Source organism: Glutamicibacter arilaitensis Re117, from assembly GCF_000197735.1.
In the GTDB taxonomy this organism is placed as follows: Bacteria; Actinomycetota; Actinomycetes; order Actinomycetales; family Micrococcaceae; genus Glutamicibacter; species Glutamicibacter arilaitensis.
In genome coordinates, this window is sequence record NC_014550.1 from 2,991,765 (window position 1) to 3,106,546 (window position 114,782).

Sequence of the window (114,782 nt, forward strand, 5' to 3'; positions counted from 1 at the left end):
CCCCGTCGGTACAAAAGCTGCACCGGCTGGTCCAGCTCTTCGATGCCGCCGGACTGGGACTGTTCTGCGTCACAGGTACGCTCAAGGCTTTGGAGAATGATTTCAATCCGGTCACCGCGGTCCTCCTTGGCGTGATCACCAGTGTGGGCGGCGGGTTGATGCGTGATGTCATTTCCAACGTCACCCCCGATTTGTTCAATCCCCGCGATATCTATGCCTTAGCCGCCATGGTTGGTGCGGCGCTCACAGCCGTGGTGTGGCATCTGGGGATCATGAATGTTGCGGTGGGTGCCGGGATTGCCGGTCTGGCTTTTGCCATCCGTGTGGCATCCATCCGCTTTGGCTGGTCGGTCCCACTGGCCGCCGGCCATTGGCATCGGCCCAATCCCACGCCTCCTGCCAGCGACGGACCGCAGCGTCATTTCTAGTTGATGCGTTCCAGCTTGCCCAGGTCTTCGGTGCCCGGCGAATCATCTTCGATAGTGCGCGGAGAGTTGATGATAAATGCTCCGATCAGCATCACGATGACGCAGACACCGAGCATGGAGAAGGCCGCGCCCCACGAATCGGTGGCTTTTTGCACCACTCCGAAGAGCATCGGAACTACCGCGGCTCCGGCATAGCCCAAGCCTTGGGCGAAGCCAGAGAGCACGCCGGAGCCGTAGGTCGTGCGCGAGCGCAGGTTCATCATCAGCAAGGCGATCGCGAAGGTTCCCTGGCCTAGGCCCGCAAGGCAGATCCACACCGCAGTGTTCTGGGTTGGCGAGAGGTAGATGCCAAGGTGTCCGGACACCCAGCAAGCGGTGAAGATCAGCACGGCGAAGATCGGGTGTTTCAGGCGCGGAACCCATAGCGGCACCAAGAGGCTGACCGGCAAACCGAGGATTGCAAAGAGCGCAAGCATATTGCCTGCTGCCAGCTCATCCAGGCCGCGGTTCTGCAGGTATGGCGGAAGCCAGGTGAAGTAGACGTAGGTCTGCGCTGAATTTCCGGCCAAGAAGATTGCCAAGCCCCAGGCGACTTTGGACTTCCAAGGATTGATCTTGGCAATAGGTTGCGGATGCCCGCTGGCATGGACCGGGTTATCCGGACGATCAACCCCGCGGTCGGCAAAGAGCTGAACCAACCATGGAATCAGGACGATGCCCGAGAGCGCGGCCCAGGAACCGATGGACATCTGCCAGCTGGTGAGGTCGGCCAGTGGAACGGAGAACTGCGGGGCCATCCAGGTGCCAATGGCCAGCATCGTGACGTAGCCGCTGGTGACCATGCCGATTCGATCCGGGAAGTACTTCTTAACCAGTGGCGGCAGCACCACGTTGCCCATGCCATAGCCGGCGAGGGTCACGATGGACAGGGCCAGGAAAGAGTAGACCTCTGGCATGAAGATGCGGGCAATCTGGCCGCTGACGGCCAAGCCCAAGGAGATCATCAGGGTTGTTTCCAAGCCGAATGATTTGATCAGCCGTGGAGTAAGCAACCCGAAGACGGCGAAGGCGATGGGAGCGAGCATGGCCAAAAGACCGGTGGTGAATTCCGTGAATTGGATATCCGTTTCAATGCGGGAGAGCAATGGGGATACGGAAACAACTGCTGCGCGTAACGACAGAGCAAGTAGCAGGATGCCAAGAAGCGCTCCAACTCTTCCTGCGCGTGGAGAGACAACGCTGTCTTTTTTCATTGCTTACTTCCTGCTCATTTTTTGTTGAGATGTCCCAACTTCTTGATACTAGTGACTAACTCTAGTAAGCGATCCAGCTCACCATCAAAATTCCGTTCGTACCATGTCCCGGGCAGAGCGAGCTGGGCATAGAGTCCTTCTCCGGTGAGCATCACCAGATGTGCCACGTCCTTGCTTCCCACTTCGTGCAGAATGCACTGGTACCAGCGCTCACTGGTGATTTCGATCTTCTCTGATGCAGCCTTGTTTCCGGCTTGCGCCAGCCGCTGCAAGGCATTGAGATAGCGGTCCAGGTCGGTGTTGACTTCCGCGCTGGTGCGCACGTAATAAACCGAGGCTCCTTCAGCAGAGCTGGACATGCTTTCAATGTCTTTGGCGATGGGTTCTTCGCTGGCCTCGATCACGGCGTCGGCCAAGGCTTCCTTGGAGGCGAAGTGGTAGAGCAGCCCCCCTTTGGAGACTCCCGCTCGGGCTGCCGTTGCTTCGAGCGTGGCAGCACGGTCTCCTTCTTCACACAGCAGTGCGATATAAGCATCGAGCACTTTGCCGCGGGCAGCAGGTGGGCGCGCCATGGTTCTCCATTCCAAAGTTTATTGGTGATCGATCTGACCTTACCAACAATTGTAACTATACCGTCCGGACGGTACAGTTAATAATTGCGGTAACACTCCGCGCATCCGCTTACGACCCCAAGGGCGAACGTCATGACTTCAAATATCTCCTTACGAGCATCGGTGCTGAGCAAGCCGCGCCGTTGGGCGGCACTGGCGGTCTTGCTGTTCCCCGTACTGTTGATCTCCGTGGACAACACCGTGTTGTCCTTCGCTGTACCGGCAATCACCAAAGCCCTATCTCCCTCGGGCAACCAGCTGCTATGGATTATCGACATCTACCCGCTGATCCTGGCCGGCCTGCTGGTACCCATGGGCTCACTAGGCGACCGAATCGGCCGTCGCAAGCTATTGCTGATCGGCGCAACTGGCTTCGCACTGGTTTCCGCCCTGGCTGCTTTTGCCACCGACGCCACCCAGCTGGTGGCCGCCCGTGCACTGCTCGGCGTCTTCGGCGCCATGCTGATGCCAGCCACCTTGTCCTTGATCCGGAACATCTTCCCCGATGATGCTGAGCGCCGCACAGCCATCGCGGTATGGGCTGCAGCATTCTCCGGCGGCGCCGTGCTCGGCCCAATTGTCGGCGGCGTGCTGCTGGAGCACTTCTGGTGGGGCTCGGTATTCCTCATGGCCGTACCGATGCTGCTGCCGCTGCTCATCGGCGGAATGATCCTAGTCCCCGAATCCAAGGACCCGAATCCCGGGCGTGTGGATCCCTTCTCAATCATCCTGGTGGTCTTCACCCTTCTGCCCTTTGTCTACGCCATCAAAACCGCGGCAACTTCCCCGTGGTATTTCTCGGCGGCGGCAATTGCGCTGACCGTGCTTTGCGGTGTGACTTTCGTGCGTCGACAGCTCAAGGCCGAACAGCCCATGCTCGACGTCCGCTTGTTCAGCAACGCCTTGTTCTCCGGTGCCCTGATGGTTAACCTGATCGGCATTTTCTCGCTGGTGGGATTCATCTACTTCGTTTCCCAGCACCTGCAGCTCATTGCCGGCTTCTCCCCCATGCAGGCAGGTCTGTGGATGACCCCTGGTTTGGTGCTGACCATGGGATTCGGGTTGCTCTCGGTGGCCCTGTCCCGGCGCTTCGGCACCCCGAACATCATGGCCGTTGGCCTGATTCTTTCCGCCATCGCCTACCTGCTTGTGATTCTGGCTGGGGAAGGATCCAATTCCTTCATGCTCATGGCTGCCTTTGCGGTCTTGGGTACCGGCATCGGCATGACCGAGACGCTTTCCAATGACATGGTGCTGGCCGCCGTTCCAGCTTCCAAGGCAGGGGCCGCTTCGGCGATCTCGGAAACCGCCTACGAAGTGGGATCCGTTTTAGGTGTCGCAGTCTTGGGCACCATCTTGAATACGGTGTACTCCGCGCGACTGCTGGTTCCAAGCTCATTGACAGCCCAGCAGGCCCAGCAGGCAGGTGAGACATTGGGTGGTGCACATCAGCTCGCAGCAACCTTGCCAGCCGGCGATGCCCAAACGCTCTTGGAATCTGCTGCCCACGCCTTTGATCACGGCGTATTACTTACTTCCGGCATTGCCGCGGTGCTGTCATTGCTGGCTGCAGGGGTAGTATTCCGCGTCATCAAGCCCGCATTTCGATGAACTTGGTGAACCAGTTTCCCAAATTTTTGATTAATTGGTTCAAAGTTGTTCAATTGTCGTCAGCAAACACGTAGGCTAGGCATTGTAGTTCCAAAGTAATTCGCGAAGTACCCGTTAGAAGTTTGTGAATGTCGTACCACCTCGGTTGACGCGAGCCCCTTCTAGACGTGAAGTGAATGACTTGGCTGCTTCGCATTATCAGGCTTCCAACCCGGACTCCTGAGTCGTGCGTAGATTACAACCAAGCTCGCCAACTAAACCGGCGAGAAACGTCTGAAAGGACCAAATAAGAATATGGCAACCGGAATCGTCAAGTGGTTCAACGCTGAAAAGGGCTTCGGCTTCATCGCTCCAGACAGCGGCGATCCAGACGTCTTCGCACACTTCTCTGCAATCCAGACCCAGGGTTTCCGTACCCTGGACGAGGGCCAGAAGGTGGAGTTCGAAGTTGTTGAGGGTCCAAAGGGTCTGCAGGCTGCAGACATTCGCGCTCTCTAAAGAAGGTCTTTGGCACTAACGCCAGACTTAGCCAAGAAACGGTTATCCGCACTGCGGATATCCGTTTCTTGCGTTTGGGATAGGAATTACAGGAATACTTCCTGGCGATCACCGGTTGTACCAAGTGTGAAGCTTTCTATTTTGGATCTTGCTCCGGTTGAACCTGGATCAACTATTTCCGACTCTTTCAAGTCCTCCGTCCGTTTGGCGCAAACTGCAGAGCGCCATGGGTACGAACGCATCTGGTACGCCGAGCACCACAACATGCCGACCATTGCTTCCAGTGCGACCTCGCTGCTGATCAGCCACATCGCCCACCACACGCAGACGATCCGTCTGGGTTCTGGCGGCATCATGCTGCCTAACCATTCGCCTTTGGTGATTGCCGAGCAGTTCGGCACGTTGGCTGAAATCTATGGCGATCGCATCGACCTGGGTCTGGGACGCGCACCCGGCACCGATATGACCACCTTGCGCGCCCTGCGCCGTGATCCGTCAGCCGCTGATTCCTTCCCACACGATGTACTGGAATTGCAGGCCTTCCTGGCCGGGGAATCCAGGATTCCAACGGTGCAAGCGACCCCCGGCGCCGGAACCAACGTTCCGCTGTATATCTTGGGGTCTTCGCTCTTCGGTGCCAAGCTGGCGGCCCAGCTGGGCCTTCCGTTTTCATTCGCTTCGCACTTCGCACCAGCGGCCTTGCATGAAGCGATCCGCGTCTACCGCGAAGAATTCACCCCGTCCGAGCAGTTGGCCGAGCCATATGTCATTGCCGGAGTGGGCGTAGTTGCCGCGGAAACCGCTGAACGCGCCCATGAGCTGCTGGAAGTGGCCAAGCGCCACCGCGTAGCAAGCTTCCTGGGACGCAGCGCGAAGAAGGAGTTCACCGAAGCAGAAGTGGATATGCTCATGGATACGCCGCAGGCGCAGCAAATCCTCGACATGATGCGTTACACCGCGGTGGGCACCGGAGATCAGGTAGCTGAATACCTGCGCCACTTCGCTTCAGCAGCACAGGCCGAAGAACTGATTACCATTCACTACCCCACCGGCGAGCAGGCTCGTCTGGATTCTGTGATGATTACCGCCGAAGCTTCCCAATTGGCTAGCGCGAAGTAATCCTCACCCAGCGTTTGGTGGCCATCACAAGCAAGGCTGCCAATGCGATAAATAAGAAGAATTCCACGCCAATATAGGCGTAATGCCATAGCGATCCGCTCTCGGATGATCCAGCAAGTACCGCATCTGTACGTGCTGAGAGTCCCGGGCGGATCGCTACGGTTTTAATCAAGAGCAAGAGACCAACTGCTCCAACGCCCCAGCCCCACATCTTGTCGACGCCGCGCTTGATCGAACCGGCCAACAGCGCGATGAAGAACAGAACTTCTACCATGTTCATGGCGAAGAAAACACGACGGCCAATCCCCAGACCTAACGGGATAGTGATTCCCGGAGCCGTGAATTTTAGCGGTGCTTCAATGAATGAAATGCCGATGATCAGGCCGAGCCACAGCGCAGGAATGAAGATACGGGCCGCAACGGCCCACGTTGCACCCTTGGCCGCAGGCGTTGGAAGAGGACTAGTCATGCCTTCCACATTACGCGCGATTCAGCGTGCTTTGCGCTGTCCTGCCATGGCCCAGCTAGCCAGCACGGCCGCCAGTACGGCGCAGAAGATGGAGAACACAAGAATGCTCTGCTGCTGTCCGAAGACGCTAACAGCCCAACCCAGCGCGATCACTGGAAGAGCACTGCCAAGGTAGGTCACCAGGTAAATCGTAGAGACGGTTTGGGCGTGCTGATGGTCGCTTACGGCGTCAACGGCTGAAGCAAACGCGGTGCGGAAGGCGATGCCCTGGCCCAGACCCAAGAGAACCAGCGCAAGGATGGACCACACCAGAAGCTGGTGCTCCACGGCCAAGGCCAGCAGGATGACCGAGCTTGCCATCAAACCCAATCCGACAGGCAGCAAGACTTTGCCGCCACGAACTACCAGCTGCGAAAGCGCCGAGACACCCAAGGGCAGACCGGCAATCAAGCCAATAGCCAGCAACGACTCCAGTCCGAAAGCCTGAGCGAAGTAGCCCGGGGCTAAGGACAATACAAAGCCGAAGATGGCAAAGCTCAGGAAACCCACTAGGGCAGCGAGCCAGAACTGCGAACGGGCGGAACTTGGAACACCCAAACGGCGTGGGGCCAGCGCCTTGCTTCGTTGCCCGCGTTCGGCCTGCGCAATGGCAGGCCGGGCCTGCAAGGTGCTCAATGGAATCAGCACCAGCAACAATAAGATTGCCTGCACCGTGAACACAGTGGTGCGCCCGCCGGGAAAGTCAGCCAACAGCCCACCAAGGACTGGGCCGAAAGCGACGCCGCCCGAGGACGCAAGGAGGGTGAAGCGCGATGCCCATTCGGGACGGGCAGGCAGCAGTTCACGCAGCGCGGCAGCGCTGGCACCGGTAGCCAAGGCGACGCCGGTACCTTGCAGTCCGCGGCCAAGGCACAGCTCCAGTAGGTTGCTAGCCGATCCGAAGACCAGGGTCCCTGCCAAGGAAACGACCACTGCGACCACCAATGCGGCCCGGCGGCCAATATGATCTGACCAATGTCCCACGGTTGAGAGGAACAGCATCAGCGAACAGACATAGCTGGCGAAAGCCACGGTGGTTCCCATGGCGCCAAGGTGCAGTTCAGCTTGAAGGGCTGGGTACAGCGGGGTGGCCAGGTTGGCGCCTACCAGCAACAGGAAGCTGACGGCTACGGTGATCACCAGTCGGGCGGTCAGCCCTGGATTCCAGGAGAGCACGCGGTGATTCATTGGTTGCATGCGCAGCTCGCTGATGACCGACAAATTCACTCCCAGGATCAAAGTAGTTCAGAATATTCGGGCTTGAATATTGCCCAGAAAAAGTTTTTACCGGTGGAGCCACTCGCAGCCCCACCGGTTAGTTGAGCGTTCTGCTTGAGTTTGTCTACTGCAACAGATCGTTCAGTCACTAATATCCTCCGGTAGAAAGCAACCAGAGATATTTCTTGTTAGGATTTGAGCAGTTTGTTCAAAAAATTAACCCCTCAGTGGACCCGGAGTGAGCATATAGTGCGATTAGACGATGTAGACCTGAAAGTACTGCTCTCCTTGATCAAGGACCCACGCATCCAAATCTCTGAACTCGCAGATGAGGTGGGTGTTGCGCGCAACACAGCGCAGTCGCGTTTACGCCGTTTGCAGCGTGCGGAAATCCTTCGCGACGGCGGCCGCGACATCGACTTGAGCAAGCTGGGCTACGACGTACTCGCCTTCGTAACCCTGGAAGTGAATCACCGCGATCTGGATTCCGTAGTGACCGCACTGCGCCAGATCCCCAGCGTGCTGGAAATCCACGAGACTTCCGGGCGGGGTGACGTGTGGGTAAGGCTTATCGCCACCGACACCCACCAGCTGCAATCTGCACTACGCCAGATTTTGCGTGTCAAGGGTGTCACCCGTTCAGAAACGACCTTCGCGCTGCATACGCATTTGGCTTACCGTGCCGCTCCGCTGCTGGAACACTATGCCGAACATGACCACTAGGAAGTCATTCACCATCCACTGCAGAAAACAAGTCTTTCGTTTCTAGTTGTCGCGACCTACTCTGGTGATACGAGAAGTCACGAGGTAAATTCCCGGCTTCCGGCGGATCCCTCGTATTCGACGAAGGAGTACGCAATGACTAAGGATTTCGACACCACAGAGTTTGCGCCGCAGTACGGCAACGACATCTACGAGCCGGATGACGGACGCGATTCCCAGGCGTATGAGGGCTCAAGCGACATGCCCGAAACCATGCGCAATCTCGATCCGCTGGCACAGCGCAATTACCTCTACGATGATGATCTGGAAACCGAAGATCAGCTCGATAATGAATTCGCCGAAAACGACGATGATGACGAAGAAACCACAGAACTTGTTGACCTTGAGGACGAACTCTAGGCCGTGGGCTAAGCAAATCTTTGGCTAAGGCCATAGACTTTAGAAGTGATTAATCCAGTTCATTTGCGCACATTGCTTGAAGTGGTGGCGCATCGTTCCTTCGCCACGGCCGCAACCCGCCTAGGCTACACGGCCAGTGCCGTCTCACAGCAGATGACAGCACTGGAGCGCAGCACCGGAACCACGCTGTTCCTGCGCGGGGCACGTTCCATCACGCCAACCCCCGGTGCGTTGCGCATGGTGCGCCACGCCAAACGCGTCCTGACCGACCTCGACGCCCTGATGGCCGACGTCGCAACCATCTCCACAGAAACGACCGACCTTGAAGAAATCAAGCTCGGCATCTTCCCTTCCCTCGCGACCTACGCGCTGCCGCAAATCCTCAAGGCCCAAGATTGGGCCTCATTGGGTGTCAACCTGCGCCTGTGGATTGGCGAACCCCAGCAAACCGTGGCCGGCCTTGGAACCGGCGGAGACCTGGATTTGGCGCTGATCTTCCAAGTAGGCCCTGGCGGGCTGTCATGGCCAGCCTCCTTGGAACGCACCTGGCTGGGCGATGACCAGTTCCGTGTGGTGATCCCAGCTTCCTGGCATATCGCTGAAGACTCGCAGCTGACCGTGGACCAGCTGGCCGAATGGCCGTGGATCTTCCACCATCCTGGCACCTCTGACGCCACCTTGATTTCGCGATTGTTCTCTTCCTACAACATCCACCCGCAGGTCGCTGCGTACTGCGATGATTTCAACGCTTCGCTGAGCCTCGTCTCCTCCGGGCTGGGTGCCGCGCTGGTTCCTGATCTGGCGATGGCCAATGCTCCGGAAGGTATCCGCATCGTGGATGCCCCCGAGATCCGCTTGGCCCGCTCGATCTTTGCGCTGAAACCAGAAAATTCAAAGAAGCCAAAAGCCGCATTGGTCTTGGATCGACTGGCCCAGGTACTCGCCCAGTAGGGCGCTTCCTGAACCACACCGTCGCTTCAGTAGCTGTACCTAGAAAGAGGAAATCACTGGTGGAGAACCAAAGTCCTGCAACTGCTGCCCCGAGCCAGATCATCTCAACCGTGCACGGTCCTATCGGACATATCGAGTTGAATCGCGATGCGAAGCTCAATGCGTTGAATCTGGACATGCTCAATGAGCTGAGCCGGGTGCTGCGTGCCTGGGCCCAGGACTCCTCGATTTCTCTGGTATTGCTCACCGGCCGTGGACAGCGTGCCTTCTGCGCCGGCGGAGATATTGCAGACTTCCATGCGGCGATCACCACCGGCCGGCATCAAGATTTTGCCAACTTGCTGGCCACCGAGTTTGATCTGGATTATCTGATCTCCACCTACCCCAAGCCGTTGATCAGCTTGGCACATGGGATTACCATGGGCGGCGGCATCGGCCTGGCCTCCCATGCACCGGTACGTCTGGTAACTGCGAATGCCGCGATGGGCATGCCCGAAGCGAAGATCGGCTACACCCCTGATGTGGGCGGGAGCCACCTGCTGGCCAGCGCACCGGGCCACTTCGGCGAATACTATGCCATGAGCGCGCAATCATTCACCGGAGCTGATGCGGTGTTGCTGGGCTTCGCCGATGTCGTGGTCACCGAGGGCTTCGCCGAGAATATCCTCGACGAGCTCGATGAGTTCGTGGGACTGAACGCCGGTGAAATCGCCGCGGCCATCGAGGTGATGCACGGTGCACCTGAGTCTTTCGCGTTGGAAATGGATCAGGGCTGGATCGATCACGCTTTCGGAGCCGTCACTCCGCAAGAAGTCTTCGATCGCCTTCAGCACATGGTTCACCCATCTGCTCAGCGCGCCGCCCAGCAGCTGGCAGCCAACTCCCCGACCAGTGTGGCCAGCGCGTTCTACAACGTGCGTGCAGCACGTGAAGAGCAGGATTTGCGTTCAGCATTAGACCGCGAGCTGCGGCTGGCCCGGTACTTGATGTACCGGCCGGATCTGGCTGAAGGCATCCGCGCCCAGGTCATAGACAAAGACCGCAACCCTACGTGGAGTCCAGCTTCCTTGGAAGAAGTGGATCACGCAGCATTGCGGTCATTAGCTGAAGGAACAGAAGACTAGCTTTCGGCTCCTGGCCGGCCTTCTGGGCGGGTGACATCTGCATGCACCGGGTGGACCTTCGCGGAATCCTTGGGTTCAATCCGCGGTGCGTCTACGGCATCTTCTGGTTCGTGAACGGTTGCCGGGACGATTCCCACGCCCTTGGGAGTTTGGTATTCCAGCGCCGCATGCTCACCGAAGTGATCAGCATCCGCCTCATCCCAGTCTTCCTTCCACGAGATTGGCGTACCTTCAAGCAGTTCGCCGGGGCGCAACCACTGGAACAGCGAAGCGTAGGAACGGGTGGACTGCAGGTTCACTCGACGGCGCAGCATTTGGGTGTTCAGCTGCTCCGGGCTGGTCAACCCCATTGAGGCCATGATCTGTGCGCATTCGGTGACGGTTAAGCGGCTCTTCAGGAATAAGAGTGTAACCACCTGAAACCAACACCCCGATTCCCGGGCATGTCGCCGAGCACGAAAAAGTCGAGGTCTTCCAGAAGAATGGAAGTTACTACACTAGCCATTTTCGAAAGACCTCGACGTTGCTCAATCCTACCTTCACCGCACCAGACCTCACCACTTTCACCAATCTTGACGGCTTGGGACTGACCGCAATCGGGCAACACCTGAGCGCAGCGAAAGCCGAAATCCTCTGCCACGTCACCAACCCGATCCCTTGGTGCCAAACCTGCGGAGCAGCAGGCATTCCACGCGATACCGTCACCCGCCGCCTCGCCCACGAACCATTGGGCTGGCGTCCCACTGTCCTAGTCATCAAACACCGCCGCTACCGTTGCGCCAATTGCCAACGAGTCTGGCGTGAAGAGCTGTCCCAAGCAGTAGCGCCACGCCAGAAAATCAGCAGGACCGGGCTACGCTGGGCGCTGGTTGGACTGGTCTGCCACCACTTGTCAGTCTCCCGAATTGCCGAAGGCCTCGGCGTCACCTGGAATACCGCCAATGAGGCTGTGCTGGCTGAAGGTCAACGCTTACTGATTGATGATCCAACCCGCTTCGACGGGGTCAAAGTGCTGGGAGTCGATGAACATGTTTGGCGGCATACCCGAACCGGCGACAAATACGTCACCGTGATTGTGGACCTCACCGCGGTGCGTGACGGCACCGGTACCGCACGACTGATCGACATGGTCCCTGGAAGATCCAAAGCTGTATTCAAAACCTGGCTGGCTGATCAAGAAGAACAATGGAAACAGGGCATTGAAGTCGTCGCAATGGACGGTTTCACCGGCTTCAAAACAGCTGCCGTCGAGGAGCTACCCCACGCGGTGGAGGTGTTGGATCCATTCCATGTAGTCAAACTAGGTTCCGAGGCGCTGGACCAGACCCGGCAACGGATTCAACGTGAGCAACATGGGCGTCGAGGACGCAAGGATGACCCGCTTTACAAGTGCAGGCGAACGCTGACCACGGGACTATCCTTGGCTACGGAAAAGCAGAAGACCAAGCTTGAAGACCTGTTCAAGGAGCCGGAGTATGAGCCGGTTCAATTGGTCTGGAGCGTGTATCAGAAGATGGTGGATGCCTACCGGCAACCGAAGCCCGAGGTCGGACGGTGGGCCTTGGAGCAACTGATCAACGAAGTTGGCACGAAGGTACCGAAAGGGTTGCCGGAGCTGAAAAAGCTCGGCGGCACCCTGCGCAGGAGGAAGACGGACATTCTCGCGTACTTTGATCATATTGGTAGTTCGAATGGTCCTACCGAGGCTTTGAATGGCAGGTTGGAGCATCTGCGAGGTATCGCGTTGGGGTTCAAGAATCTGGCGCACTATATCGCCCGGTCGTTGTTGGAGACCGGTGGGTTTAGACGGCGTTTACACCCTCAATCCTGAAGAGCCGGTTAAGCGGTGGTAGTTGTAGACGCGGTGGCCCTTATCTTCTACATCCAAGGCACGCATCAGGCGCTTGTTCTGCGTGGCCACGCCCACTGGGCAGTGGTTAGTATGGCACTGCTGGGCCTGAATGCAGCCGGTGGCCATCATCATCGAACGTGCCGAGAAGGTGAAGTCCGCACCCTGGATCAGACGTTTGATGATGTCAGATCCATTGGCTACCTTGCCTGCAGCGGCGAGGCGAATCTCATCGCGCAGCCCAGCACCAACCAGGGTGTTGTGCACCAGCATCAGCCCCTCGGTCAGCGGGGCACCGACATGGTCCTCGTATTCCAGCGGGGCGGCCCCAGTTCCGCCTTCAGCGCCATCGATGGTGATGAAGTCGATCAGGATGCCGGTATCCAGCATGCCCTTGCAAATGGCCATGACGTCGGTGCGTGAACCGACACAGAATTTGATGCCCACCGGCTTTCCACCGGAGAGCTCGCGAAGCTTCGCGACGAAATGCATCAATTCGCGCGGGGTGGAGAATTCGGCGTGGCTGGCTGGGGAAATGCAATCCACGCCCATTGGCACATCGCGGGCCGCGGAAATTTCCTCGGTGACCTTGGCGGCTGGAAGCACGCCGCCCAAACCTGGCTTGGCACCCTGGGAGAGCTTGATGGTGATGCCTTTGACGTTCTCATGTTTCGCCTTGGCGGCGAAGGTTTCAGGGTTGAAGCGGCCTTCCGCGGTACGGCAACCGAAGTAGCCTGAGCCGATTTCCCAGAACAGGTCTGCACCGTATTCCAAGTGGTACTTGGTCAGCCCGCCCTCTCCAGTCTCATGGACGAACTCGCCCATCTGCGCGCCCTTGTTCATCGCAAGAACGGCGTTGGCAGAGAGCGAACCGAAACTCATCGAGGAGATGTTCATCAGTGAAATCTCATAGGGCTGGGTGCACTGGCTGGAACCGACACGGACACGGTGCTGGGTCGTGGCCGGGGCAACCGGAGCTACCGAATGCAAGAGATACTCATGGCCGACTTCGTTGACGTTCAGCTCGGTACCGAAAGCCTTGTGGCTATCGGCGCCCTTAGCGCGTGCATAAATCAGCGAGCGGGTGTCGCGATTGAACGGACGGCCATCGGTATTGCGTTCAATGAAATACTGCTGGATCTCAGGACGGATGAATTCGAACAGATAGCGGGCATGGCCGACAATCGGGAAGTTGCGCAGGATCGCGTGCTTCTTCTGCAACAGATCGCGAATGCCCAGCAGCACCAGCAAACCGGTGAGTACGACCAGGATCCACCACACCCATTCACCGGAGGTGCCGGCAAGGATCGAGGTCACCACGAAGCCACTGAATAGGACGGCCAGGAACAGAAGAACCACTATTCGCATCATGATGCGAGCCTAGTACTTGCCAGTTCACTTGTCAGGTTAATCACGCTTGCGCCGGTGGCTTAGCCTGGGAGAATCCGGTCCGCTTCACGCACGGCCATGCGTGAGAACAAGGAATCCTCATCGCGCAGCAACGCTTGCGCCGCTCCGCGTTCAACGACCTTTCCTTCGTGCATCACCAGGATTTCCTGCGCCTGTTCAAGGATCGACAGCCGGTGGCTGATCATCAGCACCGCCATCCCTTCCCTGCGTCGGGCAGCCACTGCTTGAAGGACCAGCTGTTCGCTGCGCGCATCCAGGGCACTGGTGGATTCATCAAGGATCAATACCGCGGGGTTGCGCAGCAGGGCTCGGGCTAGGGCCAGACGTTGGCGCTGACCTCCTGAAAGCCTGGTGAATCGATCTCCCAAGCGGGTCTGCAGACCTTGCTTCTGCTTGCGCAGCCACGCTCCGAGTCCCAGTTCTTCCAGGACTTCTTCCATCGCTTCATCGCTGATGCCTTCGGCGCCTAACAGGAGGTTCTCGCGCAGCGTGCCGCGGACCATTACTGCTTCTTGGGATACCAGGGATATTCGGCGGCGCAGTTCTTCCAGGCTCGCATCGACCAGCGGAACCTGCCAGAAGGTTGCGGTGCCAGAGGCTGGGACCGAGCGCACCAACGCCGCGGCAACCGATGACTTGCCGGATCCGCTTTCGCCCACCAAGGCCAGCAAGGATCCTGGTTCTAGTTCAAAGCAGACGTCTTGGACCACCAGCTGGTTTCCATAGTTGACCTCAAGGTCAGCCACGCGCAGGGTTCCGCTGGTTGGCAGCGGGAGCGGGTTGGCCGATTCGCTCACCGGGTGCTTTTGGATCGCGGTGGCATATAGTCGGCGAGCGCTGGCCAATGAATCTTGCAACCCGAGGATGAAGCCATCCACCGCGCGCATCGCTTCATAGGAGGGGATCAATGCGCAGCAAAGAATGATCAAGGCACCGAACTGCTGCGCGGTTCCAAGCAGGACAAAGAGCGCAATCAAGCTGCCCCAGAGCACCAGCTGCGTCAGTGCGGCCCGGATGGCGCTGAGCTTTCCGGTGGCCAGTCCGGCACTCCTGGCGTGCTGCAGGCTGTGCTGCATGTCTTCGATGACTGGTTTGCCGGCATTGAATCCGTGGATCACGTCGATGCCGCCCAAGACATCGGCGAGCATCTGATTCTGGGTTCCCCGCGCCTTGGCTGCGTCCCTTGCGCTGCGGCGCAGCGTGCCAACGCCCAAGGCGGGAATGACCAAGCCAATGAGCACATAGCCGGCGAGCATCACCACTGCCGGTTGAATCCCGAATACGGCCCATGTGCCCCAGGTTGCCAGGCCGCTGAGCACTACCGCGGCCACAGCCGGTGGCAGGGTGTGTGCGAAGAACACCTCCACCTTGTCAATGTCGCTGGTTGCCTTGGCAAGCATTCCGCCGGAGTTCTTGCTGTCGGCGGCAAAGGGCGCTTGGCGTTCGAAAGCCTCATACATGCGGTTGCGCAACCGTGCCAGGGAAAGGAACGCCACCCGATGTCCGATATATTGCTCCAAGTAGCGCACTACTCCCTTGAGCAGTCCAAGGAAGATAATCAGGGCCACCAGCACACCCCAGCTAAGGCCGGCTAGCAGTTCTGCCTGGTCCACCTGCAAGACCTTGAGAAGTCCTATGCCGGCAACCAGATAGATCCCCAAGGATGCGATGCGGGTGGCGCAGGCCAAGATGCAGGCCAGCAAGAGAGGCGGGAGCAGATCCTTGGTGCTGCCGATCAGCCAGTTGACCGTTTTAAGGGTGGAAATTTTCTGCGTTGGCATTAGTTCTCCTCCCCTGGCTGTGCCGGGCTGCTGGTGTGCAGCGCAGCAGTGCGCTGGCGAAATCCATCCATGGCTTCTTTCAGATAGCCCTCGGCAGCCAAAAGTTCTTCTCGGTCTCCAGCCTGGATCAGCTGCCCCTGATCCATGACCAGCACGTAGTCATAGTCCGCCAGCAGCCCCAGCCGGTGGGTGACAGTGATGACCGTGGTGCTGCGGTTGACCGCACGCAAGGTTTGGAGCACTTCCTCTTCGGTCTGCACGTCCAAGGCGCTGGTGGGCTCATCGAGCAGCAGGATTGGACGCTGCGCCAGCAGGGCCCGGGCCAGGGAGATGCGTTGGGCTTGGCCGCCAGATAGGCGGGCCCCGCTTTCGCCCAGGCGTTCATCCAATCCCCCGGGCTGTTGTGCCAGCCAGGATCCCATGCCGACTTCCTGCAGCGCTTCGATGAGGTCTTCATCGCTAGCCTTGGGCGCACCCAGCAAGAGGTTCTCACGCAGGCTCAGCCCGAAGAGAGTTGCCTTCTGCTCCACTACGGCTGTATTGGCCTTCAAGGTTGCAGAACCCATGGCTTGGCGCGCATCGCGGATGCTACCGCCTGTGGCTTCGAGCTGTCCTTGCAGCACACGCAGCAACGTGGTCTTGCCGCTTCCCGAGGGGCCGATAATGGCTGTGCGCGAACCTGCGGGGAAATGCCAGGTGACCCCGGATAGCGCATGGTGTTCGTTGTCGTAGCTGGCGCTGACCTTGTCCAGGATCAAGTCGCGGTGGCGCAAGTCCACGTGCAGCGGGTTGGCCATGGAGCGGTGCATCGGAATTTCGGCGATTTCTGCCAATTTCTTCTCGGCGGCCTTGCCGGTCATCCCGATGTAGAAGAAGCTGCCGACATAGTTCACCGGGGCGAGCATCAAGAAGCTCAGAATCACCAGGGACATCGCCGCGCCAGGGGTGATGGCTCCGGTGCCGGCTCGCCACCAGGCCAGCAGAGCGGCGCTGGAAAGCAGCAACACCGCGAAACTGGAATCGATGACCAGCAGGATCAGTTGATTGCGGGCCAGCAGCTTCATCACTTGCTGGCGTACTCTTTCGGTTGCTTGCCTGATGCGCTTGCCCATCCACTGGCTGCCGCCGTTGAGCTTGAGCATGCCCAATGAGCGCAGCGCATCAAGGAAGGTCGCCGACAAGATGCCTTGCGCTCGACGGTACTCACCGTTGGAGGAGCCAAAGCGCTGTTGGAATCCGAGCACAATGACCGGTACCAGAGCGGTAGGGATCAGCATCAGAAGTGCACTGAGCGGATCAATGGCAAAGGCAATGAAGCACAGGATCAGCACCGGGGTGGCTACCGCGGAGACCGCTGGCCCAATGAAGCTGGACCGGTACTTCACAGAACGTTCCACCGAGTCCATGGCGGCGTGCACCAGCTCGCCTTCCCCGGCGTTGCGTACCGCCAGCGGACCGATGGAAAGATAGTGCTTGAGCAGCTTCGTGCGATGGTGCTCGGTGAGTTCTTGGGTGTGGTGCGAGATCACGACCGGGATCAAGAAAGTCGCGACGGTAGTGATCAGCAGTTCGCCGAAGGCACTGAAATACCATGGGGCGCCCAACCGGCGTCCGGCCATCAGCTCATCGAGCCCCTCGCCGAGCACAATCACCAGACCGGCGGTTCCCGCCGCGGCAATCAGGCTCAGCGCTACCACGATGGCTGTTGAAGCCGAGAAAATTCCAAAGACCCTACGCACCCTCCTATCCTAGGCCAGAGCCTCCGAACAGCCCCTAGCCATGGGCGCTTCGTGGCGCCGGCGCCCCGGATGCGTCACACATTGCCCGTGACGAGCCATATACGCGAAACTGGAGTGCATGAGCACTCCGGAGCTAAAACAACGTCCACATTCTGTGACCCTGCGATTCCTGGCCGCACCGACCGACGTCGATGTCACCGGGATAGTTCCGGCAGGTAGCGTCCTGGAATGGGTTGATAAGGCCGCCTACGCTGCGGCGGTGGGATGGTCCTCCAGCTATTGCGTGACCGCCTACGTGGGGAACATCCACTTCGAAGACCCGATCCACTCCGGCGATCTGGTGGAGGTCACCGCTTCGGTGGTGTACACCGGAACGAGCTCCATGCACATCCACACCGAAGTCTCCTTCAGTGATCCGCGCGAATTGCGCCCGGTGAAATCCAGCAGCTGCCTGGTGATCTTCGTGGCCGTCGGCGAAGACGGCAAGCCAACCCCGGTTCCACCCTTCACCCCGGGCACGGCCAAGGAAATCACCATGCGTGAGAACGCGCTGGCACGCATTGAAATCCGCGAGCAGATTGTCGCGTCCATGAATGACCAGGTATACACCGATGAGGGTACTGCCGAACGCGTGACCCTGCGCTTTCTAGCTGCTCCGACCGATGTGAACTGGGGTGGCAAGGTCCACGGCGGCATCGTGATGAAGTGGATCGATGATGCCGCTGAACTTTGCGCGGCCCGCTACTGCCAGCAGGAAACCGTAGCGGTGTTTTCCGGCGGCGTGCGGTTCTACCGCCCATTGCTGATCGGCCATCTGGTGGAGGTCGAAGCCCGCCTGGTGTACACCGGAAACAAGGGGATGCACGTTGCCGTGCATGTGCGTTCGGGCGATCCGAAAACCGGCGAGATGCAGCTGACGACATACTGCCTGACGGTGATGGTGACCCGCGATGAAACCGGTACCGCGGTTCCGGTCAAGCCGTGGATTCCGGTCAGCGAGGAAGACAAGCGCCTCTGGCAGCATGCCCGCGATCTGTTGGCCATCCGCGCCAACGCTCCCGGCGGCTATACCCCGATTCATATGGCCAAGGAGAGCGACAAGTGAGTGCATCCAAGCCCTTCGTCAAGGTGTGCGGGCTGTCCACCGCACAAGATGTCCAGGTTGCCGTGGCCCATGGCGCTGACGCGATCGGGTTCGTGCTGACTTCCAGCGTGCGTGAGATTTCCCCGCAGCAGGCCGCCGAATTAGTGAAGGCTATTGATGAAGCCATCGCCACGGTTGCGGTGTTCCGCAGTGAGGATATCCAAACGGTCCTTCAGCGTGCGACGCAGGCAGGCGTGAGCTGGGTGCAGCTGCATGGGCAGCGTACCCAAGCTGAGGTAGCTACCGCCCATGAGGCCGGGTTCAAGGTCATCCGTGCAGTGCGGCGCAACGACTCGCAGGAGCAGTTTGCCGATTGGGGCGAAGACCTGCTGCTCATCGATGCGTCAGTTCCCGGCAGTGGCGAAAGCTGGGACTATGCGGCGGTGAAGGATCTGGCCGCTGGCCGGCACTGGTTGGTGGCCGGTGGGCTCTCGCCGCAAAACGTGGTGGAAGCAGTGGATGCTGCGGGCGCGTGGGGCGCAGACGTTTCTTCTGGCGTGGAATCTTCTCGCGGAATCAAGGATCCGAAGCTGATCGCCGAATTCATTGACGCAATCAAGGCCTAGAAAGTTCCAGTCGTCCGGCATGCCAAGGCTCTGCCCGGCTGTCACAGGACAAAGCGCGGATCAGCACGCCATTATTCGGCATGCTGATCCGCGCTTGGAATGATTCAGCGGATCCAATTGTGCGGGGCAGGCTTGCGGGTGCTGGGCAGCGCACCGTCTTCGCGCCACTCGTGCAGCCATTCGGGCAGCGCCATGTCGGCTGGAAGCTCCAAGCCAACCGCGGCCAGGATTTCTTCATTCGACACTGCACCCTTTTTCGAGGTCATGCGGGTGGCGATATAGGCGCGAGCGTAAATCTCGCCCTTCACGACAATGCGCTGTTCGAAGAAGATGCACTTGTCATCCATGCCGATCAGCCGGGTCTCTTGGGAGAACTTGGTTCCCAGCCGGACGGACTTGCGGAACGTGATGGTCTCGGTCTGCACCACCGGGACCCATTTGTTCTTGGACATGATGTCCCAGACACCGGAGCGGAACATCAAGTCAAAGCGTCCGAGATCAAAAATGGAGAAGTACATGCCGTTGTTGATGTGACCGGCAAAGTCGATATCGGTCAGCGTGGCGCGCATCTTTACTGAACTGGTATCAAACATGGACAGCTTGGAAGCTTTCTTGCTGTTCAGGTAAACCATGAGGATTCGGAAAATCATGTGCATACCATCACATTACTGCTAAGTAACCTATATGCCTAGTTCCCCCACTTCTTATCTCAACGTTTGGCGTAAGCCTTCAGGCTCGTGCTTTGAAAACCACGAAACGGTAATGTCAGAGGCTAGGTATGACCCACAAATTGATCAAGGAACATCATGCGTCGACTCCCTGAACTAGTACACCGGCGATTGCCCTCGCTGCCTCCGGTGGATTGGGAACGCCCCTCTCCAGACAAGAAGGGCTTGCGCCGCGATATCTACGTTGCGCTGGGCTTCCTGGCTCTGGCACTCATTATGCACGAGCTGTCCATGTCCTTGACCGAGCGGAAAGACGCGCCTGACCGGATTCTTGCGTATCTCGTGCTGTCCGCGTTAGTCCTGCCGTTGATGTTCCGCCGACGCTGGCCCATCACGATGATGCTCATCGGTTCGGCGGCCTTTGTGAGTGCTGGCAGCGAAAGCACCTATCGGGTAGGCATGGAGCTGTGCGCCCAGCTTGCCTACTTCATCGGGATCTACACGGCCGTCACCTGGTCCAAGAATCGCCGCGGCCTGTGGACGGCCATGAGCGTCGTGCTGCTGTTCATGGCCACATGGGTCATTGCCTCCTTCTTCGCCTCAGACCTTTTCGAGGCCGCGGGCACCTCGATGGTCAAGGATCCAGCAGGGGTGTTGCCGGCCAGCTCTGCGTTCATCCTCTACAACCTGCTGATGAACCTGATGTACTTCGGCGGCGCGATCTTCTTAGGCATGGTCAGCTGGACCAATGCCTATGGCACGCAAATCATGAAGGTCCAGGCCCAGCGCATTGCCGACCAGGCTCAGCAGCTGGCTGACCGCGCGGTCAATGAGGAACGGCTGCGCATCGCCCGCGAACTGCACGATGTAATTGCCCACCACATTGCTTCGGTGGGCGTCCAAGCTTCCGCGGCTCGCATGGTCCATGACCGCGATCCTGCGCAATCCATCGAGCTGATGCGCGGAATTGAAGACTCGGCGCGCAGTGCTGTGGGTGAAACACGCGCCCTGCTGGGTGTATTACGTGAACATGACGGTCCCGAGTCAGCTGCGGATTCATCCGGCGGATCACGCAACCCAGAACCTTCCATGGCACAGCTTGAAGAGCTGCTTGCCGCCAACAAGCGCCAAGGACTAAGCGTCCAGCTTTCTACCGATGAGCATCAGCCCGGCTTCATCGATACCTTGCCAGCTGGCTTATCACTGGCGCTCTACCGCATCTGTGGCGAGGCTCTGGCCAATGTCCGTGCGCATTCCACTGCCCGCACAGCCGTGCTGTCACTGCGTTCGGGAACCGGACATGACGGCACTTGGGTTGAAGTCGAGGTCACCGATAGTGGACGCCCGCGACCTGATTCCGGTGGCGGAGGATTTGGCCTGCGCGGTATACGCGAACGCGCCAACCTGCATCACGGCGTCGTCGAAATCGGTCCCCGCGTGCCTCACGGATGGCGTACCCGCGCACGTCTGCGCGTGGTCTCCGATGCGGCAACTAAGCTGGTCTCATGACCAAAATTACCGTGGTGATCTGCGACGATCAGCCTTTGATCCTCTCCTCATTGAAGTTGATCTTGGAGACTGATCCGCACATCCACGTCATCGGCACCGCTTCAAATGGCCAGGCGGGCCTAGAGATGGTTCGCGAGCTGAACCCCACGGTGGCACTGATGGATATCCAGATGCCGCAAATGGACGGCATCGAAGCAACCAAGCTCATTGCCAGCACCACGCAGACCAAGGTCATTGTGCTGACCACCTTCAACCGCGACGACTACCTCTTCGACGCCATGGATGCCGGCGCCAGCGGATTCCTGCTGAAAAATGCGGAACCGGAATTGCTGGCCACCGCAGTGCATCAGGTCGCAGCCGGCAACGGGCTGCTCTCCCCCGAAGTCACGCTCAAACTCATCCAGCGCAATACCGGTGCCGCGCAAAGCACTCCCTCAGCTGCCGCCACCGCCGAAGCCCAGCTGCTTGAGGCCCTGACCGAACGCGAACGGCAGGTACTGGGCGAACTGGCCACCGGCAAGAACAACCAGGAAATCGCCGCAGTGCTGGGCTTATCCGAAGCCACGGTGAAAACCCACCTGTCCAACCTGTTGGCCAAGCTGCACCTGCGTGACCGGGTACAGGGCGTTCTCTTTGCCCACCGTGCCGGACTCATCCAATAGTTTCAGCCTTCAGACGGAGCACAGCCGAAGCAACTTTTCCTATGCTGATAAGCAGAAAGAAATACTTCAGCAGAGGAAATCATGCTTGAGCTACACCATATATCACGGTCATTTGCAGAACATTTGGTGCTCGACGACATCAGCTTCACTGTCCCTAGCGGGGCGCTGACCGGTTTTGTCGGTGCCAACGGTGCCGGCAAAACCACCACCATGCGCATCATCATGGGTCTGCTCAGCGCAAATTCCGGCTCGATTACGCTCAACGGCCAGCGCCTGGAGTCAGATACCCGGCCGAACTTCGGATACATGCCCGAAGAGCGCGGCCTGTATCCCAAGCAGCCGGTGATCGACCAGCTGATCTATCTCGGACAACTGCATGGCCTGACCCGTTCGGGCGCACGCAAGCGGTCCATGGAATTACTGGCCCGCTTCGGGCTGGATGGCCGCGCCAAATCCAAGCTCGAGTCCCTATCATTGGGTAACCAGCAGCGCGTTCAGGTCACGGCTTCCTTGCTGCATGAACCCGATGTGCTGATCCTCGACGAACCGTTCAGCGGCCTCGACCCGATCGCGGTAGATGCGATGAGCTCAATCTTGCGCGATTACGCAGCACGTGGGGTTCCGGTGCTTTTCTCTTCGCATCAGCTGGACCTGCTCGATGTGTTGGTGGATCATCTGGTGATCATCCAGAACGGCAAAATTCTTGCCAATTCGCCAGCTGATCAGCTTCGTAGAACCCAGGCTTCACGACACCGCCTGTCCTTGGGATCCGACACTGGGTGGCTGCGCGATGAGCCCGGGGTCAGCGTGATTGATATTTCGGGCCCGGACGCGCTAGTGAGTTTCGAAACCGAAACTGATGCGCAGCGCGTGCTCGCCACTGCCCTCAGCCGTGGTCCTGTCGCGGAGTTCGCGGTCCACCGCCCGTCGCTGGCTGACATCTACCGGGAGATCATCAAGTGAATACTTCTACAGCCCCTTGGCTCATCGTTGCGCTACGCGAGGTTGAGACCAAGCTGCGCGATAAAGCCTTCATCATCAGCACCATCGTCACGGTCCTGTTCATCATTGGTTCCGTTGTTGTCACGAGCTTCTTCGCCACCCGCACTGCGCACTTCTCGGTGGCAGCCACCGATGCGATCAGTTACAAGGTAATGGAACAAGCCCGGGAAGACCTGCCCGACAATCTCGAGCTGACGATTTCAAGGCTCGACTCCGGCCAGGCCAAGCAGGAACTTGCAGAAGAGCGGCTGGATGCGTCCCTATCCAGTTCGGATGATGCGCAGGAATTCACGCTCACCGGTTTCAACGAGGTGGACCAGGAGCTAGGTTCCTTGGTGCGCGAATCAATGAAAACCGTGATGGCTGATCAGCTGCTGGCCCGGGCCGGACTTGATGCAGCCAGCCTTCCAAGCAATGACAATCTGGTGCTGGACCAGCTTCATGGCGACACCGAACAGGCCGCGATGGTCCGCGTCATGGCCTTGGTCTTCTCATTCCTCTTCTATATGGCGGCGTTCCTCTTTGGCATGCCCATTGCCAACTCGGTGATTGAGGAAAAGCAGAACCGTGTAGTCGAGATCCTGGCCAGCGCAATCCGCTTGCGCGAGCTGCTGGCAGGGAAAATCATTGGAAATGTCATTCTTGCAATGATCCAGCTGTTGGCATTCTTGAGCATCGGACTGCTCGCTGCCTACCTCTCCCCAATCCAAATACCATTCCTTGGCATTGTCACCCAGGTCGCTGGTTGGTTCGTGGTGTTCTTCTTTGGCGGCTTCTTGCTCCTCGCCGGGGTTTGGGCCACCTTGGGCTCGCTGGCTACCCGCACCGAGGATTTGCAGCAGTCCAGCGGCCCAGTGGTAGGGCTCTTGATGGCTGTCTTGTTCATTGGCATGTACGCCAAGGGCAGCTTCTTGGTAGTCGCCTCATACATCCCCATTGTCTCTTCGGCAGCGATGCCGATCCGGTTGCTATCCGGCGAGGTAGCGATCTGGGAGCCGATACTTTCCTTGGCGATCCTCTTGGCTTCATGCTGGGCGATGCTGCTGTTCGCAGAGAAGATCTACCGACGGGCAGTGATGCACACCGGTGGCGCGCTCACGCTGCGCAAGGCGCTGAAACTAGAGATCTAAGCGTGATTGCGCAGATCAGGGAAACGAATTGCACAGCTAGCATCACTAGACTTGGCCAAGTGAACGAAGAAAAATCCCTGTTGCAGCTGCCTGCCCGCCTGATCATTGTTTGGCTGGTGCTGACCATCGGCATCACCGGATCCACACTGATTACCACCGCCGACTTTGTCACCGGAGGAAGCCTGCTCTCCCTGGTCGCGCTGTGGGTGGTCCGGCTCGTGGCCATTGGAAGCTTCTGGTTGCTCGAAGCCCGCAAGGACACCAAGATCTTCGCCATGCTGCTGGTCTTGCTCTCACTGGTCCTGGACATCCTGCTCAAGCTGCCGGTGCTGGACACCGTGGAGTACGGCGATTGGTTCTTGGTCTCAGGACTGGATCTGACCGGGATGTACACCGGCTACTTCACGGTGTGGGGCCTGCTATTGCCAGTGCTTTCTCTGGCTGGCTGGTTTGTGCTGCGTCCACGCAAGCTTGCGGGCTGGCTCGTCGGGCTTGGCTCGGCGCTCGGCATGGGATTTGTAACCCTGTCGGTAGCCGGTTCGGCTAGCGGTTCGATGATCCTCTTCACCCTGGTGACCTTGGCCCGCTATATCCTTCCAGCCATCCTTTCTGCCGCTGCTGATGCAGTGGTTATCAAGCTCAAGGCCGGCAAGAAGTAACAGAATTAAAGAACAAAAGGCAGTGGCCAGCATCCAAAAATATGGATGCTGGCCACTGCCTTTTACGACTGGCTGATTAGATCAGGTCGTCGGTGAGGTGATTCGGAGTACCGAAGCGGTGTGCGGTGATCGAGACTGCCTGTTCGTGCAGGAACGGAAGCAGTTCAACCCGGCCGGCTGCGGTCACCGGCGAAGCGTAGATGGCTACATCCGGCTTGCCGTTGGTTGCCTCGGCAACTGCCTTCACTGATCCGCCGATCAGGCGGATGCGGGCAGCTGATTCTGGTCCGGTCTTCGCTGCCAGCTTCGCTGCACGGGCAGCGAATGCGTCAGAGTCTTCTCGCACCACGGTCACCGAGTTCTCGGCCAACAGGTTGCGCACGCCCAAAGGTAGCTGCACATCTGCGGAGAAGATGACACGCGAGCCTGCGGTCACACCGGCGGCCACGACGCGCAGCGCCTCGGCCAGGCCGTGGCCGCTGGTGGCTTCTTCGAAGCGCACGGTGACATCCACTGCACGGTAGCGGAAAATGTTGCGTTCTGCCTTCAGGCCCGAGCGGTCCTTGGCCTGATTGAACTCGGTGTTCCACCACAGCTTGTCGCTGGCCAGGGCTGCGCCGAGCCATTCGGTCTGCTGCGCATCCAGCTGTGCGGTGTTCAGCAAACGTTCGTCGAAGGTCGAGAGCGCTGCGCCCTGCTTAGCCGGCGCATCTTCCCAAGAGCCCATGCCGATCAGGTAGTTCGGGCCGCCGGCCTTGGTGCCTGCACCAATGGCCGACTTCTTCCACCCGCCAAATGGCTGGCGCTGAACGATGGCACCGGTGATGCCGCGGTTCACGTAGATGTTGCCGGCCTGGATGTTTTCCATCCAGTACGACAGCTCGTCCTTGTCCAAGGAGTGCAGGCCCGAGGTTAGACCGTAGTCCACCTCGTTGACGATCTCTACCGCTTCTTCCAGGGTTTTTGCGGTCATTACGCCCAGGATCGGGCCGAAGTATTCGGTCTTGTGGTATTCGCTGCCGCGCTGCACGCCGTAGCGCACGCCTGGCGAATACAGCTTGCCCGAGTCATCGAGCTGCTGTGGCTCGATGGCCCAGGTTTCGCCGGCACCCAGGGTGGTCAGGCCGCGCTTGAGCTTTTCGCCTGGCTGGCCGATCAATGGGCCCATCTGCGATTCAGGGTTCCACGGGTAGCCGACCTTCAGCGACTTCACCGCGTCGATCAGCTGGCTGTGGAAGCGGCGGGATTCTGCCACCGAGCCCACCAGCACGACCAGCGAGGACGCCGAGCACTTCTGGCCAGCGTGGCCGAAGGCGGACTGCACGACGTCGCGGGCAGCCAGGTCAAGGTCAGCGTGCGGGCTGACGATGGTGGCGTTCTTGCCCGAGGTCTCGGCCAGCAGCGGCAGGTCCTTGCGGAAGGAGCGGAACAGTTCAGCGGTCTCGTAGCCGCCGGTGAGGATCAGGCGGTCAACGCGCTCGTCGGAAACCAGCTGCTGGCCCAGGGAACGGTCGCCCACGAAGACCAGCTGCAGTACGTCCTCAGGTACCCCGGCATCCCACAGGCACTGCACCATGACCGAACCCACGCGGGCGGCCTGGGAGGCAGGCTTGATGATCACCGAGGAACCGGCGGCCAGCGCCGAGAGCGTGGAACCGGCAGGGATGGCCATTGGGAAGTTCCATGGCGGGGTCACCACGGTCAGCTTCGATGGAACGAACTTCGCACCATCTACGGCATCCAGTTCGCGGCCCAGTTCTGCGTAGTAGTGCGCAAAGTCGATGGCTTCGGAAATTTCCACGTCGCCCTGGTCAATGGTCTTGCCGCATTCGGAGCCCAGGACCTCAAGCAAGGTGGCGCGGCGCTCTTCGAAGAGCAGGCCGGCGCGGTGCAGGATCTCCGCGCGCTTGGCCGAGCCCAGTGCCTGCCAGGATGCGGAGGCATCCACGCCCATGGCGATGGATTCATCGAGTTCACCGGCGCTGTTCAAGGTGTTGTTCTTGACCAGTTCCTTGCCCAATGGCGAGTGTTCCATCTTGGACAGGATTTCCCGTCCCCACGCACGGTTCTGCTCCAGATCCGGATCGGTATCCGGGGTGTTGAAGAAGTTGGTGGAGCCGTCGGCGAATCCTGCAACGCGTTCGGTGAGCGCCGGGTCCTGGACCTGGCGGTTCTGCACGCGGTGCGGCACCGGGATGGTGTTATCCAGGGATTCAAGCGAGGCCAGGAAGCGGTTCTTCTCGCGTTCGAACAGCTGCTCGTTCTTGGACAGCTCGAAGACAGCGGACATGAAGTTTTCCTGGCTGGCGCCTTCTTCCAGGCGGCGGATCAGGTAGGCGATGGCCACGTCGAATTCTGCCGGGTGCACCACTGGGGTGTAGAGCAGCAGCGAGCCGACGTCCTTGCGCACCGCTTCGGCCTGGCCGGTAGCCATGCCCAGCAGCATTTCGAATTCGATGCCGTCGGTGACCTTGCGGGCCTTGGCCAGCAGCCAGGCCAGCGCCACATCGAAGAGGTTGTGGCCGGCGATGCCGATGCGCACGTTCTTCACGTGGTCTGGGCGCAGCGCGTAGTCCAGTACGGACTTGTAGCTGGTGTCCGAATCCTGCTTGGTGTGCCAGGTAGCCAGTGGCCAGCCGTGGATGTCGGCTTCCATGATTTCCATCGGCAGGTTGGCGCCCTTGACCACGCGCACCTTGATTGGTGCGCCGCCTGCTGCCACGCGGGCCGCGGAGAATTCCTGAAGCTCGATCATGGCCGACAGGGCATCTGGCAGGTAAGCCTGCAGCACGATGCCTGCTGGCAGGTCCTTGAATTCATCAATGGACAGGATCTTGGTGAAGACCGCGATGGTCAGCTCCAGGTCCTTGTATTCTTCCATGTCCAGGTTGATGAACTTCTTCTTGGGGCTGCGTGCGGCCTTTTCGTAGAGCGGGCGCAGCTTCTCTACGATGTTCTCCACTGCTTCGTCGAAGGCCCAGTGGTTGTGCGGAGCGACGGTGGAAGAAACCTTGATGGACACGTAGTCCACGTCATCGCGATCCAGCAGCTTCGCGGTGCCTTCCAGGCGGCGTTCTGCTTCCTTTTCACCCAGGATGGCTTCGCCGAGCAGGTTGACGTTCAGGTTAACGCCATCGCGCTTGATCTTCGAGATAGCTGAGCCCAGCTTGGTCGGCGAGGCGTCGATGATCAGGTGCCCCACCATTTCGCGCAGAACCTTGCGGGCAATAGGCACGACGACCTGCGGAAGCACAGGGGCCATGGTTCCGCCAAGGCCCACGGCCTTTCGCATGTACCACGGAAGGAAGCCTGGCACCTTGGGGGCAAGCTTCTTCAGGTTGATCGCTGCGACGCGCAGGTCTTCGGGGCGGATGACTTCGTCGACGAAGCCGACGGCGAAGTCCAGTCCCTTGGGGTCCTTGAGCAGGCCGGCCAGGCGGGCGGCGGCAGCATCCACAGGATAGTCTGCGGCCTCGGTAAGCCAGCGGCGGACCAGCTGGATGACATCCTCTGCGAGGTCCGCCGGAGCGGTGAGCGGGTTGCCCTCAGCATCCAGTGCTGCGGGAACTACGTGCTGTGTGGAGAGAGAAGACACTAATGGGTCCCTTCGATGCTATTCGTAACTTGTGGTTCGGCACCGAACGCTGATGTCGTTATGGCTAATCTAGTTGTCTTCTGTGGTCAGTCAACCGCTAGGAAAAGCTGTGTGCAAGATCGAGTATGAACCTATATTGTCTTAAGCAAAAGTGAACAAAACCGAAGTAGATCGTTCGGTTTTGCCGATGTATTTGCACTGCGTAAATACCCATTAACTGAACGGCGGAAAACCCGTGCTTGAGTTGAGACGATTGCGTTTACTACGCGAACTGAATATCCGCGGAACCATCGCTGAAGTAGCCGATGCACTGAGCTATTCACCCTCGTCCGTTTCCCAGCAGCTAAGCCAGCTGGAATCCGAAACCGGAGTGGAGCTGCTTCGGCGTACCGGACGCACCTTGAAACTGACCCCGCAGGCTCAGATTCTGGTGGCCCACACCGAAGAGCTGCTCGATTCCATGGAACGCGCCGAAGCGGATCTGGCCGCCACCATGTCAACGGTCTCCGGAACCGTGCGACTAGCAGTTTTCCAGACCGCCATGCTGGCCCTGATGCCGCCGGTACTGCGCGAGCTGCGCGAGGAATATCCGGCGCTGAGGGTGGAGATGAGCCAGCAGGAACCGGCCGATGCGCTGAACGAAACCAGCAGCCGAACCTTCGATCTGGTCGTCGCAGAACAATATTCGGGGCATTCTGCACCACATTACGGAAACCTTGATCGACGTGTTCTGACTCACGATCCGATCCGCTTGGCCTTGCCAGCACGAGGCGCCGAGGGGAACGCTGGATTCGACCGGGTGCGCAACTTGGAACATGCCAAGTCCTTGCCCTGGGTAGCGGAGCCGGAAGGGGCCGCCAGCAGGCACTGGGCACTGCAGGCTTGCCGACTGGCCGGCTTCGAGCCAGACCTCCGTTATGAAACCGCGGATTTGCAGGCTCACGTGCAGTTAGTCGCTTCAGGCAACGCCGTGGCAATGCTTCCAGAGCTAGTGCTGCGCGACCACCGGGACAGCTTGCGCACGGTGGATCTTCCAGGCGCTCCCAAGCGCACAATTTTCACCGCCATGAGGCATTCTTCTCTCCAGTCCCCCGCCATCCGCGCGGTGCGCAAATCACTGCACGCGCAGCCCGAAATGAGTGACGCAAGCAACTTGGCGATTTTGGCTACACCGGCAGACTTCGATACGGTCGAGTACGTAACGAAATGATCACAGACCAAAAGGCACGTGCGACAAACCGCGCAATTAGTGCCATAGTGGTGACTCGCACCACATAAATCCGCGCCTCGGTTGATTCTTCGGAGTCCCAGGCACAAACGGTAATGAGGAAAAATGTCCGACCTGACTTTCCAGACGATTGCGATTGCAATTTATATGGCTGCGATGCTTGGCATCGGCTATATCGCATATCGCCGCACCAACAATATTGACGACTACATGTTGGCCGACCGTGGCCTGAAGCCATGGGTCGCCGCGCTTTCGGCCGGCGCCTCCGATATGTCCGGCTGGCTGCTGATGGGCCTGCCTGGCGCTATCTACCTCGGCGGCATGCACGAATCGTGGATCGGCATCGGCCTGCTGGTCGGCGCCTGGCTGAACTGGAAGTTCGTCGCTCCACGACTGCGCTCCTACACTGCGATCTCGCAGAACGCCATCACCATCCCGAGCTTCTTCGAGAAGCGCCTGAAAGATTCCAAGCACCTGCTGCGCATCGCTTGCGCAGTGATCATCTTGGTCTTCTTCACCTTCTATGTCTCCTCGGGCATGGTTGCCGCCGGCAAGTTCTTCGAGGCTTCCTTCGGCTGGCAGTACCTGGCCGGCATGGGCTTCGTTGCCGTCATCACCTTGCTCTACACCCTGTTCGGCGGATTCCTCGGAGCCTCGCTGACCGACATGGTCCAGGGCGTGCTGATGGTCATTGCACTGATCGCAGTGCCGATCGTCGCGGTCACCCGCATCGGCGATCCTTCCACCCTGGCTACCCGCATCACCGATGTGAACCCGGAAGCATTCAACCTGTTCTCCTCATTCACTGAAAACGGTGCAGGCGTTGCCCTGCTGGCCATCATCTCGGCTGCCGCCTGGGGCCTGGGCTACTTCGGCCAGCCGCACATCATCGTGCGCTTCATGGCGCTGCGCACCCCTGGTGAAGCCAAGGTTGCCCGCCGCATCGGCGTAGGCTGGATGCTGGTTTCGACCATCGGTGCGGTTTTGACCGCTCTGATCGGTATCGCCTACTTCGCTGACGAGCCATTGGATAAGGCAAGCAGCGAGACCGTCTTCCTGCTGCTGAGCCAGGTCTTCTTCCACCCGCTGATCGCCGGTTTGGTACTGGCCGCGGTGCTGGCAGCCATCATGTCCACCATGTCTTCGCAGCTGATCGTTTGCTCTTCGGCACTGGTGGAGGACCTCTACAACATCACCGGACGCAAGGCTTCGCCAAAGGCCCTGGTCATGCTCGGCCGTGCCGGCGTGCTGCTGGTCGCAATCGTCGCCGCACTGCTGGCACTGAACCCGAACTCCTCGATCCTGGATCTGGTGGCGTTCGCGTGGGCCGGCTTCGGCGCAGCCTTCGGTCCGATCGTGCTGCTGTCCCTGTACTGGCGCAAGCTGACCGCCGTTGGCGGTTTCGCCGGCATGGTCTCCGGCGCTGTCGTCGTCTTCATCTGGGGCAACATCGATGCCCTGACCGGTGCGTTGTACGAGATCGTTCCAGGCTTCATCGTGGCACTGGTTGTCGCAATCGTGGTTTCCAAGGCGACCCACCGCCCGAACCCGACCATCGACGCCGAGTTCTCCGAAATGGAAGCAGAAGTTGGTTCCAAGGTAACCGCCTAGGTCCCCGCTTCAGCCAAAGCTCCCTTGATCCGCACGGATCAAGGGAGCTTTCCCTTTTCCACCTCAGATGTAACAGTTCGGTATGAGCACCGATGTCGTGACTGCAGTACACAGCCAGGCGCAGTAGCCTTGAGCTATGCCGCGGACCCGAGCTGGAAGGAATTCCCTCAAGATGAGCACCCAGAATAAATTCACGCACTGGCAGCGCACCGAATCCCAGTTCCTCGCCGCAGACCCCAAGGCGGTCTACTCCATCGTCGGCAACTTGTCGCAGACCGGTGAATGGATGAAGAGCTTCGATGGCTTCGTGGTGCACGATGACCAGCGAGGGGTGGGCACCAAGGTGGATCTGCTGCCGCCGGGCAAGCTCTTCGGGGCCTTGCACCGCAACACGGCGCCCTCTGGGTCCATCACCCGCCGCAACCAGGCCACCCGCATGGTCGAATTCACCCAGCCGCAGCCAGCCGGTGAAATGGTTCTGCGCTGGCAGGTCGATGAGCACCAGCAAGGCTCGCTGCTGCACTTCACCGTAGAGCTGCACGGGCCAGGTACCGCCGCGTTCAAGTTCACTGTGGCCAATGCCCTGTGCAAGGACTTCGCGCTGGCAGCCGCCCGGCTCTACAAGATCATCGCTCCCACCGCCCACCACAAGCGCGATGCCCATGTGGTCATTTCCGGCGGGCGCGGCTTCCTGGGCCGCAATCTGGTGGCGGACCTGGTCTGCCGCGGCATTTCGGTCGCAGTGCTCACCCGCTCCCCCGAAACGGATTTCCCGGCGGAACAGTTCTCCTGGGACGGCGAGCATCAGGGCCCATGGGCTAGCGCACTGGCCAGCGAACACCCGGTACACCTGATCAACCTGGCCGGTGAACGCGTGGACAAGCGCAACACCCCGGAGAATATCGCCGCGCTCACCGATTCGCGCGTGACCTCCACCCAGACCTTGGCAGAAGCCGCGGCCGGCGCCCCGCAACTGGCGACCTGGATCCAGGCCAGCACCACCGCGATCTTCGGCGATGCCGGCGAAGCGGAACTGACCGAATCCAGCCCGATCCCCACCGACCACCGGGCCCTGCCCGAAATGACCGGTGTGGCCGCCGCCTGGGAGCAGGCCTTCACCGAAGCCGAGGTCAACGCCGCACAGCGCTACCTGCTGCGCACCTCGCTGGTCATGCACCCGGATGCTCCGCTGCTCGGACCACTGAACCTGCTGGTGAATACCGGCATGGGCGGCGCGATGGGTGATGGCAAGCAATGGTTCAGCTGGATCGGCTTGGAAGACTGGCTGCGCCTGGTCCGCTGCCTGCTGGGCTTCGAAGAGCCGAAGATTCCTGCAGGGCTGGTGCACGCGACCAGCCCGAACCCGTTGCGCAACTCCGAGGTCATGTCGGCGCTGCGTTCCATCGCCGGGCTGCCAGGTCTGCCCACCGGTTCGGTCCTGCCCAAGATCGGTGCCGCCTTCATGGGTTCCAATGCCCGTGTTGCGCTGACCGGCCGGAAGGTCACCAGCCAGGTGCTGGAGCAGGCCGGATTTGAATTCCATGAGGTGGATTTCGCCTCCACGGTCTCCAGCTAGCGGTACTTACAACGCAACAGTCGGTAACCTTTGATTTACCTTGAACCCCAGACCCCGTCGTTTATGCCACGTCACAGGCATATGCGGCGGGGCCAGGTGCAATGTTCACCATGCGTTAATCGCAAAGAGCCCTGGTGCTTACACTGAACGCTGAGCATGAAACTGTCACGCCTTGTGCCGTGCCCATACTCATCCTCGGACAGTTTCAAAGGACATCACCCCATCATGGCCAACCTTCTTGAAGCCCACGCCCCGGCTTCTCACCACCGCATGCCCAAGCCCAGCGACTTGGACAAGCTCCGCCGCAAGGCGCACACCCCCACCGACCAGCTCAGCGCCAACGTCGCCGTTGATGCCGCCTATAACGAGCAGCTGCCCGACGAAGTCTCTTCCAAGATCCTGCCCTTCGAACGCAAGCTGAAGAACATGAGCGAAGTACGCCATTTCTTCCGCACCAACAAAACCCCGATCTTCTTCCTCGGCGCCACCCCGGTCAACCTCTTGGGATTGGACCGCTGGGTCCGGAAATTCAGCTACATCACCTACTACGACGGTTGGGATGGGCACCACCCGCGGGTCTTCACCCCGGCTGAAAAGCCCTACGTCGATTTCCAGAGCGCAGAAGAAATCAACAACTGGCTGCTGGAAAACCCCGAAGTCCGCGAATACATCGATTCCCAGTGCACCCCCGGCGGTCCGCGACCGAAAATCGCCATGGTCTTCTTCGATGAGGAAACCGAAGCGATTTGCGAGGAACTGGGCTACGACCTGATCTTGCCCTCGGCCGCCCTGCGCAATGAGCTGGATTCAAAGATTGTCACCACCCAGCTGGGCAACGCCGCCGGCGCCCCTTCGGTGCCCAACGTACTTGGCACCGCCGACAGCTACGACGAGCTGATGGAACTGGCCAATGAAGCTGGCCTGGGCGATGACCTGGTGGTGCAGACCCCGTACGGCGATTCGGGGAAGACCACGTTCTTCATCGATTCCAAGGCCGGATTCAAGGCCCACTCGAAGAACATCATCGGCGAACAGCTGAAGATCATGAAGCGCATCAACAACCAGCCGGTAGCGGTAGAAGCAGTGTTGACCGGATGCGGCACCGTCGTGGGCCCGATCCTGACCGAACTGGCCGGATACAAGGAACTGACCCCCTACAAGGGCGGCTGGTGCGGCAACGAAATGCACCCGGATGTACTCACTGATTCACAGCGTTCGCGCGCTATCGACCTGGTCCGCAAGGTGGGCAACGGCTTGGAGAACACCGGTTACCGCGGCTTCTTCGAAGTGGACGTGCTGGTGGATACCGACACCGACGAAGTCTATCTGGGCGAGCTGAACCCCCGTATCTCCGGTGCCAGTGCCATCACCAACGTCACCGCGGGCGCCTATGCCGACGTACCGCTGTTCCTCTTCCACCTGCTCGAATTCCTTGACGTGGAATTCGAACTGGACGTTGACGAGATCAACGCCCGCTGGGAGGAGATGAGCGGGGCCGATATTTGGAGCCATATGATCATCAAGGAAACCGATGACATCCTCCAGTACATCACCCACGCACCGCGCACGGGCAAGTACTTCTTGGACTCACGCGGGAAGCTGCAATTCTCCCGCTCCGCCTTGGACTGGCACCAGCTGCAGAACCACAAGGAAGCATTCTTCCTGCGCATTTACGGGGTAGAAGACTACCGATGGAAGGGAGCTGATCTTGGGGTCCTGGTCACCAAATCCAAGCTTCAGTACGAGGGCAAGAAGAAGACCAAGCTCAGCATCGACGCCAAGCACTTCATCGCCTCCATCCGCTCCCAATACAAGGGAATTGACGTTCCTCCAGCAGAGCATGGCAGCTGAGGCCACCGATGCCGCCGGAACCACCGCGGCACGAACTGCGCCAACTGCCAGCAACGCGCTGAACATCGCCACCTGGCAGTACCCGCAGAACATCAAGCGCTCTTTCCAGAACATTGCCCGGATCCACCCCACCATCAAGGTTTCCCGAGGCGATGGGCCCATCGTCAAGCTCCACCTGGCCGAAGAGAAGCTGGGCAAGCTGGAAGTGGCCAAAGCGAGCATCACCGACCCGGCGTTGACCGTGCGCGGGGTCATGCATGCGACGAACACCGACGCTGTGCTGGTCATGCACAACGGACGGGTCCTCTGGGAAAAGTACAACAACACCATGACTTCGCTGACCGACCATCTGCTGATGTCCGTCAGCAAGACCCTGGTCGGCTCGGTGGCCGGCGCGCTGTGCGATGCCGGGCTGCTCGACGTCGAATGCCCGGTCGACTCCTACGTTCCGGCACTGGCCCGCAGCGGCTACGCCGGAGCACGGGTACGCGACCTGCTGGACATGCGCTCTGGCATCAAGTTCTCCGAGGAGTATCTGGATCCCACCGCGGAAGTGCGCCTGATGGAAGAAGCCATCGGGTGGGCGCCGGCGCGCGGAGCGATCGGACCGATCGGCATGTACGAGTTCCTCTTGACCTTGCAGGCCAAAGGTCCGCACGGCGGACCCTTCGAATACCGTTCGTGTGAAACCGATGCGCTGGGCTGGGTGCTGGAATCGGCCGGGGGCGCTCCCATGCAGGAGCTGCTCTCCAAGTACATCTGGTCAAAGATCGGGGCGCAGCAGGACCTGGTGATGGGTGTGGACCAGTTCGGCACCGGCATGTTCGATGGCGGCTTCAACGCCTGCCTGCGCGATCTGGCGCGCTTCGGGCACATGTATGTCAACGGCGGCCGGGCGCTGACCGGCAAGCAGGTGCTCTCCGAGGATTGGGTTGCGCAGACCCTCAGCGCCGACCCGCTGCTGGCCCAGGCCTTCGCCCAGTCCCCCGGGGATAACATGATGCCCGGCGGGCGCTACCGCAACCAGATCTGGTTCCCGAACCCCGCCACCAATGCCGCGGTGGCCTTGGGGATCCATGGCCAGATGATCTACATGGATCCGGCCACCAAGATGGTGGCGGTCAAGCTTTCGAGCTGGCCGCTGCCGCAGGATGCTTCCAAGCTGTTCCCGACTATCCGTGCTTTTGAAGCGGTTTCCGCCTACTTGGCCACGAAATAGCAGCAGCGCAGCGCACGCTGCACGGCAAACGCCCTGGCAGGACCACGATGGTCCAGCCAGGGCGTTAGTTTTTGGCGGCTTAGGGCCGCTACTTGCGCGGCTGCAGCTGAGCCATCGCCTCATGGGTGAAGACCTGGTAACCCAGATCCTGGTGGTAGCCGTGGATCTCACGCGTGTCCAGGCGATCCATGTAATCCAAGATGCCCAAGGTCACCAGCTGCCCGGGGACCAGCACCGGGAAGCCTGGCGGGTAAGGGGTGACGAACACGGCCGAGACGATCCGCTGACCCTCCATCAGCTCGGAGCGGATCTGCGCAGAGGACAGGAAGTGCGTGGCCGGGTCCTGATAGGTCAGGTAGTACGCCGCGCGCATGTCTCCGCTGCCACCACCGCCAGAGAATTCCGGAGCGAAGGAACTGAAGTCCGGCAAGGGGATCAGTTCTTTTGCGCTCTTCTTGCCCATGGCCAGCACGCGTCCATCAAGCCGGCGCTTGCGCTCCAGCTCCTCGGCGATCTTCACCAGCACCTCGATCAGGTGCGCCACTGCCGAACGGGTGGTTCCGATATTGGTCATCAGCAGCACCGAGGTGCGGCTGGTCTTGTTGACCTGGATCGAATGCCCGTCCATCAGGTACTCGTGCTTGAAGGTATCCCCGTCCACACCGGTCCGGCTGATGTCCAGTGTCAGCCGCGATGGGTCCACCACGAACTCATCGTTCTGCCAGGCTTCATCCCAGGCCGCCAGTCCATCGCGCACCGGATTCGCCGACGTGGATTCGCGGTATTTGCTTGCAATGAGCTCATCCGAATTCAAGATCTTGAAGTACTTGCCCAGCAGCTCGTTGCGGGCCATGGCCCGGCACACCGATTGGGCCAGGTCCACCTGGCGCTGCACCAGAGCATAGCCTTCAAGTTCAGCCTGGCGGCGTCCGATATCCAAGGAAGCCAGGATCTGGTAGTTCGGCGAGGTGGAGGTGTGGGTCATGTAGGCTTCGCGGAAGGCATTGAGGTTGCGCAACGCGAAGTCCTGGTCATAGATGTGGATCATCGATCCCTGGCGCAAGGAGGTCAGGGTCTTGTGCGTGGATTGGGTGGAGTACACCCGCAACCGGACCTTCTCCGGGTCTGGAAGCAACCTGGTCTCCAGCCACGCCTGGTCATTTTCCGGTTGATTCGAGGTTCCCGGTTCAGGCAGTGCGGCCTTCTGGGCTGCGTAGCGCTGGGCGTATTCTTCGTTTTCCAGTTCTTCTTCCAACCCTGTGGCCACCGTCATGGCGGTGCGCTGGCGGTAGACCGGGTGGAAGCCGGCGAACGCAAACCATGCCTCATCCCACAAGAAGACCAGATCCGGCTTGATGGCCAGGCATTCTTCCATCACCCGGCGCGGGTCGTAGATGATTCCGTCGAAGGTGCAATTGGTCAAGGTGAGCATCTTGACCTTGTGTAGCAGGCCTTCGCGGCGCAGTTGCAGCAGCCGACCCTTGATCTCTTCCAGAGGCACCGCACCGTACATGGAGTGCTCGTTGAGCGGGTAGGCTTCCAGGTAGCTCACGTTCGCTCCGGCCAGCACCAGGGAATAGTGGTGGGACTTGTGGCAGTTGCGGTCCACCAGCACGATATCCCCTGGGGCCAGGATCGACTGGTGCACGATCTTGTTGGCCGTGGAGGTGCCATTGGTGACGAAGTAGGTGCGGTGGCTTCCGAAAGCGCGGGCGGCCAGTTCGTGGGCCTTCTTGATGGAGCTTTGCGGATCGAGCAGCGAGTCGAGCCCGCCGGAGGTGGCGGAGGTTTCGGCCAGCAGCAGGTTCTTGCCGTAGAAGTCCACCAGATCCCGGGCCCACGGCGAGTTCTGCACCGACCCGGCCCGGGAAATCGGCATGGCGTGGAAGACCCCGCCGGGGCGCTTGGCGTACTTCTGCAACGCGTTGAAGAACGGTGTCTGGTAGCGTTCGAGCACCTCGGACACAATGGACAGGTGCAGATCCATCCGGTCGTTGCGCGAGAAGATCCGGCGGAAGCGTCCGGTGATTTCGTGGGCAATGGATTCCAGCGCCACCCCGGCGATCAGGTACACCGGTATTTCTGGGCGCAGGTCATCGAGGATGTTCTCCAGATCCAGCAAGCCTTGGATCTGCTTGGTGGATCCGAAGAAGCCATTCATGCGGCGGGCAATGAAATTCTTCAGTGTCGAGGACAGGCGCCTGCGCGTGCAGGTATCGAAGCGGGCGGTGAGCACCACTGCCTGGATGCTCGGGTTGATCAGGATGGCTGCCAGCGCATCTTCCACGCTGGGCACCACCACGAAGTTGTAGTGGAAGGGATCAGTGTGCTGGCGTTGTTCAACGATTTCTTCCTTGAAACGCTCAATCTCTTCAGTCGGCCCGTTATCCACCAAGAGGATTTCAACCATGGGGATATAGAGCTTGCCCTTGGATACGCTGGCTGCTCCGGACTCCAACGAGTCCGTTTCAGCTCCTTCGTGTCCCTCAAGATCTACGTATTGGGTCAGTGTCCTGAAGGTCTGGTTCGCTTGGTACACCAGCTTCATGGCGTCTTCGTACTGTCCGCCGGACATCAGCCTGGATACTTCGTTGAAGTATTCAATGCCGGGATTCGCCCAGTACGGTTCAATGGCCGCCAGCAGGCCTAGTAACCGTCCTGCCTCCAGCTCATGCTCTTGACGCCGATTCTCTTCTTGGTACTCCGAAGAAATCTCGCTGAGCACATAACCCAAGTGTTCCCACGCGTCTTTGCGTTTACGCCACGCACTTTCAGGCGTAGCTGTTCCTTGGTTCGTCCCAAAGGTCAACCTCTTGCTCACGGTTGCCGGTATTCCTTTCACCCTGCAGCGTTAACCGATTGTTAACAGCATGAGCGCACAGAACTCCGCTCGGTACCGTGAGACTATGCCACTTCGCAGGTTGCGCCGAACCATTTTCTCGATATTACGCATTATTTTGGTACCGCAGGCAAGTTTTCACCCGCCGTTTACCTACGCGGGCATCAACCGGTACGGGTTACCTGGATCCGGTGAATTGTTACTGAATTCTTTGTCTGGCGACTTGTTCAATCCCCGGCCGACTGCCCACCACGCTTGCGGGCTCCGAGCACCATTGAGGTGCGCAGCTGGACCATTTCGCCCCAGTTCGTCTTGGCGATGAATTCGTAAAGGTCCCGCTGGGACGGCACGGTGACGTCCACGAGCAATTGGGCATCGCCGGCCACGGCGGCCACATACCTCACCTGCGGCAAGCTGGAGAGCAAGGTTCCCAATGCGTCCACGTGGGCCGGCGAGACTTGGACCCAGAGCAGTGCTTCAACCTTGAACCCCATCAGCGCCGGGTCAACCAACGCACGAATACTGATGTGTTCGCCGCGCAGCAGTCCGTCAAGCCGGCGGGACACCGAGGTTTCGCTCATCCGCACTTGGCGCGAAATGGTCTCAATACTTGCCCTGCCGTCCTTGCGCAGCACCTCGATAATGAGATGGTCGCTCTCCCCTAGCTCCCCGGCGGGGTTCCAGGTCGTCAGCTCTCCTCCGGCACTGGGCGCCAGTGCCGTTTCCTGCGCTTCGCTCAGTTCCCCGCCACGCCAGGCGCGAATGGTCTTGAAGTATTTGAGGATCGGGTAGATCTGGATATTGCTCAGGCCTGGGGTGGCCGGAAGCTGCAGCGTCAGGATGTCCTGCAACCCGCCGTCGTAGTGCAGTTCGCTGACGACGTCACTTTCGCGGCTCTTCAGGAATAAGAGTGTAACCACCTGAAACCAACACCCCGATTCCCGGGCATGTCGCCGAGCACGAAAAAGTCGAGGTCTTCCAGAAGAATGGAAGTTACTACACTAGCCATTTTCGAAAGACCTCGACGTTGCTCAATCCTACCTTCACCGCACCAGACCTCACCACTTTCACCAATCTTGACGGCTTGGGACTGACCGCAATCGGGCAACACCTGAGCGCAGCGAAAGCCGAAATCCTCTGCCACGTCACCAACCCGATCCCTTGGTGCCAAACCTGCGGAGCAGCAGGCATTCCACGCGATACCGTCACCCGCCGCCTCGCCCACGAACCATTGGGCTGGCGTCCCACTGTCCTAGTCATCAAACACCGCCGCTACCGTTGCGCCAATTGCCAACGAGTCTGGCGTGAAGAGCTGTCCCAAGCAGTAGCGCCACGCCAGAAAATCAGCAGGACCGGGCTACGCTGGGCGCTGGTTGGACTGGTCTGCCACCACTTGTCAGTCTCCCGAATTGCCGAAGGCCTCGGCGTCACCTGGAATACCGCCAATGAGGCTGTGCTGGCTGAAGGTCAACGCTTACTGATTGATGATCCAACCCGCTTCGACGGGGTCAAAGTGCTGGGAGTCGATGAACATGTTTGGCGGCATACCCGAACCGGCGACAAATACGTCACCGTGATTGTGGACCTCACCGCGGTGCGTGACGGCACCGGTACCGCACGACTGATCGACATGGTCCCTGGAAGATCCAAAGCTGTATTCAAAACCTGGCTGGCTGATCAAGAAGAACAATGGAAACAGGGCATTGAAGTCGTCGCAATGGACGGTTTCACCGGCTTCAAAACAGCTGCCGTCGAGGAGCTACCCCACGCGGTGGAGGTGTTGGATCCATTCCATGTAGTCAAACTAGGTTCCGAGGCGCTGGACCAGACCCGGCAACGGATTCAACGTGAGCAACATGGGCGTCGAGGACGCAAGGATGACCCGCTTTACAAGTGCAGGCGAACGCTGACCACGGGACTATCCTTGGCTACGGAAAAGCAGAAGACCAAGCTTGAAGACCTGTTCAAGGAGCCGGAGTATGAGCCGGTTCAATTGGTCTGGAGCGTGTATCAGAAGATGGTGGATGCCTACCGGCAACCGAAGCCCGAGGTCGGACGGTGGGCCTTGGAGCAACTGATCAACGAAGTTGGCACGAAGGTACCGAAAGGGTTGCCGGAGCTGAAAAAGCTCGGCGGCACCCTGCGCAGGAGGAAGACGGACATTCTCGCGTACTTTGATCATATTGGTAGTTCGAATGGTCCTACCGAGGCTTTGAATGGCAGGTTGGAGCATCTGCGAGGTATCGCGTTGGGGTTCAAGAATCTGGCGCACTATATCGCCCGGTCGTTGTTGGAGACCGGTGGGTTTAGACGGCGTTTACACCCTCAATCCTGAAGAGCCACTTTCGCCGGTGACCATGTAAGTGAAGCTGGTGTCTGTTCGCGCGGACAGCGCTTGGCTGGCTACTGGGATCGTTCCCGGAGCGCAGCTCACCGACGCGATCACTGCTCCCGTACGATGGACGATCGCCGCGATCTTCACTTTGCCTTGTTCAAGCAGCGCGGAGCCGTAGCGGGCAACGGTGCGCTCCGGTTCACCAATCACCCGGGCAATCTTGCGCCAAGTCGCACGACCGTCAACCTGCAATGCGACGATAATTTGCCGTTCCAGGTCACTGAGGGTGTTTAAATCGGACATTATTCCCGCTTTCAGGCCATAATCACCATCGGCCGCCGGTGCTCCTGTGATCTATATGGAAAAAGTTCAGATTATTTCGACCAGATCCTCGAATACGAGGTGCTTTGATCGGTCCATTTGGAGGATTTGGCCAGAAATATGTCTAATCAATCCATATCTTGCCAGAGACAGTGTAATCACGGATCGTTGAACATGAAAGAGACCCACCTCACAATTATTCATTTCGGCGCTAGGAGCACACATGAATCCCCAAATCATCATGGCAGCGGGTGATCCTAATTCAACTGATATCTGGGCCCTAGCCAATTCCCCAGTTCTTTGGATCTGTGCTCTTGGCGTCTTCGCCGTCATCTTCGTGCAGTGCGTCTTGTACTCGCGTGCAGCGAAAAAAGCCGCACCGCACGTAGATATGCCGTTGAACGAAGTCAAGGAATCCTTCCGCGCTGGCATGGTCGCCTCGGTCGGACCGTCCCTGGCCGTGGTCCTCGTAGCCATCGCTCTTCTGGCTCTGTTCGGCACACCAGCTGTATTGGTCCGCATTGGCCTGATTGGTTCTGCCGCAGCAGAAACCGGATCAGCGAGCATCGCCGCAAGCACCATGGGTGCCGAACTTGGCGGAGACACCTACACCCAGCAGGTCTTTGGCGTGGCATTCATGGCAATGAGCCTGTCCGGGGCGATGTGGATGATCTCCACCTTGATCTTGACCCCGCTGATGAAAAAGGGCGGCGCCTCGATGTCCAAGCGCAACCCGGCAATGATGGCACTGATCCCCACCGCAGCCCTGCTCGGCGCATTCGCCGCACTGACCGTTGCCGAACTGCCTAAGTCGAGCATCCACGCAATTCTGGTGGGCATTTCGGCAGCCTGCATGGGCTTGTGCCTGCTGCTGTCCAAGACCTTGAATCTGAAATGGCTCAAGGAATGGGCGTTGGGCATTTCCATCATCGTCTCCATTGTCGCCGCCTACTTCCTGCACACCGCCTAAGGACCTCTCATGACTACGACACCTCAACTGACCGGCGCCGATGCGTCAATGGCGCGATTCGAGAAGCAGACTTCACGCTATGGTTCGATCACCATGAGCATTGGCCTGGCGTTCTCGCTGATTGGCCCGATCTACATCGCGTTCTTCAGCGGCCTGGATATCGACCCGTCGATGATCTGGGTGGCATTCATCGCAGTGGGTGCGACCTTCGGCGTGCTGTGGCTCGTTGAACCGCTGACCTACTTCCCGATCCTTGGTTCCGCGGCCATGTACCAGGCCTTCATGATCGGCAACATCTCCAACAAGCTCCTGCCTGCAGCGATCGTCGCGCAGTCCACCATCGGCGCGAAGCCCGGCACCAAGCGCGGGGACCTCGCAGCGGTCATGGCCATCTGCGGCGCGGCGACCGTCCACCTGACCAGCCTGCTGCTGTTCGTCGGCGTGCTGGGCACGTGGCTGGTTTCGATGATTCCCCTGGAGGTCATCGAGGTAGCCCGCCTGTACATCCTGCCTTCGCTGATGGGCGCGGTATTGGTACAGAGCATCGTGGCCATGAAGTCACTGCGGCCAACGGTTATCGCACTGGTTCTGGCCTTGATCATGAACTTCGTGGTCATGCCAGTGGCACCGAACCTGGGCATGTTCGCAACTGCGATCGTCGTCATCAGCTCCATCGTCTTCTCCTGGGTCCTGCGAGACCGCAAGAAAATCTACACAGCAGAAAGCTAGAGGATCATTCCATGCCTACCACCTTCGGGCTGACCGATACCGAAACCCAGTCCCTTCACGAGGACTACCTGCATCTGCACCGCAATCCGGAGCTGTCCATGCAGGAGCACAACACCGCGGCCTACATCGAATCCAAGCTCAGCGAGCTGGGCATCGAGCATTTCCGTTGCGGCGGCACCGGAGTGGTGGGCATCCTGCGCAATGGCCAGGGGCCCACCGTGGCCTTCCGCGCCGACAGCGACGGCCTGCCAATCGCTGAAGACACCAAGGTGGACTATGCTTCCACCGCCCGAGGCGTGCTCGCCGACGGCACCGAAGTTCCGGTGATGCATGGTTGCGGCCACGACACCCACGTGGCCAGCGCCTTGGGTGCGGCTCGGGTTTTGGCACGCAGCACCGAGTCATGGGCCGGCACGGTGGTATTCATCTTCCAGCCCGGCGAGGAGACCAGCGCCGGGGCAGCCTCCATGGTGGCTGATGGACTGTGGGACCAGGCGCCGCGGCCCACCGTGGTCCTGGGCCAGCATGTTTTCCCCTTCGCCACCGGCAATATCCACCTCACCCCGGAATCGGCCATGGCAATGGCCAACTCGCTAGAGGTCACCCTCTATGGCAAGCAGGCCCATGGATCCCAGCCCCAGGATTCCATTGACCCGATCGTGTTGGGTGCCAACATCATCACCCGGTTGCAGACCATCACCTCGCGTGAACTGCACCCGCTGGATTCAGCCGTAGTGACCTGCGGTTCGTTCCACTCGGGGCTGAAGGAAAACATCATTCCGGACACCGCCGTATTCACGCTGAACGTGCGGACCCTGACCGAACCGGTCCGAGACCAGGTGCTCAAGGCGATCACCCGGATCATCGATGCCGAGGCAGTCGCTTCGGGCGCACCGGCACCGAAGATCACCGAGTTGTACCGCTTCCCGCGCCTGTACAACGACCCGGAACAGACAAACAATGTCTTCGGGGCACTAAGTGAAGAGTTCGGCGCGGAACAGGTTCGACTGGTGCCGCCGCTGATGGGCTCGGAAGACTTCGGTGCCTTGGGCGATGCCATCGGCGTGCCCAATGTGTTCTGGATGTTCGGCGGAGCGGATCCTGAAGATCCGGCACCGGCAGGGAACCACTCCCCGTTCTTCCTGCCTGAATACCGCGGTGCGCTGGATTCCGGCGTACGCGCCGCGTTGGCCGGGATCCGCCATTACTTGGGCGCCTAGACCCGGCAGGTAGGCCCAGGGCCTGGGTGGAAGAATTTTTCTTCCACCCAGGCCCTGAAGCATTTGCCGTGGCTGCCGGGATCTACCGCTTGGACTTGCGACCAAAGATTCCGCAACCGATCAAGGCTACGAGCACGATCACGGAGCCCATGATGGCTGCTGACGTTTCCAAAATTGATCCCTACGTATCGGCATGGAGCCTGGATGGCCCGCTGGATATTCGAAGCGTACCAACGCTCTTTGAGCCCCCGCATCGACCTGAAGACGGATCTTGCTCCGTTGCTCTAGAGCTGTTCGCGTCCGTCGAGATAAGCGCCCAGCACCTGCAGCACGCCGTGCTCGAGGTTAGATGGGGCAGTGAAGTTCGCGGCTTCAGCAACCACCGGATGCGCATTGGCCATCGCAAATGAGTAGGTTGCGGCCTTGATCATTTCCAGATCATTGGGGTAATCGCCGAAGACTGCCGTTTCATCGGCAGTGATGCCCAGCTTCTCCTGCAAAGCATTCAAAGCCAAGCCCTTGTGCACACCATGGTTCATGGCATCGACCCAGTGGCTGCCGGAAATGACCACTTGCAATGGCACATCCAACGCTGCTGCCATCTCCTTGACCGCACCAGTTCCCACGTTGATGGCCATTTTGATGATCTCGTCCTCAACTTGGGACAGGTCCTCAACTACCTGCACGGCACGGTAGTACGGAGCAACTGCTGCGGTGAAGGCTTCATCGCTGCGCTCCACATATGCGGTGCGTCGTCCGCACAGCACCAGCCCTGCATCAAGCGAGGATTGCCCTTGCACCGCTTGGATGACCGAGGCTACCGCTGCCGGATCAATGATGTTCGAGTAGATCTCTTTTTCGCCGTTCATCACCACGGTGCCGTTTTCGGCAATGATGGCAATGTCTCCCAACTGCGCGAACTGCTCGCGCAGGGTAGCGAATTGGCGTCCCGATGCCGGCACGAACTTGATCCCGCGAGCCTGGAGCTGGTCGATCAGAGCCCATGCTGCTTCTGGGATCTTGCCCTGGCCGTCCAGGAAGGTACCGTCCATATCTACGGCGACGAGCTTGATCTGGGCGTTCGGGTCAATCGTGTGCATGTGGTTCCTAATTGCCAGGATGCAGGGCGCGCTGTGCGGCACCCAGGACTCCGGCGGCGTTGTTGAATTTGGCAGGAACGATCTTGGCACGCAGGTCCAGCTGTGGCAGGAACTTTTCGTGGTCTTCGGAGATCGCCCCGCCGATGATGATCAAATCCGGGCTGCAGAGGAATTCCACATGGGACAGGTAGCGCTGCAACCGGGCGATGTATTGCTCCCAGGTCAGGTTCTCTTCGCGCATGACGCGGGCGGCTGCTTTGCTTTCTGCGTTGAAGCCGTCGATCTCCAGGTGGCCGAATTCAACATTCGGGAAGAGCACGCCATCGCGGAAGAACGCCGACCCGATGCCGGTGCCCAGGGTCAGCAGCATGGTGCTGCCTTTGATCGGCTGTCCGTTCACGGCGCCGGCCCCTGCATAGACTTCTGCTACGCCAGCCGCGTCAGCATCATTGAGCACAGAGACTTCGCGGCCCAGCAGCGCGCTGAATTTGGCGGTGGCATCCAACCCGACCCAGGCCTTGTCGATATTTGCTGCCGAGTGCACCACGCCGTCAATGACAATACCCGGCACGGTGATGCCCACAGGAATATCTGCCAGTTCATCACCGGTAAGCTGCTGCAGCTGGGAAATGATCCGGGCCATTACCTGCGCAACATCATCTGGATGTGCGCCTTCTGGGGTGGTGGCCTGGCTGAAGGTCTCTTCGACAAGCTTTCCGTCGGTGCCGATCAAACCGTATTTAATCGACGATCCACCTAGATCAAGGCCGATGGCAGCGAACTGCGATGTGGATGCCGATGCGTCGGATGATGCCATCAGAGTTCTCCCGGTGATAACAAATAAAAATTTTAAGGACTCTTTACAATATATAACTCAGGTCACTTTGGTCAACGTACCCGGTAGTTTTCCCACAAGTGATCCAACGCCAATTCTCGGGCACCGGCCAACGCTCCGCGCGCCGCGGCGTCGGTACCCAGCGTGGAAAGCTGGATCTGCACGGGCTCCAAGAGTTTCTGGTTCAGTTCACGCTCGAAGTCAAGGCACATTTCAGGGGTCAGACCCGGGCCGATGGCCACCACGCGTTCGGGATCCACAAACCCAATGAGGTTCGAGAGCACCTGGCTTAGCGGGGCGAAAAAGGCTGGCCAGTTGCGCTTGTCGGCCAGCTTCTCCCAGAGCACGCGGGTCTGGAACATGCCTGCCGCACCCAGCGCCTCACGCAGGTTCGAATCGCCTATCAGCTGGGTTTCCAATTCGCCGGCGGTGCCGTGCTTGCCCCTGTGCAGCTGTCCGTCGATCACCAGTCCGGCACCGAGGCCCGAACCGATGTAGAGCATCATCAGCGACTGGTTGCTCTGGCCGGCTTCGGCCACCGCCATCCAGTTCACGTCATTGTCCAGCAGTACTTCAATCCCGTCAGGGAAGGCCCCCGCGAGGTTCGCGCCGGAGGAAGGGAAAATCGGGGTGGGGCGTACGCGCGGATTCCCCTCGCGAAGCACCGGGGCCGACTGGCTGACCGCACCGGCCAGCAGAGGGGATTTGAGTTCGCCGGCTACGCGGGCAACTTCGCGCGCTGCCATCTGCTCCACTTCGGTTGCACTGGTGTGCGCAGTGAGCGGGTACAGGCGGTCCACCAAGGTCTTGCCGCTCAAATCGGTGGCGCGCATCTGCAGGTATTCGGCCTGCAAGCACAGTGCAAGCAGGTGGCCGAAGCTGCTGTCCAACGCATAGTGCTCGGGCACGCGTCCGCGCTTGGGCTCGTTAGCCCGTTCAATGGATACGGCCAGCCCGTTCTCCTGAAGGCGGGAAATGGCCTGCGATGCGGTGGGCTTGGAAATGCCCAGCTCCGCTGCAATCTGAGTACGCGTCGCTGGAGCTTGGCACAGGTAGTCGAATACCCGGATGTCGGTCAGGGTAGCCAGGGCACGAGGCCCCGCAGTGGAATCAGTCACTGCTCAACTCTACTGTCTTTCCGCCCTTTTCTTCAGGCCAAAAGCACCTGGCGCACCGAACGGCCTTCCGCCAACTCATCCAGCGCCTGATTGATTTCAGCCAGCGCTCTGGTCTTCACGAGCTTTTCCAGTGGAAGCTTGCCTTCACACCAAAGCTGCTCATAGCAGGGAATGTCCCGCGCCGGCAAGGCCGAACCCATATAGCTGCCGATCACCGTACGCGCCCCCGCGGTCAGCGCCAATGGCTCGATGCTGCTCATCGCCCCGGGAGCTGGCAACCCCACGGTCACCACGGTGGACCCCACGGCACTGACCTGCATTGCGGTTTCGAAGGCCCGCGGGTGACCGGCTGCTTCGATGACAATCTGCGCGGTGCGTCCTTCTGCTTGCTGCGGGGTGCAGGCATCATCGGCGCCAAGTTCCCTGGCGATGGCCAGTTTTTCTTCATTGGCGTCGATTGCCAAGATCTTCCCGGTGGTTCGCTGTCCCGCAGCTACCAGCAAGGCGGCCATGCCCACTCCACCAAGGCCAACGATGGCAATGTCCTGGTCACCGGTTGCCTTCGCGGCGTTGCGCAACGCTCCTCCTCCGGTCAGCACGGCACAGCCCAGCACGGCCGCTACCGGAGCAGGAACGTCTGCTCCTACCGGGATGAGGCTGCGCGCATCCATCACCGCATGGCTGGCAAAGGCGGAAACACCGAGGTGGTGGTGCACCGGGGTTCCGTCCAGAAACAGCCGGCGAGCGCCACCTAGCAGTGTGCCCTCGGCATTGGACTGGCTTCCGGCGCTGCACGGCAGCTTGCCGCCGGTGGCGCAGGCATCGCATTTTTCGCAGCGCGGCAGGAAGACGGAGATCACCTGCTGGCCGATTGCCAGATCCACGCCCCGGCCCACCTGTTCAACGATCCCGGCTGATTCGTGGCCCAGAACCATCGGCAGGGGCCGCGGACGGTTCCCGTCGATGACCGACAGGTCAGAATGGCACAGGCCAGCGGCGGTGATGCGAACCAGCACTTCGCCAGGCCCGGGTTCCTCCAGCTGCAGCTGGCGGATCACCAGCGGCTGGTGCTCGGCGTAGGGTTTCTGGTTCTGTGCGTGCTCAAGCACTGCGGCTTGGATCTGGCGCATGATCAGCTCGCAGCGCTCGGAGCGGACTCGGTTTCCTTCGGGTTCCAGCCGCGCACCACGCCATCTGGCAACAGGTTCTTCACGATCAGCGAGCAGTCCTTATCCCCCAGCCCTTGGCTGATCAGCTCGTCGAAGTGCTCGCGAGCCAAGCTGGCTGCTGGCAGCTGCACCCCGGTGCTTTGCCCGGCATCCAGTGCCAGTCCGATGTCCTTGCGGGCAAGATCGGTGCGGAAGGTTGCCTCGAAGTTGTTGTTCGCCGCCGCAGTGTCGATGATGCCGGGCACCGGGTACCAGGTCTGCTGCGCCCAGGAGCGTCCCGAGGATACCGAGGCGATCTGCCAGAACACCTCGGGGTCCAGGCCCAGTGCTTCAGCCAGCTGGGAGCCTTCGGCGCTGGCCATCAGGTCGATGAACAGCATCATGTTGTTGCAGATCTTGGCGGCGATGCCCATGGAGGGGCCCCCGGCAACGATGGTCTTGCCGCTCATCGGTGCGATGAATTCGGTGGCCCGTTCCATCAGCTCCGGTGCTCCGCCGAGCATGAAGGCCAGGGTTCCAGCTGCGGCACCGGAGATGCCGCCGGAGACCGGGGCGTCGATGAAGTTCAGTCCGCGTTCTTGGGAACCTGCGTGGATGGCCCGGGAGGTTTCGATGTCCACGGTGGAGGAATCTGCCAGCAGCATGTGGTTGGTCGCGTTGGCCCAGATTCCGTCGTCGGCTTCATAGACCGAACGCACGTGCTCGCCCTTGGGCAGCATGGTGAACACTGCATCGGCCTGGTCCATGGCTTCGGCGATCGAGCCGGCAATCTGCACCCCGCCGGTTGCTGCAGCCTTGCAGGCTTCTGCGTCCAGGTCGTAGCCGCGCACGGTGTGCCCGGCGGCCACCAGGTTCGCGGTCATCGGTCCGCCCATGTTGCCTAGGCCAATCCATGCGTACGTGCTCATGTGCACACCCCTCATCGTTGAGTATTGTCCTTCTCAGGCCAGCGTAGGGTGCCCGGCGCGGCAGACTCAATGCACTTCGGCACGCTAATTGCGCAGGGCTAGTGTGCGCTAGCGCACACTGCTCATGGCAGACTGTGTTCTATGGAGCGCCAGATCGATTACCGCCATCTCGAATCCCTCATAGCCTTGCTGACTGTTGCACGCTTGGGCCGCTACACCGCTGCGGCGAATGTCCTCGGGGTGAACCACTCGACCATTTCCCGGCGCATCGATGCGCTGCAAAAAGCCATGGGAGGCCACCTGCTCACGCGCTCCCCCAATGGCTGGGAACTGACCGATCTGGGCCGGCGGGCCATGGCCAGCGCCGAAGCGATCGAACAGGCAGTAGAAGCCATTGGCTCGGAGAAAGACACCGGTGGCCTGGCCGGCCACGTGCGCATCGCTGCCCCCGATGCCTTCAGTGCCCACTTGGCGGCTCCGGCTTTGGCCAAGTTGCAGGCGAAGCATCCGCAGCTGGTGTTCGAGATCGTTTCGGAAACCACCCGTGCCCGGCAGACGCGTACCGGCATGGATCTGGAAATCGTCATTGGCGAGCCCAATGTCCGCAAGGCCGCCTCTACGAAACTCATGGATTACGAGTTGCGGCTTTATGCCACAGCCGAATACCTCGAAGCCCACGGCACGCGAGTTGCGCTTGAGGACCTGGCCGGGCACCGCCTGAACTACTACATCGACACCGCGTTGACGGTGGACAAGCTCGATGAGGCCACCAGCGTCTTGCCCCCGATCCAACGCGCGATCTCGTCAACGAGCATCGCGGTGCAATATGCGGCCACCATGAACCATGCAGGCATCGGGTTGCTCCCCACGTTCCTCTCGGAACATTACCCGAATATGATTCCGGTGCTCCATGACCAGTTCACCTACCACTCCGAATACTGGCTGGTGGGCAGGGAAGAAGCTTTGCGCAGCCGCGCCGTGCAGGAAACTGTGCGTGCGTTGAACGACGCGGCCACTACAGGCGACTGGTTCATCCCGCCTTTCCCGGCGTATGACCTGTCCCGAGGCTAGGTGCCATTCACCTCAGCCAGGACGGCTCCCAGTCCACGATGGCCTGGCACATTTGCGCCACCGGCTGAGCGCTGTCCAGGCGGAGCACCGGACGCTCTTCTGTCTTCAGCCACTTCTCATGCCCGGCACGGCTGCGTCCGCTGAATTCCGGGTCGTCGTAGCCACCGGCCCAAACCATGAACTCGCCCATGGCTCCGGGTTCCAAATAATCTCTGGACAAGCGCAGCGTCTCGCGCTCTGCAAGCCGGCGCATGCGCACTTCGGGATCCAATGTCAGGAAAACGAAAGCGTCGACGTGGGCCAGTACGTCGTCTCCCCAGCCCTGGATTGATCCGGACAGCACCCAGGCCTTGCGCGGAACAAAGACCTCATTCATGAGCCTGCTCCGGTCAGCTGGCGCACGCTGCTTGGAGTAGGGAGGATCGGTCGGGATCCAGAAGTAGTCATCGCTATCGGCATGCGGCACCGACCAGGCGTCGGCAACGGCACGCGCGAGGGTGGTGGTGCCGCTCCCGCTGGCACCGAAGATCTGCAGTCGGCATGGTTGCATCGCCGGCACTCTCCCTCCTCGCTTCGCAGGCCAGGCATCGACCCCATGCCACCGGAAGCAAATGGTCGATGGCCTCCCCTGCTGCTTAGAAGGATTCTACCTGCAGTGCGCGGTGTACATGTTGCAAGGACGCCACCGTCCTGGGCGAACGCGCCCTGCTGCGCGCGAAGGGCGCACGCCGAAGGCCGGCTCCGGACCACGGAGCCGGCCTTGGCGTTGCCGGGAAGCCCTGCGGCTACTTCCGGACCTTCAGCCTGTTGGCAACGGCTGCCTCGCCGCTGGTGGCCAAACGGTCGGCCTCGTCGATGGCTCCCAGGTCAACGCCCTTGGTTTCCTTCATGAAGTACACGGCCACCAGGGTGACCAGCGCGGCGAACACGATGTAGCCGGCCACTGGAACCCAGGATCCGTAGACCTTGAGCAGGAAGGTGGCGATGATCGGAGCCATCGAACCGGCCACGATCGAGGTGACCTGGTAGCCCAGCGAGACACCGGAGTAGCGCATGCGCGTCGGGAACATCTCTGCCATGATGGCCGGCTGTCCGGCGTACATCAGGCCGTGGACGAACAGTCCCAGCATGATGGTGGCCAGGATGACGGCATCGTTGCCGGTGTTGAATATCGGGAAGGCCGCCACGCCCCATACGGCCATGAGCACCACGCCCGTGGCGTAAACCGGACGGCGTCCGCGGCTGTCTGTGAAGCGCCCGATGATTGGAACCATGATGGCGTGGAAGACGTGTGCAATGAGCATCAGGCCCAGGATGGTGGAGGTGTCCATCTTCAGCTGGGTGGCCATGTAGGTGATGGAGAAGGTCACCACCATGTAGTACATGATGTTCTCGCCAAAGCGCAGGCCCATCGCGGTGAACACGCCGCGTGGATAGCGCTTGAAGACTTCGCCTACGCCGTATCCGGCAGCGGCATTCTGCTCCAGCTCGGCCTTGGCTTCCTTGAAGATCGGTGCATCAGAAACCCGGGTGCGGATATAGTAGCCAACCACCACAATGACCACCGAGAGCCAGAAGCCGATGCGCCAGCCCCAGGCCAGGAAGGCAGCGTCGCTGAGCGTCGCCGAAAGCTCCAGCAGCACCACGGTGGCCAGCAGGTTGCCCACCGGCACTGCTGCCTGCGGCCAGGAAGACCAGAATCCGCGTTCCTTGTTTGGTGCGTGCTCTGCAACCAGCAGCACCGCGCCGCCCCATTCCCCGCCTACCGCGAAGCCCTGGGCGAAGCGCAGCACGATCAGCAGCACCGGCGCGGCGTAGCCGATGGAGTCGAAGGTGGGCAGGCAGCCCATCAGGAACGTCGTTGCGCCAACGAGAACGATGGCAACCTGCAATAGGTGCTTGCGTCCGTACTTGTCACCGAAGTGGCCGAAGACGATGCCGCCGATCGGGCGGGCGATGAATCCGACCGCGTAGGTCAGGAAGGCCTTGATGATGTTATCCAGATCGTTGCCCGTATCCGGGAAGAAGATCTTGTTGAAGACCAGCGTCGCCGCCGTCGCGTAGAGGAAGAATTCATACCATTCGACGACGGTGCCAGCCATGGAGGCTGCTACGACCCGGCGCAACCCCTTGCGCTCGGCCTTCGATGACGTTTCGCTTGCCACTGTGCGTTCCTTCCGCCCACGCCAGTACCCCCTTTGGAACCAGCTTCATCAGCGAGTATGGCCTAGATCACATCGCGAAAGATAGGCGAAACGAGGCATAGTGGGACATGGATTGTGCACATTCGGCGTGCATATTTGCACACCCGGTCACGGTTATCTGAAAGGATCCATATGAAGAAATGGGGAAATCCGGCGCACCCTGCAGCATTGCGAGGCGTGCGCATGGATGGGCAAACTCGGTGCGCCCACTACCACTCGCTCTTCGATGTGATCGCGCTGAAGCACGATTGCTGCGCGACCTTCTACCCCTGCCACCTTTGCCATGCCGAGCTCGCCGATCACCAGGCAGAGCCGTGGCCGGCAGACAGGTTCGATGAACCGGCGGTACTCTGCGGAGTCTGCAGCACGCAGCTGAGCCCCGCAGAATATCTGGAAACCAGTTCCTGCCCGAACTGCCAGGCACTGTTCAATCCGGGCTGCAAACTGCATCTGGACTTGTACTTCGAGATGAAGTCAGCCGCCTAGTCCCAGGGCAGTTCGTTTTCTTCGGAAGGTTGCTGTGGAATCACCAGGACCGGGCGGTGCTGCTTATGGGCCAGCGCCACGGCGATTGATCCCTCGACCAGCTGAGCCATCTTATTGCGGATCCCCGGACGCCGGGTGCCCACGACGATCATCTGCGCATCGAGCTGTTCGGCAACGGCAGCGAGCACCTTGGCCGGGTCGCCGGCCACCGTGTAGCTTTCAAGCTCGACACCGGTAACCACCGAGTTGATTTCCCAGGCGAGTTCCTCGGAGAGCGGAGCAGCCGAAGCCAGCAGGTTTCCTTCGGCAAGCTTGTCGGTGACGAAACGTCCGGAGTCGGCATGGATGCACACCAATTTCGCATCCAGGCCGCGCGCCAGCGAAGCCGCCGCGGCCAATACTGCCGGGGACATCCCCGGCTCCACGCCCATGACCATGATGCTCATCAGCTATTCCTACTTTCTTGGAGGGTCACTTGCTGCTTAGTAAAATCCTATAAATCACCGAGGTCGATATCCGGATCCGCCAGCGAGGCGGCTGGCACCGTCTTGCCCACCAGCTCACGCAGGCGATCATTGACGTCCCAGATATTCACATTTGCCGCCGCGGTGATCTTCTCGCCATCTTGCCAGAACAACAAGAATTCTCCGCTTTCCATGCTGCCGCGGACTGCCGAGACGTCATCTGGGGAATTATGCCCCACATATTCCATTCCCAGATCGAATTGGTCCGTGAAGAAATACGGCAACCAGTCATAGGATGCGTCGGCACCGGTGAGCGTCGCGGCCGCCAGCTTGCCCTGGCGGATCGCGTTGTCCCAGTGCTCCACGCGCAATTGGGCGCGCAGCTTGGTATTGAACGCCTGGGCGATATCCCCGATGGCCAGAATCTTGGAGTTGCTGCTGCGCAGCGACGCATCGACCACCACCCCGTGATCCACTTCCAGCCCGGCCGTCTCGGCCAGTTGCAGATTGGGTTTGGCACCAATAGCCAGCAGCACCACATCGGCACGCGATGAGCCGGCATCCGAAAGCACTTGCAGGTGCCCGTCGACCTGCTCGATGCCCTGCACGCGTGCGGTGCGCACATCCACTCCATTGGACTGGTGCAGCTCCAGCAGGTGGTTCCCGAAGCGTTCTCCGAAGACCTTGGCCAACGGCACCTCGGACGGTGAATAGACGGTGACCCGGGCTCCGCGTTGGCGGGCTGTGGCGGCCACTTCCATACCGATCCAGCCCGAGCCGACCACGGCCACTTGGGCGCCCTCGACCAGTTTTTCGCGCAGCGACTGGGCATCTTCCAGCGTGCGCAGCACATGCACCCCGGGCAGGTCATAACCGGGCATTGGCGAGTCCCCGCCCACGCTGGCCCGCGAACCGGTGGCCAGCACCAGTTGCCCGTAATCCACGGCGGTGCCATCGGCCAGCATCACCTGCTGCTTGCCGGTCTCCACGCTGATTGCGGCGGTTCCCAGCCGGAGGGTGACCTCCTGCGCTGCGTACCACTGCGCGTCATGCACGGTGAAGTCTTCTGGCTTGTCATTGCCCTGCAAGAAGCCCTTGGACAGGGGCGGACGCTCATAGGGCAGGTGCGATTCCTCGCCAATCAGGGTGATCGGGCCGGCATGTCCCCGCTCGCGTAGTGCTGCCACCGTACTGGCGGCGGCAAGCCCGGCACCAACGATGACTATCGACTCCTGGTCCATGGAACAACCCCTCTGCTTCCCGCCGCGGTGACGGCCCGCGGCCAGTGGATAGTGCTTGTCACCTTGATCCTCACACCCCGATGCCCTGCTTGGCAAGGCAGCGGGGGTCAGGTCCCGGACCTAGTCGTCACTTGGCTTCACGTGCCGGGATTTTGCTTCTGATTCCACGCGCTTGCCGAAGATCCCGCGCGTGCGCGAGACCCGGTAGTCGATACGGTCATCGACGTAGCGGCGCAGTTCGGGCTGCTCGTCCAAGGCGCCCCACAGCTCATCGGAGACGTGCTCGGTGACCCGCGCCAGCCGGCGCTTCTGCTCGATGACTTCCAAGGCCCGGCTTTCATGGCGCAACCCCTTGATCGTGGCCACCGACATCATGATCATGATGATGCTGAATGGCAAGGCCGTGGCCAGCGAACCGGCCTGCAGCGTCTTCAGCCCGCCGGCCACCAGCAAGGCAGCGGCCAGCACGCCTTCGAGTACCGCCCACAGCACCCTGGACCAGGTTGGCGGGTTCGGGTGCCCGCCGGAGGCGAGCATGTCGACCACCAGCGAGCCGGAGTCCGAGGAGGTGATGAAGAAGATCGCGACCAGCAAGATCGCCACCACCGACAGGATCGAACCCAGCGGCAAGGCTTCAAGCACCTGGAACAGCGAGCCCTCCGCGGAGACCGCCCCGTCCTGGACCATGTCCCCAGCGCCGAAGAACTGGCGGAACAGTCCCGAGCCGCCCATGACCGAGAACCAGAGGAAACCGACTATGGTCGGCACCAGCAGCACGCCGGTGACGAACTGGCGCACGGTACGCCCGCGCGAAATGCGGGCAATGAAGATGCCCACGAACGGTGCCCAGGCGATCCACCAGCCCCAGTAGAAGACCGTCCAGCTGGAGAACCAGGTGGCCGATTCCTCACCCTGCTGGAAGGCGCCCACGTCGAAGGTCATGTTCATGAAGTTGGCCAGGTACACGCCCAAGGACTGCACGAAATTCTGGAACAGGAACAGAGTCGGGCCCAGCAGCAGCACGCTGATCATCAGCAGGCCGGCCATGGACAGGTTGATGTTCGACAGCCACTTGATCCCGGCGCCCAGACCGCTGACCACGCTCATGGTGGCCAGGAACGTGATGACCACGATCAGGATGACCAGCAGCGTGTTATCCACCGAACCGACCAGTCCGATCGCTTTCATGCCCGAGCTGATCTGCTGCACGCCCAAGCCCAGCGAGGTGGCCACGCCGAACACCGTGCCGAAGATGGCCAGTACATCAATCACATCTCCCAGCCAGCCCTTGACCCGGTCCCCCAGGATCGGTTCCAGCGCCCAGCGGATGGACACCGGGCGGCCGCGGCGGTGGATCGCGTAGGCCAAAGCCAAGCCGATCACCGCGTAGATGGCCCACGGGTGCAGGCCCCAGTGGATGAAGGTCTGCGCCATGGCCAGTCCGGCCAGCTCCGATTCGCTGCCTTCCCAACCCGGCTTCGGATCCACGGTGGCGTACGTCAGAGGTTCGCCGACCCCGTAGAAGACCAGGCCAATGCCCATGCCGGCGGCGAAGAGCATCGCGAACCAGCTGAACAAGCCGAATTCGGGTTTCTCTCCGTCATTGCCTAAGGTGATCCGCCCGAGCTTGGAGAAGCCGATGGCGATCACCAGCGCCACAAAGCCGCCGATGATCAGCATGTAGTACCAGCCCAGGTTGGCTACGATCCAGTTCTGCACGGCGTTGAAAGTCGTGTCCGCCGCGTTGGGCGCGAGGATCGCGAAGACCGCCACAGCCAGGATCACCAGCAGCGCCGGCCAGAAGACCGCAGGGGCGATCCCGCCCTTGCCTAGGCGCACGCCCTGCCGGCGCAGCTTCGCGGTGATCTGCTCGTCGGTGTCGTCCTCGGCAATGTGCATGTGCACCGGGATCGGCGCGGTATGCGGGGATGCTTCCAGCACAGCATCTGCGTGCTGCCCATTATCTGCTTCGGGAGGTTCAACTTCGTCAATGTTCTTCGTCATGGTCCAGGCTCCTTCACTCAGAGAAATGCCCTAGGACTTCCACCCTTGTTCTTTCGCCGCGAAGAATCAAGTGGCCAGCGAAGAATAGTGCCTTCTTTCTGCCAGTCGGGCATCGCCGGGCAGTGCGCCGCGGTTGCTGTGCGCTGCATAGGTGCTTGTTGCCAGGCATGGCAGTTTGTCCATGCCGCCGGGTACAGTGCGAGGTACCTCGTAGGCCTTGGCATGAAAGCCTCTCGGAACCAGCAAGGAGCCCCGTCATGTACAGCAACCAGACCCGTCAAGCAGCCGTCGCCGAAATTCCCAACCGCTACGTCTTGGTCTTCGACCGGCAGGAATCCGGAGCCCCGGGCATCGCAGCAGCCCAGCGCGAATCAGAACTTCCGCAGCTGCTGGCTGAACAGGGCTATTCCAGTACCGAGTACTTCCCGATGCTGGGCATCGCTGTGGTCACCAGCTCGGCTGACCAGCTTGAGGACTTCCGCCAGCGCTGCGCCGGGCACAAGCTGCCAGCCTCGGTGGTACCCGAGCTGGTCTACCGGATCCTGCCCGACGCCCCGGCCGCTACGGACTCCTATGCGGACACCGGCCAACTCACCTGGGGCCTGCAGGCCGTAGGCGCTTCGCTTTCGGGCTGCACCGGCAAGGGCATCAACGTGGCCGTCTTGGATACCGGTTTTGACAGTGCGCATCCGGACTTCGCAGGCCGCACGGTGACCGCCAAGTCCTTTGTCGCAGGCGAGGACGCCACTGACGGCCATGGACATGGCACCCACTGCATCGGCAGCGCCTGCGGTCCGCGCGAACCGCAGCAGGGTCCGGGCTACGGGGTCGCCTCGGAAGCCAATATCTTCGCTGGAAAGGTGCTGGGCGCCGATGGCTCAGGTTCGGACTCCACGATCCTGGCCGGCATCAACTGGGCACTGGAAAACAAGTGCGAGGTCATCTCCATGTCGCTGGGTGCTGATGTGAGAACTGTGCACCCGCCCTATGTCACTGCCGGACGCCGCGCCTTGGAGCTGGGCTCCTTGATCGTGGCGGCCGCCGGAAATAATGCACAGCGCTCTGCCGGGAACCCGGGATTCGTCGGCGCACCGGCCAACAGCCCGTACATCATGGCTGTAGCGGCTTTGGACTCGAAGCTGGCCGTGGCGGACTTCTCGGCCCAGGCGTTGGACACCGAGGGCGGCGAGGTGGATATTGCAGGCCCAGGCGTTGGCATCTACTCTTCGTGGCCCGGCGCCAAGCGGTACAACACCATCAGCGGAACGTCCATGGCCACCCCGCATGTGGCCGGCGTGGCAGCGCTGCTGGCCGAATCCACCGGCCTGCGCTCCCAGCAGCTGTGGGACAAGCTGGTGGCAACTTCCCGAGATGTCTCCCTGCCGGCCATGGATGCCGGAGCCGGGCTGGTCCAGGCCCCGGCCTCACAGGAAGCGTAGCGGCATGTCCGGCGCCGAGGTGCACGTCTATGTCATCACCATTTCCACCCAGCACCCGCTGGAACCGGTGGTCAGCGAACTGCAGTCCTGCGGATTGCAGGTTAAGCAGGTGCTCGCCGCCCTCGGCCAGGTGATTGGCGAGGGCAGCGAGGAGGTTGCCGAGAAGCTGCGCGGCTTATCGGCGGTGGAATCGGTTGATGCCCAGCAGCAATACCGGGCCTTGGATGATGATGCCTAGCGCAGGATGACCGTGCGGTTTCCGTAGAGGAAGACTCGGCCTTCGCAGTGCCAGCGCACCGCGTTGGACAGCGCCCTGCATTCGGAGTCGCGTCCGGCGGCGATCAGCTCCGATGGCCCGAAGGTGTGGTCCACTTCCACGACCTGCTGGGCGATGATCGGCCCTTCATCCAGCTCGGAGTTCACGTAGTGGGCGGTCGCGCCCACGGTCTTCACGCCGCGCTCCCAAGCCTGGTGGTACGGCTTGGCGCCCTTGAAGGAGGGCAGGAACGAGTGGTGGATGTTTATGGTCTTGCCGGTCAGCTCCGTGGCCAGATGGTCTGAGAGAACTTGCATGTAGCGGGCCAGGACTACCAATTCGGCGCCGGTCTGGGAAATCAGTTCCAGCAGCTTCGCTTCGGCCTGCGGTTTGGTTTCCTTGCTGATCGGGATGTGGTGGTATTCGATGCCATGCCACTGGACCAGGTCGCGGCTGTCTTCGTGATTCGAGGCCACCGCAACGATCTCGATGGGCAGTTCGCCGGTGCGCGAGCGAAAAAGCAGGTCATTGAGGCAGTGGTCGTACTTGGAGACCATGATCAGTACCCTGGTCTTCTGCCCGCGTTCGCGCAGCTGCCAGTCCATCTCGAATTTGGCGGCGATGGCGGTGAATTCCTCGCGCAGCTCAGCCAGCAGATTCTCTTCGGCCTCCCCAGAGAATTCCACGCGCAGGAACAAGCGTCCGGCGCTCACGTCGTCGAACTGCTTGAGTTCCACGATGGTGCGTTCATGCTTAACCAGGAATCCGGTGACCGCATTCACGATCCCCATTCCTTCGGGGCATTGCAGGGTCAAGACGTGACGGATTTGCTCGCTCATGAGTCCTTCTTTTCTGTGAGTGGACGGCCTATGTAGCACGGTGCCGGAGTATGCGGCCTACCACCATGAACTGGACAGAATATTGCTTAGCCTGCCTTTGCATTCTTGGCCAGTTCCGGCCCCGCCCCAAAGATCAGGGCGGGGCCGGAACTGTGCTCAAGGTGCTCTAGCGAAGCTGGGCTAGATCACTGCTTCCGAGGCGAACTCGGACATGGCATCAACCAGCCAATGCACGGTGTGCTCGGTGAACGATGCGCGAGGCATGATCCGCCAGGCCTGCTCGCCGGTACGCCACAGCAATACCGGGATGTTCGCCACCGAGGTGACAATCGCCTGGTTCACTGCAAAGGCACGCGGGTGCAGATCCGCCGGGCAGCTCTTGCGCAGCACCAGCGGCGCATCCGGTCCGGTCAGTTCCAGCACGCTGCGGTTAGCCGAGAGGTCAATGACCTGTCCCGGTGCATCGCCCAGCGCCGCGCTGAGCACGCCACCCAGTTCGGTGTTCTCCGCGCTGGTGGCCAGGAATTCATCCGGAGCCAGCCATAGCACCGCGGTGCCTTGTGCCTCGCCGGCAACTTCGCCCACCTTCGCTGGCAAGCCTGCGCCGGTGGCCGCGGCCAATGCCGCATGGGCCTGCGTGCCCGGTGCGCAACGCAGCGAGATCTGGGTGGTGAACGCGATTTCGCGCAGTTCCACACGTCCGGCTACGCTGGCTGCGTCCATGACCGTATCCAGGTGTTCTGCTGGTGAATGGCGCAGCGGGGTTTCAATCAAGGTGTTGTTAGCCATCTCGACGGCTTCCTTCCGGGTCATAGAGGACGGTTTCGGAGACTACGACGTCGACCAGCTGGTCGCCGACCGGGGTCTTGAGCACTTCACCGATGCGGTTGCGCCCGTTCTTGATCAGCGCCAGGCCGAAGGTGCGGCCCAGATTCGGCGAATCGTAGGAGCTGGTGACCCAGCCTTCCATCGGGGTGATGCCTTCGCTTGCCAGAGCATCCGAGGCCACCAGCGCGGCGCCTTCTGGCAATCGCAGGGACTTGTCCACCGGCAGTACCGAGACCAGCTGTTTGCGGTCCTCGCGGGCGTTATCGGCCCGGGAGTAGGAGCGGTTGCCGATGAAGTCCTTGAGCTTGGAAACAACCCATTCCATGCCGGCATCCTGCGGGGTCACCGTACCGTCGGTGTCTTGGCCGACGATGATGAAGCCCTTTTCGGCACGCAGCACGTGCATGGTTTCGGTGCCGTACGGGGTGATGTTGAATTCCTCGCCGGCGGCGTACACATCTTCCCAGACGCGCAGCCCGTGCCAGGCAGGGACCGCGATTTCGAAGGCGAGTTCGCCGGAGAAGGAAATGCGGCTGATGCGCGCTTCGATTCCGGAGTCCAGCGCCACGTCCTTGAAGGCCATGAACTTGAAGCCCTCGTTGGACACGTCCACAGTGGAGGCCAGCTTGGCGATGACATCGCGCGAACGCGGTCCCACCACGGCTACGGTGGCCAGCTGCTCGGTTACCGAGGTGCAGGTGACGTCGAGGTCCGGCCATTCGGTCTGCAGCCATTCCTCCAGCCAGTCCAGCACGTCGGCGGCGCCGCCGGTGGTGGTGTGCAGCAAGAAGCGGTCTTCGGCCAGGCGCAGGGTCACGCCGTCATCGAAGATCATGCCGTCGGCCTTGCACATCACTCCGTAGCGTCCCATGCCCACCTTGAGCTTGGTGTAGCCGTTGGTGTAGATGCGGTTCAGGAACTCTGCCGCGTCCTTGCCGCGGATCTCGATCTTGCCCAGCGTGGTGGCGTCGAGCATGCCCACCGAGTCGCGTACGGCCTTGGATTCTCGGTAGACGGCCTGGTCCATGGTTTCCCCAGCCTGCGGGTAGTACCACGGGCGCTTCCACTGTCCGACGTCTTCGAATTCGGCGCCGTGGGACAGGTGCCAGGAGTGCATTGCGGTGATGCGTGCCGGGTCCAGCTGGTCTCCGCGGTTGCGTCCGGCCAGGGCCGCGAAGGCTACCGGGGTGTACGGTGCGCGGAAGGTGGTGGTGCCGATTACCGCCGGGTTCTCGATGCCCAGTACCGCGGCGATCACGCCGATCGCTGCCACGCCCGAGGTCTTGCCCTGGTCATTGGCCGTGGAGATCGAGGTGTACCGCTTGATGTGCTCCACCGACTTCATGCCGGCGCCGGTGGCGCGCAATACGTCGGCTACGGTTTGGTCGCGCTGCAGGTCAACGAAGTGGAACTTGTAGTTCACTGCGTCATCGCCGCTGACCGATGGCACCAGCCAGACCGGCCGGGTTTCGCCCAGTGCGGTTTCCAAGGCCTGCGGGGTGCGGGCCACGGTGGCGAAGCCGGCGGCAGTAGCTGCCGCGGCGCCGGTAGCTGCGCCGGTGGACAGGGCGCTGGCGGTATCAAGGCGTCCGGCCATCGCACCGGCCAGGTGCTGGTTGGCCACGGCATCGGCTGGGACGAAGGCGTGGATGGTGGTGTCCCAATCCAGCTTGCCCTGGCGCTGGGAGTGCAGGTGCACTACCGGGTTGAAGCCGCCGGCCACGGCCAGCACGTCTGCTTCGAAGCGCTGGGTTTCCCCCAGCTCGCGTGCTTCATCGAGCTCTGCTACCACGATGGCCGACAGTTCGCCGTTTTCATCGGCTTCGGTGTCCACCACTACGGAGCCCGAGATGACCTGGACCCCGTCAGCCACAGCCTGTGCGGCGGCGGCCGAAATGCTTGAGCGGGCATCGATTACCGCAACAACTCCGCCGGTGGCGGCCAGTTCACGCACCAGCTCGTAGGCCGAGTCGTTGGTGGTGGCTACCGCGATCCTCGCTCCGGCACGTACGCCGTAGCGGTTCAGATAGCTGCGCACCGCGCCGGCGAGCATGATGCCCGGGCGGTCGTTGTTCTCGAAGACGATCGGACGTTCGTGGGCGCCGGTGGCCAGGACTACCTGCTTGGCACGGATGTGCCAGATGCGTTCGCGGGAGACGCCGGGGCCGGATGGGCCATCCAGGTGCACGGTGCGGCGCTGCGCGGCGATCAGGTAGTTCGCATCGTAGGAGCCGAACACGGTGGTGCGCTGCAGGTGGGTGGTCTCCTCGGCTTCAGCCAGCTCGCTGGTGACCTGCTCGATCCACGCGCTGCTGTCCATGCCATCGATCTGCTCGCCGGCGGTATCCAGCAAGGTGCCTCCGGCTTCTGCGCGCTCATCGAGCAGCATCACCCGGGCTCCGGAACGCGAGGCTTCGCGGGCCGCGGCCAGGCCTGCCGGGCCGGCGCCGACCACAAGCACATCGGTGTGCACGTGGACGTGGTCGTAGTAGGCCGGATCCTTGGTCGGATCCAGTACGCCCAGGCCCGAAAGCAAGGTGGCGTTCAAGTCTTCGGTGACCGGGACGGTGGTCGCTGGCAGCATCGACTCATCGATGTCCTGCTCGTGGCGGGCACTGACGGTAACCAGCGCGTTGGGCTCTTCCACTCCGGCGGCGAGGATGCCGCGCGGGCGGTCCAGGTACAGGGAGTTGCCGGCCCTGCGCACCCCATTGGCCAGCAGTGCGCTGGCTACGGTGTCGCCGCGGAAGGCGGAAAGCTTGGCCCCGTCAACGGTGAGGGAAAGTGCTTCCTCGCGGTTGATGCGAGCGCGGGAGCTCTGCTCGGCGCTCAGGCGTTGTGGCTTGCTCATCGGGTGCCTCCTTCGGCGCTGTGGATTTCCGGACGTGGTGCGCCGGCTGGGTAGATGGCCTTGAATTCATAGGTGACGGTGTCGCGCAGGGCGTTGAACCACTTGCGGCAGCCTGCGGCGTGGACCCAGCGTTCGGCGAAGATGCCCTTCTTGTTCTGGCGGTAGAACAGGTAGCGGGACCATTGCTTGTCGCTCAGCGCGTGGGGATCTGCGGGGTAGGCCACGTGGGCTTCCCCCCCGTACTTGAATTCATTTTCATTTCGTGGCCCGCAGTTCGGGCAATCAATCAGCATCATGGTGGTTGCTCCTAGTGTGCGACGGCGGCAGCGCCGTGTTCGTCGATCAGGTGGCCGGTTTCGAAGCGTTCGAGGCTGAACGGCTTGTTCAGCTCGTGCGGCTCGTCGTTCGCGATGGTGTGCGCCAGGGTGAAGCCGGCGCCCGGGGTGCCCTTGAATCCGCCGGTGCCCCAGCCGCAGTTCACGTACAGGTTCTGGATCGGGGTCTTGGAGATGATCGGCGAGGCGTCCATGGTGGTGTCCACGATGCCGCCCCAGGTGCGCAGCACGTGCGCCCGGGCGAAGATCGGGAACAGTTCCACGGCCGCGGCCATCTGCTCCTGGATGACGTGGAAGGCACCGCGCTGGCCGTAGCCGTTGTAGCTGTCGATGCCCGCGCCCATGACCAGCTCACCCTTGTGGGCCTGGGAGACGTAGACGTGGATGTGGTTGGACATGACCACTGTCGGGTGCACCGGTTCGAAGAGTTCCGAAACCAGAGCCTGCAGCGGGTGGGACTGGATCGGCAGTTCGAAGCCGGCCATTTCTGCCAGCACCGAGGAGTGGCCTGCGCCGGCCAGCGCAACCTTCCCGGCATGGATGGTGCCGCGGGTGGTCTTCACGCCGGTGACCTTCTCGCCATCCTTGATGAAGCCGGTGACTTCGCAGTTCTGGATGATGTCCACGCCCATTTCGTTGGCCTTGCGGGCGAAGGCCCAGGCTACGTGATCGTGCTTGGCGATGCCGGCGCGTGGCTGCCAGGTGGCGCCCATGACCGGGTAGCGGATGTCGTCGGAGGTATTGATGATCGGGCAGGCTTCCTTGACCTGGGATGGGTCCAGCCATTCGGCGTCCACGCCGTTGAGCTTGTTCGCTTCGACGCGGCGCACGGATTCGCGCACATCTCCCAGGGTGTGGGCCAGGTTCAGCACGCCGCGCTGGGAGAACAGGAAGTCGTATTCCAGGTCCTCGGGCAGCTGTTCCCACAGCTTCAGCGACTTTTCGTAGATGCCGGCCGACTCATCCCAGAGGTAGTTCGAGCGGATGATGGTGGTGTTGCGGGCCATATTTCCACCGGCCAGCCAGCCCTTTTCCAAGACGGCGACGTTGGTGATGCCGTGGTTCTTGGCCAGGAAGTATGCGGTGGCCAGGCCGTGGCCGCCGCCGCCAACGATGATGGCGTCATAGGATTTCTTCGGTTCCGGGTTTGCCCAGAGGAATTCTGGGTGCTCAGGCAGCAGATCAGCCATGGCTATTCTCCAATCTTCTTCAGGTTCGGGTAGAGCGGATGGGCCTGGGCCAGGTCCAGTACGCGCTGTTTGAGTTCGGGAAGTTTTTCGGTGTTGCCTTGGGCGCCGGCGATCAACGTCTGCGCAATGATCTCCGCAACCTCAGCAAACGCAGCCTCAGAGAAACCACGAGTAGCCAACGCAGGAGTACCAATACGCAAACCCGAAGTCACCATCGGCGGACGAGGATCAAACGGCACCGAATTACGATTCACCGTAATCTCCACCTGAGCCAACAAATCCTCAGCCTGCTGCCCATCAAGCTCCGACTCACGCAGATCAACGAGCACCAAATGCACATCAGTGCCACCAGTCAGAACGCTAATGCCCTGAGCCGACACATCAGCCCGGGTCAAACGCTCAGCAAGAATCTTCGCCCCAGCCAAAGTACGCGCCTGGCGCTCCTTGAACTCCTGGGATGCAGCAATCTTGAAAGCCACAGCCTTACCAGCAATCACATGCTCCAACGGACCACCCTGCTGACCAGGGAACACCGCAGAATTCAGCTTCTTCGCAATCTCAGCATCATTCGAGAGGATAATGCCGCCACGAGGACCAGCAAGAGTCTTATGCGTAGTCGACGTCACCACATGCGCATGAGGCACCGGCGACGGATGCAACCCCGCAGCCACCAGGCCAGCGAAGTGAGCCATATCCACGAACAAGTACGCGCCGACCTTGTCAGCAATCTCGCGGAAACGCTTGAAGTCCAACTGGCGTGGGTACGCCGACCAGCCAGCAACAATCATCTTCGGCTGGTTCTCCACAGCAAGGCGCTCCACCTCGTCCATGTCCACTTCATAAGTTTCCTCGTCCACACCGTAAGGAACGATGTTGAACAAGCGGCCCGAGAAGTTCAGCTTCATGCCATGGGTCAAGTGACCACCATGAGCCAGGTTCAAACCCAGCACGGTATCGCCCGGGCGGACCAACGCGTGGTACACCGACGCATTAGCCTGAGCACCGGAGTGAGGCTGCACATTAGCGAACTTCGCACCGAACAATTCCTTGATGCGCTCAATAGCCAACGTCTCAATCACGTCAACCTCTTCGCACCCGCCGTAGTAACGGCGGCCCGGGTACCCCTCGGCGTACTTGTTGGTCAGTACCGAACCCTGCGCCTGCATCACTGCCTGCGCGGTGTGGTTCTCCGACGCGATCATTTCCAGACCGCGCTGCTGGCGAGCCAGCTCAGCGTCGATACGCTGCGCCACCTCCGGGTCGAGGTGTGCGAGGTCTGCAGTCAGAGAATCTGCAGCAAGAGTCGTAGCGTGTGCCATTACCCATCCCTAAATGTATGAATTGTCGACAACTGATATATCAATCTGCAACTCACTGTATGATGGAAATCACAGCCCAGTCAATGGGTTACCTGAAATTACTTCAGCGCGTAACAATCGTGCAGAATGGAGCAAGGAAATTGGAGGCGGGATGACAACCACGACGCAGCTTGCAGCAGGCACCGAGTCCATGGCCGAACGCGCCTACCAGGTGCTGCGAGACCGGCTGATCATGATGGACATCGCCCCCGGCGACCCGATCAACGAAGCCGGACTAGTCGATGACTTAGGAGTGGGACGCACTCCCCTGCGCGAAGCACTCAAGCGCCTTGAAGTAGACCATCTGGTGCAGTCCTACCCGCGCCGCGGCACCTTCGCCACCCGCGTGGATATCACCGAATTAGCTGATATCACCGAGGTCCGCCAGGTACTTGAACCACTGGCAGCGGCTAAGGCCGCAACCCTGCGCGGAGGCGCTGCCCGCGCCGGCATCGAAGCCACCTTGGAAGCAGTCAGCCAGCTCTCCGGAGAGAATCTGCGCCGCACCCTGATGGAAAATGACCTCGAAGTGCACCGGCTGATCTACCAGGCCGCCGGCAACCACCACTTAGAAGAGACACTAATCCGCTTGGATAACCTGGCCACGCGCATCTGGTGCATGGCACTGGATCGACTGCCCAGCGTGGACGAGCATATCGCCGAGCATGTCTCGCTCTTGCAGGCCATTCTGGACGGGGATGCGCCAGTAGCGCGTCAACTGGCCCTGGAACATATCGTGCATTTCGAGAAGTCGGTTCGCGCCGTCCTCTAGTCGCTCTGCTGTGCGCCGAGCTGGCCAATGAACAACATGGAGCAGCTCGCCCATTGCCCACTGTTTCACTTTGTCTCGCGGAACCCCGCCAGCCAGCGACTCCACCCGCATAAAACAGGGGCGCCGCCGCGGAATCCAGCCAGCCACGAGGGCGCTACGCGCTTGAACAGAAGTTTTTTCGGGTCGCCGTCACGCTAAACCGCTGATTCCTCAGGCTGGATTCCTCAGTCTGAAGCACCGTTACGAGTGCCCGCAGCTCGGCCATTCGAAAGTTTTTCACCACGGGTATTGACTGTGATGTAAGCCACTGAAATGATTCACTGCAACAGTGTTGCAGATCTTGCAACTGTATTCCGATACAGAATCATCCCCGCCTGCGGCCTCAAGGGCCCACGGGTCCAGGAGAAATCCATGCACTCAGTATTCATTGACGAACTCGATGCCCAGACCTACGCCGAGCACGTAGCGCGTACCGGATCCACCATCATCATTCCTGCGGGCGCAACCGAACAGCATGGACCGCACATGCCATTGGGCGTCGACGCCATGCTTTCCCGCTCCATCGCAGAAGCTGTCGCCCAGCTCACCGGCGCGCTGGTTGCTCCAGCTCTTTGCTACGGCTACAAGTCGCAGCCGCGCTCGGGCGGCGGCAACCACCGCGTAGGCACGACGAGCCTGGGAGGCACATCGCTGAGCCTGATGGTCGAAGATGTCGTCGCTTCATTCATCTCCCAGGGATTCGACAACGTGGTGCTGCTCAACGGGCACTTCGAGAATTACCAGTTCCTCTACGAGGGTGTAGATAACGCCGTGGCCAAAACGCGCACCGCCGGTTCCACCGCCCGCGCCATCCTGCTTTCATACTGGGACTTCGTCGACGAGAACACCCTGGCCAAGGTCTTCCCCGACGGATTCCTCGGCTGGGATATCGAGCACGGCGGCATCCTGGAAACCTCGCTCATGCTCCTGCTGCACCCGCAGCTGGTGGACATGGACCGGGTCATCGACCACCCGCCAGCCAAGCTCACCGCCTACGACATCTTCCCCGAAGACCCCGCGCGCACCCCGGACAGCGGCTGCTTGTCATCCGCCAAGGGAGCAACCGCCGAACGCGGCCAACTACTGTTCGAAACCGTCACAGACCAAGTTGCCCAAGCGCTCAAAGGCGAGCTGCTTCTTGGCGATATAAATATAGAGGTGAATTAACATGTCGGTGGATAATTCAACATCCCAAGACAGGAAAAAGTCCTTGAAAGCATCCAAGCCTTCAGACTCCTCCCCACAGCAAGTTGAAGTTCCACGCTTCATGGGACGGCATATCCCTCCGATTGATCGCCTGCTGATCCGGGTAATCCCGCCGGTACTGATTGTCGCCGTGATGATTTGGGTGCTCTCGAATCCCGAAGCCGCCTCGGCTGCCATTTCTGAAATGCGCACCTTCGTCACCGGGAAATTCACTTGGCTCTTCATCTTGTACTCGGTCTTCACCGTCGTGGTGTGCATCTGGCTCTCGATGAGCCGGGTGGGCAAGATCCGCTTGGGCGGTCCGAATGCCAAACCTCAGCACAGCAAGTTCGCCTGGTACTCCATGCTCTTCGCTTGCGGCCAGGGCATCGGGTTGATCTTCTGGTCCGTGGCCGAACCGATCATGCTGCGCGATGAAAACCCGGTCATTCCGGCAATGCCGGGCGGCGGCGGAGAAGAAGGTGCCATCGTCTGGACCTACTTCCACTGGGGCCTGACCGCCTGGGCCATGTACTGCGCCGTAGCCGTCTGCCTGGCCTACTCGCACCACAATCTGGGCAAGACCTTGACCTTCCGCGAAGCCACCGTGGACATCCTGCCCCGCTGGTCCCGCCGCGGCGCCGGCGTGATTGTTGAACTGCTGGCCATCATCGCTACCGTGCTCGGCCTGGCCACCTCCTTCGGCTTCGCCGCCATGCAGTTCTCTTCGGGTCTGACTTCCTTTACTGGCCTGACTGCCAGCCCGATGATGTGGCTGATGGTTATCTTGATCTTCGCCGGCATCACCTCGATCTCCGCGATTGTCGGCATCAACAAGGGCATGGCCCGCATCAGCGGGCTGAACTCGATCTTGAGTATCGCACTGGTTGCCGCGGTGCTGATCTTCGGACCGTCGCTGTACATCATCTCGAACATGTCCCAGACTTTCGGCAGCTTCTTCACGAACTTCGCGAATATGAGCCTGTGGACCGATTCCGGCCTGGCGGCCACGACTTTGGACAGCTGGCAGGATTCTTGGAATGGCTGGTGGACGGTCTTCATCTGGTGCTGGGTTATCGCCTTCTCGCCATTCGTGGCCGGCTTCATCGCACGCATCTCCCGAGGCCGCACCATTCGCGAATTCGTGCTGGGCGTGACCATCATCCCTTCGCTGATCGTGATGGTCTGGGTTGCCGTCATCGGCTCCGCCGCCATCTACTACGATGACCAGACCGATCGCGGCGTCAGCGCCGCGGTGGCCGAAGACACCTCTTCGGGCTTGTTCGTGATGCTTGATTCGCTGCCGGTGGTTGGCACGATCCTGTTGGTGGCCTCCACCATCCTGGTGGCCACCTACTACGTCACCTCGCTGGATTCGGGCATCTATGCACTGAGCGAGTTCGTCTCGGCGCCAGGCAAGTCCGGCCCGGTCTTCCGCGTGGTCCTGGTGCTCTCGGTGGCCACCGTGACCACTGTGCTGCTGACCATGGGCGGAACCGCGGTGGTGGATACCGTGCAAACCGGTACCATCATCGGGGCCTTCCCGTTCTCGTTCGTGATCATCTTGATGATCATCAACCTCATCCGCCGGCTGCTCAAGCGCGATAAGGCCATCAAGCAGCTGGAGAAGGACATCAATAATCCGGACCCGAACCTCGTCTTCGTTCCGGATCCCAGTGGAGAAGGCGCCATCCGCAAGACGGAGCCGGACCAGGGAAGCCACAACTAGGCTCTGGGAAGCATCGAGCATGAAGGCCGCGCAACTGGTCATATCCAGTTGCGCGGCCTTCATCATCTCCGCACCTGTATTGCATACCACCAAGTCAATTGGAGTTTTCCGGTAAAAGTGAAAAGTTTTTGGATTCTCCCTTGACAGTGACGCAGAGCACACATAGTCTAATTGCAACGGCGTTGCAGAGAGCGCAACACGTAACTTTCCTCTCCGGCGATTCCCATGAATCCTCGCAATCCATCTGATTGGGCCGGCCTGCCTTGACACTTGATTTCTTACAAGGAGCCACAACCATGACTACCGCCAACATCGCCACGAACGTTTCCGAACTGGCCCGCCTGAAGACCCTGCACAACGGATCCAAGCAGCAGCTGACCTTCTCGGATGCGGAGTTCGAGCGCCGCCTGGCCGGCCTGCGCCAGATCATGGCAGCCAAGTCCCTGGACGCAGTCATCCTGACCAGCTACCACGGCATCAAGTACTACTCGGACTTCCTGTACACCACCTTCGGCCGCAACTACGCGCTGGTGGTCACCCAGACCAACTCCACCACCGTCACCGCGAACATCGACGCCGGCATGCCATGGCGCACCAGCTACGGCGAGAACATCGTGTACACCGACTGGAAGCGCGACAACTTCTTCTACGGCCTGCAGGAAGCACTCAAGCGCGATGGAGTGAAGGCCTCGCGCATCGGCGTGGAAGACGACTTCCTGCCGGGCCTGACCCGCGAGAAGATCGCCGCCGCCTTCGACGGTGCCGCACTGGTAGATGTCTCCCAGGATGCCATGCGCCAGCGCATGATCAAGTCCGCCGAGGAAATCGAGGTCATCAAGCACGGTGCACGCATCGGCGACCTGGGCGGCGAAGCCATCAAGGCAGCGATCCGCGAAGGCATCAGCGAATACGAAGTAGCGTTGATCGGCACCGAAGCCATGGTGCACGAAATCGCCAAGACCTTCCCGCACCGCGAAGTGCGCGACACCTGGGTCTGGTTCCAGTCCGGGATCAACACCGACGGCGCCCACAACTGGGCCACCACCCGCAAGCTCCAGCGCGGGGACATCCTCTCGCTGAACTGCTTCCCGATGACCTCGGGCTACTACACCGCGCTGGAGCGCACCTTGTTCCTCGGTGAGCCAGATGCACGCAGCTTGGAACTGTGGAACGTCAACGTCGAGGTCCACAAGCGGGGTCTGGAACTGATCAAGCCGGGCGCAGTCTGCAAGGACATCGCCGCGGAGCTGAACGAAATCTTCATCTCGCACAACTTGCTGCCGAACCGCACCTTCGGCTACGGCCACTCCTTCGGCGTCCTCTCGCACTACTACGGCCGCGAAGCAGGCCTGGAACTGCGCGAAGACATCGACACCGTCTTGGAGCCGGGCATGGTCGTTTCGATGGAGCCAATGATCACCGTCGCCGATGGCGAGCCAGGTGCCGGCGGCTACCGCGAGCACGACATCCTCGTGATCGGCGAGGATGGCGGAGTCGAGAACATCACCAAGTTCGGCTTCGGCCCGGAGAACAACATCATCGACGCGTAAGCGCAACCGATCACCGTGGGGCAGGGCCCAATACCCTGCCCCACGAGTGGTTAACCACGTGACACGCAGCAAGTACGGGGGCTGCGTCAATAACCGAGTACCGCAGGCCGGGCGCTCGGAACCAATGATCATCCCAGCGGCATAGAAGCCATAGATGGCCAGCGCCGTTGCCTTCAAGAGGCGGTATAACCCCATGAGCAATTCCAACCAGTCCCCCGCGAACCTCGCTGCGCCACGCGCCGCAAGCTCAACCGCGCCGCGCGTCGTAGATGCGAAGACCAGGCGCAAGGTCATTGCGGCCAGCTTCGTCGGCAACTTCGTGGAGTGGTTCGACTACGCGGCCTACGGCTACCTGGCCGTGACCATCGCAGCGGTGTTCTTCCCCCGCGAAGATCCGCAGGCCGCCTTGCTGATGACCTTCGGCGTCTTTGCCCTTTCTTTCCTTGTCCGCCCGGTCGGCGGATTCATCTGGGGACACCTGGGCGACAAGATCGGCCGACGCGAAGCACTGTCCTGGTCGATTTTGCTGATGACCGGTGCCACCTTCTGCATCGCGCTGTTGCCCGGCTACGCGTCCATCGGCTTCGGCGCACCCATATTGCTGCTGGCGCTGCGTCTGGTCCAGGGCTTCTCCGCCGCCGGCGAATACGCTGGAGCTTCGGCTTTCCTCGTCGAGTACGCCCCACCTCACCGCCGCGGCCTGTACGCTGCGGTGGTCCCCGCCAGCACCGCCACAGGTCTGCTGGTCGGCTCGTTGATGGCTGCTGGACTGACCGGCTTGCTCTCCACAGAAGCCTTGGAAAGCTGGGGCTGGCGCATTCCGTTCTTGCTGGCCGCCCCATTGGGATTGATTGGACGCTACATCCGTACCAAGCTCGAAGACTCGCCTGCCTTCCTGGAAGCATCCGCGGCAGCCGCGCCAGAAGGATCTCCGGTCGGTTCATTGTTCAAGAACCATTGGCGCCAGCTCATCCAGGCAGCCGGCGCGGTGCTTCTGAACGCAGTTGGCTTCTACGTCATCCTGTCCTACATGCCGACCTACCTGTCAGAGGAACTCGGCCTGGACGCGACGCGGTCCTTCCTGGCAACGACCGTTGCGCTGCTGACTTACGTCGGATTCATCTTCATCACCGGCATGCTCTCGGATCGCTTCGGACGCAAGCGCGTGCTGATCACTGCCTCGGTGCTGTTCGTACTGCTCACGGTCCCGGCCTTCATGGCCTTGGACTCCGGCAGCTTCCTGGTCATCGTGCTGGTGCAGATCCTGGTCGGGGCCATGCTGACGCTCAATGACGGCACGCTGCCCAGCTACCTGGCTGAAATGTTCCCCACCAAGGTCCGCTACTCCGGTTTCGCGGTGTCGTTCAACGTGTCCAATGCACTATTCGGTGGCACTGCACCGTTCGTCGCCACACTGCTCATCGCGTCCAGCGGCAACGTACTCGCACCGGGCTGGTATTTGATGGGCGCAGCGGTGATTTCGCTGGTTGCTGTGGCCTGCTCGGTGGAAACCAGCCGCAAACCCCTGGGCTGACCCGTAGGATAGTAGCAACTCAGGAGGGGATATGACGGAAACACGCAGTGAAACCAGAGGCACCTCGGTCATCGTCAACGTACTCGATGTGCTTCGATGCTTCACCGTACAGAATCCGGTCGTCGGGGTTACCGACATCGCCGAGCAAGTTGGCCTGCACAAGTCCAGCGTCTCGCGCATTCTGGCCACCTTGGAGCAGGAACACGTGGTGGAACGGGATGAAGAAACCCGCAAGTACCGCTTGGGTGTGGGCCTGATTGCCATCGCCGGCCCGCTCTTGGCCAACTTGGACGTACGCCAGGTGGCCTACCCGATTCTAGGAGACCTGCGTGAAGCTACCGGCGAGACCGCTGTGCTGAACATCTGGGATGGCAGCGAATCGGTATCCGTGGAGCAGCTGCCTTCAACTCACCTGGTCAAGCACACTTCGGTCATGGGCTCCCGCTACCGTTCGGGGCTCAGCGCCACCGTCCAGGTGTTCCTTGCCAATGAAGACCCGCAACGCTGCGCGCAGCTGCTGGCCAACAGCGAGATCGACCTGCAGGGCATGGCAACCGAAGAGTACCTAGCGAGGCTGGAATTCGTCCGCGAACGCGGATACGCAGTGAACTACGGCGAGACTTCAAAAGAAGAAGTCGGAGTGGCTGCCGGAATTCTCGATCACCGCGGAGAACTTGTTGCCTGCGCGATGACCGCAGCCCCGTTCTACCGCATCGGCGCCGATGAGCTGGAGCAGATATGCTCCAGCACCCGCACCGCAGCCCGGCGCATCAGCACCCGGTTGGGCTACCAGCAGGAAGCCTAGGCATGGAACCCTTTGAAGCACGCGACCAATTCGCTTTCGATTACCGGATGCATGAAGGCTCGGCTATGCGGGTCAGCCACCACTTCGCCGGGCACACCGGAATGCCGGTAGCGATCCAGACTTGGGTGATAGCCCCGGGAGGCTTCGAAGGCTTCCACCGCCACGATGGCGAAGGCGCACTGCAGGAGTTCTACCAGGTGCTCGAAGGGCAAGCGCGGATGCGCCTGGGCGCGCGCACCTACGACCTTGGCCCCGGCGACAGCGTGATCGCTGATGCCGGGGTGGATCACGACCTGCGCAATACCGGAGGCACCGACCTGCGCGTACTCACCATCTGGGGTCCTCCGGGCGCAGCCGATTTCTCCGCTTTCGGCTCCCATCAGCTGGCGCAGCAGGTGCGCGGGGCGCATTCGAAATAACTGGGAAAACGCCTAAAGCTCTTTCTCCAGACCGGCAATGGTGCTGTGGTTGGATCATGACTTACAACATCGGTTATTTTGTCGGTTCGCTGTCCTCCAAATCCATTAACCGCACCGTGGCCAAGGCCCTGATCGGCTTGGCACCGCATAACCTGTCATTCAAGGAAATCCCAATCAAGGACCTCCCACTCTACAGCCCGGATTTTGATGAGGATTACCCTGCCGAAGGCACGGCACTGAAACAAGCCATCGAATCCTCGGACGGTTTGCTGTTCATTGCCCCGGAGTACAACCGCTCCATTCCCGGCGCGTTGAAGAATGCCATCGATTGGGGATCGCGGCCCTGGGGCACCAATTCTTTCGCTCGCAAGCCCACCGGACTGCTCGGCGCTTCTCCGGGCGCCATCGGCACCGCCGTAATGCAATCGAATATGCGCAGCGTGCTCAGCTTCCTGGATGCTCCGCAATTGAACTCCCCCGAGGTCTACCTGCAGTACCGGGAAGAAGATTTCGGGCCGGAGGGAGAAATCCTGAATCCGGACACCAAGAAGTTCCTAGGCCACTACATGGAGGAATACACGGCATTCGTGGAACGCGTGCTCGATGCTTCGGCTGCCGGGCATATTGGCGACGCCGGAGTGTAACGCCCGCAAGCATCCCAGTCCCGGCCCGCCAGCCGGTGCGCTTATTTACTCACTCCCGATGCACCACGCGCCCCGCTCCAGGGATTCAGCTCGATCCTCGAAGCCCCGGGCCTGCCGGTGCACCGGCAGGCCATCAGGAGCTTGGCATCTGTACTAACTCTGCACTAGGCAGTTGCCGTTCCGGGTTGAGCCATCAGCTCGCCTTGGCCCGGGCTCGGAGGTGCAGACGTAGAGGTGGTGGACATTTACCGGTTCTCCCGCAGTGCCCGGTAGATCGGACGCAATACATCTTCCAGCGCCATAGAGCGCACAGTGACCCCGCTGGATGGCAGCTGGTCAATCAGCAGGGCAGTGCCCAAAGCTTCGCTCCGTCCTGCCGGCATTGGACCAGACTGGTAGAAGCCTTCCAACGCTTCCTCCAGCGGGGTACCGGCCTCCTGCTCGGCGGTCCCTCCATCGGCCGTTTTGGTGTCCTGCCCGATGGGGTGCAGCGAACCGAGCAGGGATTCCCGGTCACGGCCACGCCAGGCCAGGATACTGAACGGATCCTCATCGAACCGTTCGGCCAGCAGATAGAAGGCAGCGGCCAGATGCTTGCAGGGCACCGCAGAATCAGGGCAGGAGCAGCTCAGCGACAGCTCGCGCCGGCTGGCAGGGAATAGTGAGAGCCCCGCTGCTTCAAAGACCCGCTCAATGTCTTCGGGCATCTGCCCGTCCAGCAAGCTGGCCACGAACCAGGCATCCTGGTTCAGTATCTGTTGCACCTGCTCCCACTGCGCGTCGCGGAAGATTCCCAGGCTGATCTGCACGGAGTACGGACGTGGGGTGGAACCTTGCACACGGGCCGCAACCAGGCCCGGGGTGATATCCAGGGAGATCACCTGACCCTTGCGTGCGTAAGCCCGGCCACGTTGCAGCCGTGAGCCCATGCCGAACCCATCGAGGATCGAGATGAAGCGCTTGGACCACCATGAGGAGCCGATCGCGCCGCGCGTGCTGCGAGCCGTGAGCCCGTTAACCACGGCCAGTGGCTTCGCTTCGGGATAGAACCGGCCAAGGTTATTACGCATCGATAGCCTCCGTGGATAGCGCGAACAATTCCCGCAGTGTATCGGTGGACAGCTCGGTCACCCAGCCTTCCCCGTCGCCGACCACCAGATCGGCCAGCGCCTGCTTATCCTTGATCATCTCATCGATGCGTTCTTCTAGTGTGCCTCGGCAGATGAACTTGCGCACCTGCACATTGCGCTTCTGCCCGATGCGGAAGGCCCTGTCGGTGGCCTGGTTTTCCACCGCCGGGTTCCACCAGCGATCCAGGTGCAGCACATGGTTGGCAGCCGTCAGGTTCAGCCCGGTGCCGCCGGCCTTCAGCGAGAGCAGGAAGATCGCCGGTCGATCGGTGGCCTGGAAGCGCTGGACCAGTTCGGTGCGCTTGGCGCGACTGGTGCCGCCGTGCAGGTAGAACACTTCGGCGTCCAAACGGGATGCCAGGTGCGGCAGTAGCATTTGCGCGAACTCGGTGTACTGGGTGAAGCACAGCACTTTGTCCCCCTCTGCCACGATCTGTTCGAGCAGCTCTTCGAGCCGCGCCACCTTGCCACTGCGCCCTGCGACCGTCGACCCATCATGCAGCAACTGGGCGGGATGGTTGCACACCTGCTTGAGCTTGGCCATGGCCGCGAGCACCAGGCCGCGGCGTTCGATCCCTTCGGAGTTGGCGATCTTGTCCATCATTTCGCCGACGACCGACTGGTATAGCGTGGCCTGCTCCTGGCTGAGCGAATAGTACTGGTCGATTTCGATCTTCTGCGGCAAGTCGGAGATCACCGCCGGGTCGGTCTTGACCCGGCGCAGCAGATAGGGCTCGGTGATGCGGCGCAGCTTCGCGGCGGCCTGCGCATCCTGGTGGCGTTCGATCGGGATGGCATAGCGGGTGCGGAATTCCTTGGGCGCACCGAGCAATCCGGGATTCAGGATGTCCATCAGCGAATACAGCTCGCTCAGTCGGTTCTCCACCGGGGTGCCGGTCAACGCCACACGATGGCGGGCCGGCAAGGACTTCAGCGCCCTCGCGGCGCCGGCATGCCGATTCTTCACCGCTTGCGCCTCGTCGAAGACGATGCGATTCCAGTTGTGCCCGGCCAAGAGCTGCTGATCGCGGGCCAGCGTGGTGTACGTGGTGATGATCAGGTCGTGCCCGGCGAGGACCTCCATCAAGTCATACCGGTGGCGCGCCGACCCGTGGTGCACGTGCAAGCGAAGCTGCGGTGCGAACTTGGCCGCTTCGGCCTGCCAGTTGCCAATTAGCGACATCGGGCAAACCAATAGCGTGGGTCCGGTTTCCCCGTATGCGGAGCGACGCAATGATTCAAAGGCCAGCAGCTGCACCGTCTTGCCCAGACCCATGTCATCGGCCAGGCAGGCGCCCAGCCCCAGGCCGGCCAGGAAGTTCAACCACGACAGCCCGCGGCGCTGGTAGTCGCGCAGGGTAGCACCAAAGTGCTGCGGCGTATCCACCTGCTGGATCTGCGAGGCGGCACTGCCATCGAGCAGCGAGCCGATCCAACCGTCGGCGGTGACCGTCTCCAGCTGCAGCGGCAAGGACTCTGCGTGCCCGGCCGCCAGTTGCAGCAGTTCTCCGGCGGTGCCGGTTTCGCCACGTCGCCGGTTCAGGAAGTCCAGGCCCTCGCGCAACTGGTTGGCATCCAGCGCAACCCATTGACCGCGCAGGCGCACCAGCGGGGACTTCGCCTCAGCCAAGGCCTTGAGTTCAGCCTCGGTGAGTTCCAGCTCGCCGATAGCCAGTTTCCACTCAAAATCGCACAGCTGTTGCAGCCCGAAGCGCGGGTCCGCGGTCGCTGCGTCGCTGCTCTGGGCTTCCCCGCTCTTGCCGGCGAGCTTGAGCTTGAGCTGGGCCTGACGATTGAGCCAATGCGGCAGCAGTACTTCGAAGCCTGCGGCGCTCAGTTCCGGGGCAAACTCAGCAAGGAAGTCCACCACCTGCGTATCATTCAGCTGCAGGCCAGTCGGGCGCGCGGAGCGCAATCCGTCGCGGATCGCCGGGTAGATCCGCGCGGCTTTGCCCAGCGCTGCCAGCAGCACCTCGCGCGGGCGACCCAACCAGCGGGACAACCCGGCCTCGTCACGCCACACCGTTGCAGCGTCCACCAGCAAGCTCGGGTCGACAGCTGAACGGAGCATGAAGTCCAGACGGAATCCAGCCGCAACGTCTGACACTTTGTTCTCCACGTCGGGGCCGGTACCCGGTTCGTGGCCTTCTGCAACCTCGTCCAAGCGCAACACCAAATGTGCCGCATTACGATCAGGCTGTGCGTATTCGTCCCACTCGGCCAGGGCGCGCTGCAACGCCTGCACTTCGGTCGCGGGAGCGGTGACCAACGGATTGCCAGAAACCAGCGCCTGCATCCAGGATTCCGCGGCGGGGACTGTTGCCGGGGTGCGGCCACGACGAGACGGAAGCGCTTCAAAGTCCGTCGGCAGGTTGCGTCGGAGGGTGGCATCGACCAGGTAGTCCAGCGCGCTGGAAAAAAGCCTTGAGGCATGGTTGGATCCAGGAGCTGCGCGGAAGGAGGCTGGCATGGCGGAGATGAGTTCTGCGGCGGCCCGGGAATCTGGTCCACGCAAGACCGCAGTCCAGCGGGCCTCTGGAATCTGCGGGACATCCGGGTGCTGCCCCGCAACCCAGGACACGCGCGGCAGCACTCGGGCCCGCAGCACCAGTTCCTGGGCGAAGAGTGCCAACTCGCGCAAATATTTGGCCGAGTCCGACAGTCGCACATCAGTATCGAGCCTCTCTCCACTGGCCCAACGTTCCGGAAACATCAGCCGAGCCAGCGTATTGTCCGGCCCGGGATCGTCCTCGGCCATCTCGGCCACGTCCACCGGTGCTAGCCAGCGGACCGGAACTTGCCATGCCGTCAGGGACGGTGCGCTTTTCGAGGCGCGGCGCGCTTCGACACGGATCAGCTGCGGTGAATCCAGTGGCGCGCGCTTCAGCGATGGAAGGAGCAATTCAAGAACACCGGCTTCGCCACGCACGGCCAGCGCTTCAAGTTGCACGGGCTCGGCAGCGAAGGGGTGGGGGCGCGCACTTTTCACTGCTTGGCTGGTGCTGTTCACCGACTTGGAGGTATCTTCGGCCCACAGCCCAGGCCCGTCGGCCATTGTCCAGAACGCGTGCAGAACCAGCAAATTGGCCGCCTTTCGCGATGTGATGATCAACCTCGCGCGTGCTGCTCACGCGCGATTCCCGTAGCCCAGCTTATGACAAGGCACAGGCTATCGTCTGGCTGATCCGGGGCTATAGCCCCAAAAGGATTTTCCAGCCTGAATAGTTGACAGTTAAAAGACTAGTGTCTCGGGATATCGTCTTACCGATCTCCCGAGACATAATATTGGTGGAGGTAAGGGGATTCGAACCCCTGACCTTCTGCATGCCATGCAGACGCGCTACCAACTGCGCCATACCCCCAAATGAGGTGGTTTCATCGGCTTGAACAACCTCTGAACCGAGATAAAACTCTACCGGAGCACAGCAGAAAACACCAAATCGGAAAATCGAGACGCTGGTCACTTTCGCTATTCACATGTGTCCGGCGAAGTGGAAGAATACGGGCGGGACCTACCGGCCCCGTCCACAGATCTGAAAGGCACGACCCATGAGCATCGGACTAACCCCCTACCTGCGTTTCGCGGGAGATGCCAAGGAAGCAATGGAGTTCTACCATCAGGTACTCGGCGGAGAACTTTCCATGCTGACCTTCCAAGAAGGCATGAACGACAACAACCCGGCCGTGGCCGGCCTGATCATGCACGCCTCGATTTTTGTTGAGCGTGGCCTGCATTTGATGGCTTCGGATACACCCCCGGAAATGGATGTGCGAGGCAATGGCGTGATCGCGCTGAGCAGCGACGGCAATGACAGCCTCGATTCAGCCACCCTGACCAAGTGGTGGGAAGGACTGGGCGAAGGCGGCCAGGTCAACCAGCCACTGGCCCAGGCCCCCTGGGGCGACTCCTATGGGGAGCTGCGCGATAAGTTCGGAGTTGTTTGGATGTTCAATATCTCCGCGGTGGCAAGCTAGCCGCAGAGCATTAGCGGGTTCGTGCCTGCTCGCGGGCTTCCATCGCTTCGCGACCCACGAGCAGGCCCACCTTCTTTGCACGAATCTGGGTAATCCAAGCGATCAGCAGGCCCAACGCGGCCAGGCCAGCACCAACCACCGATGGTGCTCGGAAACCATACCCGGCAGCGATTACCGCCGCACCCAGTGCAGCGCCCAAGGCGTTGGCCACGTTCAGGGCCGAGTGGTTCAACGACGCTGCCAGCGACTGCGCATGCGGAGCGGAGTCCATCAACAAAGTCTGCAATGCAGGAATGAGCAGCGAGCCGACGGCTCCCATCACGAAGACCATGATCATTGTCGGAATCACCCAACTGGTCACTACAGCGAAAATCAGCATGGTGGCGACCATGAACACGCTTGAAAGCTTGATCGCGCCAAAGATCGACCAGTCCGCAAGCCGGCCACCGGCCAGCGAACCAACCACCATGCCCAAGCCGTAGAGCGCCAAAGCCAGCGGTACCAGCTCAATTGGCAGCTTGGCCTCTTCGGTCAAGGTTGGTGAAATATATGAGTACACCGCAAAGAAACCGCCAAAGCCGACAATGCCGGTGAGCATCGCCAACCACACCTGGGCACTCTTGAGCGCAGTGAGTTCCCGGCGGATGCTCGCCCCGGCTTCGCTCTTCCTCCACGGAACGAACAAGGTAATCAGCACCGCGGTCAGCACACCGATCACAGTGACCACCAAGAACATTGAACGCCAGCCGTATTCCTGGCCAAGGCGGGTCACCAGCGGGACACCGGCAACGTTAGCCACGGACAGTCCGAGCATCACCCAAGCAATGGCTCGACCACGCATGGTGGCTGGAACCAAGCTGCCGGCAAGTACGCCGGCCAGCCCGAAGTACGCGCCGTGCGGCAGGCCTGCAACGAAGCGGGTCACCAGCATGGCGTTGTAATCGGCAGCGAAAAATGAAGACAGGTTCGCCAGCGTGAAGAAGAGAATCAACAATTGCACCGCACGCTTGCGCGGAATCTTTGCAGCCAGCGCAGTGAGCACCGGAGCACCGACAACGACGCCTATCGCGTAGGCACTGATCATCAGGCCCATCTGCGCGTAACTGACTTGAAGGTCAGCTGCACCTTCTTGGAGCAAGCCCATCATGGCGAACTCGGTGACACCGATACCGACGCCACCCATGGCCAAGGCAACAATTGCCAACAGCAGTTTTCCGCCCGATAAGTAGGCAGTCATTCAATTTCTCAATTCATGGCAGGGGCTTGGAAAGCGTCTCCCTTGTCGCTCTTATCCATCGTAGTGAATACATGGCGCGACACTGGCATTCCCCAAGCCGATAATTACGAATCCCACAGTATTTTGTGCCACTGTATTAAGTCCTATGTCTCATTCATCGCACCACCGTCTGTCGGCCTCGCGAATCATCGCGAGGTTCTTCTTTGCCATGCTCTGTTTCGCACTGGCTGGGTTGATGGTGTTCCACCAGCAGATCCCCGACGTGCTGGGACTCGGGCTGATCATCGATAACCTGGCTCCATGGATGGGCATCGGAATTCCTGTGCTCTTCTTGATGGCCCTGGTAGTGCGCGGACGCATTAGCTTCATCAGCCTGCTTGTGCCCATAGTTGTCTGGGCTGTCCTCTTCGGACCAGCTTTCATTCCCTCGGCACAGCCCGTCCCCGAAGCTTCACTGCGTCTGGCGACGCAAAACGTCCACGAGTCCGCCGGTGCGCAGGCCGCCCGCGAACTGGCCGACCACGGTGCACAGGTGATCGCCCTGCAGGAAATCGGCGAAGGCCAGGAACCAGAAATCACCGCCGAGCTGGCTAAGTCCCACCCGTACCGCTACATGGTCAGCACCGTAGGGGTTTGGAGCGCCTACCCGCTGAAGAATCCAGAACCCTTGGATCTGGGGCTGGGCTGGGATCGCGCCTTGCGCGTAGACGTGGCCACCGAGCAGGGAGACATCCGCATGTACGCGGTGCACGCCGCATCGGCACGGCCTACCGGTCACCATGAGCGGGACAAGATGCTAGCTTCCCTCGGAGACTACTTCGCCAATGATGACTCCCCACGGATCATCGCGGCCGGAGACTTCAACGCGACAAGCACCGACCGCCACTTCGCACCGGTAGCCGACCAACTCGAAGAAGCCCACTACAGCGACTGGGGTCTGGCCCTGACCTGGCCTCGAACCTTGTTCCCGATGCTCGGCATCGACCACGTGATGCTACGCGGTGTCCAGTCTGCTGGCATGGAACGGTTGGAAGTCGCAGACTCGGATCATTACGCGCTGGCCGCCACCATCGATCTAGGCAATTAGTTCTCTTCCAGCCCGGTCTGGCGCAGCGTGATGTTGATGCGTCCGCCGCCCAGGCCCAAGCCTGCCGGTGCGGTTCCCGCATGGATCTTCGTCACCGAGTGATAGGCAAAGCGTGACGGACCATCAAAGACAAACAGGTCCCCTGATGCCAGCCGCAGCTCTTGCCATGGCCGGTTGCGGTTCTCGGTATTGCCCAGGCGGAATGTTGCCGAGTCCCCGATAGATAGCGAGACAACCGGAGCGTTGATGCGCTCCTCAGCGTCTTGATGCATGCCCATGGTGGCCTGCACATCGTAGTAGTTCACCAGCGCAACATCAGGCTGATAGTCCTGGGCGCGCCGCAAATCCCCGGTCGCTTCTGCAACAGCTTGCTTGCCCAAGCGAATCAGCCACTGCTCCATCGGCGCAACCAGTTGGCCATCCAAGTCATCTGCCGTCTTGGAATAACGGTGGGGACTCCAATGCCAGCCTAAACACAGGCTTTGCACGCTCATAGGATGCCCGTTCACAGTTGTCCGGTGAGGCGGAACAGGTCCATCGCCCCACTCAAAGAAGCGACGGACAATCCACTGCTGCGCAGCGGTATCCAGCCAGCCAGGCAAATGCCACGCGCCAGGACGCAAGGCTCCCCCGGTACGCGGCAGTGCGCTGTCGTCAAAGAGCGATTCCATGCTCCCAGCGTGCCCGTTGCAGGCAGTGCCCGGCAAGTCTCCTGCGTATTCGCTCACTGAATTTTGCAGGATCAGCCAAGCCCGTGCCTTGCAACGATATTTACTTTAATGACCTTGTGTTGCATTTGGCCTCACGGAACATTTCGAAAAGGTTAACATTTAGTCGAATTATTGCGCTTGAAACAAAGGCGATACTTCTAAGAAAAGCTGAACGCCTAAGCTTGGGGGCATCCACTAGTTCAAGGAGAATCCCATGTCATCCCGCGAAACTCGAACAGAATCAAAGCGCTCATGATTGGCATCGACCTAGAGCTCACCGGATGCACGGTGCTGATTGCTGGAAGTAAATCCGGGAGCAATAAGGCGGTAAAGCGCTTCAAATCCCAAGGCGCCACGGTACTCACCGCCCAAGAGCCATTCACCGCAATTCAACTTCTGGAACAAGCCAGCCTGCTGGTGATCTGCGATGCTGAACCGGAGCGCTTCGCTTCGGTCACCCAGGCCTCCCGGATTCCAGTCATGCATCTGGAGCCAACCTCCCAGACCGGATCCATCACCTTGCTAGGCGGCGGGCCAGGCGCACTTGACCTGCTAACACTCCGAGGGGTGCACGCGCTCGCCGACGCCGAAGTCATTTTCGCTGACCGGCTCGGACCGGCGGAGCACCTTCCGCTGCTCGCACCGCAGGCCAAAATCATTGATGTCGGCAAACTTCCCGGGCATCACAAACTCACTCAACGGGAAATCGAAGCGCAAATGATCGAAACAGCCCGAGGCGGAGCCAATGTAGTCAGGCTCAAGGGCGGAGATCCCTTTGTCTTCGGCCGCGGCTACGAAGAAATCACCGCGGCCACAGCCGCAGGAATCCCCGTCAACGTCATCCCAGGCTTGAGCTCTTGCCTCACCGTGCCAGCAGTTGCCGGCATCCCAGTGACCGCACGTGGCATCAACACCATGTTCACGGTAGTCTCGGCCCACGATCCGCTCACCGACATCCAGCTTGAACACTTGAGCAAACTTGGTGGAAGCATCGTGATCCTCATGGGCATGGGAACCATCGAACAGACCGTGGCCGGATTGCACCGAGTTGGCATGGACGGGCAGATGCCCTGCGCCATCATCGAATCCGGCACCACCCAAAAACAGCGCACCAGCTACACCCAGCTGGACAAGCTCGCACAGACGGCCCGCGGCCACTCCAACCCCGCGGTCATCGTCATCGGCGAAGTTGCCGGATTGCCCGCCGCCCTGGCAAGCATTGCGGTGCAAGATGAGCCAGGCTTGCTGGCGCCCCAACTGGAAGTTGCATAATGAATACCCCCAAACCCTTGGCCGGGTTCCGCCTGGCCGTAACCAGTGACCGACGCTCGGCAGAACTTATCGAAGCCTTTGAACGCCGTGGTGCCGAAGTCACCCATACGCCGCTGCTTCAGCTGGCGCCGTTGGATGATGAGCAGCAGCTGATCTCCCAAACGCAGAAGCTGATCGAAGCCCGGCCGCAAATAGTTGTCATTACTACCGCCTACGGATTGCGGCGCTGGGTAGATACCGCCGAAGCCGCCGGTCTCGGCGATCAACTGCTCGGAACCCTGGGACAGGCGCAGCTGTACGTGCGCGGCGCCAAAGCCCACGGAACCGTCAAGGCGCTGGGCCTGGAACCAGCCGCCGTGGCCAAGGATGGACGCAGCGCCTCGATGCTGACGCTGTTGGAAGGCAAATTGCAAGGACTGACCGTTGCCCTGCAGCTGCACGCCGATTCGGATCATGGAATGCCGCATAGCCTACGCGAGCTGGGTGCTAGCCGGGTACTGAAGGTCGAGCCGTACCGCTGGCAGGACACCAGCAGCGATAGTGGAATTTCTGCGCTGGTCGAAGGTCTATGTGCCGCGCACTTTGATGCGGTGACATTCACCAGCGCTCCAAGTGTGCATGCGCTGTTCGCTGCCGCCAAGGCACGCAACCGCTTGCCAGCCTTGCTGCGCTCCTTGGCCGAACGCGTGGTGGTGGCCACCGTTGGTCCAGTGACCGCTGCCCCGCTGATTGAAGCGGGGATTTCCCCATTGGTTCCCGAACGGCATCGCATGGGTGCCATGATCGGCCAGTTGGTGGAACACCTGGGCTCGCTGGGCACCCTGCAGGCCGAGACAGTTTTCGGTCCTGTCCAGCTGCGCGGACGCACCTTCTCGGTGCAGGGCCAGGACTGCGAACTGACCCCCGGACAGGCCGAACTGGTGCGCGCGCTGATTGAGGCTGGAGGAAGTGTCTTGTCCCGTGATGAGTTGGGTGCGGCAATGCCCGAAGCCAGTTCCAAGCACGCCCTGGACATGACCCTCAGCCGCCTGCGCAAGGCTTTGCCGCAACCGGAAATCATTGCCACGGTCATTAAACGTGGATACAGGTTGAATACCTGATCACACGAATGGGCTTTTTTACGCCGGGTTACGTAGGATCAATGCCATGGTTACTATTCAGGTTGCCGGTGAGGCTCTAGTGGACATCGTTGATGGTGTCGCGCATCCCGGTGGTTCCCCGATGAATGTTGCTGTCGGACTAGGCCGCTTGGGCCATAACGTCTTGCTGCAGACGGATATCGGAGAAGACGAACACGGACGGTTGATCACCGAACATGTGACTGCCTCCGGCGTTCAACTCGCCGCCGGATCACACACCGATGCACGGACATCCAGCGCCACCGTGGTGCTCGATGAATCCGGTGATGCCAAATACGAGTTCCAGTTGAACTGCAAACTGCAGAATATGGCTTCTACCGAGGCTGAACTGTTCCACTCCGGTTCGATTGCCGCATTCCAAGGTCCAAGTGCCGCTAGAATCCATGAAGCATTCCAGACTTCCCCGGCAGGACAGATTCTGAGCTTTGATCCGAATCTGCGCCCAGAGCTGGTGGAAAATCGGGCCGATGCGGTCAAGCAAATTGAGAAGTTGGCTGGCCTGGCCGATATCGTCAAGCTCAGCGATGAAGATGCGCTGTGGCTCTACCCGGGTTGGGATACCAACCGCATCCTGGAACACTTCTTGGCTCGCGGCGCCTCGTTGGCGGTCATCACCTTCGGTGCCCGCGGCGCTGAAGCGCGGACCGCGCACAGCGAAGTCATGGTTCCCTCGGTCTCGGTTCGCACCGTCGATACCGTCGGCGCAGGAGATGCCTTCATGTCCGGGTTGCTGCATTCCATCTTGGAAAGCTCACTGGCCCAGTCTCTGCGAGATGGCACTGAGCTGGACAGCCTGGAAATCGAAAAGGTCATGAAGATCGCTTCGGTGTGCGCAGGAATCACCGTGTCACGTGCCGGGGCTAACCCTCCAACTTTGGAAGAGCTCAATCAATTCCTCACTGCAACTAGTCGCTAGGAATTACCAAGAATTTCATCTGGTCAACGATCGCAAAAGCCTCCTCAACCGCAAATGGTTGGGGAGGCTTTCGTGAATGCTTAGTTTTTCTTGAGGTTCGTGGATCTTGCTGGCTGGGTGCAAATCCGGCAGCGAGTCGGATCGGCCCGTCGTGTTCCCGCGAATATGCCTTAGCACTATCGACCAAGGCAGTTCGGCTAGGAGCGATTGACGCCTTCCCAACTTACTTTCTTTTAGTAATTGGTTGGTGGCCGTGAACAGCAGATCAGATTGCTAGAGTTCCTTGCAGAGCATGAAGCACGATTCTTCGAGGAGGCCCCATGGGCAGCAAGGTTCCAGCGGCCGATAACACCCTGCGGATTCTTCGGCTATTAGCCAGTCGGAAAACTCCTACTCCGGCAGCAATGATCGCAACGATATTGGAGCTTCCTCGTTCAAGCGTCTACCAACTGCTGAATGTCATGCTTGAGCATGGATTTATCACCCATTATCCGGAGGACAAGTCTTACGGCCTGGGGGTCTCCTCGTTTGAGCTTTCCAGCGCCTACACCCGCCAAGAACCGTTGGCGCGCTTAGGCGCCCCGCTGATCGCTCAGCTGGTGGATAAGGTTGGAGAAAGTGCGCACCTGGCAGTGCTGCACGGTTCCGATGTTCTTTATATCGTCGAAGAACGTGCCAAGGGCCGGCCATCGCTGGTTACCGATGTGGGCGTTCGTCTGCCCTCTCATCTGACCGCTTCAGGCCGGGCCATTCTCGCCGCGCTGCCCAAATCCCAGGTCCGTGCGCTCTACCCGAGTGCGGCCAGCTTCTCCGAGCGGGTGGCAGAATCGTCAATCTCCAGCTATTCGCAATTGCGCCGCGAGTTGGAGCAGAGCACCCAGCGCGGATATGCCGTAGAGCGTGGGGATGTCACCCCGGACTTCCACTCGCTCGCGGTGGAAATCCGGGATTCCAACGATTGGCCTGTCGCCGCCGTTGCTGTGACTTTCTTGGCTGACCGGGTACCCGAAGAACAACGGGAGAACCTGGTGCAGCAGATCCGTGCCACCGCATCGGTCATTACCTCGCGGGTGCAGGGCAAGCGTCCGGCCTGACCGAAAATTTCCTACTGGTTTGAGAACGCCGCGTCGAATGAGGCTTCGGGGCGCTTGAACAGGAGGCTGCGGATGTAGCCTACGGCTTCCTTTGCTCCGTGCAGGCGATCCATTCCAGCATCTTCCCACTCAATGGAGATCGGTCCCTCGTACCCGTGGAAGTCCAAGGCCCGGAAGGCGTCTTCCCAATTGATGTCGCCGTGGCCGGTGGAGACGAAGTCCCACCGGCGGCGCGGGTCTCCCCACGCCAGGTGGGAGCCGAGGATACCGTTGCGTCCATTGGGTTGATGCATCCGGGTGTCCTTGCAATCCACATGGTAGATGCGGTCGGCGAAGTCCGTAATGAATGCCACCGGGTCAATCCCTTGCCAGAACATATGGCTTGGATCCCAGTTCAGCCCGAAAGCCTCGCGGTGGCCGATTGCTTCCATGGTGCGCACCGTCGTCCAGTGGTCATACGCGATCTCCGAGGGGTGCACTTCCAGTGCGAACTTCACGCCTTGCTCATCGAATTCGTCCATGATCGGATTCCAGCGATCGGCGAAATCTTCATAGCCTGCATCAATGACCTCGCCGGGCACCGGCGGGAACATTGCTACGTACTGCCAGATCTTCGAGCCGGTAAAGCCAACTACGACATCGGCGCCGAGCTTGCGGGCCACACGTGCCGAGCGCTTCATGTCTTGGGCTGCTCGTTGGCGTACGCCTTCCCCTTCGCCATCGCCCCAGACGTAGTCGCGCAGGATCGCCTGGTGGCGGAAGTCGATGGGGTCATCGCACACTGCTTGGCCGCCCAGATGGTTGGAGATCGCCCAGACCTTCAGCCCGTACTTATCCAGGACATCCTGCCGGGATTGTAGGTAGGCCGGGTCTTCGTCAGCACGTTTGAGGTCCAAATGGTCACCGCTGGCGGCAATTTCCAATCCGTCATAACCCCATTCGGAAGCCAAGCGTGCGACTTCTTCAAAAGGCATATCAGCCCACTGCCCGGTAAACAGTGTCACAGGATGAGTAGCGTTCATGGTGTTTTCTCCTTCAGGCATTCGTGGCAACCCATTCTCCGGTGCGTGCGGATTCCAAAACGGCATCGGTCAGCTGGCAGGCACGAGCGCCGTCAGCAAATGTTGGCAGCCCGTTGGGTGCTTTCCCGGCGATCGCCGCGTAGGTATCGGCGACAAACGCGGCAAACGCATCGAGGTAACCCATCGGGTGTCCGGCAGGGACCACCGACAAGCGTGCTGCATCGGCGCTCAAATCCGTAGCCTGGCGGGATAGGACTGATGAGATCTCCGGCTTGCCAATCCACAGTTCTTCGGGCTTTTCCTGCTGGAATTCCAGCGCCGATTTTTCTCCAGACAGTTCAATGGTCAAGGCATTCTTCCGCCCGGCATTGACCTGCGAGACCATCATTGTGCCGATGGCTCCGGATGCCATCTGCACAATCAGGGCAGCAGCATCTTCGGTGTCCACTGCCACCGCACCGCGGTGGGTGTGGGCTATGGAAGTCGTCGCGTTCAGGCGAACAATCTTTTCTCCTGCAATGAATTCCAGCAAGTCCACCAGATGCGAACCGATGTCCGCGAAAGCCCGGGATGGTCCGCCCAAGGCTGGTTCAACACGCCAGTCGTTGTCACTGACCGTATGCATCCAGTCCTGCAGGTACTGTCCGCGCACGGTGAGCAGGCGGCCAAGCTTTCCTTCTTGGACGTGGGCTCGGGCCTGCCGCACCATGGGATGGAAACGGTAGACAAAGGGCACTGACGCGACTGCCGTTGATCTGGCAGCCAGGTCGGCTAGCTGCTTGGCACCGTGGGCATTGGTAGCCAGTGGCTTTTCGCAGACTACCGAGATTCCGGCTTCCAACGCGGCGGTTGGCTGCTCAAAATGCAGGGCGTTGGGCGAGGTGATGTGGATGACGTCGCACTGTTCAATCAGCGCTTGGACACTTTCAAATGCGGGTACTCCCAGTGCTGCTGCCGCACGCTGGGTGGATTGCTCTCCATTGGAGCGCACCCCGATGAGCTGGGCGCCTGCCCTGCGGATCGCATCGGCGTGGGTGCGGGCCATGAACCCGCCGCCGATGACGCCGACCTTCAGCTCTTGCATGGCCGGGGCGGCCTGCTGGCTGTTCAACTGAGACATGTAATTCCTTGTCTGTTCTTACTTGACCGCGCCGGAGGACAAGCCTGCGACCAGATGTCTTTGGGCAAAGAGGAAACCAACCAGCACCGGAATGGAGACAACCACTGAAGCAGCCATCATCTGGTTCCAGTAAACATCAGTTTGCGAAGCATAGGCCTGCAAGCCGATGGACAGCGTCCTGGTGTCCGAATTGGTGAGCACACTGGCAAAGAGCACTTCGCTCCAAGAAGTGATGAAGCAGAATTCGTGCAGACATGGTGATTCCTTTTCAGGTGCGGGTGGTGCTGTAAAGGGTGGTGCTGTCAGGCCAGGATGCCCGGAGCTGAAGGATCCCAGGCCGGGTCCAGCAGCGCGACGGGTTCTACGCTCGAAGTGACCTCGATGAAGGTTCCGGATTCGATGGCTTCTGCGGCGGAGACCATGATGTCCAGGACGTGGAATGCCAGTTCGCCAGGTACGCGTTCCTTGCGTCCTTCGCGGATGGCTTGGGCCAGTTCGGCAACGCCGGTGCCGCGTCCATACTCCGAGCCTTCGGCAGCGATAACGCGCTGTTCCTGGTCGGCTAGGTGCAAGATGGTATCGCCGCTGAACTCATTGGGGTCCGAGAGCTGCGCGGTACCCTCTGTCCCCGAGATCTCGACGAACCCGGCGCGCTTGAGCTTCGAGTCGAAGCTGAAGATGCATTGGGCACTGGCACCGGATTCGAAGTGCAGCAACGCGCTGACATGGGTTGGAACCTCAACCGGGAAGCTGGTTCCGGCCTTGGGTCCGGAACCGATGACCCGCTGCGCGAGAGCCTGAGATCCCAGTGCGGCGACTTTGGCCACCGGTCCGAAGACGCGCACCAGGGTGCTCAGGTAGTAGGGTCCCAAATCGAAGAGTGGTCCTGCGCCGTTGGCGAAGAGGAACTCGGGGCTGTGGTGCCAGGATTCGGGGCCCGGTCCTTGGAAGATGGCCAGTCCGGTGAGCGGGGTGCCGATGGCGCCGCTTTCAATCTGCCGCAAGCCAGTTTGGATTCCTGCGCCCAGGATCGTATCCGGCGCCACGGCGATGCGGACTCCTGCTGCTTCAGCTGCCTGTGCCAGGGCACGTCCTGATTCACGGTCCAGTGCGTAGGGCTTTTCTCCCCAGACGTGCTTGCCGGCGACTACTGCTTGCAGCGCTACCTCCACGTGCACTGACGGGATGGTCAGGTTCACCACGATCGAGATGTCCTCGCGCGCCAGCAATTCCTCATAGGTCCCCGAGTGCGCGACGGACCATTTAGAGGCTTGGCTGGCGGCGCGTTCGGTGTCGAGGTCGGCGATGAAGCGCACGGCCAGATCCGGGAACGCGGTGAGGTTCTCAAGGTACTGGTCGCTGATGGTTCCGGCTCCGACAATGCCCACGCCGGTTGGCTGATTCTGAGATTCCATATGCCCTAGTTCTTTTCTGCTACGAGGTAGGCGCGGCTCGCTGAGACGGCTTGGAAGATATCGCCTGCAAAGTCATCGAGTTCCACCACATGCAGCATGCCTTGGGTGGCCTGGATGATCTGGTCAATGGGCATGGAGCCGCTGCCTACCGGCACTTGTTCCTTGTGGTTCTTGGATTTCGGTCCGTCCTTGATATGCAAGGCGATGACCCTTGGTGCCAGTGCTTCAAGCAGCTGGAGCACATCCGCGCCGCCCACGGCCACCCAGTAGGTGTCGATTTCCAAGACCACTTCCGGATCCAGCAGGCTGGCGAAGTATTCCAGGGCTGTCGTGGAGTTGATCTTGCTGGAGATTTCCCAGTCGTGGTTGTGGTAGCCGACCTTGATCCCGTATTCGGCGCCTCGGCGGGAGGCTTCGTTCAGTTTCTGTGCGGTGGCTCGGATGGACTCGGCGTCCTGCCAGTGCTCGGCGGGAATGAACGGATCGATCACGGTGCTGATGCCCAGCTTGCTGGCCGCGGCGAAGACCTCGTCGAAGTCCGATGAGAGCAGCGGCGCGTGTGCGGTGGGCGCGCTCAGGTTGTTCTTGGCCAGCGCCTGGGCGTATTCGTCGGCGCGGGCCACGAAGCTGTACGGCTCAACCTGGGTGTAGCCGATGTCCGCTACGCGTTCGAGGGTCGAGGGCAGGTCTTCGGCGATGTGCTCGCGCAGCGTGTACAGCTGGATTGAAAGGTCGTGGGCAGGCAAAGGTGTCTCCTGAAAGAAGTGGTGGGTGCGATCCAGATGTTCATGACTTGCATCACACATCGAGACTAGTTATACTTTTGTCGATAGTCAATAGAAGTATGTCGATATTCTTCTAAAGTGTTTGGGATTCTCCTCCTCCACTGTGTTTTACTGGGTTCATGGCCAATCCTTCGAGCCCCCGAAGCCTGCAGTTCGCCCGCGGCGCCAGTGGCGCAGGAGACGTACTGCAGCTATTCATGGACGGCGCCGCGCACAGCCGCACCGACCTTGCCGCACTAACCGGGATGGCCCGTTCCACCCTGCAAGAACGCCTCGACGTGCTCATCAGCCTTGGCCTGATCGGCGCCATCACCGATGGCGCTTCCACCGGCGGCCGCCCTCCGCAGCGTCTTGCCCTGCTCCCCGATGCCCGTCTGATCCTGGCCATCGACTTGGGAGCCAGCCACCTGCGCGTGGCACTGACTGACCTGTCACCCACCTTGGTGGCGCAATCCCAGTTACCCATTTCCTTTGCCGACGGTCCGGTGGCGATCTTGGAGTCCGCATTGGTGCTGGCCGATGAACTGCTGGCTTCGCAGCAGCGCACCCGCGAGGATGTGATCGCCATCGGCATGGGAGTGCCCGGACCGGTGAACTTCGAGACCGGTCGCCCGGCCAATCCGCCCATCATGCCTGGATGGGACAGCTTCGATATCCCTGCATGGTTCCAGCAGCACCTGGATGCACTGGTTGTCGTGGACAATGACGTGAACCTGATGGCCATTGGCGAGAAGGACCAGTTGGAAACCGGCAGCGAGGACTTCATCTTCGTCAAGCTTGCAACCGGCATCGGCTCAGGGATCATCTCCGGAGGCCTGCTCCAACGCGGAGCCCAGGGCACCGCAGGCGATATCGGGCACGTGCGCATCCGCCGCGGCGATGGCATCTTCTGCCACTGCGGAAATGAAGGCTGCCTTGAAGCGGTGGCCGCCGGACCTAAGATCGCCACCGCCCTGCGTGAACAGGGCATCGAAGCGCACAGCAACACCGACGTGGTCGCCCTGGTGAATTCGGGGAACATCCAAGCCATCCACGCAGTGCGCCAGGCAGGCCGGGACTTGGGCGAAGTGCTGGCTGCCAGCGTGAGCCTGCTCAATCCGTCGCTGATAGTAGTTGGCGGGCGCATCTCGGCTGCCGGAGAACATCTGCTGGCCGGCATCCGCGAAGTGGTTTACCAGCGCGGGGCTCCGCTTTCCACCCAGCATCTGCAGATCCGCACCTCTCTCAGCTGGGAGGTCGGAGCCCTGCGCGGGGCGAGCATGATCGCCATCAACCGGGCCCTGAGCCCGGCGGCAATCGAGCGCAGCGCACTTGCCCTGATCTCCGCCAGCTAGGAGCCGGACGGATCCCGGAATTCAACCGTTTCTGAGATACCGGACAGCTCTGCGCAATTCGCGGTATCCAACCCATGGCCAATCGCCAATGATGGAACTAGTTAGCTACGTTACATTCTAAGGAATTGCCATGAGCCACGAACCACGTGTTGTCCGCGCCCCGCGCGGCACCGAACTGAATGCCAAGTCCTGGGCCACCGAAGCCCCGCTGCGCATGCTGATGAACAACTTGGACCCAGAAGTTGCCGAGCGCCCTGACGATCTGGTGGTCTATGGCGGCACCGGCAAGGCCGCCCGCTCATGGGAAGCCTTCGACGCGATTGTCGAAACCCTCAAGGACCTCGAGGAAAATGAAACCTTGCTGGTCCAGTCCGGCAAGCCCGTCGGTGTCTTCAAGACCAACAAGTGGGCACCGCGTGTGCTGATCGCCAACTCGAATCTCGTAGGCGACTGGGCCAATTGGGAGCACTTCCGCGAGCTCGAAGCTGAAGGCCTGATGATGTACGGCCAGATGACCGCCGGATCCTGGATCTACATCGGCACCCAGGGCATCTTGCAGGGCACCTATGAAACCTTCGCAGCCATCGCCGAAAAGCGCTTCAACGGTTCTCTGGCCGGCACCTTGACCCTCACCGGCGGATGCGGCGGCATGGGCGGCGCCCAGCCGTTGGCCGTAACGCTCAACGGCGGTGCGGTACTGATCGTTGACGTTGATGAAACCCGCCTGCGCCGCCGCGCATCCAAGCGCTACCTCGATGAGGTGGAATTGGATCTGGACAAGGCACTGGAGAAGGTCCTGGCAGCCAAGGCCGAAGGCCGCCCACTGTCTGTAGGCTACGCCGGCAACGCCGCCGAGGTCTTCCCGGCACTGCTCAAGCGCCACGAAGCCGGAGAATTCACCTTCGACATCGTCACCGACCAGACCAGCGCGCACGATCCGCTGAGCTACTTGCCGGTGGAATACACCATGGAGCAGTGGCATGCTGAGGCCGAAGCCGATCCGGCGGGTTTCACCAAGAAGGCCCAGGCCGCCATGGCCGCCCATGTGGAAGCCATGGTTGGCTTCCAGGATGCGGGCGCAGAGGTCTTCGACTACGGAAACTCGATCCGCGACGAAGCACGCAAGGGCGGGTTCAACCGCGCGTTCGAATTCCCCGGCTTCGTTCCGGCCTACATCCGTCCGCTATTCTGCGAGGGCTTGGGCCCATTCCGCTGGGTCGCCCTGTCCGGAGACCCAGCGGACATCAAGGTCACCGACCAGGCACTGAAGGAATTGTTCCCGGAAAACGAGCACCTGCACCGCTGGCTGGATGCCGCCCAGCAGCACGTCGAGTTCGAAGGCCTGCCAGCACGCATCTGCTGGCTGGGTTACGGCGAGCGCCACAAGGCAGGCCTGCTGTTCAACCAGCTGGTCGCTGACGGCAAGGTCTCTGCCCCGATCGTGATCGGCCGCGACCACTTGGACTCCGGCTCGGTGGCATCGCCTTACCGCGAGACCGAAGCCATGAAGGACGGCACCGATGCTGTGGCAGACTGGCCGCTGCTGAACGCCTTGACGGCAGCCAGTTCCGGCGCCTCATGGGTCTCGATCCACCACGGCGGCGGCGTAGGCATGGGCCGTTCCATCCACGCAGGCCAGGTTTCCCTGGCTGATGGCAGCGAGTTGGCTGCCGCGAAGCTGGAAGCGCTGCTGACCAATGATCCGGGCATGGGCGTCATCCGCCACGTGGATGCCGGCTACGAACGGGCATCTGAGGTTGCCGCTGAACGTGGCGTGCGCATCCCGATGGCTGCACCGAAGAAGTAGCACCCTTAAAATAGCTTGAGGCGCCATGTCAATGGCGCCTCAAGCTACTTAACTATTTCCGGGATCGTGCTGGCATACCTTAGGGCTTGCGCGTTTCCGCGCTGATGAACCAGGCCTGCTGCTCCAGATCTGCAATGTACTGGTGCAGGATATCGGCGGTGGTTGGATCCGCCTCGTCCACTGGATCGTGGACCTCGCGCATAACCGCCACGGTGGTCTGCAGGGCCTTGACCACCATGTCCACTGCATTGGTGGTGAGGATTTCGGTATTCACCGGCTGCTCGAGCTTCGTGTACTTCGTTACCGTCGCGGCCAGCCCATCCGGGGTAGCGTGCAAGGCTCGCATTCGCTCTGCAATTTCGTCCGAACCGCGGCGTGCGATGTCCACGATTTCGTCAAGGTTCTGGTGCAGGTCGCGGAAGTTGGGGCCGACGACATTCCAGTGGATTTGCTTGCCTACCAGTTGCAGATCCAGCAGCTGGATAAGCACCGTTTGCAAGGACTCGCGCAACACTTCTGGAGCCACGAAACCGTTTTCTGCGTTTTCGCGATCGGTTTTCTTTGCTGGAGTTTTCTTCGAACTGGCCATTGCTTCTCCTTACGTTGTTCTGGACGCTTGGGGCACGACATCTTTGTGTCCTGATTCCGACACTATCTACTTGGACCCATGATTCCGATCCGCCGGCCATTTCTTTCGGGCAACACACAGGTAGTACTGAGTTGGCCCGGCAAGACAGTGGAAGCCCAAGCATTGTGAACGAACGTGTGAGATCTCTGCTGAACCTCCGCGCGCCTACTTTTCCAGGCAATTGTTGGCAGGCATCTGGAGGTTTTCGTACTCCCCTGCTTCATGCCGAGAATTCCGAAAGGTCTCTTGCATTTGAGGGTCACTTCCGAACGCATTCCGCAAACCTCCAAGAATCGTGAACACTATGCAAATCCTGGATTGCCAGGTGCTCAGAGAACCCGATTAGAGCCCACTATTCCTTGTTCGACAGTTATCACGGTGCATAGCGTGGGTGACGTCAAGATCCACCGATCACCCAACGGAGGACTACATGTCTGAGCAGAACGCAAACGAGCAGTTCGGTAACTTCAACAACAACGAAGCTGAAGACCATGGCGGTTTTGAGAGCCAGGGTCAGGGATCATCTGGCGCAAACGAACAGTCCTTCGGTGGCGGTGGAGAACAGGACAGCTACAACAACTCCCAGCAGTCCGAACAGGGCAACTTCGGCGGAGGAATCGAAGAAGGCTTCGGCGAATCGGAACAGAACGAAGGCTTCTAGCCCCTAGCCCATTCGCCATTTTCAACCGAGGCTACGTGCTGGTTGGCTTCACACGAGTCAACGTAGTTTTAGCTCAACACAACGCCGTCGCTTCACCCCCGATACGTCGGGGGTGAAGCGACTGGGTTTTACCTGCAGGACCGCTAGGAGTCATCCGCGATACTGCGGTCGAGCATTTCCACCTCCTGAACCGGCGCGGTCAACGCGCTTTCATACTGATTCGCACGGGATAGGCCTGTTCTCAATCAAGCACCAGGACTTGAAACCTGCTTTGCGTTCGCATGGCGGTAGCTTCCAGCCAGCGCTAACGAGCGTCTTTTCACTCACCTGTTTTGTGCATTTTCTCCCTAGACAGCGGAGAATGGAAGCAAGTCCCATGCCGCTGGTTTTGCGGGACACCGGGGAAGACAGGAAGAAAATGTTCTCAAAAATCACCAGACTTGGCGCTGCTCCATTCGCAGCAGGACTACTGGCCGTTTCATTGGCTGGCTGCATGAGCATCGAGAGCGCAGAGGAACCGACGGAAGCTTCTAGCTCCAATGCCTCACAGCCGGAGAATTCCGGACCTGTCGAAGGCAGTGTCACGCCAAGCCCCAAGGCTTCAGAAGGCGTCTCGACCGCGAGCCCCAATGTTCCCAAGGCACCTGCGGACAGCTCATTCCAGTCCGTCTATGATTTCCTCGAAACAGAGGCCACCGAGACCAAGTGCACCGATGGCATGGACATCGTCGAGATGGGTCTGACGCTCAAGCTTGTCGGCAACTGCAAGAACGTGAGTATCTCCGGCACGGCGAACATGATCATTGCCCCGCACATCACGAACCTTGAGATCACCGGTATTGGGAACGTTGCAGCGGTGAAGAACATCAAGCAGGTGACCTTCAGCGGTGTCGGCAATTCCGCGGCTTCCCTCAATGAGAACACCAAGGTCACCGATAACGGTTCGTCCAACAAATTCGGCCAGGATGCCTTCGAAGGCATCACCTTCTAAGTCCCCGAGCTTTGAATGGTCCTGCTGCGGCAAAGTCGCAATCAGGGCCGTTCTTCTTCATCCGGAGATCTTTGTCTGTCATTTCAGACAGATGGTGTGGATTACGGTAACGAATCAAACTGTTCTCCCGAACAATGGAGACTAAAGACCTCCTTGCAGTGCAGAGAACGGATTGAGAATCATGGCTACTTCCCCTCAGGTGACCCTGGACCTAGCAGGCGCCACCGCCGATGACGTCATCGCGGTAGCCCGGCACGAGGCACAGATCAATATTGCGCCGCAGGTGCTCGCAGAGCTGGCCAGTGTCCGCGCGCATATCGATGCGCTGGCTTCAGCCGACACCCCGGTCTACGGCATCTCCACCGGCTTTGGCGCGTTGGCCACCCGCCATATCGCTCCTGAAGACCGCGCCAAGCTGCAGCGGTCGCTGGTCCGTTCGCACGCGGCTGGCATGGGAAACCCCGTTGAACGCGAAGTAGTCCGCGCCCTGATGTTCCTGCGCGCCAAGACCTTGGCTTCGGGCCGCACCGGCGTGCGCCCGGTAGTTCTGGAAACAATGGTCGGACTGCTCAATGCGGGGATCACTCCGGTAGTGCGCGAATACGGTTCGCTGGGCTGCTCCGGAGATCTGGCACCACTGTCCCACTGCGCCTTAGTACTGATGGGTGAAGGCGCGGCCACGGACCGTGATGGCGTGCAGCGCCCGGTTCCCGAGCTATTTGCTGAAGCGGGACTGACCCCTGTGGAGCTGGCTGAGAAGGAAGGGCTGGCACTGGTCAACGGCACCGACGGCATGCTCGGCCAGTTGCTGATGGCACTTGCTGATTTAGAAGAGCTCACCGACATTGCTGATGCCACCGCTGCGATGAGCGTTGAAGCCCAGCTCGGCACCGATCAGGTCTTCCGTTCGCAGCTGCATGAGCCGCTGCGCCCACACCCGGGACAGGGCCGCAGCGCAGCAAATATGTTTGCCTTCCTTGCCGACTCCCCTATCGTCGCTTCGCACCGCGAAGGCGATGGCCGCGTTCAGGACGCCTACTCGCTGCGTTGCTCCCCGCAGGTCACCGGGGCGGTACGCGACACCATCGCACACGCCCGCTTGGTTGCGACCCGCGAACTGGCAGCAACCATCGATAACCCGGTCGTGCTGCCCTCTGGCGAAGTCACCTCGAACGGCAACTTCCACGGCGCCCCGGTGGCGTACGTCTTGGACTTCTTGGCCATCGCCGTGGCTGATCTGGGATCCATCGCAGAGCGCCGTACCGACCGCATGCTGGACCCTGCGCGTTCCCGCGACCTGCCAGCCTTCCTTGCTGATGATCCGGGTGTGGACTCGGGCATGATGATCGCCCAATACACCCAGGCGGGTTTGGTCGCAGAGAACAAGCGCTTGGCTGTTCCGGCCAGCGTGGACTCCATCCCATCCTCGGCCATGCAAGAAGACCACGTTTCGCTAGGCTGGCATGCAGCACGCAAGCTGCGCACCTCGGTTGCCAACTTGCGCCGCATCCTGGCCGTTGAAATGCTGATCGCAGGCCGCGCTTTGGACCTGCGCAAGCCATTGCAGCCAGGCCCGGCAACCTCGGATGTTCTGGAGCTGTTGCGCACCAAGGTCCAAGGCCCGGGCGAAGACCGTTTCCTTTCCGCTGAGCTGGAAGCCGCCGACGAATTGCTGGCCACCGGCCAGGTCCATCGCGTACTCCAAGCCCACCTGCCCAACTAGGGATTCACCCCATCAATGCGCAGTGGCTCACCAAGCTCGGGAAGATTCGAACAAGAGGCGTAAACTTGAATACCAGGAAACCCCATACCTCGTGTGAAAGAATCGGCTAATGCAACGCACCATGTTCAAGTCCAAGATCCACCGGGCAACTGTCACCCAGGCGGACCTGCACTACGTAGGTTCGGTCACCGTGGACTCCGAGCTGCTCGAAGCATCGGATATCCTGCCTGGAGAACTGGTGAGCATCGTGGACATCACCAACGGCGCACGCCTGGAAACCTACACCATTGCCGGCGAGCCAGGCAGCGGTGTCATTGGCATCAACGGTGCCGCCGCGCACTTGGTGCACCCCGGGGACTTGGTGATCTTGATCAGCTACGCGCAGATGGAAGATGCAGAAGCCCGCAACTACGTTCCTTCGGTAGTGCATGTGGATGCCGATAACAAGATCATCCACCTCGGTGATGATCCTGCAGAAGCAGTGGCAGAAGGCGTGCAGACTCCTCCGCACGCACTGCTGCACAGCAACTAGAACTGCGGCTACGAGGCCAGTCGACGCGCAAGATATTGCGCGGTTCGGCTGGCCTCGTTTTGCGCCACCTGGGCAGGTGTTCCAGCAGCGACAATCCGTCCGCCGCCGTCCCCGCCTGCAGGCCCCAGGTCTATCACCCAGTCGCTAGCGGCCACCACATCCATATGGTGCTCCACTACAATCACGGTATTGTCCTGGTCAACGAGTTGTTGCAACTGCGAAATCAGCAGTTGCACGTCCGCTGGGTGCAGTCCGGTGGTTGGCTCATCGAGCAGGTAGAGGGTATGCCCACGGCGCTGGCGTTGCAGCTCGGTAGCCAGCTTGATGCGTTGGGCCTCGCCGCCAGACATTTCAGTGGCCGGTTGCCCCAGTTGCAGGTATCCAAGGCCAACTTCGCGCAGCGTGGCCAAGGCCCGGGCAGCGGCGGGAATATCCGCTAGGAATTCTTCGGCTTCATTGACGCTCAGCTCCAGGATTTGGGCAATGTTCTTCCCGGCATATTCAACTTCAAGTGTCTGCTGGTTGTAGCGGGTGCCGTGGCATTGCGGGCATGGCCCATAAGTACCTGGCAGGAACAGCAGCTCGATTTCCAAGAAGCCCTCGCCCAGACAATTTTCACACCGGCCGCCTGCGACGTTGAACGAGAACCGTCCAGCGCTGTAGCCGCGTTCCTTGGACAGCGGCAGCTCGGCAAACGCCTTGCGCACCGCGTCGAACAAGCCCGTATACGTGGCCACGTTTGACCGCGGGGTTCGCCCAATGGGCTTCTGATCCATCAGGACCACGCGGTTGACCTGTTCCGCGCCTCGCGCTTGGGCAATCACCGCACGCTGCGCGGCATCCTCCTGTTCTTCGGACTCAGCCAACGCCAATCCCCCAGCACCTTGCGCCAAGGCAACGGACACCAGACTGGATTTTCCCGAACCGGAGACACCTGTCACCGAGCAGAAGGTGCCCAAGGGGAAGGAAGCATGAACATCTACCAAGTTGTGCAGGTTCACGCCATCCAGTTCCAGCCATTCCTTGGCTGTGCGCAATTCTCGGTGCGGAGCTGGTCCGGGCTCCAGGAATCTACGCGTCACTGACTTCTCGACCTGTGCAAGTCCTTGAACTTCACCGCTATAGAGCACCTGTCCGCCACCGCTGCCGGCACCCGGCCCGACATCCACAATCCATTCGGCACGGCTGACAACATCCATATTGTGCTCCACGACGAACACCGAGTTGCCTTCCGCCTTCAGCGCGGAAAGCACTTCGATCAACGGCTGCACATCGGCTGGGTGCAACCCTGCCGAAGGCTCGTCGAGCACATAGATCACGCCGAACAGTCCTGCCCGCAGCTGGGTGGCAATGCGCAATCTCTGCATTTCACCAGGCGACAAGGTCGGGGTGGATCGATCCAGGCTGAGGTAGCCCAATCCAAGTTCCACCAGTACTTCGATTCTGGCCAGCAAGTCCGTGCTGATGGTGCTGATGACTTCTGCCTGGGCTTCTTCTTCGGCTGGAACGGCGAAGGGACGCAAGAGCTCAGCTAAGAATTGCAATGGCTTGGCATTGAATTCGGAGATATTCAGCCCGGAAAAGCTGACTTGCAGTGCATCTGGGCGGAACCCGGTGCCAGCACATTCCGGGCAGTCCTGCGAATGCATGAAGGCCAAAGCCTTGGCCCGCAGATTTTCGCTCTTCGAGGTGGCCACCGTATGTCGCACATAGCGTTCGGCACTCCAGAACCGCCCCTTGTATGGCTTGGCAACGCGGTCGCGCTCAGGTGTTACCTCAACTACCGGCTGGTCCTCGGTGAACAACAGCCACTGCCTGGTTTCTTCAGGCAAGGTTTGGAACGGGACATCGATGTCGTAGCCGAGGTGCGTGGTGATATCGCGCAGGTTCTTGCCCTGCCATGCACCGGGCCAGGCGGCTATGGCCCCGTCGCGGATGCTCAAGGTCGGGTCGGGAACCAGCGACTTCTCGCTGACTGAATGCACTGTTCCCACTCCATGGCACACTGAGCATGCACCAACAGCGGTGTTGGTGGAAAACGCATCGGAGTCCAGCCGCGGTGCGCCTTGCGGATATGAACCAGCACGGGAAAACAGCATGCGCACCGAATTGGAAAGGGTGGTCAGTGTACCCACCGTTGACCGGGAGCTGGCGGCACCACGGCGTTGCTGCAAGGCCACCGCGGGTGGCAAGCCGGAAATGAATTCGACTTTGGGAGTGTGGCCCTGGGCGATGAGTCGACGCGCGTAGGGAGCTACAGATTCGAGGAATCGCCGCTGGGACTCAGCAAAAATGGTGCCGAAAGCCAAAGATGATTTCCCCGAACCTGAAACACCGGTGAAGGCCACAATGGAATCGCGCGGAATACGCGCTTCAACGTTCTGCAGGTTGTTCTCGTTGGCTCCACGCACATGGATGAAACCATCGTGCCGGCCCTTACCCTGTTCCCGTGCAAAGCTGTTCATCTTCCTCACACTATACGTCCATGACGCATCGGCTCAATTGGACTCAGAGATCCTTCATGATTCCCCGCCTTGGCAGGCGGCGTCGGGGCAACCCTGCCAAGTTTTCGAGAAGTAGCCGATGATGTCGACGCTATGGCCCAAAGGATAGGTCTTATCCACCTTCCCGTGGACCAGCTTGGCTGCCTGTTCCACAGCAAGATGGAAAAAACGGCAAACCTCAGAGTATTTCCATACGTAGGCAATGACATCCGCCAGCTGTCCATGCGTCAATCGCTGGCGTGGTTCATAGCCTGCTTCCACAATGAATTTGTACACGATGGCTGCTGTGAGCTCATGGTCCTGACCGCATTCGCACCAGGACATTCCGGTGCTGGGCATGGACCAGACATCTAAGTTTCCACCTGTGAAGTGATCTTGTTGCATCTCTTCCTCCCTCATTCGGCTGCAGCTGGATTTACCAATGTACTGCCGGGCACCGACGGTTTGGCTTGGTGCCGACTAGGAGCCTCTTGCCTGCTTCACTGTTGCTTGGCATAGTCTGAGTCCACCGGAGGCACCAGCTGCCTGCTGGTCCTGTGCCAAGGAGAAAGATCATGATCACCCGCTATCACCCCGACTCCAGCGATGGTGCTGCCCACCGCCAATGGAATGAACTGCTCCAGGAATTACGTGTCATGCAAACCGGAGTGCAAGTCCTGGCCGCGTTCTTAGTCGTTCTGCCCTTCCAAGCCAGATTCGAAATTCTGGGCACCGTCGATGAAGTGGTGTACATCGTGTTGCTCGTGGCCGCGACCCTGCTAATTTTGCTCATGATTACGCCGGTCGCCGTGCACCGGTACTTCTTCGGGCAACGGCTCAAGGAACAAACCGTGAGCCTGGGACATATTATTTTGAAGATCGTCGGCATCGGAGTGGGATTGCTGGTCTCCGGCTGTGTCTGGTTTGTGCTGCAGGTGCTCTTCGGCTGGCACATCGCTGCTTGGGTCGGTGGCGGTCTGACCGTGGTGACGCTGTTCTTGCTACTGGTTTTGCCTCGGCTGTTGCTTCCGCGCCGAGCGGAGCAAGTACAGAGCTGACTGCTTGCGTCTCAAGCCATCTTCTGGATATGCCTGAGCATCAAGCGCATCGGTGCATGCCTGATGAACTTGGGACAGATTTTCGTTGCCAACCGGACTACGCGGATTACTCGGGCATTGCGTTTCTGGATGCCCGCGGTCAGCTCGTAGCCGAAGTCCTCACGCACTAAAGCGGGAAGTTGGGCAATGGTGACGTCACGCATCAGAGGCAAGCCGATGCGGATCCACCATGGAGCGCTGCGTCCGGCGAACAGCTCATCGGCCAGTGCCCGGGTTTGTTCGGTGACTCGCAGCGATGGTTCCATCTGGGCAAGATATCTGCTGAATGCGGTGAGACTCTCCGGCCACCAATCAGCTGGCATCTGCAAGGCATTACCCAGCCTCGCGTACTGCAAATAGAGCTCTTCTTGGTCTTGTACTTTCTCATCCAAGATCTGTCCGGCGATGACGCGGGCCGAGTCATAAAGCGTGGCCGCCACCCATAACTGGAGTTTCGGATCCAAGGCAGAATAGGCCGGTTCGCCGCTGCGCGGATTCCGAGTTCCGCGCACTGGCCGGTGCGCGGCATCCACATAGGCGATGATGGTGCGCTGCTGTGCTGCGGTTCCGTTGCTCAGGGCATAGATATAGCTCAGGGTGTGGATCAGCCGGCTGAGCGGATTGGCTGCGAAGTCCGAGTGCTCGGCGATGGCTCGGCCAATTTGCGGGTGGGCCAGCTGCAGCAAGATTGCTCGACCCGCCCCAAGCAGCAGCCCTGCTTCGGGCGCGACGCGGGAGATGGCTTCCTGTTCCTGCCCATCTTTGCGATTCATGCAAACCATTCTAGAAGGCGCAGAATGTTTCGCGGCTCTTGCCTTGCCCGCGCCAAGATCTGCCGCTGGGTGCCACCCTGAGGCCAAAGGCACGCGAAACTGCGCTGGAGAATTCCAGCGCCGATTCGCGATCTGCGGTTTCCTAGAAGGCTACCCCGCAGTGCAGGATCGCGTTTGCGTACGGGGTCGCTTCCCCGGTGCGGATGATGATCTTGGCCTTGGGCAGTTCGGCCTTCAGTTCCTCATGGGTGATGAACTGCGGGTCCAGGCCGTTGGCGCTGCACAGATCCTGGACCGGACCGTCCTTGGCTTCGGCGGCCAAGTTGCTGCGCTCGATGACCATGTTGCGGGCCAGCACTTCCAAGACCTGTTCGAAGCTCAGCAGGCCTTGGATGAAGGCAAGATCAACGACCATCGGGCCCTGGGGAATGGGCAGGCCGCAGTCGGCAATCACCACAGTGTCGGTGTGCCCGCACTTGGCTAAGGCGCCAAGCAGCGGGGCGTTGAGAATTTCGGATTTCAGCACGAAGGCGTCCTTTGGGCTTGCTCGAAAAGGGGGTCTTAAAGGTTCTGGAGGGAACGCGGGTAGGAAGCCTGTGCGCCATGGGCCTGCACGGTCAGGGCGGCGAACTTGCCGGCGAATTCTGCGGCCTGCACCAAGTCATCGCCATTTGCCAGACGTGCAGCTACGGCGCCGGTGAACGCGTCGCCGGCACCGGTGGTGTCCACTGCCTTGACCTTGACTGCAGGAAGCTGCTGAATGCCCGAACCCTGCTCAGCTACCAAGCAGCCGTTAGCCCCCAGGGTGATGACCAAGGATGCCAAGCCATGAGCCATGAGTTTTTGCGCAATAACTGGCTCAGCTTCGGTGGACATGGTTTCGCTTCCATCAAGCTGCTGCAAAATCAGTGCGGCCTCATGCTCATTGACCACCAGCGGGTTGGCCTTGAGCAGGTATTCGCGGTCCAGCTCGATGACCGGTGCCAGGTTCAGCACGATGCGCTGCGTAGCGCCGTCCATGGCGGCCTTGATGCCCGAGGCAGGGATTTCACCTTGCAGCACCAGGATGCCCTCGATGGCTCCGGCGGCCTGCACCGCTTGGGCGGTGACCGTGGAGTTGGCACCGGAGATCACGGCGATGGAGTTCTCCGCGGCGGAATCCACCTGGATGATGGCCACGCCTGTTGGCTGTTCGGTGCGGGCTACGCGATCCAGCTTCACGCCTGCGTCTTCGAGCTGGCCCAGGGCAATCGCGGAGTGCGAGTCGTTGCCCACGGCGCCGATGAATTCGGTGGCGGCACCGGCCAGCTGCGCGGCCAGGGCCTGGTTGGCGCCCTTGCCGCCGGGTGAGAGCTGGTAGGAATCTGCCAGCACGGTTTCGCCCGGGCCGGGCAGGCGGGCCATCAACGCGGTGATGTCCACGTTGCTTGAGCCCACGATGGTGACCTGGATGTCCTGCTGCATGATGTTCTTCCTTCTTTGTCCCAATCCCGGCGGCCGATGGGTGCCGGTGTACTGCGTAGCTGCCGCTAAGGGCAGATTACTCGCCTGCGTACTCGGCGAAGTTCTTTTCATCAACGGTGTCCACGGCAACCTGGACGTTGGCTTCTACTTCTTCGCCCTTGATGGCCTTGGCCAGGATCTGCACCGACTGCTTGCCCAGCTCGGCTGGGTTCTGCGCGATGGTGGCGACCAGGGTGCCGTCTTCAACAGCCTTGAAGCCGTCTTCGGTGCCGTCGAAGCCGACAACCTTCACGTCGTTGCCGGCCTTTGCACCCAGTGCCTGGATGGCACCCAATGCCATTTCATCGTTCATGGCCAGCACGCCGGTTGCATCAGGGTTGGCCGCACCAGTTCGTTCTCCTCGGTGTCCGCCAGAACGGTGGCGATGAACTTGCCGTCGCGCAACACGTTGACGAAGTCGCCGATTTCCGCGATCTCATCGAGGTGGTGGCTGATGAAGACCATGCCCACGCCCTGCGCCTTCAGCGTGTTGACTACCGAGAACAGATGCGCGATTTCGGCCTTGGTCAGCGCCGCGGTGGGCTCGTCGAGGATCAGCACGCGAGCGTCCAGGCTCAGTGCCTTGGCAATTTCAACCAGCTGCTGCTGGGCAAGGCCCAGCTCGCCCACTGGGGTATTCACATCCAGGTTCAGTCCGAGCTTGTCCATGGCCTCGCGCGCGATCTGGCGCATGGCGCGGCGGTTGATGATGCCGAATTTGCGCGGCACCCGGCCCAGGGTGATGTTCTCGGCGATGGTCATCGAAGGCACCAGGTTCAATTCCTGGTGGATGGTGGCGATGCCCAATGCCTCGGAGGCCTTGGTGTTCGGGATCTTCACCGCGTTGCCATCCATCAGGATCCGGCCGGCGTCCGGCTCGTGCACGCCGGCGATCATCTTGATCAGCGTGGACTTGCCTGCGCCGTTCTCGCCGAGCAGCACCGAGACCTTGCCGGCGTGCACCTCGACGGTGACCTCATCGATTACCTGTACCGAGCCGAAGGACTTGCAGACCTTGTCCAGGACCAGCAGAGCGTCATTACTCATTCTTGTTCCTTCCATCCTCACCTATGCGCCGGTGGCGGCTTGCGTTGGGGCCAGCGACTCACGTGCGGTGAATCGGCTGGTGAATTCTTGGGGTTCCGGGGTGTTCCCGGCCATGGCTTCTTGAAGTGCCGCCACTGCCGCCCGGCCCATTGCGGTCAGGTCATGGCTGATCGTGGCAATTGGCGGATCATGCATGAGCATCGCGTCCACCTCATCGAAGGTGATCACCGAGAGCTGCTGGCCGATCCGGATGCCGGCTTGCCGCCACACGGTCAAGGCGCCAATGGCCATCGGCGCATCGGCGATGACCACAGCGGTAGGTGCTAATTCGTGCTCCAGCAGCCAGCGGGCACCTTGGGCACCGGAGGCGGCGCGGAAGTCGCCGGCAAAGTGCAGCGCAGGATTGATTTCCAGTCCGTTGGCCGCCATTGCTTGGTCGAAGGCGCTGTGGCGTTCGCGGGCGGTGGATGCGTGGTCCGGGCCGCCGAGGAAAGCGATGCTGGTGTGGCCCAGGCTCTTCAGCTTCCCGATGGCCTCTTCCAGCGCCTTGGTGCTGGAGGCGGTAATGGAGGGAATGTTCAGCTGCGGCAGGGTGCGGTCCACGAAGACCAGCGGAGTTCCGGAGGAAACGATGCGCTGCATCATCTGGCTTGGCCGGTCGGCGTCTTCATCCAGGCCCTGCGGAACGACAATCAACCCGTCCACTCGGCGCGAAAGCATGGCGGCCAGGAATTGGTCTTGCTGTTCGCTGTCCTCGTTGGCGTTGCCGATGAAAGTCATCATTCCTGCGGCATGGGCTTGCTGCTCGACAGCATGGGCTAGATCAGAGAAGTAGGGGTTGCGCACATCGGAAATCAGCAGCGCGATGGTGTCGGTTTTGGTGGAGCGCAGGGACCGGGCTTGGGCGTTGGGAACGAAGCCCAATTCCTTGGCGACGGCCTGGACCTTTTCGCGGGAAGCGGCCGAGGTGGCGGGGTGGCCAGAGAGAACGCGTGAAGCAGTGGCGGAGGATACTCCGGCTGCAAGTGCCACATCCTTGATGGTGACAGTGTTCATGGTGATAAGCCCCTTTGCTTACTGTGTAATCGATTCCATGGAATCGATTACACAGTTTTCCCCACAAAGATTCCAAAGTCAATACGCGCTGAGCGGGAGCAGAATAGTCCCTGATCGAGTATTTCGATTCATTGCCCAGTGACTTGCTCGTTTGGGAATCAGGTCGCGCAAATCGCAGAATAAGTAAGATTTAAACCCGGTCTTGGCAAGTGCTTTTCCACCTCTGGATACGGGCACAGGCTTTATCGCTAAGATGGGAAATGTGTCGGTCAACCAGCTTTCAGATAGCGCGCAGAACTATCTCAAGATCATTTTCGGTCTCAACGAATGGTCCGCAGATCCGGTAACCGCCAGCATCATCGCCAACAAGTCGGGCATGAAGCTTTCTACCGTTTCCGGCGCGCTGAGCAAACTACGCCAGCAAGGCCTGCTTGACCACGCGCCCTACGGGGCCGTGACGCTCACCGAGTTGGGCCGCGAGTATGCAGTCACCATGGTGCGCCGCCACCGCCTGCTCGAAACATTCCTCGTGCAGATGCTCGGCTACCGCTGGGACCAGGTGCACGACGAGGCCGAAAGCTTGGAGCACGCAGTCTCCGACTTCATGATCGAGCGCATCGACAATTTGCTCGAACACCCCACCCGCGATCCGCACGGCGACCCGATACCGACCGCCGAGGGCCGGATTTCCATCCCGCAGGCTTTCAATTTGGGCGAAGCCCGCGATGAGGCCCACGTGCTGGTCGAACGCATTGCAGATGATGATTCGCAGCTGCTGCAGTACTTTTCCGATCACCGCATCATTGTCGGCGCACAGCTGCACGTGACCGCCGGTGAGAAATTCTCCGAAACGGTGAATGTGGAAGTCGCTTCAACTGGCGAAACCCTGCGTCTCGGCTCTCGTGCCGCGGCTGCCATCTGGGTCTCCGCAGCGCCCTGAACAACTTTTCCTGCTCGTCTTCAGCAGCGGCCGGCACCCATTAGCGTCGAGTCTTACAGGACGGAGCCAGCCAAATGTCCGGGACATGGCTTACAGTAATAAATAGCTAGGGATACTGCAATGTACAAGTTTTACATGGGGGTACCTTGCAGCATCTCTGGTTCTCGCTGAAACTCTCGCTTTCCTGAAAGACATCACCTTGCCACGCAAACTTTTCGCTGCGCTCTGCGCGGCAGTTTTGGTGCTCGCTGGATGCAGCGCACCAGCAGAACCTTCTGCACTATCGAATACGCAGATCGCTCAGGCTCCAGACCTGCTGGCAACCGATCAGCCATTGCTCGTAGAGCGGGCAGCCACCAGCAGCAAGAAGGTCAACCCTGGTGCAAAGCTCAAGGGCCCCAAAGCCACCGCAATGCTCAAGAGCCTTCCGGTCAAGGGCAAGGCGGCGGCCACCGGGTACAACCGGAACAAGAAGTTCGGCAATGGGTGGAAGGACTTCGACAAGGACAAATGCGATGAACGCCAGGACACCTTGTCCCGAGACATGTCCAAGGTGAAGTTCAAGGACCGCAAGAAGTGCACCGTAGCTTCGGGCACCCTGCATGACCGCTACACCGGCAAGAAGATCAACTGGAAGGTCAAGTCCGGCAGCGTCGATATCGACCATGTGGTGTCGCTGAAGAATGCGTGGATCTCGGGTGGCCAGAAGCTGTCCCAGACCCAGCGCCAAGCGCTGGCCAATGACCCGTTGAACTTGATGGCCGCAAGTGCTTCGGCCAATCGTCAAAAGGGCGACAAGAACACGGCTGAATGGCTACCGAAGAACAAGTCCTTCCGCTGCCAGTACGTCGCAACCCAGATCAGCGTCAAGAAGAAATACGCGCTGTCGGTGACCAAGGCTGAGAAGACGGCCATGTCCAAGGTGCTGAAGACCTGCCGCAACCAGAAGGCCGCAAAGGTCACCACGATCAAGCCTGCCGGTTCAACGCCCAAGGCATCGCCGAAGAAGAATACGAACAAGGCGCCGTCCGTCGTCAAGGGCACGGTGCATCCCGGCGCTTATTGCAAGGCTGCGGATAAGGGAAAGCGCGGCAAATCCAAGGCCGGCAAGTACTACACCTGCAAGGCCGATGCCAAGGGCAAATTGCGCTGGCGTGCCTGAGCCAGATCAAGCGAAAGCGGGGAGTCATCCCCGCTTTCTTTGCGCTGTCTTCGTTTTCTAGCCTCTGGCGACAAGCGCCTTGCGCCGTCCCTTGCTGGCGATAGCGGTAGCGATGAGTCCCTGCTTTGGACTGAAGAGGTAAGCAATTCCAAAGATCGCCGCTTGCGCCAAAACCACCATTGCACCGGTCGACGCATCGAGGTAGTAGCTGAGGTAGACGCCCAAGATACCGGCACTGGCTGCGAGGACCGGAGCGAGCAGAAGCATCTTCCCGAACCGATCAGTGAGCAGGTACGCCGTAGCGCCGGGGATGATCAGCATGGCTACCACCAGGATCACTCCCACGGCTTGCAGTGCAACTACTGAGGTCATTGCCAATAGCCCCAAAAGCACCGCCCCGATTAGCCGCGGGCTCATGCCCAAGGCATGCGCGTGCGTTTGATCAAAGGCATAGAGGGTGAAGTCTTTGCGCTTGAGAATCAGGATGGCGAAGGTGATCGCGCCAAGCACCAATACCTGCCATAGATCGCTGGCGGAGACTCCAAGCAAGTTGCCAAAGATGATGTGGTTCAGATCCACATGGCTTGGCGTGACCGAGATCAGCACCAGCCCGATGGAGAAGAGCGTGGTGAAGACAATGCCGATGGCCGCGTCTTCCTTGAGCTTGGTGGTGTCGCGTACTCCCCCGATCAGGGCCACCGCCAGGAATCCGAAGACCAGGGCACCGAGGGCAAAAGGGGCACCGGCGATATAGGCCAGCACCACACCGGGCAGCACCGCATGGGATACCGCATCGCCCATGAGTGACCATCCGATGAGCACCAGCCAGCAGGAAAGCACTGCACACAGTACGGCGGCGATAATGGTTACCAGCAGCGCACGCACCATGAAGGTGTAGCTCAACGGTTCGGCCAGTAATTCGATGAGGTTCATTCCCCGCCTCGCTTCATGGGATCCAGGCCGAAGGCCAGTGCCAGATTTTCGGCTTGCAGCACCTGATCCGGATGCCCGTGCATCAGCACTTTGCGCATCAAGAGCACCGCTTCATCGGCCAGCTCAGGCAGTGCGTGCAAGTCATGGGTTGAGATCAAAACGCTGCCTCCGTCATCGGCGACTTCGCGCAGCAACTTGGTGATGGTCGCTTCGCTGCGCTTGTCTACGCCGGCAAAAGGCTCATCAAGCAGCATGATGCTGGCTCCTTGGGCTATGCATCGCGCAACAAACGCGCGCTTCTTCTGCCCGCCGGAAAGCTGGCCGATTTGCCGGTCGGCAAAACTGGTTAGTTCCACCCGGGCCAGGGCTTCATCCACGGCCGCGTGATCCTTCTTCTTGGCACGCCTAGTCCAGCCCATTTGCCCATAGCGTCCGGTCATCACCACTTCCCGTACCGAGATCGGAAAGTTCCAGTCCACCGCTTCGCTTTGCGGAACGTAGGCGAGCTGTCCGCTCTTCCGCGCTTGCAGCGGGTCGGTGCCGTTGATGCGCACGCTTCCGGTGTCGGGCTTGATCTGCCCCATGATGGTTTTGAATAGCGTGGACTTGCCGGAGCCGTTCATCCCGACCAGCCCGCAGACCCGTCCTCGGCCCAATTGCAGGTTGGCTTTATCCAGAGCCAGTACCGGTCCGTAGTGGACGGTCGCGGCCGAAACGTCAATTGACAGGGCATCGCTGGGCTTCGTGTTCATGGTGTTCGGCCTTTCAATGCACGGGCGATTGCCTGGGTGTCATGTGTAATCAGATCCAAGTAGCTCGGTACCGGTCCCCCGGGTTCCGATAATGAGTCCACATAGAGCGTTCCGCCGTAGACGGCCTCGGTTGATTCAACAACTCGTTGCATGGCCGCATCAGATACCGTGGATTCGCAGAAGACCGCCGGGACATCGTTTGCCCTGACGTAGTCGATAGCAGCTGCCACCTTGCGCGGCGTAGCTTGTGATTCAGCGTTGACGGCCCAGAGATACTTTTCGGCCATGCCCGTATCCCGGGCCAAGTAGCTGAAGGCTCCTTCGCAGGTCACCAATACGCGTTGGTGTTCTGGAATTTCTTCAAGCTCAGTTTCGAGTTGCTCGTGGACTTTTTGCAGCTTGGCTTGGTAGGTCTTGGCGTTTTCCCGGTAGTTCTGCGCATGCTCCGGGTCCAGTTCGCTGAATGCCTGCGCCATGGTATCGACATATGTCTTGACGTTCAGGGGGCTCATCCACGCATGCGGATTGGGTTTCCCGGCACCTTCTTCTTGGGCGATGTCGATGGGCGGGATTCCCTGGCTGATGGTGACATGTGGGGCGTCATTATCCGCGACGAATTGTTGGAACCAAGCTTCGAGATTCAGTCCGTTATCGAGGATGAGGTCGGCTTGCGATGCGCGGCGCAGATCATCCGGGGTTGGTTCGTAACCGTGGATCTCTGCGCCAAGGCGAGTAATGGATTCGACGCGCAGGTGCTCACCGGCGACGTTCTGCGCAATATCCTGCAACACGGTGAAGGTGGTCAGTACGACTGGCCGTGGGTCATCTGCACTGGGCTGGTCTGCGGTCGGGCTGTTCCGGGCACAGCCAACTGCCACTAGCATCGGCATCAGCAGCAATGCCAGCGTTCGGATTATCCGGTGCCTGCCGGTTGTCATCATTACTTGTTGCCCTCGTGTCCTGAGCGTCTCGGCGTTGTTCCTGCGTCGTTGCAGAAACCCTCAAGCGAGAATCTTCGCTCATACACAGGATAATGTTCGAGGGGTCAAACATTCAATTCGATGACGCACTCATTCAATGCTCAGTTCATAAATTAGTCGAGCCGCGCTGCGTGCGGTCCGAGAGTCAACGTCGAAGCGCGGATTCAATTCCACGACATCCGCGACGGCAAGTTTTCCGCTAGCCACGACTTGCTGGCACACCGCGCGAATGACCTCATAGGGCACCCCGAAACCGGCCGGTGCGCTAACTCCCGGGGCAACACTGGCAGGCAGGACATCAAGGTCAATAGTCAAATACAAGAGATCAATTTGCTCAAGGAAGCCGGCGACAAACCGCTGGGATTCATCCAGCTTGCACTGCGTATCCAGCAGGTAGCTCACGCCGAGCTCATCAGCGGTATCGAAGAGCGCTTTGGTATTTCCTGGGCGGCTGATACCCAACACGGCGTAGTGGATTTCGCGGCCCTGGCGTTGCATTTCCTTGGCCAAATCAAGGAAGGGTGTTCCGCTGGTGCGTTGCTTCTCCTCGCGCAGATCGAAGTGCGCGTCGAGGTTGAGAATACCGATGCGCTTACCCGTATCGGCAGCTGCATGCCGCAACAGTCCGTTTCCTGTACCGTAGGCCGTTTCGTGTCCGCCTCCGAGGACTATCGGCAATGACCCGGCGTCCAGCGCCTGGGCGACGGCGAGCGCCAAACGCTCTTGGCCGCCTTCCAGATCGTCGCCTTCAACTACGACATCACCGAGGTCCAGCAAGGGACGGCGTTCATGAATAGCCATGGGGCTCAACGCGGTGCGCAGGGCCGCCGGGCCATCAACCGCGCCGACTCGCCCTTGGTTGCGCAGCACTCCGGCATCAGAGCAAAAGCCAATCAGTGCCACTGCACCATCTAGTTCACTTGGCAAAGCCGTTGCTACGTGCTGATGCCAACGCAGATGCCCTACTCCCTCACCGTCGGTTCTCCCGCCCCAGGCATTTGCCTCTCGGTCGGTACTGAATCGCGGTTGTGCTGCTTTTTCACCCATAGGACTAAGCAGACCAGATTCCATACTCGGGCACTACTGTTCATCCCAAGGTGTTGTCCAGTATTTCAGACTCAGCGGGCGTCCTGCCTAGTCCTCGTCAATAAAGACGAACGCAGTGGTGGACCCCGGTTCGATTTCCGTGAGTCCGGCATCCTGGATTACCGGCCCCACGGCATGTTGCGACAATGCGTCAAAGTCCGTGCGTGGAAGATGGCGGATCCCTACCGGTGCATGGGCCTTGAGCCAGCTTTCGATTCCCTGGCCGTCTGATTCAGTCAGCCAGGCAAACAGTGCGTGGGCGCACTGGGCTGCTGCCTTGCCGGTAGACATCTCCAAGGACGCATTGACGGCAATGTTGACCTTCGAAGTCAGAATCTCTTCGCTCTTAGGCAACTGGGTTCCGGAAACCTGCAGCTTGGCGATGAGCTTGGGCAGGTCTGCTGCGGGCAGCGGCGGAAGCCCTACAGCTTGCGCCTTGCCGACCTCGCTGACCATCTGGTCGGGGAACATTTCCAAGACCTTGGCAAACATCTTGGGGTTCGCACGGCGCACCGATTTGGCGAAGGCTTGGGAGGCCCATTGCTGCCACTCCGGATTGTGCGGATCTTGCAGGTACGCGATGACTGCAGCACGCGAAACTGCCGAAAGGCCCTCATCTTCGCTCGACGGATCTTCCTTGTCGATTCGGAGAATGATGGGCTGGACCAGTTCTCCGGGGTCGCGATCGCGCATTTCAGTCATGGTTTCATTCTATGGCGAACCAGAACCGCGATGCACTCGGAACGTGGCCAGCAGTGACTCGATTGGCACAGCGAGCCCTTCCCGCCTGCTGCCTTGCGTCCTGCCCGGGCGGAGTCCGGCATTTGCACACCATCGTCCAATGTTTAACTAATGCTGGCCCATGGCGCGACGATTAAGAAAGCCCGTTATTTGCTATCGGGCACTTTCCCCATGCCGGCCAGTGTTTCAAGGAGAAACCCTATGAGTTCTGCTGCTCCGGATTCTCGGGATTCACGCACTGCGGTGGACAAGGCGATGGCTTGAGCGGATCCTCCTTCAACTACGGCTTCTCGCTGACCCCAGAATTGGACTTGGTCAAGGCAGCGGTGGACGAGGCCAAGCAGGCGAAGATCGCCGTGCTGATGCTGCCAGGGCTTGGAACCATCCACGATCTGAACCAGGCCCATGAAGTTGGCGCATCGGTAGCCCGTATTGCCACCCCCTGCACCGAGGCAGACGTTTCGATCCAGCACTTCCAGCACGCTCGCAAGCTGGGCATGGAAACCGTAGGCTTCCTGATGCTCAGCCACCGCATCACCCCGAAGAACTTGCCAAGCAGGCACGCATTATGGCTGATGCAGGGTGCCAGTGAGTTTACGTGGTGGACTCGGCCGGCGCGTTGATCCTGGATGATGCCTCTGACCGCGTTTCGGCGCTGGTCGCTGAGCTGGGCAGCGACGCACAGGTTGGCTTCCACGGCCACCAGAACATGAGCTTCGGCGTAGCCAACTCGGTGTATGCGGTGCGTGCCGGCGCCAAGCAGATCGATGGCACCTTGATGGCTCTGGGCGCAGGTGCGGGCAACTCCCCTACCGGGGTTCTGGCGGCCGCATTCGACCGTCTGGAAATCAAGACTGGTGCCGATATCCAGGGCGTCGTGGCTGCTGCTGAAGATGTAGTCAAGCCATTCATCACCCGCATGCCGGTGATGGATCGAACCTCGATCAGGCAGGGCTATGCAGGCGTGTACTCCTCGTTCTTAATCCATGCCGAACGAGCAGCAGATCGCTACGGGGTTCCTGCCTATCGCATCCTCGAAGAGGTAGGCAAGGCCGGATACGTCGGTGGTCAGGAAGACATGATCGTGGACGTGGCAGTGCAGTTGGCTGCGCAGAAGTAGGACACCTACGCGTGCAACGGGAGCCGCAAAGTCTCAGACTAGGCGGCTTCCGTTTCCGTTCTTGAAGCTACGCGCTGAGGAAAGTCACGGTGATGCGCGCCG

At 60.4% G+C, this 114,782-nt stretch carries 106 protein-coding genes, 1 tRNA gene and 1 pseudogene (2 of these 108 cut by a window edge); 54 read left to right on the forward strand and 54 right to left on the reverse strand.

The window, feature by feature from the left end; genetic code table 11:
- A protein-coding gene (locus tag AARI_RS14300; RefSeq protein ID WP_013349995.1) for a trimeric intracellular cation channel family protein crosses the window boundary here: on the forward strand, positions 1-428 show its 3' portion. Its footprint begins 229 nt before the window's first position; 428 of the gene's 657 nt are visible here — the last part of the coding sequence; its start codon lies beyond the left edge, outside the window; its stop codon occupies positions 426-428.
- Here the strand turns inward: AARI_RS14300 and AARI_RS14305 are convergent.
- A complete protein-coding gene (locus tag AARI_RS14305; RefSeq protein WP_013349996.1) occupies positions 425-1,681 on the reverse strand; it encodes an MFS transporter in 1,257 nt (418 codons plus the stop codon). The genes AARI_RS14300 and AARI_RS14305 overlap by 4 nt on opposite strands.
- 14 nt (positions 1,682-1,695) lie before the next feature.
- A complete protein-coding gene (locus AARI_RS14310; RefSeq protein ID WP_013349997.1) occupies positions 1,696-2,253 on the reverse strand; it encodes a TetR/AcrR family transcriptional regulator in 558 nt (185 codons plus the stop codon).
- 132 nt (positions 2,254-2,385) lie between these two features.
- Here AARI_RS14310 and AARI_RS14315 point away from each other — a divergent pair, with 132 nt between their 5' ends.
- The 3 genes from AARI_RS14315 to AARI_RS14325 all read left to right on the forward strand — a co-directional run bounded on the left by AARI_RS14315 (position 2,386) and on the right by AARI_RS14325 (position 5,520).
- On the forward strand, positions 2,386-3,903 hold the full coding sequence (locus AARI_RS14315) for an MFS transporter (RefSeq protein WP_013349998.1): 1,518 nt from the start codon (positions 2,386-2,388) through the stop codon (positions 3,901-3,903).
- A gap of 294 nt (positions 3,904-4,197) precedes the next feature.
- A complete protein-coding gene (locus AARI_RS14320; RefSeq protein WP_013349999.1) occupies positions 4,198-4,401 on the forward strand; it encodes a cold-shock protein in 204 nt (67 codons plus the stop codon).
- A gap of 126 nt (positions 4,402-4,527) precedes the next feature.
- Positions 4,528-5,520, forward strand: a complete 993-nt coding sequence (locus AARI_RS14325) for an LLM class flavin-dependent oxidoreductase (protein ID WP_013350000.1) — start codon at positions 4,528-4,530, stop codon at positions 5,518-5,520.
- Here the strand turns inward: AARI_RS14325 and AARI_RS14330 are convergent.
- Entirely contained in the window at positions 5,507-5,989 is a 483-nt protein-coding gene (locus AARI_RS14330) for a hypothetical protein (RefSeq protein WP_013350001.1), read from the reverse strand. The two genes, AARI_RS14325 and AARI_RS14330, sit on opposite strands and share 14 nt — an antisense overlap.
- Positions 5,990-6,010: 21 nt before the next feature.
- The gene (locus AARI_RS14335) at positions 6,011-7,255 is read right to left on the reverse strand and encodes an MFS transporter (protein ID WP_404813056.1); all 1,245 of its coding nucleotides are present in this window, start codon (positions 7,253-7,255) and stop codon (positions 6,011-6,013) included.
- A gap of 237 nt (positions 7,256-7,492) precedes the next feature.
- Here AARI_RS14335 and AARI_RS14340 point away from each other — a divergent pair, with 237 nt between their 5' ends.
- The 4 genes from AARI_RS14340 (at position 7,493) to AARI_RS14355 (ending at position 10,443) form a co-directional block, all read left to right on the forward strand.
- Entirely contained in the window at positions 7,493-7,969 is a 477-nt protein-coding gene (locus tag AARI_RS14340) for an Lrp/AsnC family transcriptional regulator (protein ID WP_041650078.1), read from the forward strand.
- 135 nt (positions 7,970-8,104) lie between these two features.
- On the forward strand, positions 8,105-8,368 hold the full coding sequence (locus AARI_RS14345; protein WP_013350004.1) for a hypothetical protein: 264 nt from the start codon (positions 8,105-8,107) through the stop codon (positions 8,366-8,368).
- A 45-nt stretch (positions 8,369-8,413) separates the two neighbouring features.
- The gene (locus AARI_RS14350) at positions 8,414-9,319 is read left to right on the forward strand and encodes a LysR family transcriptional regulator (RefSeq protein ID WP_013350005.1); all 906 of its coding nucleotides are present in this window, start codon (positions 8,414-8,416) and stop codon (positions 9,317-9,319) included.
- Between the two features lie 59 nt (positions 9,320-9,378).
- Positions 9,379-10,443, forward strand: coding sequence for an enoyl-CoA hydratase/isomerase family protein (locus AARI_RS14355; RefSeq protein WP_013350006.1), 1,065 nt, complete (start codon positions 9,379-9,381; stop codon positions 10,441-10,443).
- Here the strand turns inward: AARI_RS14355 and AARI_RS14360 are convergent.
- Positions 10,440-10,859 carry a hypothetical protein gene (locus AARI_RS14360; protein ID WP_157867160.1) on the reverse strand — a complete coding sequence of 140 codons (420 nt, stop codon included), beginning with the start codon at positions 10,857-10,859 and terminating at the stop codon, positions 10,440-10,442. The two genes, AARI_RS14355 and AARI_RS14360, sit on opposite strands and share 4 nt — an antisense overlap.
- Before the next feature lie 107 nt (positions 10,860-10,966).
- Here AARI_RS14360 and AARI_RS14365 point away from each other — a divergent pair, with 107 nt between their 5' ends.
- Complete coding sequence (locus AARI_RS14365) at positions 10,967-12,274, forward strand: ISL3-like element ISAar19 family transposase (RefSeq protein WP_013347368.1); 1,308 nt, start codon at positions 10,967-10,969, stop codon at positions 12,272-12,274.
- Here the strand turns inward: AARI_RS14365 and AARI_RS14370 are convergent.
- Genes AARI_RS14370 through AARI_RS14380 form a run of 3 tightly spaced genes read right to left on the reverse strand, consistent with a single transcriptional unit; the run spans position 12,257 to position 17,222 of the window.
- On the reverse strand, positions 12,257-13,663 hold the full coding sequence (locus AARI_RS14370; protein WP_041650081.1) for an FMN-binding glutamate synthase family protein: 1,407 nt from the start codon (positions 13,661-13,663) through the stop codon (positions 12,257-12,259). The genes AARI_RS14365 and AARI_RS14370 overlap by 18 nt on opposite strands.
- Positions 13,664-13,722: 59 nt before the next feature.
- Positions 13,723-15,483 carry an amino acid ABC transporter ATP-binding/permease protein gene (locus tag AARI_RS14375; protein ID WP_013350007.1) on the reverse strand — a complete coding sequence of 587 codons (1,761 nt, stop codon included), beginning with the start codon at positions 15,481-15,483 and terminating at the stop codon, positions 13,723-13,725.
- Positions 15,483-17,222 carry an ABC transporter ATP-binding protein/permease gene (locus tag AARI_RS14380; RefSeq protein WP_013350008.1) on the reverse strand — a complete coding sequence of 580 codons (1,740 nt, stop codon included), beginning with the start codon at positions 17,220-17,222 and terminating at the stop codon, positions 15,483-15,485. The genes AARI_RS14375 and AARI_RS14380 overlap by 1 nt, the downstream gene beginning before the upstream one ends.
- Positions 17,223-17,340: 118 nt before the next feature.
- On the opposite strand from AARI_RS14380, the gene AARI_RS14385 reads away from it, so the two are divergent.
- A complete protein-coding gene (locus AARI_RS14385) occupies positions 17,341-18,327 on the forward strand; it encodes an acyl-CoA thioesterase (protein WP_013350009.1) in 987 nt (328 codons plus the stop codon).
- The gene (locus AARI_RS14390) at positions 18,324-18,932 is read left to right on the forward strand and encodes a phosphoribosylanthranilate isomerase (protein ID WP_013350010.1); all 609 of its coding nucleotides are present in this window, start codon (positions 18,324-18,326) and stop codon (positions 18,930-18,932) included. Before AARI_RS14385 ends, AARI_RS14390 begins: the two co-directional genes overlap by 4 nt.
- A gap of 104 nt (positions 18,933-19,036) precedes the next feature.
- Here the strand turns inward: AARI_RS14390 and AARI_RS14395 are convergent, their stop codons facing one another.
- Positions 19,037-19,588: an acyl-CoA thioesterase gene (locus tag AARI_RS14395; RefSeq protein ID WP_041649001.1), complete on the reverse strand. Its 552-nt coding sequence runs from the start codon at positions 19,586-19,588 to the stop codon at positions 19,037-19,039.
- A gap of 150 nt (positions 19,589-19,738) precedes the next feature.
- Here AARI_RS14395 and AARI_RS14400 point away from each other — a divergent pair, with 150 nt between their 5' ends.
- From AARI_RS14400 to AARI_RS14420, 5 genes are all read left to right on the forward strand, one after another.
- Positions 19,739-21,109 (forward strand): sensor histidine kinase, encoded by a 1,371-nt coding sequence (locus tag AARI_RS14400; RefSeq protein ID WP_013350012.1) that lies wholly within the window; start codon positions 19,739-19,741, stop codon positions 21,107-21,109.
- A complete protein-coding gene (locus AARI_RS14405; RefSeq protein ID WP_013350013.1) occupies positions 21,106-21,771 on the forward strand; it encodes a response regulator in 666 nt (221 codons plus the stop codon). The genes AARI_RS14400 and AARI_RS14405 overlap by 4 nt, the downstream gene beginning before the upstream one ends.
- Positions 21,772-21,897: 126 nt before the next feature.
- Positions 21,898-22,734: an ABC transporter ATP-binding protein gene (locus tag AARI_RS14410; RefSeq protein WP_322786086.1), complete on the forward strand. Its 837-nt coding sequence runs from the start codon at positions 21,898-21,900 to the stop codon at positions 22,732-22,734.
- Positions 22,731-23,903: an ABC transporter permease gene (locus AARI_RS14415; RefSeq protein ID WP_013350015.1), complete on the forward strand. Its 1,173-nt coding sequence runs from the start codon at positions 22,731-22,733 to the stop codon at positions 23,901-23,903. The genes AARI_RS14410 and AARI_RS14415 overlap by 4 nt, the downstream gene beginning before the upstream one ends.
- 59 nt (positions 23,904-23,962) lie before the next feature.
- Entirely contained in the window at positions 23,963-24,562 is a 600-nt protein-coding gene (locus tag AARI_RS14420) for a hypothetical protein (protein WP_041649005.1), read from the forward strand.
- A 76-nt stretch (positions 24,563-24,638) separates the two neighbouring features.
- Here the strand turns inward: AARI_RS14420 and AARI_RS14425 are convergent, their stop codons facing one another.
- Positions 24,639-28,157, reverse strand: coding sequence for a bifunctional proline dehydrogenase/L-glutamate gamma-semialdehyde dehydrogenase (locus tag AARI_RS14425; RefSeq protein WP_013350017.1), 3,519 nt, complete (start codon positions 28,155-28,157; stop codon positions 24,639-24,641).
- Positions 28,158-28,392: 235 nt separating this feature from the next.
- Here AARI_RS14425 and AARI_RS14430 point away from each other — a divergent pair, with 235 nt between their 5' ends.
- From AARI_RS14430 to AARI_RS14450, 5 genes are all read left to right on the forward strand, one after another.
- A complete protein-coding gene (locus AARI_RS14430; protein ID WP_013350018.1) occupies positions 28,393-29,367 on the forward strand; it encodes a LysR family transcriptional regulator in 975 nt (324 codons plus the stop codon).
- 123 nt (positions 29,368-29,490) lie between these two features.
- Complete coding sequence (gene putP, locus AARI_RS14435) at positions 29,491-30,996, forward strand: sodium/proline symporter PutP (protein ID WP_013350019.1); 1,506 nt, start codon at positions 29,491-29,493, stop codon at positions 30,994-30,996.
- 172 nt (positions 30,997-31,168) lie between these two features.
- A complete protein-coding gene (locus tag AARI_RS18980) occupies positions 31,169-32,572 on the forward strand; it encodes an epimerase (RefSeq protein WP_013350020.1) in 1,404 nt (467 codons plus the stop codon).
- 225 nt (positions 32,573-32,797) lie between these two features.
- Positions 32,798-34,423, forward strand: a complete 1,626-nt coding sequence (locus AARI_RS14445) for a biotin carboxylase (RefSeq protein WP_013350021.1) — start codon at positions 32,798-32,800, stop codon at positions 34,421-34,423.
- Positions 34,413-35,642 (forward strand): serine hydrolase domain-containing protein, encoded by a 1,230-nt coding sequence (locus AARI_RS14450; RefSeq protein WP_013350022.1) that lies wholly within the window; start codon positions 34,413-34,415, stop codon positions 35,640-35,642. The genes AARI_RS14445 and AARI_RS14450 overlap by 11 nt, the downstream gene beginning before the upstream one ends.
- 88 nt (positions 35,643-35,730) lie before the next feature.
- On the opposite strand, the gene AARI_RS14455 is transcribed toward AARI_RS14450, so the two are convergent.
- Together AARI_RS14455 and AARI_RS14460 are read right to left on the reverse strand one after the other, a co-directional pair.
- Complete coding sequence (locus AARI_RS14455; RefSeq protein ID WP_013350023.1) at positions 35,731-38,463, reverse strand: aminotransferase class I/II-fold pyridoxal phosphate-dependent enzyme; 2,733 nt, start codon at positions 38,461-38,463, stop codon at positions 35,731-35,733.
- 245 nt (positions 38,464-38,708) lie between these two features.
- Positions 38,709-39,401 (reverse strand): Lrp/AsnC family transcriptional regulator, encoded by a 693-nt coding sequence (locus tag AARI_RS14460; protein ID WP_049862658.1) that lies wholly within the window; start codon positions 39,399-39,401, stop codon positions 38,709-38,711.
- Positions 39,402-39,508: 107 nt separating this feature from the next.
- Between AARI_RS14460 and AARI_RS14465 the strand changes: the two genes are divergently transcribed.
- A complete protein-coding gene (locus tag AARI_RS14465) occupies positions 39,509-40,816 on the forward strand; it encodes an ISL3-like element ISAar19 family transposase (RefSeq protein WP_013347368.1) in 1,308 nt (435 codons plus the stop codon).
- On the opposite strand, the gene AARI_RS14470 is transcribed toward AARI_RS14465, so the two are convergent.
- Positions 40,799-41,119 (reverse strand): AsnC family transcriptional regulator, encoded by a 321-nt coding sequence (locus tag AARI_RS14470; RefSeq protein WP_041649007.1) that lies wholly within the window; start codon positions 41,117-41,119, stop codon positions 40,799-40,801. The genes AARI_RS14465 and AARI_RS14470 overlap by 18 nt on opposite strands.
- Before the next feature lie 241 nt (positions 41,120-41,360).
- On the opposite strand from AARI_RS14470, the gene AARI_RS14475 reads away from it, so the two are divergent.
- Genes AARI_RS14475 through AARI_RS14485 form a run of 3 tightly spaced genes read left to right on the forward strand, consistent with a single transcriptional unit; the run spans position 41,361 to position 44,056 of the window.
- Positions 41,361-42,107, forward strand: a complete 747-nt coding sequence (locus AARI_RS14475; protein ID WP_013350024.1) for a DUF5058 family protein — start codon at positions 41,361-41,363, stop codon at positions 42,105-42,107.
- A 9-nt stretch (positions 42,108-42,116) separates the two neighbouring features.
- The gene (locus tag AARI_RS14480; protein ID WP_013350025.1) at positions 42,117-42,836 is read left to right on the forward strand and encodes a hypothetical protein; all 720 of its coding nucleotides are present in this window, start codon (positions 42,117-42,119) and stop codon (positions 42,834-42,836) included.
- Positions 42,837-42,847: 11 nt separating this feature from the next.
- Entirely contained in the window at positions 42,848-44,056 is a 1,209-nt protein-coding gene (locus AARI_RS14485) for an amidohydrolase (protein WP_013350026.1), read from the forward strand.
- A 284-nt stretch (positions 44,057-44,340) separates the two neighbouring features.
- Here AARI_RS14485 and AARI_RS14490 read toward each other — a convergent pair whose 3' ends face one another.
- From AARI_RS14490 to mmsB, 5 genes are all read right to left on the reverse strand, one after another.
- Positions 44,341-45,156 carry an HAD family hydrolase gene (locus AARI_RS14490; protein ID WP_013350027.1) on the reverse strand — a complete coding sequence of 272 codons (816 nt, stop codon included), beginning with the start codon at positions 45,154-45,156 and terminating at the stop codon, positions 44,341-44,343.
- A 7-nt stretch (positions 45,157-45,163) separates the two neighbouring features.
- The gene (gene ppgK / locus AARI_RS14495; RefSeq protein WP_013350028.1) at positions 45,164-45,973 is read right to left on the reverse strand and encodes a polyphosphate--glucose phosphotransferase; all 810 of its coding nucleotides are present in this window, start codon (positions 45,971-45,973) and stop codon (positions 45,164-45,166) included.
- A gap of 71 nt (positions 45,974-46,044) precedes the next feature.
- The gene (locus AARI_RS14500; protein WP_013350029.1) at positions 46,045-47,109 is read right to left on the reverse strand and encodes an ROK family transcriptional regulator; all 1,065 of its coding nucleotides are present in this window, start codon (positions 47,107-47,109) and stop codon (positions 46,045-46,047) included.
- 32 nt (positions 47,110-47,141) lie between these two features.
- A complete protein-coding gene (locus AARI_RS14505) occupies positions 47,142-48,239 on the reverse strand; it encodes an alcohol dehydrogenase catalytic domain-containing protein (protein ID WP_013350030.1) in 1,098 nt (365 codons plus the stop codon).
- Between the two features lie 2 nt (positions 48,240-48,241).
- Complete coding sequence (gene mmsB, locus AARI_RS14510) at positions 48,242-49,186, reverse strand: 3-hydroxyisobutyrate dehydrogenase (protein ID WP_013350031.1); 945 nt, start codon at positions 49,184-49,186, stop codon at positions 48,242-48,244.
- Positions 49,187-49,327: 141 nt separating this feature from the next.
- Between mmsB and AARI_RS14515 the strand changes: the two genes are divergently transcribed.
- A complete protein-coding gene (locus AARI_RS14515) occupies positions 49,328-50,257 on the forward strand; it encodes a LysR family transcriptional regulator (RefSeq protein ID WP_013350032.1) in 930 nt (309 codons plus the stop codon).
- A gap of 7 nt (positions 50,258-50,264) precedes the next feature.
- On the opposite strand, the gene AARI_RS14520 is transcribed toward AARI_RS14515, so the two are convergent.
- On the reverse strand, positions 50,265-50,807 hold the full coding sequence (locus AARI_RS14520) for a P-loop NTPase family protein (RefSeq protein WP_041649011.1): 543 nt from the start codon (positions 50,805-50,807) through the stop codon (positions 50,265-50,267).
- Between the two features lie 235 nt (positions 50,808-51,042).
- Positions 51,043-52,422, reverse strand: a complete 1,380-nt coding sequence (locus AARI_RS14525; protein ID WP_013350034.1) for an MFS transporter — start codon at positions 52,420-52,422, stop codon at positions 51,043-51,045.
- 171 nt (positions 52,423-52,593) lie between these two features.
- Between AARI_RS14525 and AARI_RS14530 the strand changes: the two genes are divergently transcribed.
- Positions 52,594-52,947: a CHY zinc finger protein gene (locus tag AARI_RS14530; RefSeq protein ID WP_013350035.1), complete on the forward strand. Its 354-nt coding sequence runs from the start codon at positions 52,594-52,596 to the stop codon at positions 52,945-52,947.
- Here the strand turns inward: AARI_RS14530 and AARI_RS14535 are convergent.
- The 3 genes from AARI_RS14535 to AARI_RS14545 all read right to left on the reverse strand — a co-directional run bounded on the left by AARI_RS14535 (position 52,944) and on the right by AARI_RS14545 (position 56,656).
- Positions 52,944-53,393: a universal stress protein gene (locus tag AARI_RS14535; protein ID WP_013350036.1), complete on the reverse strand. Its 450-nt coding sequence runs from the start codon at positions 53,391-53,393 to the stop codon at positions 52,944-52,946. The genes AARI_RS14530 and AARI_RS14535 overlap by 4 nt on opposite strands.
- 47 nt (positions 53,394-53,440) lie before the next feature.
- Entirely contained in the window at positions 53,441-54,652 is a 1,212-nt protein-coding gene (locus AARI_RS14540; protein ID WP_013350037.1) for an NAD(P)/FAD-dependent oxidoreductase, read from the reverse strand.
- A 120-nt stretch (positions 54,653-54,772) separates the two neighbouring features.
- Complete coding sequence (locus AARI_RS14545; RefSeq protein WP_013350038.1) at positions 54,773-56,656, reverse strand: BCCT family transporter; 1,884 nt, start codon at positions 56,654-56,656, stop codon at positions 54,773-54,775.
- A 257-nt stretch (positions 56,657-56,913) separates the two neighbouring features.
- Here AARI_RS14545 and AARI_RS14550 point away from each other — a divergent pair, with 257 nt between their 5' ends.
- Entirely contained in the window at positions 56,914-58,095 is a 1,182-nt protein-coding gene (locus AARI_RS14550; protein WP_013350039.1) for a S8 family serine peptidase, read from the forward strand.
- A gap of 4 nt (positions 58,096-58,099) precedes the next feature.
- Entirely contained in the window at positions 58,100-58,333 is a 234-nt protein-coding gene (locus AARI_RS14555) for a hypothetical protein (protein WP_013350040.1), read from the forward strand.
- Here AARI_RS14555 and purU read toward each other — a convergent pair.
- The 6 genes from purU to glyA form a co-directional block, all read right to left on the reverse strand.
- The gene (purU, locus tag AARI_RS14560; protein WP_013350041.1) at positions 58,330-59,190 is read right to left on the reverse strand and encodes a formyltetrahydrofolate deformylase; all 861 of its coding nucleotides are present in this window, start codon (positions 59,188-59,190) and stop codon (positions 58,330-58,332) included. The two genes, AARI_RS14555 and purU, sit on opposite strands and share 4 nt — an antisense overlap.
- Before the next feature lie 180 nt (positions 59,191-59,370).
- Entirely contained in the window at positions 59,371-59,979 is a 609-nt protein-coding gene (locus AARI_RS14565; protein ID WP_013350042.1) for a sarcosine oxidase subunit gamma, read from the reverse strand.
- The gene (locus tag AARI_RS14570) at positions 59,972-62,869 is read right to left on the reverse strand and encodes a sarcosine oxidase subunit alpha family protein (protein ID WP_013350043.1); all 2,898 of its coding nucleotides are present in this window, start codon (positions 62,867-62,869) and stop codon (positions 59,972-59,974) included. Before AARI_RS14570 ends, AARI_RS14565 begins: the two co-directional genes overlap by 8 nt.
- Complete coding sequence (locus tag AARI_RS14575) at positions 62,866-63,165, reverse strand: sarcosine oxidase subunit delta (RefSeq protein ID WP_013350044.1); 300 nt, start codon at positions 63,163-63,165, stop codon at positions 62,866-62,868. The genes AARI_RS14570 and AARI_RS14575 overlap by 4 nt, the downstream gene beginning before the upstream one ends.
- 11 nt (positions 63,166-63,176) lie before the next feature.
- On the reverse strand, positions 63,177-64,394 hold the full coding sequence (locus AARI_RS14580) for a sarcosine oxidase subunit beta family protein (protein WP_013350045.1): 1,218 nt from the start codon (positions 64,392-64,394) through the stop codon (positions 63,177-63,179).
- Positions 64,395-64,396: 2 nt separating this feature from the next.
- Positions 64,397-65,713: a serine hydroxymethyltransferase gene (gene glyA / locus AARI_RS14585; protein WP_013350046.1), complete on the reverse strand. Its 1,317-nt coding sequence runs from the start codon at positions 65,711-65,713 to the stop codon at positions 64,397-64,399.
- A 151-nt stretch (positions 65,714-65,864) separates the two neighbouring features.
- Between glyA and AARI_RS14590 the strand changes: the two genes are divergently transcribed.
- The 8 genes from AARI_RS14590 to AARI_RS14625 all read left to right on the forward strand — a co-directional run bounded on the left by AARI_RS14590 (position 65,865) and on the right by AARI_RS14625 (position 74,429).
- Positions 65,865-66,524, forward strand: a complete 660-nt coding sequence (locus AARI_RS14590; RefSeq protein ID WP_013350047.1) for a GntR family transcriptional regulator — start codon at positions 65,865-65,867, stop codon at positions 66,522-66,524.
- A gap of 411 nt (positions 66,525-66,935) precedes the next feature.
- The gene (locus AARI_RS14595) at positions 66,936-67,730 is read left to right on the forward strand and encodes a creatininase (protein ID WP_013350048.1); all 795 of its coding nucleotides are present in this window, start codon (positions 66,936-66,938) and stop codon (positions 67,728-67,730) included.
- Positions 67,731-67,830: 100 nt separating this feature from the next.
- The gene (locus tag AARI_RS14600; RefSeq protein ID WP_049862747.1) at positions 67,831-69,477 is read left to right on the forward strand and encodes a BCCT family transporter; all 1,647 of its coding nucleotides are present in this window, start codon (positions 67,831-67,833) and stop codon (positions 69,475-69,477) included.
- A 296-nt stretch (positions 69,478-69,773) separates the two neighbouring features.
- Positions 69,774-71,027, forward strand: coding sequence for a M24 family metallopeptidase (locus AARI_RS14605; RefSeq protein ID WP_013350050.1), 1,254 nt, complete (start codon positions 69,774-69,776; stop codon positions 71,025-71,027).
- 193 nt (positions 71,028-71,220) lie between these two features.
- Positions 71,221-72,561: an MFS transporter gene (locus AARI_RS14610; protein WP_013350051.1), complete on the forward strand. Its 1,341-nt coding sequence runs from the start codon at positions 71,221-71,223 to the stop codon at positions 72,559-72,561.
- A 31-nt stretch (positions 72,562-72,592) separates the two neighbouring features.
- Positions 72,593-73,366 carry an IclR family transcriptional regulator gene (locus tag AARI_RS14615; protein WP_013350052.1) on the forward strand — a complete coding sequence of 258 codons (774 nt, stop codon included), beginning with the start codon at positions 72,593-72,595 and terminating at the stop codon, positions 73,364-73,366.
- Positions 73,367-73,368: 2 nt separating this feature from the next.
- The gene (locus AARI_RS14620; RefSeq protein WP_013350053.1) at positions 73,369-73,785 is read left to right on the forward strand and encodes a cupin domain-containing protein; all 417 of its coding nucleotides are present in this window, start codon (positions 73,369-73,371) and stop codon (positions 73,783-73,785) included.
- A 56-nt stretch (positions 73,786-73,841) separates the two neighbouring features.
- Positions 73,842-74,429, forward strand: a complete 588-nt coding sequence (locus tag AARI_RS14625; protein WP_013350054.1) for an NADPH-dependent FMN reductase — start codon at positions 73,842-73,844, stop codon at positions 74,427-74,429.
- Positions 74,430-74,674: 245 nt separating this feature from the next.
- Here the strand turns inward: AARI_RS14625 and AARI_RS14630 are convergent, their stop codons facing one another.
- The 3 genes from AARI_RS14630 to AARI_RS14640 all read right to left on the reverse strand — a co-directional run bounded on the left by AARI_RS14630 (position 74,675) and on the right by AARI_RS14640 (position 78,921).
- Complete coding sequence (locus AARI_RS14630; RefSeq protein ID WP_013350055.1) at positions 74,675-75,499, reverse strand: SWIM zinc finger family protein; 825 nt, start codon at positions 75,497-75,499, stop codon at positions 74,675-74,677.
- A complete protein-coding gene (locus AARI_RS14635) occupies positions 75,492-78,641 on the reverse strand; it encodes a DEAD/DEAH box helicase (protein ID WP_013350056.1) in 3,150 nt (1,049 codons plus the stop codon). Before AARI_RS14635 ends, AARI_RS14630 begins: the two co-directional genes overlap by 8 nt.
- A 204-nt stretch (positions 78,642-78,845) precedes the next feature.
- Positions 78,846-78,921, reverse strand: a tRNA-Ala gene (locus tag AARI_RS14640).
- A gap of 187 nt (positions 78,922-79,108) precedes the next feature.
- On the opposite strand from AARI_RS14640, the gene AARI_RS14645 reads away from it, so the two are divergent.
- Positions 79,109-79,534: a VOC family protein gene (locus AARI_RS14645; RefSeq protein ID WP_013350057.1), complete on the forward strand. Its 426-nt coding sequence runs from the start codon at positions 79,109-79,111 to the stop codon at positions 79,532-79,534.
- Between the two features lie 10 nt (positions 79,535-79,544).
- Here the strand turns inward: AARI_RS14645 and AARI_RS14650 are convergent, their stop codons facing one another.
- Complete coding sequence (locus tag AARI_RS14650) at positions 79,545-80,771, reverse strand: MFS transporter (RefSeq protein ID WP_013350058.1); 1,227 nt, start codon at positions 80,769-80,771, stop codon at positions 79,545-79,547.
- A gap of 145 nt (positions 80,772-80,916) precedes the next feature.
- On the opposite strand from AARI_RS14650, the gene AARI_RS14655 reads away from it, so the two are divergent.
- The gene (locus tag AARI_RS14655; protein ID WP_013350059.1) at positions 80,917-81,858 is read left to right on the forward strand and encodes an endonuclease/exonuclease/phosphatase family protein; all 942 of its coding nucleotides are present in this window, start codon (positions 80,917-80,919) and stop codon (positions 81,856-81,858) included.
- Here AARI_RS14655 and AARI_RS14660 read toward each other — a convergent pair.
- Positions 81,855-82,529, reverse strand: coding sequence for an alpha-ketoglutarate-dependent dioxygenase AlkB family protein (locus AARI_RS14660; protein ID WP_013350060.1), 675 nt, complete (start codon positions 82,527-82,529; stop codon positions 81,855-81,857). The genes AARI_RS14655 and AARI_RS14660 overlap by 4 nt on opposite strands.
- Positions 82,530-82,820: 291 nt before the next feature.
- On the opposite strand from AARI_RS14660, the gene cobA reads away from it, so the two are divergent.
- The 4 genes from cobA to AARI_RS14680 all read left to right on the forward strand — a co-directional run bounded on the left by cobA (position 82,821) and on the right by AARI_RS14680 (position 86,989).
- Entirely contained in the window at positions 82,821-83,840 is a 1,020-nt protein-coding gene (gene cobA / locus AARI_RS14665) for a uroporphyrinogen-III C-methyltransferase (RefSeq protein ID WP_013350061.1), read from the forward strand.
- Positions 83,840-84,940 carry a uroporphyrinogen-III synthase gene (locus AARI_RS14670; protein ID WP_013350062.1) on the forward strand — a complete coding sequence of 367 codons (1,101 nt, stop codon included), beginning with the start codon at positions 83,840-83,842 and terminating at the stop codon, positions 84,938-84,940. The genes cobA and AARI_RS14670 overlap by 1 nt, the downstream gene beginning before the upstream one ends.
- 46 nt (positions 84,941-84,986) lie before the next feature.
- On the forward strand, positions 84,987-85,895 hold the full coding sequence (locus tag AARI_RS14675) for a carbohydrate kinase family protein (protein WP_013350063.1): 909 nt from the start codon (positions 84,987-84,989) through the stop codon (positions 85,893-85,895).
- Positions 85,896-86,215: 320 nt separating this feature from the next.
- The gene (locus AARI_RS14680) at positions 86,216-86,989 is read left to right on the forward strand and encodes an IclR family transcriptional regulator (RefSeq protein WP_013350064.1); all 774 of its coding nucleotides are present in this window, start codon (positions 86,216-86,218) and stop codon (positions 86,987-86,989) included.
- A gap of 11 nt (positions 86,990-87,000) precedes the next feature.
- Here AARI_RS14680 and AARI_RS14685 read toward each other — a convergent pair whose 3' ends face one another.
- From AARI_RS14685 to AARI_RS14705, 5 genes are all read right to left on the reverse strand, one after another.
- A complete protein-coding gene (locus AARI_RS14685) occupies positions 87,001-88,011 on the reverse strand; it encodes a sugar phosphate isomerase/epimerase family protein (protein ID WP_162094125.1) in 1,011 nt (336 codons plus the stop codon).
- A 13-nt stretch (positions 88,012-88,024) separates the two neighbouring features.
- Positions 88,025-89,131 carry a Gfo/Idh/MocA family protein gene (locus AARI_RS14690; RefSeq protein WP_013350066.1) on the reverse strand — a complete coding sequence of 369 codons (1,107 nt, stop codon included), beginning with the start codon at positions 89,129-89,131 and terminating at the stop codon, positions 88,025-88,027.
- 18 nt (positions 89,132-89,149) lie between these two features.
- Entirely contained in the window at positions 89,150-89,347 is a 198-nt protein-coding gene (locus tag AARI_RS14695) for an ABC transporter permease family protein (protein ID WP_041649016.1), read from the reverse strand.
- Positions 89,348-89,433: 86 nt separating this feature from the next.
- Complete coding sequence (locus tag AARI_RS14700; RefSeq protein WP_013350067.1) at positions 89,434-90,546, reverse strand: Gfo/Idh/MocA family protein; 1,113 nt, start codon at positions 90,544-90,546, stop codon at positions 89,434-89,436.
- 5 nt (positions 90,547-90,551) lie between these two features.
- Positions 90,552-91,292 carry a sugar phosphate isomerase/epimerase family protein gene (locus tag AARI_RS14705; protein WP_013350068.1) on the reverse strand — a complete coding sequence of 247 codons (741 nt, stop codon included), beginning with the start codon at positions 91,290-91,292 and terminating at the stop codon, positions 90,552-90,554.
- A 158-nt stretch (positions 91,293-91,450) separates the two neighbouring features.
- On the opposite strand from AARI_RS14705, the gene AARI_RS14710 reads away from it, so the two are divergent.
- Positions 91,451-92,665 carry an ROK family protein gene (locus AARI_RS14710; protein ID WP_013350069.1) on the forward strand — a complete coding sequence of 405 codons (1,215 nt, stop codon included), beginning with the start codon at positions 91,451-91,453 and terminating at the stop codon, positions 92,663-92,665.
- Between the two features lie 130 nt (positions 92,666-92,795).
- On the forward strand, positions 92,796-94,472 hold the full coding sequence (gene hutU, locus AARI_RS14715) for a urocanate hydratase (protein WP_013350070.1): 1,677 nt from the start codon (positions 92,796-92,798) through the stop codon (positions 94,470-94,472).
- Between the two features lie 79 nt (positions 94,473-94,551).
- Here the strand turns inward: hutU and AARI_RS14720 are convergent, their stop codons facing one another.
- Complete coding sequence (locus AARI_RS14720) at positions 94,552-95,061, reverse strand: Dps family protein (RefSeq protein WP_013350071.1); 510 nt, start codon at positions 95,059-95,061, stop codon at positions 94,552-94,554.
- Between the two features lie 469 nt (positions 95,062-95,530).
- Here AARI_RS14720 and AARI_RS14725 point away from each other — a divergent pair, with 469 nt between their 5' ends.
- The 4 genes from AARI_RS14725 to panD all read left to right on the forward strand — a co-directional run bounded on the left by AARI_RS14725 (position 95,531) and on the right by panD (position 99,007).
- The gene (locus AARI_RS14725) at positions 95,531-95,761 is read left to right on the forward strand and encodes a hypothetical protein (RefSeq protein WP_013350072.1); all 231 of its coding nucleotides are present in this window, start codon (positions 95,531-95,533) and stop codon (positions 95,759-95,761) included.
- Between the two features lie 361 nt (positions 95,762-96,122).
- Positions 96,123-96,752 (forward strand): DUF3060 domain-containing protein, encoded by a 630-nt coding sequence (locus AARI_RS14730; protein WP_146041038.1) that lies wholly within the window; start codon positions 96,123-96,125, stop codon positions 96,750-96,752.
- A gap of 181 nt (positions 96,753-96,933) precedes the next feature.
- Positions 96,934-98,475 carry a histidine ammonia-lyase gene (gene hutH, locus AARI_RS14735; protein WP_013350074.1) on the forward strand — a complete coding sequence of 514 codons (1,542 nt, stop codon included), beginning with the start codon at positions 96,934-96,936 and terminating at the stop codon, positions 98,473-98,475.
- A 109-nt stretch (positions 98,476-98,584) separates the two neighbouring features.
- On the forward strand, positions 98,585-99,007 hold the full coding sequence (gene panD, locus AARI_RS14740; protein ID WP_013350075.1) for an aspartate 1-decarboxylase: 423 nt from the start codon (positions 98,585-98,587) through the stop codon (positions 99,005-99,007).
- An 8-nt stretch (positions 99,008-99,015) separates the two neighbouring features.
- On the opposite strand, the gene AARI_RS14745 is transcribed toward panD, so the two are convergent.
- Positions 99,016-101,472 (reverse strand): excinuclease ABC subunit UvrA, encoded by a 2,457-nt coding sequence (locus tag AARI_RS14745; protein WP_013350076.1) that lies wholly within the window; start codon positions 101,470-101,472, stop codon positions 99,016-99,018.
- A gap of 54 nt (positions 101,473-101,526) precedes the next feature.
- Positions 101,527-101,850, reverse strand: coding sequence for a hypothetical protein (locus AARI_RS14750; RefSeq protein ID WP_146041037.1), 324 nt, complete (start codon positions 101,848-101,850; stop codon positions 101,527-101,529).
- A 215-nt stretch (positions 101,851-102,065) separates the two neighbouring features.
- Between AARI_RS14750 and AARI_RS14755 the strand changes: the two genes are divergently transcribed.
- The gene (locus AARI_RS14755; protein WP_013350078.1) at positions 102,066-102,548 is read left to right on the forward strand and encodes a DUF6328 family protein; all 483 of its coding nucleotides are present in this window, start codon (positions 102,066-102,068) and stop codon (positions 102,546-102,548) included.
- 11 nt (positions 102,549-102,559) lie between these two features.
- Here the strand turns inward: AARI_RS14755 and AARI_RS14760 are convergent, their stop codons facing one another.
- The 6 genes and pseudogenes from AARI_RS14760 to AARI_RS14785 form a co-directional block, all read right to left on the reverse strand.
- Positions 102,560-103,360: an oxygenase MpaB family protein gene (locus AARI_RS14760; RefSeq protein ID WP_013350079.1), complete on the reverse strand. Its 801-nt coding sequence runs from the start codon at positions 103,358-103,360 to the stop codon at positions 102,560-102,562.
- Between the two features lie 142 nt (positions 103,361-103,502).
- Positions 103,503-103,886 carry a D-ribose pyranase gene (rbsD, locus tag AARI_RS14765; RefSeq protein WP_013350080.1) on the reverse strand — a complete coding sequence of 128 codons (384 nt, stop codon included), beginning with the start codon at positions 103,884-103,886 and terminating at the stop codon, positions 103,503-103,505.
- Positions 103,887-103,921: 35 nt separating this feature from the next.
- Entirely contained in the window at positions 103,922-104,824 is a 903-nt protein-coding gene (locus AARI_RS14770) for a ribokinase (protein ID WP_013350081.1), read from the reverse strand.
- A 76-nt stretch (positions 104,825-104,900) separates the two neighbouring features.
- Positions 104,901-105,200: pseudogene (locus AARI_RS14775) on the reverse strand (substrate-binding domain-containing protein); the annotation flags it as partial.
- Positions 105,173-105,925: an ATP-binding cassette domain-containing protein gene (locus tag AARI_RS14780; RefSeq protein WP_407637042.1), complete on the reverse strand. Its 753-nt coding sequence runs from the start codon at positions 105,923-105,925 to the stop codon at positions 105,173-105,175. The gene AARI_RS14780 and the pseudogene AARI_RS14775, both read right to left, overlap by 28 nt.
- 6 nt (positions 105,926-105,931) lie before the next feature.
- A complete protein-coding gene (locus AARI_RS14785) occupies positions 105,932-106,966 on the reverse strand; it encodes a LacI family DNA-binding transcriptional regulator (protein WP_013350082.1) in 1,035 nt (344 codons plus the stop codon).
- Positions 106,967-107,228: 262 nt separating this feature from the next.
- On the opposite strand from AARI_RS14785, the gene AARI_RS14790 reads away from it, so the two are divergent.
- Entirely contained in the window at positions 107,229-107,906 is a 678-nt protein-coding gene (locus AARI_RS14790) for a metal-dependent transcriptional regulator (RefSeq protein ID WP_013350083.1), read from the forward strand.
- 199 nt (positions 107,907-108,105) lie between these two features.
- Complete coding sequence (locus tag AARI_RS14795) at positions 108,106-109,068, forward strand: HNH endonuclease family protein (protein WP_013350084.1); 963 nt, start codon at positions 108,106-108,108, stop codon at positions 109,066-109,068.
- A gap of 57 nt (positions 109,069-109,125) precedes the next feature.
- On the opposite strand, the gene AARI_RS14800 is transcribed toward AARI_RS14795, so the two are convergent.
- The 5 genes from AARI_RS14800 to AARI_RS14820 all read right to left on the reverse strand — a co-directional run bounded on the left by AARI_RS14800 (position 109,126) and on the right by AARI_RS14820 (position 113,521).
- Positions 109,126-110,001, reverse strand: a complete 876-nt coding sequence (locus AARI_RS14800) for a metal ABC transporter permease (protein WP_013350085.1) — start codon at positions 109,999-110,001, stop codon at positions 109,126-109,128.
- A complete protein-coding gene (locus AARI_RS14805; RefSeq protein WP_013350086.1) occupies positions 109,998-110,753 on the reverse strand; it encodes a metal ABC transporter ATP-binding protein in 756 nt (251 codons plus the stop codon). The genes AARI_RS14800 and AARI_RS14805 overlap by 4 nt, the downstream gene beginning before the upstream one ends.
- Entirely contained in the window at positions 110,750-111,691 is a 942-nt protein-coding gene (locus tag AARI_RS14810; protein WP_013350087.1) for a metal ABC transporter substrate-binding protein, read from the reverse strand. Before AARI_RS14810 ends, AARI_RS14805 begins: the two co-directional genes overlap by 4 nt.
- A gap of 132 nt (positions 111,692-111,823) precedes the next feature.
- Positions 111,824-112,780, reverse strand: coding sequence for a formimidoylglutamase (hutG, locus tag AARI_RS14815; protein WP_013350088.1), 957 nt, complete (start codon positions 112,778-112,780; stop codon positions 111,824-111,826).
- 87 nt (positions 112,781-112,867) lie between these two features.
- Positions 112,868-113,521 (reverse strand): peptidyl-tRNA hydrolase, encoded by a 654-nt coding sequence (locus AARI_RS14820; RefSeq protein ID WP_013350089.1) that lies wholly within the window; start codon positions 113,519-113,521, stop codon positions 112,868-112,870.
- Positions 113,522-113,820: 299 nt separating this feature from the next.
- Between AARI_RS14820 and AARI_RS20140 the strand changes: the two genes are divergently transcribed.
- Together AARI_RS20140 and AARI_RS20145 are read left to right on the forward strand one after the other, a co-directional pair.
- The gene (locus AARI_RS20140; RefSeq protein WP_231849397.1) at positions 113,821-114,183 is read left to right on the forward strand and encodes a hypothetical protein; all 363 of its coding nucleotides are present in this window, start codon (positions 113,821-113,823) and stop codon (positions 114,181-114,183) included.
- Positions 114,159-114,680, forward strand: a complete 522-nt coding sequence (locus AARI_RS20145) for a hypothetical protein (RefSeq protein WP_231849398.1) — start codon at positions 114,159-114,161, stop codon at positions 114,678-114,680. Before AARI_RS20140 ends, AARI_RS20145 begins: the two co-directional genes overlap by 25 nt.
- A 67-nt stretch (positions 114,681-114,747) precedes the next feature.
- Here the strand turns inward: AARI_RS20145 and AARI_RS14830 are convergent, their stop codons facing one another.
- Positions 114,748-114,782: the final stretch of a cupin domain-containing protein gene (locus tag AARI_RS14830; RefSeq protein ID WP_013350090.1), read on the reverse strand. It continues 313 nt past the right edge of the window; the window shows 35 of its 348 coding nt (coding positions 314-348); its start codon lies beyond the right edge, outside the window; it ends in the stop codon at positions 114,748-114,750.

Coding starts and splice junctions, on each gene's coding strand:
- AARI_RS14725 (WP_013350072.1), top strand. CDS start 95,531: ATGTCTGAGCAGAACGCAAACGAGCAGTTCGGTAACTTCAACAACAAC.
- AARI_RS14700 (WP_013350067.1), bottom strand. CDS start 90,546: ATGGAATCTCAGAATCAGCCAACCGGCGTGGGCATTGTCGGAGCCGGA.
- AARI_RS14595 (WP_013350048.1), top strand. CDS start 66,936: ATGCACTCAGTATTCATTGACGAACTCGATGCCCAGACCTACGCCGAG.
- AARI_RS14655 (WP_013350059.1), top strand. CDS start 80,917: ATGTCTCATTCATCGCACCACCGTCTGTCGGCCTCGCGAATCATCGCG.
- mmsB (WP_013350031.1), bottom strand. CDS start 49,186: ATGAGCACGTACGCATGGATTGGCCTAGGCAACATGGGCGGACCGATG.
- AARI_RS14580 (WP_013350045.1), bottom strand. CDS start 64,394: ATGGCTGATCTGCTGCCTGAGCACCCAGAATTCCTCTGGGCAAACCCG.
- AARI_RS14680 (WP_013350064.1), top strand. CDS start 86,216: ATGGGCAGCAAGGTTCCAGCGGCCGATAACACCCTGCGGATTCTTCGG.
- AARI_RS14475 (WP_013350024.1), top strand. CDS start 41,361: ATGAATCCCCAAATCATCATGGCAGCGGGTGATCCTAATTCAACTGAT.
- AARI_RS14780 (WP_407637042.1), bottom strand. CDS start 105,925: ATGGAAGGAACAAGAATGAGTAATGACGCTCTGCTGGTCCTGGACAAG.
- AARI_RS14805 (WP_013350086.1), bottom strand. CDS start 110,753: ATGAACACGAAGCCCAGCGATGCCCTGTCAATTGACGTTTCGGCCGCG.
- AARI_RS14755 (WP_013350078.1), top strand. CDS start 102,066: ATGATCACCCGCTATCACCCCGACTCCAGCGATGGTGCTGCCCACCGC.
- AARI_RS14305 (WP_013349996.1), bottom strand. CDS start 1,681: ATGAAAAAAGACAGCGTTGTCTCTCCACGCGCAGGAAGAGTTGGAGCG.
- AARI_RS14660 (WP_013350060.1), bottom strand. CDS start 82,529: ATGGAATCGCTCTTTGACGACAGCGCACTGCCGCGTACCGGGGGAGCC.
- AARI_RS14625 (WP_013350054.1), top strand. CDS start 73,842: ATGACTTACAACATCGGTTATTTTGTCGGTTCGCTGTCCTCCAAATCC.
- putP (WP_013350019.1), top strand. CDS start 29,491: ATGTCCGACCTGACTTTCCAGACGATTGCGATTGCAATTTATATGGCT.
- AARI_RS14535 (WP_013350036.1), bottom strand. CDS start 53,393: ATGAGCATCATGGTCATGGGCGTGGAGCCGGGGATGTCCCCGGCAGTA.
- AARI_RS14670 (WP_013350062.1), top strand. CDS start 83,840: ATGAATACCCCCAAACCCTTGGCCGGGTTCCGCCTGGCCGTAACCAGT.
- AARI_RS14620 (WP_013350053.1), top strand. CDS start 73,369: ATGGAACCCTTTGAAGCACGCGACCAATTCGCTTTCGATTACCGGATG.
- AARI_RS14450 (WP_013350022.1), top strand. CDS start 34,413: ATGGCAGCTGAGGCCACCGATGCCGCCGGAACCACCGCGGCACGAACT.
- AARI_RS14545 (WP_013350038.1), bottom strand. CDS start 56,656: ATGACGAAGAACATTGACGAAGTTGAACCTCCCGAAGCAGATAATGGG.
- AARI_RS14490 (WP_013350027.1), bottom strand. CDS start 45,156: ATGCACACGATTGACCCGAACGCCCAGATCAAGCTCGTCGCCGTAGAT.
- AARI_RS14315 (WP_013349998.1), top strand. CDS start 2,386: ATGACTTCAAATATCTCCTTACGAGCATCGGTGCTGAGCAAGCCGCGC.
- cobA (WP_013350061.1), top strand. CDS start 82,821: ATGATTGGCATCGACCTAGAGCTCACCGGATGCACGGTGCTGATTGCT.
- AARI_RS14785 (WP_013350082.1), bottom strand. CDS start 106,966: ATGAACACTGTCACCATCAAGGATGTGGCACTTGCAGCCGGAGTATCC.
- AARI_RS14770 (WP_013350081.1), bottom strand. CDS start 104,824: ATGCAGCAGGACATCCAGGTCACCATCGTGGGCTCAAGCAACGTGGAC.
- AARI_RS14520 (WP_041649011.1), bottom strand. CDS start 50,807: ATGCAACCATGCCGACTGCAGATCTTCGGTGCCAGCGGGAGCGGCACC.
- AARI_RS14375 (WP_013350007.1), bottom strand. CDS start 15,483: ATGCCAACGCAGAAAATTTCCACCCTTAAAACGGTCAACTGGCTGATC.
- AARI_RS14650 (WP_013350058.1), bottom strand. CDS start 80,771: ATGACTGCCTACTTATCGGGCGGAAAACTGCTGTTGGCAATTGTTGCC.
- AARI_RS14470 (WP_041649007.1), bottom strand. CDS start 41,119: ATGTCCGATTTAAACACCCTCAGTGACCTGGAACGGCAAATTATCGTC.
- AARI_RS14445 (WP_013350021.1), top strand. CDS start 32,798: ATGGCCAACCTTCTTGAAGCCCACGCCCCGGCTTCTCACCACCGCATG.
- AARI_RS14615 (WP_013350052.1), top strand. CDS start 72,593: ATGACGGAAACACGCAGTGAAACCAGAGGCACCTCGGTCATCGTCAAC.
- AARI_RS14645 (WP_013350057.1), top strand. CDS start 79,109: ATGAGCATCGGACTAACCCCCTACCTGCGTTTCGCGGGAGATGCCAAG.
- AARI_RS14575 (WP_013350044.1), bottom strand. CDS start 63,165: ATGATGCTGATTGATTGCCCGAACTGCGGGCCACGAAATGAAAATGAA.
- hutG (WP_013350088.1), bottom strand. CDS start 112,780: ATGGGTGAAAAAGCAGCACAACCGCGATTCAGTACCGACCGAGAGGCA.
- AARI_RS14505 (WP_013350030.1), bottom strand. CDS start 48,239: ATGCGCCAGATCCAAGCCGCAGTGCTTGAGCACGCACAGAACCAGAAA.
- AARI_RS14750 (WP_146041037.1), bottom strand. CDS start 101,850: ATGCCCAGCACCGGAATGTCCTGGTGCGAATGCGGTCAGGACCATGAG.
- AARI_RS14800 (WP_013350085.1), bottom strand. CDS start 110,001: ATGAACCTCATCGAATTACTGGCCGAACCGTTGAGCTACACCTTCATG.
- AARI_RS14630 (WP_013350055.1), bottom strand. CDS start 75,499: ATGCGTAATAACCTTGGCCGGTTCTATCCCGAAGCGAAGCCACTGGCC.
- AARI_RS14720 (WP_013350071.1), bottom strand. CDS start 95,061: ATGGCCAGTTCGAAGAAAACTCCAGCAAAGAAAACCGATCGCGAAAAC.
- AARI_RS14320 (WP_013349999.1), top strand. CDS start 4,198: ATGGCAACCGGAATCGTCAAGTGGTTCAACGCTGAAAAGGGCTTCGGC.
- AARI_RS14310 (WP_013349997.1), bottom strand. CDS start 2,253: ATGGCGCGCCCACCTGCTGCCCGCGGCAAAGTGCTCGATGCTTATATC.
- AARI_RS14540 (WP_013350037.1), bottom strand. CDS start 54,652: ATGGACCAGGAGTCGATAGTCATCGTTGGTGCCGGGCTTGCCGCCGCC.
- AARI_RS14810 (WP_013350087.1), bottom strand. CDS start 111,691: ATGACAACCGGCAGGCACCGGATAATCCGAACGCTGGCATTGCTGCTG.
- AARI_RS14330 (WP_013350001.1), bottom strand. CDS start 5,989: ATGACTAGTCCTCTTCCAACGCCTGCGGCCAAGGGTGCAACGTGGGCC.
- AARI_RS14605 (WP_013350050.1), top strand. CDS start 69,774: ATGACTACCGCCAACATCGCCACGAACGTTTCCGAACTGGCCCGCCTG.
- AARI_RS14480 (WP_013350025.1), top strand. CDS start 42,117: ATGACTACGACACCTCAACTGACCGGCGCCGATGCGTCAATGGCGCGA.
- AARI_RS14730 (WP_146041038.1), top strand. CDS start 96,123: ATGGAAGCAAGTCCCATGCCGCTGGTTTTGCGGGACACCGGGGAAGAC.
- AARI_RS14760 (WP_013350079.1), bottom strand. CDS start 103,360: ATGAATCGCAAAGATGGGCAGGAACAGGAAGCCATCTCCCGCGTCGCG.
- glyA (WP_013350046.1), bottom strand. CDS start 65,713: ATGGCACACGCTACGACTCTTGCTGCAGATTCTCTGACTGCAGACCTC.
- AARI_RS14590 (WP_013350047.1), top strand. CDS start 65,865: ATGACAACCACGACGCAGCTTGCAGCAGGCACCGAGTCCATGGCCGAA.
- AARI_RS14515 (WP_013350032.1), top strand. CDS start 49,328: ATGGAGCGCCAGATCGATTACCGCCATCTCGAATCCCTCATAGCCTTG.
- panD (WP_013350075.1), top strand. CDS start 98,585: ATGCAACGCACCATGTTCAAGTCCAAGATCCACCGGGCAACTGTCACC.
- AARI_RS14675 (WP_013350063.1), top strand. CDS start 84,987: ATGGTTACTATTCAGGTTGCCGGTGAGGCTCTAGTGGACATCGTTGAT.
- hutU (WP_013350070.1), top strand. CDS start 92,796: ATGAGCCACGAACCACGTGTTGTCCGCGCCCCGCGCGGCACCGAACTG.
- AARI_RS14610 (WP_013350051.1), top strand. CDS start 71,221: ATGAGCAATTCCAACCAGTCCCCCGCGAACCTCGCTGCGCCACGCGCC.
- AARI_RS14345 (WP_013350004.1), top strand. CDS start 8,105: ATGACTAAGGATTTCGACACCACAGAGTTTGCGCCGCAGTACGGCAAC.
- AARI_RS14820 (WP_013350089.1), bottom strand. CDS start 113,521: ATGACTGAAATGCGCGATCGCGACCCCGGAGAACTGGTCCAGCCCATC.
- AARI_RS14710 (WP_013350069.1), top strand. CDS start 91,451: ATGGCCAATCCTTCGAGCCCCCGAAGCCTGCAGTTCGCCCGCGGCGCC.
- AARI_RS14405 (WP_013350013.1), top strand. CDS start 21,106: ATGACCAAAATTACCGTGGTGATCTGCGACGATCAGCCTTTGATCCTC.
- AARI_RS14570 (WP_013350043.1), bottom strand. CDS start 62,869: ATGAGCAAGCCACAACGCCTGAGCGCCGAGCAGAGCTCCCGCGCTCGC.
- AARI_RS14600 (WP_049862747.1), top strand. CDS start 67,831: ATGGGACGGCATATCCCTCCGATTGATCGCCTGCTGATCCGGGTAATC.
- AARI_RS14370 (WP_041650081.1), bottom strand. CDS start 13,663: ATGATGCGAATAGTGGTTCTTCTGTTCCTGGCCGTCCTATTCAGTGGC.
- AARI_RS14530 (WP_013350035.1), top strand. CDS start 52,594: ATGAAGAAATGGGGAAATCCGGCGCACCCTGCAGCATTGCGAGGCGTG.
- purU (WP_013350041.1), bottom strand. CDS start 59,190: ATGAGCGAGCAAATCCGTCACGTCTTGACCCTGCAATGCCCCGAAGGA.
- AARI_RS14565 (WP_013350042.1), bottom strand. CDS start 59,979: ATGGCTAACAACACCTTGATTGAAACCCCGCTGCGCCATTCACCAGCA.
- AARI_RS14485 (WP_013350026.1), top strand. CDS start 42,848: ATGCCTACCACCTTCGGGCTGACCGATACCGAAACCCAGTCCCTTCAC.
- ppgK (WP_013350028.1), bottom strand. CDS start 45,973: ATGGCATCATCCGACGCATCGGCATCCACATCGCAGTTCGCTGCCATC.
- AARI_RS14745 (WP_013350076.1), bottom strand. CDS start 101,472: ATGAACAGCTTTGCACGGGAACAGGGTAAGGGCCGGCACGATGGTTTC.
- AARI_RS14400 (WP_013350012.1), top strand. CDS start 19,739: ATGCGTCGACTCCCTGAACTAGTACACCGGCGATTGCCCTCGCTGCCT.
- AARI_RS14550 (WP_013350039.1), top strand. CDS start 56,914: ATGTACAGCAACCAGACCCGTCAAGCAGCCGTCGCCGAAATTCCCAAC.
- AARI_RS14395 (WP_041649001.1), bottom strand. CDS start 19,588: ATGCACATGATTTTCCGAATCCTCATGGTTTACCTGAACAGCAAGAAA.
- hutH (WP_013350074.1), top strand. CDS start 96,934: ATGGCTACTTCCCCTCAGGTGACCCTGGACCTAGCAGGCGCCACCGCC.
- AARI_RS18980 (WP_013350020.1), top strand. CDS start 31,169: ATGAGCACCCAGAATAAATTCACGCACTGGCAGCGCACCGAATCCCAG.
- AARI_RS14555 (WP_013350040.1), top strand. CDS start 58,100: ATGTCCGGCGCCGAGGTGCACGTCTATGTCATCACCATTTCCACCCAG.
- AARI_RS14685 (WP_162094125.1), bottom strand. CDS start 88,011: ATGAACGCTACTCATCCTGTGACACTGTTTACCGGGCAGTGGGCTGAT.
- AARI_RS14385 (WP_013350009.1), top strand. CDS start 17,341: ATGAGCACTCCGGAGCTAAAACAACGTCCACATTCTGTGACCCTGCGA.
- AARI_RS14690 (WP_013350066.1), bottom strand. CDS start 89,131: ATGTCTCAGTTGAACAGCCAGCAGGCCGCCCCGGCCATGCAAGAGCTG.